Source organism: Sphingobacterium spiritivorum ATCC 33861 (genome assembly GCF_000143765.1).
In the GTDB taxonomy this organism is placed as follows: Bacteria; Bacteroidota; Bacteroidia; order Sphingobacteriales; family Sphingobacteriaceae; genus Sphingobacterium; species Sphingobacterium spiritivorum.
The window spans coordinates 894,903-1,010,245 of sequence record NZ_GL379770.1 but is presented as its reverse complement, the minus strand read 5'-3'; the positions used below and the strand labels follow the sequence as shown (position 1 = coordinate 1,010,245).

82 protein-coding genes (1 of these 82 only partly in view) are annotated in these 115,343 nt (G+C 40.4%); 25 read left to right on the top strand and 57 right to left on the bottom strand.

All coding sequences use genetic code 11. The features are described 5' to 3' along the window. A protein-coding gene (gene gdhA, locus HMPREF0766_RS04380; protein WP_002994062.1) for an NADP-specific glutamate dehydrogenase crosses the window boundary here: on the top strand, positions 1–906 show its 3' portion. 426 nt of this gene lie to the left of the window's left edge; only the last 906 of its 1,332 coding nucleotides appear in the window; its start codon lies off the left edge, out of view; the stop codon is at positions 904–906. A gap of 265 nt (positions 907–1,171) precedes the next feature. Here the strand turns inward: gdhA and HMPREF0766_RS04375 are convergent, their stop codons facing one another. The 6 genes from HMPREF0766_RS04375 to HMPREF0766_RS04350 all read right to left on the bottom strand — a co-directional run bounded on the left by HMPREF0766_RS04375 (position 1,172) and on the right by HMPREF0766_RS04350 (position 10,162). Further along, positions 1,172–3,091, bottom strand: a complete 1,920-nt coding sequence (locus HMPREF0766_RS04375) for an acetoacetate--CoA ligase (protein WP_002994061.1) — start codon at positions 3,089–3,091, stop codon at positions 1,172–1,174. 64 nt (positions 3,092–3,155) lie between these two features. Next, on the bottom strand, positions 3,156–4,202 hold the full coding sequence (locus HMPREF0766_RS04370; RefSeq protein WP_002994060.1) for a ferredoxin--NADP reductase: 1,047 nt from the start codon (positions 4,200–4,202) through the stop codon (positions 3,156–3,158). Positions 4,203–4,378: 176 nt separating this feature from the next. After that, a complete protein-coding gene (infB, locus tag HMPREF0766_RS04365) occupies positions 4,379–7,453 on the bottom strand; it encodes a translation initiation factor IF-2 (RefSeq protein WP_002994059.1) in 3,075 nt (1,024 codons plus the stop codon). 104 nt (positions 7,454–7,557) lie between these two features. Then, on the bottom strand, positions 7,558–8,796 hold the full coding sequence (gene nusA, locus HMPREF0766_RS04360; RefSeq protein WP_002994057.1) for a transcription termination factor NusA: 1,239 nt from the start codon (positions 8,794–8,796) through the stop codon (positions 7,558–7,560). A 2-nt stretch (positions 8,797–8,798) separates the two neighbouring features. Next, complete coding sequence (gene rimP, locus HMPREF0766_RS04355) at positions 8,799–9,269, bottom strand: ribosome assembly cofactor RimP (RefSeq protein ID WP_002994055.1); 471 nt, start codon at positions 9,267–9,269, stop codon at positions 8,799–8,801. A 113-nt stretch (positions 9,270–9,382) separates the two neighbouring features. Further along, positions 9,383–10,162 carry an XRE family transcriptional regulator gene (locus HMPREF0766_RS04350; RefSeq protein WP_002994053.1) on the bottom strand — a complete coding sequence of 260 codons (780 nt, stop codon included), beginning with the start codon at positions 10,160–10,162 and terminating at the stop codon, positions 9,383–9,385. A gap of 113 nt (positions 10,163–10,275) precedes the next feature. Here HMPREF0766_RS04350 and HMPREF0766_RS04345 point away from each other — a divergent pair, with 113 nt between their 5' ends. Continuing rightward, positions 10,276–10,608: a GIY-YIG nuclease family protein gene (locus tag HMPREF0766_RS04345; RefSeq protein ID WP_002994051.1), complete on the top strand. Its 333-nt coding sequence runs from the start codon at positions 10,276–10,278 to the stop codon at positions 10,606–10,608. Between the two features lie 32 nt (positions 10,609–10,640). Here the strand turns inward: HMPREF0766_RS04345 and HMPREF0766_RS04340 are convergent, their stop codons facing one another. Together HMPREF0766_RS04340 and HMPREF0766_RS04335 are read right to left on the bottom strand one after the other, a co-directional pair. After that, the gene (locus HMPREF0766_RS04340; RefSeq protein ID WP_002994049.1) at positions 10,641–13,718 is read right to left on the bottom strand and encodes a PD40 domain-containing protein; all 3,078 of its coding nucleotides are present in this window, start codon (positions 13,716–13,718) and stop codon (positions 10,641–10,643) included. Between the two features lie 112 nt (positions 13,719–13,830). Continuing rightward, positions 13,831–16,188 (bottom strand): transglycosylase domain-containing protein, encoded by a 2,358-nt coding sequence (locus tag HMPREF0766_RS04335; protein WP_002994047.1) that lies wholly within the window; start codon positions 16,186–16,188, stop codon positions 13,831–13,833. Between the two features lie 232 nt (positions 16,189–16,420). Here HMPREF0766_RS04335 and rpoN point away from each other — a divergent pair, with 232 nt between their 5' ends. Then, on the top strand, positions 16,421–17,884 hold the full coding sequence (gene rpoN / locus HMPREF0766_RS04330) for an RNA polymerase factor sigma-54 (protein ID WP_002994045.1): 1,464 nt from the start codon (positions 16,421–16,423) through the stop codon (positions 17,882–17,884). Positions 17,885–17,953: 69 nt separating this feature from the next. Here rpoN and HMPREF0766_RS04325 read toward each other — a convergent pair whose 3' ends face one another. Further along, positions 17,954–19,390 (bottom strand): dicarboxylate/amino acid:cation symporter, encoded by a 1,437-nt coding sequence (locus HMPREF0766_RS04325; protein ID WP_002994043.1) that lies wholly within the window; start codon positions 19,388–19,390, stop codon positions 17,954–17,956. Positions 19,391–19,575: 185 nt separating this feature from the next. Further along, entirely contained in the window at positions 19,576–19,926 is a 351-nt protein-coding gene (locus HMPREF0766_RS04320) for a 4Fe-4S dicluster domain-containing protein (protein ID WP_002994041.1), read from the bottom strand. Between the two features lie 161 nt (positions 19,927–20,087). On the opposite strand from HMPREF0766_RS04320, the gene HMPREF0766_RS04315 reads away from it, so the two are divergent. The 11 genes from HMPREF0766_RS04315 to HMPREF0766_RS04265 all read left to right on the top strand — a co-directional run bounded on the left by HMPREF0766_RS04315 (position 20,088) and on the right by HMPREF0766_RS04265 (position 28,968). Beyond that, a complete protein-coding gene (locus HMPREF0766_RS04315) occupies positions 20,088–21,101 on the top strand; it encodes an aldehyde dehydrogenase family protein (RefSeq protein WP_002994040.1) in 1,014 nt (337 codons plus the stop codon). 62 nt (positions 21,102–21,163) lie between these two features. Then, complete coding sequence (locus tag HMPREF0766_RS04310) at positions 21,164–21,367, top strand: hypothetical protein (protein WP_002994039.1); 204 nt, start codon at positions 21,164–21,166, stop codon at positions 21,365–21,367. A gap of 7 nt (positions 21,368–21,374) precedes the next feature. Continuing rightward, a complete protein-coding gene (locus tag HMPREF0766_RS04305) occupies positions 21,375–22,055 on the top strand; it encodes a cell division ATP-binding protein FtsE (protein WP_002994038.1) in 681 nt (226 codons plus the stop codon). A gap of 162 nt (positions 22,056–22,217) precedes the next feature. After that, on the top strand, positions 22,218–22,763 hold the full coding sequence (locus HMPREF0766_RS04300) for a nucleotide exchange factor GrpE (protein ID WP_002994037.1): 546 nt from the start codon (positions 22,218–22,220) through the stop codon (positions 22,761–22,763). An 11-nt stretch (positions 22,764–22,774) separates the two neighbouring features. Further along, the gene (dnaJ, locus tag HMPREF0766_RS04295; RefSeq protein ID WP_002994036.1) at positions 22,775–23,923 is read left to right on the top strand and encodes a molecular chaperone DnaJ; all 1,149 of its coding nucleotides are present in this window, start codon (positions 22,775–22,777) and stop codon (positions 23,921–23,923) included. Positions 23,924–24,228: 305 nt separating this feature from the next. Continuing rightward, complete coding sequence (locus tag HMPREF0766_RS04290) at positions 24,229–26,628, top strand: S9 family peptidase (RefSeq protein WP_037459572.1); 2,400 nt, start codon at positions 24,229–24,231, stop codon at positions 26,626–26,628. Between the two features lie 129 nt (positions 26,629–26,757). Continuing rightward, the gene (locus HMPREF0766_RS04285; protein ID WP_002994034.1) at positions 26,758–26,982 is read left to right on the top strand and encodes a DUF2798 domain-containing protein; all 225 of its coding nucleotides are present in this window, start codon (positions 26,758–26,760) and stop codon (positions 26,980–26,982) included. Then, complete coding sequence (ribB, locus tag HMPREF0766_RS04280; protein ID WP_002994032.1) at positions 26,982–27,641, top strand: 3,4-dihydroxy-2-butanone-4-phosphate synthase; 660 nt, start codon at positions 26,982–26,984, stop codon at positions 27,639–27,641. The genes HMPREF0766_RS04285 and ribB overlap by 1 nt, the downstream gene beginning before the upstream one ends. Further along, complete coding sequence (locus tag HMPREF0766_RS04275; protein WP_002994029.1) at positions 27,638–28,207, top strand: Crp/Fnr family transcriptional regulator; 570 nt, start codon at positions 27,638–27,640, stop codon at positions 28,205–28,207. Before ribB ends, HMPREF0766_RS04275 begins: the two co-directional genes overlap by 4 nt. 109 nt (positions 28,208–28,316) lie before the next feature. Next, positions 28,317–28,682 carry a type II toxin-antitoxin system RelE/ParE family toxin gene (locus HMPREF0766_RS04270; protein ID WP_002994028.1) on the top strand — a complete coding sequence of 122 codons (366 nt, stop codon included), beginning with the start codon at positions 28,317–28,319 and terminating at the stop codon, positions 28,680–28,682. Then, positions 28,654–28,968, top strand: coding sequence for a helix-turn-helix domain-containing protein (locus tag HMPREF0766_RS04265; RefSeq protein ID WP_002994024.1), 315 nt, complete (start codon positions 28,654–28,656; stop codon positions 28,966–28,968). The genes HMPREF0766_RS04270 and HMPREF0766_RS04265 overlap by 29 nt, the downstream gene beginning before the upstream one ends. Positions 28,969–28,991: 23 nt before the next feature. Here the strand turns inward: HMPREF0766_RS04265 and HMPREF0766_RS04260 are convergent, their stop codons facing one another. Then, positions 28,992–29,933, bottom strand: coding sequence for a hypothetical protein (locus HMPREF0766_RS04260; protein WP_248676704.1), 942 nt, complete (start codon positions 29,931–29,933; stop codon positions 28,992–28,994). 140 nt (positions 29,934–30,073) lie between these two features. Further along, positions 30,074–31,204, bottom strand: coding sequence for an MBL fold metallo-hydrolase (locus tag HMPREF0766_RS04255; RefSeq protein ID WP_002994019.1), 1,131 nt, complete (start codon positions 31,202–31,204; stop codon positions 30,074–30,076). A 383-nt stretch (positions 31,205–31,587) separates the two neighbouring features. Between HMPREF0766_RS04255 and HMPREF0766_RS04250 the strand changes: the two genes are divergently transcribed. Genes HMPREF0766_RS04250 through HMPREF0766_RS04240 form a run of 3 tightly spaced genes read left to right on the top strand, consistent with a single transcriptional unit; the run spans position 31,588 to position 33,765 of the window. Continuing rightward, positions 31,588–32,445 carry a sulfurtransferase gene (locus tag HMPREF0766_RS04250; protein WP_002994016.1) on the top strand — a complete coding sequence of 286 codons (858 nt, stop codon included), beginning with the start codon at positions 31,588–31,590 and terminating at the stop codon, positions 32,443–32,445. Positions 32,446–32,451: 6 nt separating this feature from the next. Next, the gene (locus HMPREF0766_RS04245) at positions 32,452–32,943 is read left to right on the top strand and encodes a GNAT family N-acetyltransferase (protein WP_002994015.1); all 492 of its coding nucleotides are present in this window, start codon (positions 32,452–32,454) and stop codon (positions 32,941–32,943) included. A 15-nt stretch (positions 32,944–32,958) separates the two neighbouring features. Continuing rightward, on the top strand, positions 32,959–33,765 hold the full coding sequence (locus tag HMPREF0766_RS04240) for a class I SAM-dependent methyltransferase (protein WP_002994013.1): 807 nt from the start codon (positions 32,959–32,961) through the stop codon (positions 33,763–33,765). A 62-nt stretch (positions 33,766–33,827) separates the two neighbouring features. Here HMPREF0766_RS04240 and HMPREF0766_RS04235 read toward each other — a convergent pair whose 3' ends face one another. Further along, positions 33,828–35,066, bottom strand: a complete 1,239-nt coding sequence (locus tag HMPREF0766_RS04235) for a PQQ-dependent sugar dehydrogenase (protein ID WP_002994011.1) — start codon at positions 35,064–35,066, stop codon at positions 33,828–33,830. Between the two features lie 390 nt (positions 35,067–35,456). Between HMPREF0766_RS04235 and HMPREF0766_RS04230 the strand changes: the two genes are divergently transcribed. Next, positions 35,457–35,690, top strand: coding sequence for a hypothetical protein (locus HMPREF0766_RS04230; RefSeq protein ID WP_002994009.1), 234 nt, complete (start codon positions 35,457–35,459; stop codon positions 35,688–35,690). Between the two features lie 263 nt (positions 35,691–35,953). Continuing rightward, complete coding sequence (locus HMPREF0766_RS04225) at positions 35,954–38,122, top strand: ATP-binding protein (protein WP_002994007.1); 2,169 nt, start codon at positions 35,954–35,956, stop codon at positions 38,120–38,122. Between the two features lie 41 nt (positions 38,123–38,163). On the opposite strand, the gene HMPREF0766_RS04220 is transcribed toward HMPREF0766_RS04225, so the two are convergent. From HMPREF0766_RS04220 to HMPREF0766_RS04205, 4 genes are all read right to left on the bottom strand, one after another. Further along, positions 38,164–39,054: a metallophosphoesterase gene (locus HMPREF0766_RS04220; RefSeq protein ID WP_236590549.1), complete on the bottom strand. Its 891-nt coding sequence runs from the start codon at positions 39,052–39,054 to the stop codon at positions 38,164–38,166. Positions 39,055–39,212: 158 nt separating this feature from the next. Next, positions 39,213–40,064: a glyoxalase III HchA gene (hchA, locus tag HMPREF0766_RS04215; RefSeq protein ID WP_002994003.1), complete on the bottom strand. Its 852-nt coding sequence runs from the start codon at positions 40,062–40,064 to the stop codon at positions 39,213–39,215. A gap of 113 nt (positions 40,065–40,177) precedes the next feature. Next, complete coding sequence (locus HMPREF0766_RS04210) at positions 40,178–42,817, bottom strand: alpha-L-rhamnosidase (RefSeq protein ID WP_002994001.1); 2,640 nt, start codon at positions 42,815–42,817, stop codon at positions 40,178–40,180. 262 nt (positions 42,818–43,079) lie between these two features. Next, on the bottom strand, positions 43,080–43,532 hold the full coding sequence (locus HMPREF0766_RS04205; RefSeq protein ID WP_002993999.1) for a hypothetical protein: 453 nt from the start codon (positions 43,530–43,532) through the stop codon (positions 43,080–43,082). 140 nt (positions 43,533–43,672) lie between these two features. Between HMPREF0766_RS04205 and HMPREF0766_RS04200 the strand changes: the two genes are divergently transcribed. Next, a complete protein-coding gene (locus HMPREF0766_RS04200; RefSeq protein ID WP_002993998.1) occupies positions 43,673–44,050 on the top strand; it encodes a hypothetical protein in 378 nt (125 codons plus the stop codon). 33 nt (positions 44,051–44,083) lie between these two features. Here the strand turns inward: HMPREF0766_RS04200 and HMPREF0766_RS04195 are convergent, their stop codons facing one another. Genes HMPREF0766_RS04195 through HMPREF0766_RS04180 form a run of 4 tightly spaced genes read right to left on the bottom strand, consistent with a single transcriptional unit; the run spans position 44,084 to position 50,288 of the window. Beyond that, complete coding sequence (locus HMPREF0766_RS04195; RefSeq protein ID WP_002993997.1) at positions 44,084–47,152, bottom strand: efflux RND transporter permease subunit; 3,069 nt, start codon at positions 47,150–47,152, stop codon at positions 44,084–44,086. A 23-nt stretch (positions 47,153–47,175) separates the two neighbouring features. Next, entirely contained in the window at positions 47,176–48,228 is a 1,053-nt protein-coding gene (locus tag HMPREF0766_RS04190; protein WP_002993996.1) for an efflux RND transporter periplasmic adaptor subunit, read from the bottom strand. Positions 48,229–48,257: 29 nt separating this feature from the next. Beyond that, a complete protein-coding gene (locus HMPREF0766_RS04185) occupies positions 48,258–49,628 on the bottom strand; it encodes a TolC family protein (protein WP_002993995.1) in 1,371 nt (456 codons plus the stop codon). Positions 49,629–49,646: 18 nt separating this feature from the next. After that, positions 49,647–50,288 (bottom strand): TetR/AcrR family transcriptional regulator, encoded by a 642-nt coding sequence (locus HMPREF0766_RS04180; RefSeq protein ID WP_002993994.1) that lies wholly within the window; start codon positions 50,286–50,288, stop codon positions 49,647–49,649. 274 nt (positions 50,289–50,562) lie between these two features. On the opposite strand from HMPREF0766_RS04180, the gene HMPREF0766_RS04175 reads away from it, so the two are divergent. Further along, positions 50,563–51,606, top strand: a complete 1,044-nt coding sequence (locus HMPREF0766_RS04175; protein WP_002993993.1) for an endonuclease/exonuclease/phosphatase family protein — start codon at positions 50,563–50,565, stop codon at positions 51,604–51,606. Positions 51,607–51,624: 18 nt separating this feature from the next. Here HMPREF0766_RS04175 and HMPREF0766_RS04170 read toward each other — a convergent pair whose 3' ends face one another. After that, positions 51,625–51,894 (bottom strand): hypothetical protein, encoded by a 270-nt coding sequence (locus HMPREF0766_RS04170; protein ID WP_002993992.1) that lies wholly within the window; start codon positions 51,892–51,894, stop codon positions 51,625–51,627. A gap of 198 nt (positions 51,895–52,092) precedes the next feature. On the opposite strand from HMPREF0766_RS04170, the gene HMPREF0766_RS04165 reads away from it, so the two are divergent. Then, positions 52,093–52,821: an acyl-[acyl-carrier-protein] thioesterase gene (locus HMPREF0766_RS04165; protein ID WP_002993991.1), complete on the top strand. Its 729-nt coding sequence runs from the start codon at positions 52,093–52,095 to the stop codon at positions 52,819–52,821. A 37-nt stretch (positions 52,822–52,858) separates the two neighbouring features. On the opposite strand, the gene HMPREF0766_RS04160 is transcribed toward HMPREF0766_RS04165, so the two are convergent. The 9 genes from HMPREF0766_RS04160 to HMPREF0766_RS04120 all read right to left on the bottom strand — a co-directional run bounded on the left by HMPREF0766_RS04160 (position 52,859) and on the right by HMPREF0766_RS04120 (position 63,377). After that, complete coding sequence (locus HMPREF0766_RS04160; protein WP_002993990.1) at positions 52,859–53,491, bottom strand: gluconate 2-dehydrogenase subunit 3 family protein; 633 nt, start codon at positions 53,489–53,491, stop codon at positions 52,859–52,861. A 27-nt stretch (positions 53,492–53,518) separates the two neighbouring features. Beyond that, positions 53,519–54,949, bottom strand: coding sequence for a Gfo/Idh/MocA family protein (locus HMPREF0766_RS04155; protein ID WP_002993989.1), 1,431 nt, complete (start codon positions 54,947–54,949; stop codon positions 53,519–53,521). 19 nt (positions 54,950–54,968) lie between these two features. Continuing rightward, complete coding sequence (locus HMPREF0766_RS04150) at positions 54,969–56,654, bottom strand: GMC oxidoreductase (RefSeq protein ID WP_002993988.1); 1,686 nt, start codon at positions 56,652–56,654, stop codon at positions 54,969–54,971. A 31-nt stretch (positions 56,655–56,685) separates the two neighbouring features. Further along, positions 56,686–57,930: an MFS transporter gene (locus HMPREF0766_RS04145; RefSeq protein ID WP_002993987.1), complete on the bottom strand. Its 1,245-nt coding sequence runs from the start codon at positions 57,928–57,930 to the stop codon at positions 56,686–56,688. 96 nt (positions 57,931–58,026) lie between these two features. Then, complete coding sequence (locus HMPREF0766_RS04140; RefSeq protein ID WP_002993986.1) at positions 58,027–58,959, bottom strand: hydroxypyruvate isomerase family protein; 933 nt, start codon at positions 58,957–58,959, stop codon at positions 58,027–58,029. Continuing rightward, positions 58,956–59,996: an FAD:protein FMN transferase gene (locus HMPREF0766_RS04135; RefSeq protein ID WP_002993985.1), complete on the bottom strand. Its 1,041-nt coding sequence runs from the start codon at positions 59,994–59,996 to the stop codon at positions 58,956–58,958. The genes HMPREF0766_RS04140 and HMPREF0766_RS04135 overlap by 4 nt, the downstream gene beginning before the upstream one ends. A 10-nt stretch (positions 59,997–60,006) precedes the next feature. Then, positions 60,007–61,323, bottom strand: a complete 1,317-nt coding sequence (locus HMPREF0766_RS04130) for a Gfo/Idh/MocA family protein (protein ID WP_002993983.1) — start codon at positions 61,321–61,323, stop codon at positions 60,007–60,009. 39 nt (positions 61,324–61,362) lie between these two features. After that, the gene (locus HMPREF0766_RS04125; RefSeq protein WP_002993981.1) at positions 61,363–62,325 is read right to left on the bottom strand and encodes a formylglycine-generating enzyme family protein; all 963 of its coding nucleotides are present in this window, start codon (positions 62,323–62,325) and stop codon (positions 61,363–61,365) included. Positions 62,326–62,459: 134 nt separating this feature from the next. Beyond that, positions 62,460–63,377, bottom strand: a complete 918-nt coding sequence (locus HMPREF0766_RS04120; RefSeq protein ID WP_002993980.1) for an AEC family transporter — start codon at positions 63,375–63,377, stop codon at positions 62,460–62,462. Between the two features lie 314 nt (positions 63,378–63,691). Here HMPREF0766_RS04120 and HMPREF0766_RS04115 point away from each other — a divergent pair, with 314 nt between their 5' ends. Beyond that, positions 63,692–64,801 (top strand): acyloxyacyl hydrolase, encoded by a 1,110-nt coding sequence (locus tag HMPREF0766_RS04115; RefSeq protein ID WP_248676702.1) that lies wholly within the window; start codon positions 63,692–63,694, stop codon positions 64,799–64,801. A gap of 424 nt (positions 64,802–65,225) precedes the next feature. Here the strand turns inward: HMPREF0766_RS04115 and HMPREF0766_RS04110 are convergent, their stop codons facing one another. The 4 genes from HMPREF0766_RS04110 to HMPREF0766_RS04095 form a co-directional block, all read right to left on the bottom strand. After that, positions 65,226–67,502, bottom strand: coding sequence for a cation:proton antiporter (locus HMPREF0766_RS04110; protein WP_002993977.1), 2,277 nt, complete (start codon positions 67,500–67,502; stop codon positions 65,226–65,228). 133 nt (positions 67,503–67,635) lie between these two features. Further along, the gene (locus HMPREF0766_RS04105; protein ID WP_002993976.1) at positions 67,636–68,340 is read right to left on the bottom strand and encodes a LytR/AlgR family response regulator transcription factor; all 705 of its coding nucleotides are present in this window, start codon (positions 68,338–68,340) and stop codon (positions 67,636–67,638) included. Further along, positions 68,318–69,076, bottom strand: coding sequence for a sensor histidine kinase (locus HMPREF0766_RS04100; protein WP_002993975.1), 759 nt, complete (start codon positions 69,074–69,076; stop codon positions 68,318–68,320). The genes HMPREF0766_RS04105 and HMPREF0766_RS04100 overlap by 23 nt, the downstream gene beginning before the upstream one ends. 54 nt (positions 69,077–69,130) lie before the next feature. Then, positions 69,131–70,708, bottom strand: a complete 1,578-nt coding sequence (locus tag HMPREF0766_RS04095; protein ID WP_002993973.1) for a Na+/H+ antiporter — start codon at positions 70,706–70,708, stop codon at positions 69,131–69,133. Positions 70,709–70,826: 118 nt separating this feature from the next. Between HMPREF0766_RS04095 and HMPREF0766_RS04090 the strand changes: the two genes are divergently transcribed. Further along, a complete protein-coding gene (locus tag HMPREF0766_RS04090) occupies positions 70,827–71,177 on the top strand; it encodes an iron chaperone (RefSeq protein WP_002993971.1) in 351 nt (116 codons plus the stop codon). Positions 71,178–71,248: 71 nt separating this feature from the next. Here the strand turns inward: HMPREF0766_RS04090 and HMPREF0766_RS04085 are convergent, their stop codons facing one another. The 11 genes from HMPREF0766_RS04085 to HMPREF0766_RS04035 all read right to left on the bottom strand — a co-directional run bounded on the left by HMPREF0766_RS04085 (position 71,249) and on the right by HMPREF0766_RS04035 (position 90,668). Then, entirely contained in the window at positions 71,249–71,698 is a 450-nt protein-coding gene (locus HMPREF0766_RS04085; RefSeq protein WP_002993969.1) for a DUF3060 domain-containing protein, read from the bottom strand. 57 nt (positions 71,699–71,755) lie between these two features. Continuing rightward, positions 71,756–74,392, bottom strand: a complete 2,637-nt coding sequence (locus HMPREF0766_RS04080; RefSeq protein WP_002993968.1) for a DUF3857 domain-containing protein — start codon at positions 74,390–74,392, stop codon at positions 71,756–71,758. A 60-nt stretch (positions 74,393–74,452) separates the two neighbouring features. Further along, positions 74,453–75,691, bottom strand: a complete 1,239-nt coding sequence (locus HMPREF0766_RS04075; protein ID WP_002993966.1) for a hypothetical protein — start codon at positions 75,689–75,691, stop codon at positions 74,453–74,455. A gap of 180 nt (positions 75,692–75,871) precedes the next feature. Further along, on the bottom strand, positions 75,872–76,216 hold the full coding sequence (gene rplT / locus HMPREF0766_RS04070; protein ID WP_002993965.1) for a 50S ribosomal protein L20: 345 nt from the start codon (positions 76,214–76,216) through the stop codon (positions 75,872–75,874). A gap of 99 nt (positions 76,217–76,315) precedes the next feature. Next, positions 76,316–76,516, bottom strand: coding sequence for a 50S ribosomal protein L35 (gene rpmI, locus HMPREF0766_RS04065; RefSeq protein ID WP_002993964.1), 201 nt, complete (start codon positions 76,514–76,516; stop codon positions 76,316–76,318). A gap of 43 nt (positions 76,517–76,559) precedes the next feature. Next, entirely contained in the window at positions 76,560–77,093 is a 534-nt protein-coding gene (gene infC / locus HMPREF0766_RS04060; protein WP_002993963.1) for a translation initiation factor IF-3, read from the bottom strand. 47 nt (positions 77,094–77,140) lie between these two features. Beyond that, positions 77,141–79,066 (bottom strand): threonine--tRNA ligase, encoded by a 1,926-nt coding sequence (gene thrS / locus HMPREF0766_RS04055; RefSeq protein ID WP_002993962.1) that lies wholly within the window; start codon positions 79,064–79,066, stop codon positions 77,141–77,143. 279 nt (positions 79,067–79,345) lie between these two features. Further along, positions 79,346–81,052, bottom strand: a complete 1,707-nt coding sequence (locus HMPREF0766_RS04050) for a RagB/SusD family nutrient uptake outer membrane protein (protein ID WP_002993961.1) — start codon at positions 81,050–81,052, stop codon at positions 79,346–79,348. Between the two features lie 26 nt (positions 81,053–81,078). Further along, a complete protein-coding gene (locus HMPREF0766_RS04045; RefSeq protein ID WP_002993960.1) occupies positions 81,079–84,240 on the bottom strand; it encodes a SusC/RagA family TonB-linked outer membrane protein in 3,162 nt (1,053 codons plus the stop codon). Between the two features lie 648 nt (positions 84,241–84,888). After that, a complete protein-coding gene (locus HMPREF0766_RS04040) occupies positions 84,889–86,646 on the bottom strand; it encodes a glycosyl hydrolase family 28-related protein (protein ID WP_002993957.1) in 1,758 nt (585 codons plus the stop codon). 401 nt (positions 86,647–87,047) lie between these two features. Beyond that, on the bottom strand, positions 87,048–90,668 hold the full coding sequence (locus tag HMPREF0766_RS04035; protein ID WP_002993955.1) for a DUF7507 domain-containing protein: 3,621 nt from the start codon (positions 90,666–90,668) through the stop codon (positions 87,048–87,050). A gap of 208 nt (positions 90,669–90,876) precedes the next feature. Between HMPREF0766_RS04035 and HMPREF0766_RS04025 the strand changes: the two genes are divergently transcribed. Continuing rightward, positions 90,877–91,500, top strand: coding sequence for a 7-carboxy-7-deazaguanine synthase QueE (locus tag HMPREF0766_RS04025; RefSeq protein WP_002993952.1), 624 nt, complete (start codon positions 90,877–90,879; stop codon positions 91,498–91,500). Positions 91,501–91,782: 282 nt separating this feature from the next. On the opposite strand, the gene HMPREF0766_RS04020 is transcribed toward HMPREF0766_RS04025, so the two are convergent. From HMPREF0766_RS04020 to HMPREF0766_RS03965, 11 genes are all read right to left on the bottom strand, one after another. Next, positions 91,783–93,750, bottom strand: coding sequence for an OmpA family protein (locus HMPREF0766_RS04020; protein ID WP_002993950.1), 1,968 nt, complete (start codon positions 93,748–93,750; stop codon positions 91,783–91,785). A gap of 27 nt (positions 93,751–93,777) precedes the next feature. Further along, complete coding sequence (locus tag HMPREF0766_RS04015) at positions 93,778–94,791, bottom strand: PorP/SprF family type IX secretion system membrane protein (protein WP_002993948.1); 1,014 nt, start codon at positions 94,789–94,791, stop codon at positions 93,778–93,780. A 29-nt stretch (positions 94,792–94,820) separates the two neighbouring features. Then, entirely contained in the window at positions 94,821–101,201 is a 6,381-nt protein-coding gene (locus HMPREF0766_RS21805; RefSeq protein WP_052646375.1) for a DUF7507 domain-containing protein, read from the bottom strand. Positions 101,202–101,814: 613 nt separating this feature from the next. Next, complete coding sequence (locus HMPREF0766_RS04000) at positions 101,815–103,362, bottom strand: helix-turn-helix domain-containing protein (RefSeq protein WP_002993946.1); 1,548 nt, start codon at positions 103,360–103,362, stop codon at positions 101,815–101,817. Between the two features lie 42 nt (positions 103,363–103,404). Then, entirely contained in the window at positions 103,405–104,490 is a 1,086-nt protein-coding gene (locus HMPREF0766_RS03995) for an AraC family transcriptional regulator (RefSeq protein ID WP_002993945.1), read from the bottom strand. Beyond that, on the bottom strand, positions 104,487–105,473 hold the full coding sequence (locus HMPREF0766_RS03990) for a helix-turn-helix domain-containing protein (protein WP_002993944.1): 987 nt from the start codon (positions 105,471–105,473) through the stop codon (positions 104,487–104,489). The genes HMPREF0766_RS03995 and HMPREF0766_RS03990 overlap by 4 nt, the downstream gene beginning before the upstream one ends. Before the next feature lie 381 nt (positions 105,474–105,854). After that, a complete protein-coding gene (locus tag HMPREF0766_RS03985) occupies positions 105,855–107,738 on the bottom strand; it encodes a monovalent cation:proton antiporter-2 (CPA2) family protein (protein ID WP_002993943.1) in 1,884 nt (627 codons plus the stop codon). Beyond that, the gene (kefF, locus tag HMPREF0766_RS03980) at positions 107,738–108,331 is read right to left on the bottom strand and encodes a glutathione-regulated potassium-efflux system oxidoreductase KefF (RefSeq protein WP_002993942.1); all 594 of its coding nucleotides are present in this window, start codon (positions 108,329–108,331) and stop codon (positions 107,738–107,740) included. Before kefF ends, HMPREF0766_RS03985 begins: the two co-directional genes overlap by 1 nt. Positions 108,332–108,515: 184 nt before the next feature. After that, entirely contained in the window at positions 108,516–110,468 is a 1,953-nt protein-coding gene (locus HMPREF0766_RS03975; RefSeq protein WP_002993940.1) for an OmpA family protein, read from the bottom strand. Between the two features lie 13 nt (positions 110,469–110,481). Further along, complete coding sequence (locus HMPREF0766_RS03970; protein ID WP_002993936.1) at positions 110,482–111,495, bottom strand: PorP/SprF family type IX secretion system membrane protein; 1,014 nt, start codon at positions 111,493–111,495, stop codon at positions 110,482–110,484. 47 nt (positions 111,496–111,542) lie between these two features. Beyond that, a partial coding sequence (locus tag HMPREF0766_RS03965; RefSeq protein WP_002993932.1) for a T9SS C-terminal target domain-containing protein occupies positions 111,543–115,343 on the bottom strand: 3,801 nt, incomplete at its 5' end.

Sequence of the window (115,343 nt, the reverse complement as noted above, 5' to 3'; positions counted from 1 at the left end):
ATGAAATTCTGTCAGAGCTTTATTTCCGAACTTTATCGTCATATAGGAGCGGAAACAGATGTTCCTGCCGGAGATATAGGTGTGGGAGAACGTGAAATCGGCTATATGTTCGGACAATACAAGCGTCTTCAAAATAATTTTACAGGTGTACTTACAGGTAAAGGTGCCAACTGGGGCGGTTCCTATATCAGACCTGAAGCTACCGGATATGGATTACTATATTTTGTATCCTGTATCTATGATTACCGCAGTGAAGAACTGAAAGATAAAATCGTAGCTATTTCAGGAGCAGGCAACGTAGCCTTCTATGCCGCAGAAAAAGCCATACAGCTTGGTGCTAAAGTAATTACACTATCCAATAGTCAGGGTGTATTATATGATGAACAGGGAATTACTTCAGAGAAACTGGCTTTTATTGCAACTATAGGTCGCGATCTGGATAAATATATTTCAAAATATCCGGATGCAAAATACTATGAAGGAAAAAAACCTTGGGAGTTCAAATGTGATATTGCATTACCATGTGCTACTCAAAATGAACTGGATGGCGAAGATGCGCAGAAACTAATAGATAACGGTTGTACCTGTGTAGCTGAAGGTGCAAATATGCCTTCTACTGCTGAAGCTATTAAACTCTTTCACAAAGCACGCCTTATCTTTGCTCCGGGCAAAGCAGCCAATGCCGGAGGTGTAGCTGTTTCGGGATTAGAAATGTCTCAAAACTCTATCAGAGAGCAATGGACAAAAGAGAAGGTGGACAAGAAGTTACATGGTATTATGGAAAATATTCACAGAACTTGTGTTAAATACGGTCATGAGGACAACTATATTAATTACCTGAAAGGCGCTAATATAGGAGGATTTCTGAAAGTAGCTAAAGCGATGATTGCACAGGGAGTTGTATAAAAGCTCTCTCTTTGAAAAATATATAAACGTAAGCAGTTGGCGGGGACGCCAACTGACGCATTTAAAAGTAAAATATACATAACTATCCTCCTCGCGTTTGCTGCGTGTCCTTACCAGCAATATCTACAGACTTTATCAGTCTTAGCAAGAATACCAGCTGATAACGCATTCAGGATAACAGCGATGCAATTAACGCTCGCGTTTGCTGCGTGTCCTTACCAGCAATATCTACAGCACTTTATCAGTCACGCTATTTATGTATTAATTATACTTTTTTACGGAGATCTATCCAGTAATTGAGAGAATCCGGATTCTTAACCACGTCAATACTGACAGCCCGTTCTACCGGTACACCCATCATTAGTTTCTTAACAGGAATTTCCAGTTTCTTCCCACTCATTGTATATGGGATATCCGGCACTGCCAGAATTTCATCGGGTACATGTCGCGGACTATAGGTATTTCGTAGTTGTTTTTTGATTTCAGTCCGAAGCTCATCCGTAAGTTCAGTTCCGGAGCTCATCTTAATATACAAAGGCATTACAGAATCGCCATTCTCCAGATCAATGCAGATCACTAGACTATCTTCCACTTGTTCAAATGTATTCAGCACATTATAGACCTCAGCTGTACCAATACGGACTCCTCCCCTGTTTAGGGTTGCGTCAGATCTGCCATACATAATGATTCCGTTATTATTTCGGGTTATTTTAATCCAGTCTCCATGGCACCAGACAGCCGGATATTTATCAAAATAACTTTCCAGATATTTAGCATTATTCTGATCCTTCCAAAAATAAAGTGGCATAGAAGGCATAGGTAATTCGATCACCAATTCCCCCACCTCATCGTATACTGCAACACCATCTTCATTATAGGCTTCTATTTTTGAACCTAATGTACGGCACTGTATTTCACCTGCAAACACGGGTAGCAATGTACTACCGGAAAGAAAAGCACTACAGACATCTGTACCACCACTTAATGAAACAATTTGTACGTCCTCCTGCTGTCCTTGCAGCCATTTAAAGGTATCAGGAGGTAAAGGAGAACCCGTAGAGCCGATAGTTTTGAGCTTAATATCCAATTCTGACAATGACATATCCTGACAGGATGTAAAGTAAGCCGCTCCTGCACCAAGATGATCCACACGGTGATCTGCAACAAATTTCCAGATAGATTTTCGCTCAGGAAATACAGGTGAACCATCATAAATACACAAGGTAGCTCCTATCAGAAGAGATGAAACAGCATAATTCCACATCATCCAACCTGTAGTGGTATACCACATAAAGCGGTCTCCTTCCTGTACATTTTGATGTAAAACCAGTGCTTTATAATGTTCAATCAGATTCCCGCCGGAACTATGTGTAATAGCCTTAGGTTTTCCGGTTGTACCCGAAGAATACAGTATCCAGATAGGGTGATCAAACGGAACCGGCTGAAATGTGAGGTGCCGGGTATGATCAGCCTCCAGTATGATTTCGTCCCAATCAGCTCCATTTACCATGACAAGATCGGTAATAGAAGGTATCTGTTCTTTAATGGTTACTGCTGTTTGCTGTTTATCATATTTCTTTCCGTTATAGTCATAACCCGAATCTGCAAAAAGGATCTTGGGCTCAATCAAAGTAAAGCGTTCGACAATACTTGCACTTCCAAAATCAGTTGAACAACAGGACCATATAGCTCCGATAGCATTCACAGCCAAAAATATGGCTATTGTTTCTGTTGTATTATTAAGTATGCCTGCTACCCTATCGCCTTCTTTAATACCCTTTCTGATCAAAAACTGTTGTATAGCACGGACCTGATCTTTCAGCTGAGACCAGGACACTTCTTTAGCAGGGGTCTGTTCAGCCTGATAAAGAATGGCCGGGCGTTTATCTGTCTCCATACGAAAGACATGTTCCGCATAATTGAGTGTAGCACCCTGAAACCATTCTGTACCGATAAATCCTTGTTGGGAGTATTTAATAACAGCATCAAACGGAGAATGAGATTTAAGATCGAAATACTGAAATACTGAATGCCAAAAGTCTTCAGATTCAGAAACTGACCATTTCCATAGCGTCTCATAATCTTTAAAAGAAAGCTGATAATGCTCTTCAACAAAGGTTTTAAAATCGAATAATGCAGAATTTTTCTGATAATCAGCAGAGGGTGTCCAGATCAGCTCACTCATAAATATATTACACTTGGTTATGTTCCAAATGTAATGAAAAGTAATGCCAGTACAAAGTTTTTACCTATACGACATCAACTACAGTTCCATCTTCGGTAGGATGTCCTGTACATAATAAAATACGTCCGTTAGCGACTTCCCTGTCTGTCAGTACTTCATTGTAATCCATACGCACATTTCCGGATGAACATTGTGAAATACAGGTACTGCACATACCTGATTTACAGGAATAAGGCAGTTTGATTTTATTCTCCAATCCTACATCAAGAATTGTTTTGTTATAAGGTATAGACAATTGGTATCGTTGTCCGAGAAAGTTAAGCGTAATGGAATAACTTGTTTTATCTACTTCCTTTTCTGTTTCATCATCGTCATCTTCTTCATTTTCCGGCAACAGAAATGTCTCCCTTTTGATTTGACTGTCTGCATAGCCCATACCCAATAAAGTAAAACGACAAAGATCCATATAAATAACAGGTCCGCAGGTGTAGAAAAGGGTATCCGTTTTAAGTTCTTCTACATATTGTTTAAGAATATCATAGATAAAATCTCTGTTCAGACGGGCTTTCATCAGGTTTTTGCTATTTGAAAAAATCCATATGATATGAAAACGGTCCGGATAGTTTTTCTGCCAACTGTCAAGTTCTTCCAGAAAAGGTGTCTGTTCCGGAGAACTGTTGCTGTATATTAATACGATTTTAGATTTCCGTTCTCTTATTAAAGCTGTCTTCAGAATTGAAAATAACGGAGTAATGCCAATACCTGCAGCAAACAAAAATACAGTCCTTGTCGTATCAGGTACAGGTTCATATATAAATAAACCCTGAGGATCCAGCACTTCAATCTCGTCTCCTACTGTAATCTTATGATGCAGAAAACGGGAAATCTCACCATTATCTACTCTTTTCACAGCAATACTTAAAGGTTCGTCTACATCTGGTGAACTTTTAAAGGAATAAGAGCGACGGACTTCGCGGTCTCCAAAAGTGAAAATCAGGGTTAGAAACTGCCCGGCTTTATATACAGGATATGGGCCAGTTACCGGTTCAAAATCTATAGAAATATTATTGTTAGCCTCTGGAGTTAATGCTGAGATCCGAAGTTTATGCATATTTCAAAGATAAGATGCTTTTGAAATCCAAGCAAGTAATAAATAGGATTATAGGATCAAAAACAGACTACAATTTAGCTGAAAGAGATATTTATAAGTTTCTATTATAAAAGGAATCGCCTTTCATTTTGCAATGAAAGGCGATTCCTTATATATCTGTTATTCTTTTCAGTCTTTTACAACTTACGTTTAACTTCGACTTGTTCGAATGCTTCCACAATGTCTCCGACATGAATATCATTGTATCCCTGAATATTCAGACCGCATTCGTAACCTTGAGATACTTCTTTCACATCGTCTTTGAAACGTTTCAGTGAGGCAAGTTTTCCGGTGAATACAACCACACCGTCACGTACGATACGTATATCACTGTTTCGGTTGATTTTACCATCTAATACCATACATCCGGCAATAGTACCCACTTTCGAAATTTTGAAAGTCTCTCTGATCTCGACATTCGCCACGATCTTCTCTTCCAGTTTCGGAGCTAACATACCTTCCATCGCAGATTTAAGCTCTTCGATAGCATCGTAGATGATAGAGTAAAGGCGGATATCAATCTGCTCCTGCTCCGCAATCTTACGTGCATTTTGAGAAGGTCTTACCTGGAAACCGATAATGATCGCATCTGATGCAGAAGCCAGCAATACGTCTGATTCGGAGATCTGACCTACTGATTTGTGGATTACATTTACCTGGATCTCATCTGTAGATAAGTTCAGTAATGAATCTGATAATGCTTCGATAGAACCATCCACGTCACCTTTCACAATTACATTCAGCTCTTTGAAGTTTCCGATTGCCAAACGACGACCAATCTCCGCTAACGTAATATGTTTCTGTGCACGCATACCTTGTTCACGTTGTAACTGCAGACGTTTGTTTGCAACCTGACGTGCTTCGGATTCGCTTTCCAATACATAGAATTTATCACCTGCTGTAGGTGCTCCGGCCATACCTAATATCTGTACCGGTGTAGAAGGACCGACTTCTTTAACACGCTCTCCGCGTTCATTCGTCAGGGCTTTTACTTTACCACTATGTGATCCGGCCAGAATAGGATCTCCGATACGAAGTGTACCTCCTTCTATTAATACAGTAGTAACAATACCACGTCCTTTATCCAGAGCAGCTTCGATTACAGATCCTACAGCACGTTTTTTAGGATCGGCTTTAAGATCCAGCATTTCTGCTTCCAGCAATACTTTTTCCAGTAATAAATCTACATTGAGACCTGTCTTACCTGAAATTTCCTGACATTGGTATTTTCCTCCCCAATCTTCAACAAGGATATTCATTGCTGACAATTGTTCCCGGATACGATCAGAGTTTGCACCCGGCTTATCTACCTTGGTAAAGGCAAATACAATCGGTACTCCTGCAGCTTGTGCGTGGTTGATGGCCTCCTTAGTCTGAGGCATCACACTGTCGTCTGCCGCAATTACGATGATCGCAATATCTGTGATTTTGGCACCACGGGCACGCATCGCTGTAAAGGCTTCGTGACCCGGTGTATCTAAGAATGTTATTTTTCTTCCGTCTTCCAGTTTTACGGCATATGCACCGATGTGCTGCGTAATACCTCCGGCTTCACCGCCTGTTACATTCGCTTTACGGATGTAATCCAACAGGGATGTTTTACCGTGATCGACGTGACCCATTACCGTTACGATCGGAGCACGCATAATCAGATTATCCGGGCTATCGGCTTCCTCTAATTCTGCTACTTCTTCATCTTCCGGTTTGATAAATTCAATCTGGTATCCAAATTCATCTGCTACAATTGCTAATGTCTCTGCATCCAGACGCTGGTTGATCGACACAAACAATCCCAGGCTCATACACGTAGCGATAATTTGCGTTACGGATACGTTCATCAGATTTGCCAATTCATTTGCAGTAACAAACTCTGTTACTTTCAATACATTGGCCATCATTTCCTGCTCTAACGCAGCTTCTTCAGCATGGTGAGCTACTTCGTCACGTTTCTGACGGCGTAGCTTCGCACGTTGCGCAAATTTACCGGACTTACCTGCACCGCTCAAACGGGCAAGTGTAGCTTTGATTTGATCCTGGATTTCTTTTTCTGATGGTTCTTCCTTGTTTTCTACAGGTTTATTTCTACCCTTGAAATCAGGTCTGTTACCACCCGGACCTCTGTTACCCTGATAATTTCCCGGACCTCTGTTGCCCTGATTGTTACCCGGGCCTCTGTTTCCCTGATTATTACCGGGACGGTTTTGGTTATTACCCGGACCTCTGTTGCCCTGGTTATTTCCACCCTGACCGCCTTGTTGGTTTCCACCCTGCTGGTTTCCGCCTCTATTCTGATCCTGGTTGTTTCCACCGGTATTCGGACCGTTCGTACGCTTGCGCTTACGTTTCTGATCGTTGGCATTGCCTGTTGCATTGGAAGAAGACGCTACCGGTCTGTCACGATGTGACGGTCTTGCCGTAGGCAATTCTATCTTACCGATAACTTTCGGTCCGCTTAAGCTTTCCGCACGCGCACGGATGACATCATCCTGAGGTGTTGCCGGTTTAGCGGGCTCTGCAGGTTTAACCTCTTCTTTTTTGACAGCCTGGACTTCCGGTTTCACTTCTTCCACCTTCGGTTTAGCAGGTTCCGCTGGCTTCTGCGCCTGGGGAACAACAGTTTCTTTTGGAGCTTCTGTTTTTTCAGCAACAACAGGCTGAACAGGCTCTACGGGTTTTTCCACGATCTTTGGAGTTTCCACTTTTACCTCTACCTTCACAGGTTCTTCTATTTTAGGAGCAACTTCGCTCTTTTCTTCTTTTTTAGGCTTTCCTTTACCTATGCTGTCCAGATCAATCTTCCCGACGATCTTCATACCTGTAAGATGAGGATGATCCTCAGCAGGTTTCTTCTCTTCTGGCACTTCAGCCTTTACCGGAGTTGGCTCTGCCGGAGCATTCTTAATCAGGATCTCCTTTACCTCTGCTGTATCTTCATTCTCCGAGACAGATTCTTTAAGCGCAGCATTGCTACTTCCAGCAGGCGACTCATCACGACGAATTTTACCAATTACGATTTGCTTTGCCTCGTCCTTAACAATTTTGTCTCCCTGAAATTCGCTCAAAAGAACATTGTACATCTCGCCCGATAATTTAGTATTAGGTTTAGATTCAACATCAAACCCCTTTTTTACCAAATAATCCACAGCGGTAGCTATACCAATATTTAGTTCTTTTGCTGCTTTTAGTAAGTTTATGCTTTTACCTTCTGTCATTTATTGTGTCCTGTAATTATAAAGTATATACAAAAATATGTTTTTTTTACATGTTACTAACAATTTATTCGAAATTGCTGAGATAATAAATTGTTAGACCGGGTTTATTCAAACTCGGACTGTAAAACGCGAACAATTTCCTGAATGGTATCTTCTTCAAGATCTGTACGTCTTACCAGCTCTTCTTCCGTAAGAGAAAGAACAGATTTAGCGGTATCCAGACCTACACGCTTCAATTCGTCAATAACCCATCCTTCGATTTCGTCGCTGAATTCTTCGATGTCCACATCCTCATCAAATTCGTCATTCTCACGATACACATCGATTTCGTAACCTGTCAGTTTACCTGCCAGTTTAATATTATGTCCTCCACGGCCAATCGCAAGAGATACCTGATCTGATTTCAGATATACAGCTGCCGTCTTGTTGTCTTCATCAATTTTGATAGAGCTGATACGTGCCGGGCTAAGTGCACGGGTGATATATAAGGAATGATTTGTCGTAAAGTTAATTACATCAATATTCTCATTTCTCAACTCACGAACAATACCGTGAATACGGGATCCTTTCATACCTACACACGCTCCTACAGGATCGATACGGTCATCATAAGATTCTACGGCCACCTTAGCACGCTCTCCAGGTTCACGGACAATCTTCTTGATGGTAATCAATCCGTCAAAGATTTCAGGTACTTCCAGTTCAAACAAACGCTGTAAAAATGCAGGTGCTGTACGAGAGATAATGATCTTAGGATTGTTGTTCATCATATCTACCTTATGCACAACTGCACGGATGCTATCCCCTTTTTTGAAATAATCCGCAGGAATCTGTTCTGTCTTAGGCAGAATCAATTCATTCCCGTCATCATCAAGTACCAGAATTTCTTTTTTCCAGATCTGATACACCTCACCGATCACTAACTCTCCTTCACGATCTTTATATTTTTTGAAAACTTCGTCTTTCTCAAGTTCCAGAATTTTAGAAACCAATGTCTGACGTGCAGCCAGGATAGCTCTGCGTCCGAAGCTTTCCAATGTGATCTGCTCAATATAATCATCACCTACTTCAAGATCTGCATCGTGTTTAACTGCCTCTGCCAACTCGATTTCCAGATCATCATCTTCCGAAAATTCATCTTCCACGACCACACGTGTTCTCCAGATCTCTAAGTCACCATTATCAGGGTTGACAATTACGTCCACATTTTCATCTGTACCAAACCGTTTGCGGATCATGCTACGGAATACTTCTTCCAACACAGAGATTACCGTAGGACGGTCAATGTTTTTAAACTCTTTAAACTCCTGAAAAGAGTCAATCAAATTGATATTGCTGCTCATTTTTACTTAAATGAAATTAACACCTTAGTTTCCTTTATTTGTTCAAATGGAATCACCGACTCAACCGGCACGGCTTTCTTCCCTTTTTCTTTTTTACTTTCCTCGATCGTAATGTTACTTTCTGTTACATTCAAAAGCTTTCCTTCTCTCTTTTCTCCCTCGTGGTTCTTGACCCGTACATTACGTCCTATATTCTTCTTATACTGACGAATCATAATCAAAGGACTATCAATACCAGGAGAAGATACTTCCAGACGATAAGCAGTCTCTATTACATTCTCTTCTTCCAGATGAAAACCAACATGACGGCTTATCTTTACACAATCATCAATCGCAATCCCCGAGTCCCCGTCAACAAGAATTTCAAGTACGCCATTGCTTTGCATTTTTATACTGACAATAAACAAATCCTCCCGATCTCCTATTTTCTCCAGAACTAACTCTTCAACCCGCTTTTCTACCTTTGTCTTCATCTATTACTGTTATTTTAAATCAATAAAGAATTAAAAAAGGGGGCATATGATGCCCCCTTCCTTTCAGATAGTACAAAAGTACAAAATATTTTTCAAAATCCAAAACATCTTTTTTATGCCTTATTATTATCAACCACTGCGCTGATGGTTTTTTGCATTTGCGCCATCATAGAGGTCAGTGTTTCCATAGTAGGCTCCGGGCTTGGTTCGGGCAGTTCGGTACTTATAAATGCCTTTGCTTTCCAGACTTCCAGAATATCTTCCGATCCCACCCAATATGCTTCGTATGTCTTGTTATCTGATACCAGCTTCAATCCTTTTTCTTCTTTATATTTAAAGGCAATACGTTTATATACGACACCTTCTTCTCTAGAGACAATTATATACGTCTGTCCGGGTTTGATATCATGCCAGTTTTCCACATATTCACCTATTATAACAGAGCCCGAGGGTAAAGGCAACATAGAATCTCCTTTTATTTCAAAGGCCCGGTATGTACCCTGATTAAACATCGGAAGTGAAAATTTCGGCAATTCGGCCACATATTCCGGATCACCATACCCGTTCAGATAACCTGCACTCGCTTTTACAGGTACCAATTCTATATTTTCACGATCCTGCTGATCTACCGTTACACTCAGTACACGCAGATTAGAAGCATTACTACGAGGTGTAGGTTTCCACTTATCATCTATAACATCGTTCGCCAGTTCATCCATCGTCAGATCAAAATATTCAGCTATTTTTTTTAGTAACTCATACTTAGGTTCTGCTCTATCCTCTTCATACGCTCCCACTGAAGCGCGTTTAATTTCCATTAAATCAGCAAATTGCTGCTGTGTCAATCCTTTTTTCTTTCTGATGTATTTCAGATTCGAGGCGATGTTAGACATAATATTTTTTAAATAAAATTTGTAAATACTAAAATTGTTAGTATAATTGTACTATCAAAATTAGCAAATAGATTTAGAAAAACCAAATTTATTAGCCAAAACAAGGAGAAAACATGAAAAAATACTGCATTTACATCGCCTCAGACAGCAATCGTCATCATCTTGAAGTCAATCTGACACAAGATGTAGAGACGACATATCAGGAAATGAGAACTGTTCACGCTTCTTTATTCAATCAGGTCATCAAATTAAGCAGTATTGTTTATATCGAATATGCTGATACTTTCGAACAGGCAGAGAAACGCAGAAAAGAACTTGCATCCCTCCCACGCATCGTCAAAGAAAGAATGGTCAGAAAACAAAATCCTAACTGGAAAAATCTTTGTTCCCTACATATGCCCTTAACTATCCTACATAACAAAAAAGCCGTTGCTTATCTCTCATAAATAATGCAACGGCTCCCTTTTGATTAAACCATTTACCAGCCCGGAGTGAAATTCACTCCGAACGTCCCGGATTTAGAATTCGTCTTGACAAACGGAAAAGCATAGTAAGGCTCCAGAATCATGGCTCCGAACAAATTGATCCGCAGTGAAACCCCGGCACTCATAACCGGAATCTTATAGTTAGGATCGTAGCCCATCTCCGGAAGATTAGTATCCGGATTAACAATCACATTACCTTTACCATCCTTTAGCGGTACAATAGGCCGGTCATCAGAAGACCACACCACCTTGTTGCCTTTCGACCAGGCAAGTCCTGCATCAAAGAACAGATTTAAGTCGGAAAATAAGAATCCGGATTTCACAGCAGCCAGTTTTTCCGGCCCTGTAAACGGCAATCTTACTTCAAAATTAAACACCGCTGTGCGAGATCCCATCAGATCTGAGATCCTTACTTTTCCATTGCGGTCAAAATCACCGCTTTCATATCCGCGGATCAGATACGGATATCCGATATAGAAAGGATAGAGTGCATTTTCATTACTACCAAAACGCGAATAGGAATACAATCGGGCAGCTATCGTTACGGGCTTATAACGGTTGTATTTTCTCAGGTCTACATTGACTGCAGAAAAAGTATAATCGCCAAAATACTGCTCTACTCCCAGGCGATAACGATATCCCTGTAGCGGAGCAGCAATACCGAATACGGAATTGTCTCCTACCAAAGCAGTATTGACCTGCTGCACTACAAAAGGTTTGAGATTACCAAATCCTAACTGCGAGGCCTCTTCGTTACTGAGCTTACGACGATCGCCATATCCGGAATAGTAACTCTGACGCCATTTGTCTACACGGTAATTATATCTTACCACAGCTGCTCCAAGCTCAACTCTGTGATGCCTGTTAAACGGATAAGCGACAAAAACATCGGCTTGTTGTTGAAAAGTGCGCACTAAATAGGTATTGTACGACAACTCTTCACCATATCCGAAGTCTTCAAATTCATTCGCATTGTATCCCGAAATATATGGAATATGCGACAACGAGGCACCCCAGTTGAACCGGCCTTTCTGGTTAATATAAGCAATCTGCCCGCCGAAGTCCTGAATTTCACCATTCACATTTAGAGCTGCAAAGATCTGATTGTACCCGAGAATATCTGAAAACATCCCCTGGATACCACTGGATATCCCCGCTCCGTAACGGCTTCCAACAGAAACTCCAACTCCGCTATTGGCGAGATAATCGAGTTTAAACTTAGGTTTATAAGCGATCGTGTTAATCTGATCATCTCCGATACGCTCAAAAGCGTTGAAATTACGCAGATTGGTATTGACTACATTCACACCGCGGCTTACAGGAGGAGGCAGCATCGCCGCATCAAAATTGACCGATCCTGCATCTACTACTGTTCCCGTAAAATCTGAACTTTTTGCATAATACACACTGTAAGCATTATTTTTAAAGTACGAGTAGACGATTTCATCTGTAGCAGAGATACTCATTGCCGGAGAATATTCGGTAATACCACTTATACCTGTAAAATAGTCTGTCAATTTTTCCACCTGAGCGGACGCTACGGTATAACGGTACATATTACGGTATCCATCCCCGTTAGATAGAAAATAGATTTGTTCTCCGTTAGAGGAAAAGTGTGGATTGAGATTGTTAGCTCCGGGGAAAATATCCAGATTCTGAATGTTTTTTGTCCGGACATCTACTATAGCCAGATTCATTGGGATATCTACAGATCTGTTATCAGATGCCAGTGCTACCCGATCGGTACTGAATACAATAGATTTTCCATCTCTGGAGAAACTCGGCTGAAAGTCAGAATACACATCATTTGTTAACTGATCCAGTTTTTTCGTCTTCAGGTTATAAATATAAATATCACTATGTCCGTTTTTCAAACCTGAAAAAGCAACATGGTCTCCATCTGCAGCCCAGGTAATATTTGTGAACTCCGTAATATCTCCCATCGCCTCCACTGACAGCGTTTTGCCTGTCGCTATATCCACTGTCATTAATTTATTTTTACCAGCACTAAACACTGAAAAAGCAAACTTGCGACTGTCCGGCGAGAAAGTACCGGCAGACTCCAGAAAACTAAACTCATCTATGTCTTTATTTGTAAGTCTGCTCCCCAGCTTTCGTATGACTTTGCCGGTATGCGCATCTGCAAGGAAAAGATCGATACTGAACATATCCTTTTCAGATAGAAATGCTACATACTTTCCATCAGGAGAAATTGCAGGTGAAACATTCATCCTGCCTGAATTGCCGGTATTCAGTATCGGGGTCCCGACAGGTCTTGATACAGTATCCTTACCGGAATTCTTATACATATTCTCCATGCTGTTCTTCCAAAGATTAGACATGGTTTGTGCGTCATATCCAAACACGCGTTTCATAGCTATTTCATAGCCATATTTAGCCGTTTCGATAAACAAAGGCATAATCACTGTATCTCCGTATGTAGACCCGATATAGGACCAGAATGCCTGACCATACCGGTAAGGAAAGTATTTGTAAGACTGTTCTGTCATCTGCTTCAGCGACGGAATATCTTTATTGAGATAAGCATCCCGCATCCACATAGAGGTGAAGGCGTCCTTTTTCCCTATTGAGAAATATTCTGCCATCCCTTCTACCATCCAGAGAGGCAGATTCATAATATTTTCAAGACGGGTAGAATCACCTCCGTCAATAAGTACCCGATACTGAAATGCGTGTACCAGCTCATGCCCCAATACGTGACGTGTTTGCTGATTAATCTGCATGACGGGCATGACCACTCTTTGCTTGAATGCTTCTGTCACCCCTCCTGTACCGACACTGATCTCTCCCTGAATAGCTGTCGTTTGTTGGAATTCGGGATGATTGCTGTATACAATAACCGGATTCTTGCGTAAGAAAGTATCCTGAAACACCTGTTGATGCAATTCGTACCACACTTCACTTTCTTTAGCCAGCCATCTGACCATGCTATCATTTTTCAGATAATAGTAGAGATCAAAATGCGGAGTTTCATAAACCTTAAAATTCAGCTTTTTGTAGCGCATTTTGTTTTGACCAAAATACTGAGCCTGGCTTATATTGGGCAACATACAACAAAATGCAATTAAAGCGAACAGTAGCCTGGCACTGTTCGACAATTGACTACATAACGTAATTTTCATGGAGTTAAGTTAATAAAAAATCAGATACCCTGACTACATATTAGTCAAGGGTCGAGTCAGCATCCAAAGCAGGTGGCTGAGGTGTGGTTACCGGCTGTTCACCGTTTTGCTCTCCTCCCTCACCTTCTAAGATTTCACCATCCGGGATATCTACTGCCGTACTATCTGCACTTTCTGTCCGTTCAGGTAATCTTGGACTTTCACATTTATATTTTTTGGTTATCTCGACTGTAGGGTCAGGGAATTTACCAAATGTATATCCCAGCTCCGGATGTTTGTATAATTCTTCCAGAAACATACCGAAAATCGGCAATGCAGTCTTCGAACCTTCTCCTGTGTGTGAGTTTTTGAAATGAATGCTTTGCTCATCACAGCCTACCCATACACCTGTCACCAGATCTTTGGTCACACCCATATACCAACCGTCTACATAGTCAGAGGATGTACCTGTCTTGCCACCGATCTGGTTGTCTTTTTTGAAGAGATCCCAATCCCAAAGTGCCTGAGATGTTCCTCCCGGTTCTTCCATTCCGCCACGAAGCATATAGGTCATCAACCAGGCATTTTCCTTGGTAAGGACTTCTTTTTCTTTCTTTTTGAATTCAGCAATTACATTTCCGTCAAAATCCACAATCTTCGATACCAGAATCGGATCCAGTCGTTTGCCTTCATTCATAAATGTCGCATAAGCTCTTACCATTTCATACACGGATACATCATTAGATCCCAGACTGACTGAAGGAACAGATTTCAGAGGACTCTCTATACCACATCTGTGTGCAGCATCTACTACTTTATCCCAGCCTACTTCTTCCGTGATCTGAGCAGTAATGGAATTGACTGAACGTGCCATAGCCCAACGCAGGGACATTTCTCTGTAACTAAAATTCCAGTCTGCATTTTTCGGTTCCCAATACTCTTCTACTCCATCTTTAAGACCGGCGTAAATGCGTACCGGTTTGTCCGTGTATTTATCACAAGGTGATTTTCCTGATTCCAGCGCTGCCAGATAAGCAAAAGGTTTGAATGTAGAACCTGCCTGACGTTTGGATTGATTGACGTGATCAAATTTGTAATATTTGTGGTTGATTCCTCCCACCCATACTTTGATTTCTCCTGTACGTGGCTCCATAGACATCATCCCTGCATTCAGCATTACGACATAATGTCTGATCGAATCCAGAGTAGATAATTCTTTCTTCTGATTACCATTCCACGTAAAGATCTCCATCTCTTTTGGTTTATTGAGATAATAATTTACGCTATCCGTATTATTAGGATATTTTTTAATCAGCGCAGCGTAATAAGGTGTTTTCTTCGCAAGATTCTCTATAAAATTAGGGATTACATTTCCTTCTTTATCTCTCCAGGGATCTTCACTTCCCCAGGCGTTTTTCAACCGCTGCTGTAAAAACTTCATTTGCTTACCGACCATTTCCTCGGCCATCTTTTGCATACGGGAGTCAATAGTCGTGTAGATTTTCAATCCGTCTTTATAGATATCAATATCATTTTCCTTACTCCAGTCTTCCAGCCAACGCTGCACAGCAGCTCTCAGGTAAGAGTCATTTGCATCCTGACGATCAACGTTGTTGGTATTCAGATTGAGGTCCTGCACAGAATAGGTATCTACCTGTTGTTTGGTCAGGTATCCTGCTTTTTGCATCTGTGCAAGCACTACATTTCGTCGCTGAAGTGCATTTTTAGGATTTCTCAACGGATTGTATAAAGTCGTCCCCTTGAGCATCCCGATCAGCATAGCCGATTCATTAACACTCAGCTGACTTGGCATTTTATTAAAATATCGCAGTGAGGCTGATTTGATGCCATAGGCATTATTACTAAAGGATACGGTATTGAGGTACATGGTAATAATCTCATCCTTCCCGTATTTGCTCTCTAATTTATAAGCCGTCATCCACTCTTTAAATTTATTGACAATAAGCCCTACTCCGGGCACTTTGCCTAAAATACCGGCAGAAGTATTGTAACGGGTGCGATAGAGATTTTTGGCTAACTGTTGGGTAATGGTACTGGCTCCGCGTTTATCACCTGTAAGCGTAGACACTATACCGGAAGCAAGCCCCAGAAAATCTATACCATTATGCTTATAAAAACGAATGTCTTCTGTCGCGACCAGCGCATTCAGGACATTGGGTGAAATACTATCATGAGGCACCGGATCACGGTCTTCTTCAAAATATCGTCCGATAAGAACAGAATCGGCAGTATAAAGCTCTGTAGAAATATTAAGGGATGGCATGACAATGTCCTTTTTCGTCGGAGAATAGCCAAAAAGCCAAAGAAAGTTAATCTGTACGGCACAAACAATCAGTACAATAAAATAGACAGCGATAATAAAGTAACGCAAAAATTTATTTTTGATACCTCTAAACATGATGTAAATATGAAGAATAGTTTTGGTAAAAGCATAGTCAGACGTAATTAATTAGTAATAGTGCGTAAAAAATTAACGAATTTTAACATTTGTATCGGGTAGCTTTCGAATCATGAAGACAGGAGTTTTTTTCTCATCAAAAAGTATACCTAAAAGATGAGATTTCGTAGAATAATGATAATATTTAAATATTTATTCTCTACTTTTACAGTCAATTTAGTGACCAGAAAACATGTTGAAGCAAACTTTACAACAGAAACTTTTACAAAAACTTTCGCCACAGCAGATTCAGTTTATCAAGCTGTTGCAGGTACCTACTGTTTCATTAGATGCCCGTATCAAAGAGGAACTTGAAGAAAACCCGGCATTAGAAGACGGGAGTTTGATCAATATGAACGAACCTGTACAGGAATATCCGGATAAAGACCCGGATGAGCAGTACGAAGGTGAAGACAATTCATTCGATGAAGAATTCAGTGTAGATGAATATATTCAGGATGATGACTTTAATGATTATGGCAATTCTTACGGAGGAGATGATGAGGAGGATCGCAAAGAGATGCCTATAGCTATTCAAAGTTCATTCTTTGAGAGTCTTCAGAACCAACTGGACTTACTGGCTTTAGATGACAAGAACTTTTTGATCGGTCAGCAGATTATCGGCAGTCTTGACGATGACGGATATCTCCGCAGACCTATCCTGTCGCTTATTGATGACCTTGCCTTTTCGCAGAATGTAATTGCTGAAGAAGAGGAAGTACTGGAGATGCTCAAAATCGTACAGGATTTTGAACCCGCCGGCATTGGTGCGAGAGATCTTCAGGAATGCCTTCTTATACAACTAAAAAAGAAAAATAACGATAATGAAGCCGTGAAAAAGGCTATTATTGTGGTACAGAATTACCTGGAAGAGTTTACAAAGAAACACTATGATAAGCTTGAAAAAGCATTGGGACTTAATTCAGAAGAACTCAAAAATATCATTCAGGAGATCCTGAAATTAAATCCTAAACCGGGAGATTCAGGAGCAGCAGCAGGAAAGCAACTTCACATTATCCCCGACTTCCATATCAGCAACAATGACGGTGTTTTGCACCTGACCTTAAACGGCCGGAATGCGCCGGAATTAAGGGTTTCCAGATCTTATCAGGAGATGTTTGAACATTACGAAAAAGTGGAGAAGACAGATAAGAAAATGAAGGAAGCAGTACAATTTGTCAAACAAAAACTAGATTCGGCTAAATGGTTTATCGATGCCATTAAACAGCGTCAGCAGACTTTGTTAAAAACAATGAATGCGATTATGGAATATCAGTATGAATATTTCCTGACGGGAGATGACCGCATGCTTAAACCTATGATACTTAAAGACATAGCAGATCGCATAGAAATGGATATTTCAACAGTTTCGCGTGTAGCCAATTCCAAATATGTACAGACTGAATTCGGCACATTTTTACTTAAATCATTTTTCTCTGAAGCCATACAAACCGATTCGGGTGAAGAGGTTTCTAATAAAGAGGTTAAGAAAATTCTGGAAGAATGTATCTCGAATGAAGATAAGCGTAAACCTTTAGCAGATGAGAAACTGACCGATATCTTAAAAGAAAAAGGTTATTCTATTGCCCGCCGTACGGTAGCAAAGTACCGGGAAGCATTAAATATACCAGTCGCAAGATTAAGAAAGGAACTGTAAAAAAGTGGAATGCCCAAAAAAGTCAGACTTTTTTGGGCATTCCACTTTATCTTATATTCAGAATAACACCTAAAGTGCATCCGGATCATCAGTACGATAAGGTGCTTCTTCATCAAACTCCCCTTCCCACTTTGCAACCACCACGGTAGCCAGACAGTTACCGATCACATTGACAGAGGTACGCGCCATATCCATTAACTCATCAATACCTAATATAGCGGCGATGACAAATACCGGAAGACCAAACTGATCTGCAGTAGCAATCAGGATGATCAGTGACGCCCGAGGCACTGCTGCTACTCCTTTGGAAGTAATCATCAGCGTAAACGCAATCATTAACTGTTGCCCAAATGATAAATGCATACCTGCTGCCTGTGCTACAAAAATAGCTGCTAAGGACAGGTAGAGTGAAGTACCATCCAGATTGAAACTATATCCTGTAGGAATTACAAAGGAAACGATACGGCGGGGAACACCAAAGCGCTCCATCGCGCTCATCGCTTTAGGCAATGCCGCATCCGAACTGGTCGTTGCAAACGCAATGGATACCGGTTCCTTGATCGCATTAATAAACTTCATGACAGGTATTTTGAGGTATAATGCCACAGGGAGCAATACCAAAAGCAGGAAGAATATGAGCGCCATATACAATGTTGCAAGCAACATAAACAGATTCTTGAGTATATCGACTCCAAGATGCCCTACAGTATAAGCCATCGCTGCTCCCACCCCGACAGGAGCAAAATACATGATGATATTGGTAAACTTAAACATCGCTTCGGAAAGACTTTCCGTAAAATTGACCAGCGGCTTTCGTTTCTTTTCTTCTACCAAAGCCAGACCTATACCAAACAGTACGGAGAACACGACAATCTGTAAGACCTGATTTTCATACACTGATTTTACAATATTCTCCGGAAACAGGTCTCTGAAAAATGCGGTAAACTTAAATACGCCATGTACATTTTCCGGCAAATGATCCAGTGAGTTCTGGTCCGGATTTTCCTTCTTTACAGGAAGTTCTTCATGTGGCATATGCTGTATATCTATACCTACACCTGCATGTGTAATATTGATGGCTGCCAATCCTATAAAAATAGCACAGGTAGTAGCACAAAAGAAATAAAGCATGGATTTCCAGGCCATACGACCTACCTGCTTCAAATCCGAATGCCCGGCAATCCCATAGACTAATGTCGCAAATAGAATAGGACCAACAATGGTTTTCACCAATTTGATAAATCCCTTGCTCAAAGGCTGTAAAGCAATTGCAAAATTAGGAAAATCTATTCCTACAAAAATTCCAAGAATCATACAGGTAAGAATCCATGAGGTAAGATTCTTACGTTGAAAAGCATTAATAACTAAAACAACCCCAACAACCCACCGAACTACCATCATTACATCAGGAGAAATACTCACCCAATTAAACTCGTAGATAACTGTTAATATAGTGGCTATTGAAAGAACTGCAAAGGTCAAAAGACCCATTTTTGATTTAAACATTCAGTATTTATTAAGGTTATTTAATGAACAAAAATAAAAAATATGGCAGTACCGACAAACTTTATTCGCGGATTATCCCTTTTACCGTACATTATTTTATTGCAAGTTGATAAAAAACAGGGGCAATAAAAAAGACTTATCTCATTAGAAATAAGCCTTTTATATACAAATAGATAAAATCTTTATTATTCGCCGTGGAGCCACGCTTTCTTAGCCAGTAACTCTTCTTCTGTCTCTCTGATATCTTCATCATCCACACAACAATCTACCGGACATACTGCTGCGCACTGTGGTTCATCATGAAAACCTACACATTCCGTACACTTATCAGAGACGATATAATAAACCTCATTAGATATGGCATCCTGTGTTTCGTTAGCATCCAATGTAACACCATCTCCAAAATCGATAACCCCGTCCAAAGAAGTTCCTTCCGAAAATTTCCAGCTTACTCCTGCATCATATATTGCATTATTCGGGCACTCTGGTTCACAAGCACCACAATTAATACATTCGTCTGTAATTTTAATTGCCATTTATAACCTCTCAATTATGATAAATAAACTATTTTTGCATTGCAAAGATAATACATTAGATTTTTAATCGTATAGAATTAAAGTAATATTCAGTAAGTGAATCCTTTGCTGCGACAAAGATATGACAATTTGATGTTTTTAACATATAAGAATTAAAGATTTTGACAAAAGAACAACGCATTCATGCATTTGCTGAGCTGGGAAAGCAGCTCCTGAATCCCTCTTCAGAATTTTCAGAGATAATAACAAGAGCAGAGACCAGAAACGCATGGTATACAGTATCCAATGTTCAGAATGCCGTGACTGCCATTGCGAATAATCTGACTACAGAACAGCTCAGCAACTGGCTGGCTCCCTATCCCGATATTACTACTGATAAAACTGTGGGAATGGTATTGGCCGGAAATATACCTTTAGTAGGCTTCCATGATATTCTGTGTGTCCTTATTGCCGGATTCAGGGCTCAGATAAAGGTCTCATCCGATGATGCAGGACTTACTTCAGCCGTTTTACAGCTGCTGACTACAATCGAGCCGCGTTTCTCCGATGCTATACACATTGCAGAAAGACTTTCAGATTTCGATCTGGTCATCGCCACAGGCAGTGACAACAGCTCCCGCTACTTTGAATATTATTTTGGTAAAAAACCACATATTATCCGTAAAAACAGAAACTCTGTAGCGGTAATTTCAGGATCGGAGACAAAAGAGCAACTGGAAGGTCTGGGACATGATATCTTTGATTATTTTGGGTTAGGATGTCGCTCCGTATCCAAGATACTGATCCCGAAAGGTTATGATGTAGCACATTTATTTGAAGGAATAGCATCATTTGGGGCTATACAGCAGCATCATAAATATGTAAACAACTATGATTACAACAAATCCTTATACCTCATCAACCGGGATAAACATTATGACAACGGATTTGTTTTGCTGAAGGAGGACACACGTACAGCCTCCCCTCTTGCAGTTGTTTTCTATGAAGAATATGACAATATAGCAGATGCAGAGAACTATCTCCATCAGCATGCGGAGCAGATTCAATGTGTCACATCGGCACTTGATCTTCAGGTCAATGTACCGTTGTTTGCTTTAGGAGGCAGTCAGTGCCCTGCGTTGGATGATTATGCAGATGGAGTTAACACGCTGGAGTTTTTATTTGCAAACGCTTAAGGATAGCTTTATTTTAGTATTCATAAGTCAGGTTTATCAAAAAATTCTAACTTTGTATAGATATGTATATCGTTAAAGTAAAAGGAGTCGCTAAAATACCGGACTACGTACAACTCAGAGACGATGAGTTTACGCTGCTGGCTTACTTTAGAGTCGATAGACCCGACAAATCTTTAGAAAAAATTGGTCTTGGGGATAAGGCAGCATATATTATGGAGATTGTGCAGGAGCTTCCCTTTGGTCAGATTAAGAAATTAGAATTATAAGCATAAGATGATAGGAAATACCGTAATTACGCTCAAAAACGTTGATATCTACCAACAAAAACATTTAGTTCTGTCCAATGTCAATCTCAAAATAGATCAGGGGGAATTCCTTTACCTTATCGGTCAGTCCGGTAGTGGTAAAAGTAGTTTGCTGAAGATTATCTACGGAGATCTTTACATTGGCAACGGAGAAGGAATGGTAGCAGGATTCGACCTGAGAAAGCTACATGACAATGATGTACCTTACCTCAGACGTAAATTGGGCATTGTCTTTCAGGATTTTCACCTTCTTAATGATCGTACTATTGAAAAGAATCTGGAATTTGCACTCAAAGCTACCGGATGGACAGATAAAGGATTGATTCAGGGCAGAATGCTGGATGTACTGGAAAAAGTAGGTTTGCGCTCTAAATTAAAGAAAATGCCGCATGAACTATCCGGAGGAGAGCAGCAACGTGTCGTTATTGCAAGAGCACTGCTGAACAATCCGGAGATTATTCTGGCGGATGAGCCTACCGGAAACCTTGACCCTGCCACATCTGAAGAAATTGTGTTGTTGCTGCGTGACATTGCCTCTTCAGGTACTGCTGTGCTGATGGCTACACACGATTACCAGATCATACGCAATATGCCTGCCCGCATCCTCAAAACTTCGGATGGCGCATTGCATGACAATGTGGAAATATAGTCGCACTGACGACATGACATAAAAGACTGTAATCCGACAGTTTGTTAGTTCATTTTAATTTAAACTGACAAGCTGTCGGATTTTTTTCGTTTGGCAACAACTTTGAGCCAGCATCAGCAGGTATTTTAACAACTTAAAGTATTATTATATTCTATAGCGATCATGAGTGAAAAAGAACATATAAATGGTGAGCAGGAAGCTCCGCAAGAAGAAAATCAACCCATTGAAAACACTTCTGGTGAACAAGCAGAAAACACAGCAAATGAGGTAACATTGGAACAACAGTTAGCAAATGCACAGGATAAATACACCCGTCTGTTTGCTGAATTTGACAACTACAAAAAACGTACTTCAAGAGAACGTGTAGAACTGATCCAATCAGCAGGTAAAGATGTTATCGCTAAATTACTATCTGTACTGGACGATTTTGACCGTGCACTGAAATCCATGGAAACAGCTCAGGATGTACAATCTGTGAAAGAAGGTATTGATCTGGTCAATAATAAATTCAGAAAAACACTGGAACAGGAAGGATTAAAAGAGATGGATGTCCTCGGACAACCTTTTGATGCAGACCTTCAGGAAGCTATCACATCAATCCCTGCTCCTTCTGCAGACCTCAAAGATAAAGTCGTGGATGTAATTGAGAAAGGCTACTATCTCAACGACAAAGTAATCCGTTATGCAAAAGTGGTAGTAGGAAAATAATAAGGAAGACGATGTCAAAAAGAGATTATTATGATGTATTAGGCGTGGCACGCGGAGCAGATGCTTCGGAGATCAAGTCTGCATACCGTAAACTGGCCATCAAATATCACCCGGACAAAAATCCGGATAATAAAGAGGCTGAAGAAAAATTTAAAGAAGCCGCTGAGGCTTACGAAATACTGAGTAACCCGGAAAAGCGGCAGCGTTACGACCAATTCGGTCATGCCGGCAATTCGGCTTCCGGATTTGGCGGTGGCGGTATGAATATGGATGACATATTCAGTCAGTTTGGTGATATTTTCGGAGGCGGTAACCCTTTCGAAAGTTTCTTTGGAGGTGGTTCACGCGGAGGCGGTGGCAGACGTGTACAGAAAGGTACTAATCTACGCATCAAAGTAAAACTCACATTGGATGAAATAGCCAAGGGAGTTGAGAAAAAAGTAAAAGTAAACAAACAGGTAAGCTGTACTACATGTAACGGTACAGGAGCTAAAGATAAATCTTCTTATCACACCTGTAATACCTGTGGAGGATCAGGTTCTGTAAGACGCGTTACCAATACGATATTGGGTCAGATGCAGACGACAAGTACCTGTCCGACCTGTAACGGTGAAGGTGTAGAGATCACTGCCAAATGTACAACCTGTAAAGGTGAAGGACTGACAAGAGGAGAGGAAACAATCTCGATCAATATTCCTGCAGGTGTAAGTGAAGGTATGCAACTTTCCATGAGTGGAAAAGGTAATGCAGCTCCCAGAGGCGGTATACCGGGTGATCTGATCATTCTGGTAGAAGAAGTTCCTCATGAGCAACTGAAACGTGATGGAATCAATGTGATCTACGATCTGTATATCAACTTTGCAGATGCAGCGCTGGGTACATCTGTAGAAATTCCAACTATAGATGGAAAAGCAAAGATCAAAATCGACCCGGGAACACAGGGCGGTAAAATCCTGCGCCTGAAAGGCAAAGGTATTCCTGAAGTAAATTCTTACCATAAGGGAGATCAGCTGATCTACGTCAATGTATGGACACCTAAGGCAGTCTCTTCGGAAGAAAAAGCTCTTTTGGAAAAATTAAGAGAATCGCCGAATTTCAAACCACAGCCCGGAAGAAGTGAAAAATCATTCTTTGAGCGTATCAAAGAATACTTTGAGTAAGCAGATTACTATATTTAATTGAAATATAAGAGGATATCCAATCGGGTATTCTCTTTTTTTTGTGTTTTCTGACACCAAACTACCCTCGCTTCATTTTCTGCAGCCCCTTATTCGGCAGTAATTTTATTCTTATTTTATTGCAACAATGTTACTTTTATAAATCAAATCAAATCAGTATTTTCGGAGATTGAAATAACTCTTAAATTTATGAGATGTCCCTGTCACCCGGGCTTTTGAAATACGAACGAATACAATTCATATCCGCCAGTTGACGGATGACCATTAGAAAAACAACTTATATACATATGAAAAAACGTCTTACCTTACTTTTTATAGGCCTGGCGAGTTTTAGTTTTGCTCAGGAGAGTATCACTTATCAGAAACCATCTGCTGAAATATTACAGCTTGCAGAATATGACAGACCGCCATCAGTCTCTATGGATAGCAAAAAAGAGTGGATGGTCCTATCCTACCGCCCTACCTATAAAACCCTTGAAGATCTCAGTCAGGAAGAAATGAAACTGGCCGGTCTGCGGGTCAATCCTATTACCAATATTTCAAGTACAGCTGTATATCACTACAATCTGAAAATCAAAAGAATAAAAGATGCAACGGAAACACAAGTAAAAGGACTTCCTCAACAGGCCAAAATCACTAATTTATCTTTCTCACCGGACAGAAAAACATTAGCCTTTACAAATACCACTGCCAAAGGTGTGGAACTGTGGGTCATCGATCTCGCAACAGCTCAGGCTAAAAAACTGACTTCGGATAATCTTAATGCCAATCTCGGAAGTCCGTACTCCTGGTACAGAGATTCAAAATCGCTGTTAGTAAATGTACTGCCGGCTAACAGACCTGCATTACTGGATGAGAAAAAGGATCTTCCGGCAGGACCAACCGTATCCACAAGTGATGGTAAAGTTTCCCAAAACAGAACCTATCAGGATTTGCTGAAAAACCCTAAAGATGAGACTAACTTTGAAACTCTGGCTTCATCAGAACTTTTTAAAGTAGACCTGAATGGCGCAGCAACCAAATTTAAAAATGCTGCGATCTACACTTCGACCTCTTTTTCTCCGGATGGCAAATACATCATGCTGACGACAATCAAAAGACCTTACTCATATATTGTGCCGTTAAATCGCTTCCCTATGGAGAGTATTGTATATGATATGAATGGTCAGGAAATCAAAAAAGTAAATGACGTACCACTGACAGAGATCATGCCCAAAGGATTTTCTTCTGTCCGTACCGGCAAACGTGCTATGGGCTGGAGAGATGATCTGCCTTCGACATTGTACTTTGCACAGGCACTGGATGAAGGAGATCAGGCTAAAAAAGTAGAATACCGTGATCAGGTATTTACCTGGGATGCACCGTTTAATTCTGAGCCTAAACCATTGGCAAAAACAAAAGACAGATATGCCGGTATCTTATGGGGAGATGCTACACACGCTTTTCTGTATGAAAGCTGGTATGACACCCGTAATCAAAAGACACATCTGCTGAACCCGCAAACCGGAGAAACAAAACTCTTTAATGACCGTAATTTTCAGGACGTATATAATGATCCCGGAAAAGTACAGACAGAACGCAATCAATTTGACAGAAATGTGCTTCAGATCAAAGATGGTAAAACGTACTGGATCGGTGACGGTTATACAAAATATGGACAGTTTCCGTTTATAAACGAACTGGATCTTAAAAACTTCGCAACAAAACGTTTGTACACATCCAAACTGAAAGATCAGAAGGAAGATATCAACGATATTCTGGATTCCAAAACCGGCGAAATACTGGTCATGCTCCAGTCTAAAAATGACTATCCGAATTACTTCATCAAAAACATTAAAAACAATAAAGTATCGGCACTGACACAATTTGCCAATCCTTTCGGAAGTATCAAAGATGTACATAAAGAGGTCATCAATTATAAACGTAAAGACGGAGTCGACCTGTCCGGTACACTTTATCTGCCAGCCGGCTATGACCGAACAAAAAAAGAAAAATTGCCTTTGCTGATCTGGGCCTACCCTGCTGAATATAAAGATAAAAACACAGCAGGTATGAGTACAGCCAACCCAAATGAATTTACATTCCCTTACTATGGATCATTTGTATATTGGGTAACCAAAGGCTACGCTGTCCTGGATGATGCCGCATTCCCGATCATCGGAGAAGGAACGGAAGAGCCTAATGACACTTTTATTCCGCAATTAGTAGCCAATGCAGAAGCCGCTATCGATGCAGTAGACCAACTCGGATATATAGATCGTAGTCGTGTGGGCGTAGGCGGACATTCTTACGGAGCATTTATGACAGCCAACCTGCTGACACATTCCAATCTTTTTGCAGTAGGTATAGCACGCAGTGGTGCATATAACAGAACACTGACGCCATTCGGATTCCAGAATGAACAACGCAATTACTGGGATGTCCCTCAGGTATACAATGAGATGTCACCGTTTATGAATGCAAATAAAATGAAAACTCCTATGTTATTGGTACATGGAGAAGCGGATAACAATCCGGGTACTTTCACACTGCAAACAGAACGATACTTTCAGGCACTGAAAAACCTGGGCGCACCGGTACGTATGCTGCTGCTTCCGAAAGAATCACATGGATATGCTGCCAAGGAAAATATTCTTCACCTCTTGTGGGAACAGGATCAGTTCTTAGAAAAATATCTTAAAAAATAAACGTATCAGCTCCCGGAAGATCTCCGGGAGTTTTTTTTATCTCTACTTTTCATTTATTGACATTTGTCAATGTTTATCCATCCAGGGTGCTGCACTTTTGTTCCATTCAAATATTAAAGAATTAAAAATATGAAACAGAAGTATTTTAAATATGTCAACACTTTATTTGTTGTCATTCCGATGACCCTTATTATGGCTATTGTAGGCCTTATGCGTACTTATGGCTTTGGAGAAGATTGGTTTTTCAAATTTTTGAAATCATGGACAACTATGCTTCCGGTTGCTTATATGGCTGCTTTTATTATTATCCCTAATGCACGAAAAATTGCCGAAAAACTACTTATTAAAGACTAATGGAGCAAAGAACACTTACATATTTCGGGAATACCAGTCAGGAACGGGTAGAGCGGGCTCTTACAGATATTAAAAACGGAAAAGGAGTCCTGCTCATTGATAATGAAGACCGAGAAAATGAAGGAGACCTTATCTACTCAGCTCAGCATATACAACAGGAAGATATGGCTTTGATGATCCGGCATTGCAGCGGGGTCGTTTGTCTGTGTCTTACGGATCACAAAGCCGAGGAACTTGATCTCCCTTATATGGTTGCGGAGAATAGCAGCCTCTTTGAGACTCCGTTTACCATCAGCATAGAGGCCGGGAAAGGAGTTACAACAGGGCTTTCTGCTGCAGATCGTGTTCAAACCATAAAGGCCGCTTCAGCCAGAAATGCAAAACCGGAAGATCTCGCAAGGCCGGGGCATATTTTTCCGTTAAGAGCGAAAAAAGGCGGAGTACTGGAACGTAACGGACATACTGAAGGTAGTATTGATCTTATGTTATTGGCTGGATTAGAACCACAGGCTGTCCTATGTGAACTCATGAATGATGACGGCAGCATGGCCAGACTCCCGCAGATCATCACTTTCGCAATCGCTCACAGATTAACCGTTTTATCAATAGAAGATATTATTTTTTACCGTAGTTTTGTCTGTGATTATACAGATAAATGAGAGAACAACTTAGCAGATACATTCAAAATACCATTACTGTAAATACAGACGAACTTCAGACTATATTGTCTTATTTTAAACCCTTAAAACCCAAAAGGAATGAGCTGTTGCTGCTTCAGGGTGAGACCAGCCAACGGACATTTTTCGTTGGCAAAGGTTGCTTGAGGATCTTCTTTATTAACGAAGACGGACAGGAATCCACCCGCTACTTTGCCTTTGAAGATCAGTTTGCAACAGCACTGACCAGTTTTATTACAGGCGATCCTTCGGATGAATTTATACAAGCGATAGAACATACTGAGCTTCTCTATATTAATCACAATGACTTCTACCATTTGCTGGACATTATCCCGCAATGGGAAAAATTCTACCGCAAGTACCTCGAGTTTGGCTATGTCAACAATACCCGACGATTGCAATCTTTTATATCCATGGATGCTTTAGACCGCTACCGCAATCTACTGATTCAGAGCCCTGTGATTGTACGCCGCTTACCTAATAAGATCGTAGCCTCTTACCTCGGGATCTCGCAGGAAACGCTGAGCAGACTGAAATCCAAAGTTTAATATCTGCTAGATCGAACGCCCAAGGTAATCAAATCATAACCACCCTTTTAATTTTAAAAAATGTAGTTTTTATTTCTTAAATTGTTCCATTATTCGTTAACTTTACAAAATGAAAATAATTAGAGAAATTGTTTTTTATAAAGATTACTTTGACAACTTTTTTGAGACATTAACTGACAAAGTAAAAGATAAAATTGACGAAGTGCTTTTTATGATGACGATTCTCGAACGTGTACCTTCCAAATTTTTCAAAAGTATAGAAGGACAAAAAGGTCTTTTTGAGATTAGAATTGAATACGAAAGTAATATTTACAGAATATTTTGCTGCTTTGATAAAGGCAACTTGGTAATTCTTTTTAATGGGTTTCAAAAGAAAACTCAAAAAATACCGGTAAATCAGTTGAATAAAGCTGTAAAAATAATGGAAGAATATTTGAACGAAGAAAATGAAAACAGACGTGGAAAAAAAACATAAAAATATCAAAACTTTTGCACAGCATCTTGACAAAAGATATGGTGTAACAGGTACAAAAGAGAGAATTGACTTTGAAATTAAAGCCAAATCATTTGCTATTGGAGAAATGATTAAACAAGAGAGGAAATTGGCTAAGATGACTCAGGAACAGCTTGCTGAAAAAATTGGAGCTAAGAAGAGCTTTATTTCACGCATAGAAAATGGTCACAGTGATATACAACTTTCAACACTTTATAAGCTTATCGAATTTGGCCTTGGACGAAAAATAAATTTTACAATCCAATAAAAACTAACAGTTCCGTTAAACAACTATCGCTCAGCCAACAGATCCGGAATAATAATATTTTCCGGTTTATCCGTATCATACAAGATGTTTATCTCTCCGCTACGCGGAATGAGTGGCAAATCAATAAGACTGATAATCTTCTTGTATGCAGCATGCCTCAACTGGCCTTTGGTATCTGTAAAGGAAACTTCAAAGCGTACTTCGGGCTGATCATTTACCGTAAGTCCCGTTTGCCGGACCTGATTAATACGGGCTACAGCCTGTGCTCCTGAATACAACAAATTCCGATCTCCTTTTTTTCCGAATATAAATTTTTTCACGAGTCTTTTATAAAGAAATACCAGCACAAGCATTGAAAATCCTGTCATAACAACAGGATGGGTAAAAGACACAAAATGCCAGCCGTAACCTTTAGATTCCCGATGATAGAAGTAGATGTATAATCCTGCTATATAGGCAATGAAAAGTATCAATATCGCCACCCTGATCAGTATTCCACTTGTATTATATTGGGTGCGTTGCTCTTCCATAATAAAATAAGGCTCTTTATCCGGATTATCATTCAAAAGAACGCTGACTTCTTTTCCTTGTTCAAAGCGGTATTCATAAGGCCTGGTATCCCAAAAGAACTGTTCATCCGATATAGATACTCCATTCCGGTTTTCAAACTGTAGCTTTATACGCATGAGATTTGATTCCCTTTTGTCATCGTATTTGACAACAGCACTCTCAGTAACTACAGCTCTTCTCCTGATCCCGGACTGAAAGATTCTGGAAATCTCCTGCTTCGTTCTGACATTTTTGATTAAAAACTGATTGATATAAAATGAAAGAAGATAGATCCATATAACCACTGAAAGTGACAGAAAAACAGAACTCCACAATACCGAATTACTGGGCAACCGGGAGTCATCGTAGATAGCAAGATGCAGGCCTATAGGAAAAGGTATGCAAAAAAATAACATGTACAGTAGCCAAAAAAGAATCATTCCCTGCTTCATAAGTATATTGTTTTACTTATAAAATAAGGATTTGATCTTTTTTGTTCTCCGCAAAATAATAATTTTTAAGATTCAGATTGTATTCTACGTTGTAAGGCCGCTTATTATTCTACTCCCTCCCACCATTTTTTAAACACCTGCTCCGGATCTGTCAGCCTGACGACTTCGCCAATCATCGGCGTTACTAAAGGTATCCCCTTTTCAGCTGCAAGTTTGGAAGTACAGGATAAAGGTTCGTCCCAGGGATGCTGCGCCAGCATAAATTTAGATGAATGAACCGGAAACAGGCGCTTTGTATTCAGATCTCCCGAGGCCTTTATTACTTCTTCCGGCAACATATGAATAGCCTGCCATGCTTTATTGTATTGACCGTTGTCCAGCAATGCCAAATCTATCTGACCAAATTTATCACCGATTTCTTTAAAATGGGTATCATAACCACTGTCTCCTCCAAGATAAAGAGTAAGGCTTGGTGTCTTTAATATAAAGGAGAGCCAAAGCGTATTATTACGTTTGAATCCCCGGCCTGAAAAGTGTCGTGTCGGAGCTGTATCCAGACTGAAGCCATAGTCTAAAGGAATATGCTCATACCAATCCTTTTCTATAATATGATCCACGTCATACCCCCATTTTTCAAAATGTCCCCCTACACCCAATCCACAGATCACGGTATCAATCTTACCCTTCAAGGCAAGTATAGTTTCGTAATCAAGATGATCGTAATGGTCATGTGTAATGAGTAAATAATCGATTGCAGGCATATCTTCCGGCTTATAGATGTCTGCTCCTTTAAAGGCTGTATTTGTACCCGGAATAGGAGAAGCATTACCACTGAATACAGGATCTATCAGAAAACGTTTTCCATCCAGCTGGATGAAATAGGAAGAATGACCAAACCAGACTAATACATTGCTGTCAGGATCCAGGGCATGTAAGTCTGTCTTTACAGAAGGCAGGCTGTCAACAGGACGTCTTCTGGGAAAGTTTTTAAAAAGCTGATCACTCATTACACCAAACATACTGTAACCTTCAGTCAGTGTAGGAGTATAATGTATATTTTGAAAAGCACCTTCTTTATAGTGTGTAGATTTTGTTACTGCCTCAAGACGTACACCGGAAGGTACCTGTCCGAATTCGGCCTTTTGCATATATAGATAAACTGCAGCCGATACCAGCGCCACGATTATAATAAAAATAGTCATTGTCTTTTTAATAATTTTAATTGTTCTTTTCATGAAAGGGATTAAAAACCAGCCAGTCTTGTACTCAAACTGATACGGTGTTAGTGTTTATTTGTTTTAATTATCCACATGCTAATATAGAAATATAAAGCCTTTATCTTTATTGTAATCTGTCATCTGAAAGGAAGACGATCTTCCGGCTGAATTACTTTATCCGGAAACATCTTTTTTATAAAGAGTTTTCTACATTCGATTCAGACATTTTTATGCTCTGCTTTATTTGGATTATAGCTTAAAAAGTCCTTTGAATATTAGTTGGAAGGATGAAGCTAAAGCCATAAAGCTAATGAAAAACACTTTTAGAAATCTGAACATATCCCTTTAAAACTCGCTTATATAAAAGAATAATCTTAATTTAGCGTATCAAAAAAAGCATCATGAAAGTTCCCTTTCCCCTAATCCGTGTTGAAGAATTAGGCCAACTGTATCAGGACCAAAAAGATTTTATACTGATAGATGCTTCTGCAGGTGCACAGGCTTTTGATCAATACCGTGCCGGGCATCTACATGGAGCTTTGTTTATGGATCTGGAGACACAACTGGCAACAGTACCTCAAAATGCCGCTGACGGAGGTCGTCACCCGCTTCCGGAACCTAAGATTTTTGCAAATATACTTTCAGAATCAGGGATACTCCCTTCGCATCGTATTGTCGTATATGATGATAAAAACGGCGCCAATGCAGCTGCCAGACTATGGTGGATGCTCAAAGCAATCGGACACGAACAGGTACAGCTCTTAGATGGAGGACTGCAGGCCGCAAAAAACTATGGAATACCTATTAGCAGCAGCTTACCAACCCCGCTACCGGCATCTGTATATCCTTCGAGAGACTGGTTATTACCTGTCGCTTCCTTTGCTGAAGTGCAACAGGCTTCCACCGATGACAGCTATACCATAGTAGATGTACGGGATCAGATACGCTTTGATGGTATTACGGAACCTATAGATCTGATTGCCGGACATATCCCCAATGCGGTCAACATCCCGTTTCAATCCAATCTGGATAATACCGGATTATTTCGCACACCTGAACAACTGACAGCTCAATATCAGACTTTACTGGAATCCAAAGGCGCAGCACAACTTATTGTTCACTGTGGCTCAGGAGTCACGGCCTGTCATAGTCTTCTGGCATTTGCCGCAGCAGGACTGGAAATCCCTAAACTATATGTCGGCTCGTGGAGTGAATGGTCCAGAAATAATCTACCCATGATTACAAAAGCCAATAATTAATCCGTTATGCAATTCAGACATGCCATCTTATCCGATCTGATCAGAATCGTTGAAATTTATAATTCTACTGTCGCATCACGTGTCGTCACTGCTGATACCGAACCGGTAAGTACCAATAGCAGAATCCCGTGGTTTGAAAAACATGACACAGAAAAAAGACCGCTGTGGGTTCTTGAAAATGAAGAAGGACAGATCATCGGATGGATCAGTTTTCAGTCCTTCTACGGGCGCCCGGCTTATCAGGCGACTGTAGAGATCAGTATTTATCTCGATGAGGCTTACCGTGGGCAGGGGCTTGGGAAACTGGCTATTGACTACGCTATACAACAGGCTCCGGCTTATGGCATCAAGACGCTTCTCGGATTTATATTTGCGCATAATACAGCGAGTCTTCACCTTTTCGAACACTTCGGTTTTGAAGAATGGGCCATGCTTCCTGATATTGCCGAACTTGATGGAATAGAACGAAGCCTTAAAATCTTAGGAAAAAAAATCTAAATGATTCTCTGAAACATGAATAAAGAAAACAATTATATAGAAATAAACAAAACGTCGTGGAATACTAAAACGACAGTACATATCAACTCAGATTTTTATGACGTTGAAAATTTTAAGAAGGGCAAATCTTCTTTAAATGATATTGAACTACAGCTGTTAGGCGATATAAAAGGCAAGAAAATATTGCATCTGCAGTGTCATTTCGGTCAGGATACACTTTCACTTGCGCGTATGGGGGCAGATGTTACAGGTATAGACCTGTCTGATAAAGCCATACAGGTGGCTCAGGAATTAGCGGCCGAATTAGAGCTGACAGCACGCTTTATATGCAGTGATGTATATGAACTTCCTCAGGTATTAGAGGAAGAATTTGATATCGTATACACCAGTTATGGCACCATAGGCTGGCTTCCTGATCTGGATAAATGGGCTTCTGTCGTTTCGAAATTCCTGAAACCTGACGGGAAATTTGTATTTGTGGAGTTCCATCCGTTTATGTGGGTCTGGGATGACGATTTTAAGTATATCCAATATTCTTATTTTAAAGATGGAGCTATTATAGAAAATGTGACCGGCTCATATGCGGACAGGGAAGCTGATATTACGCACGAAACCGTATCCTGGAATCATGCTTTGGAAGAAGTATTCAACAGCTTGATAGGACAGCAACTAACTGTCACATCGTTTAATGAATACAAATACTCGCCCTATAGCTGCTTTAATAATCTGGTAGAAATAGCTCCTCAGCAATTTCAGGTCAAAGGAATGGAAAATAAAATTCCAATGGTCTACTCTTTAACGGCATCAAAGCCTAAAGTATAAGCCTATACATAATAAAGCCACGGCAAATTGCCGTGACTTTATTATTTCGGATAAGTATCCGCTTATTTTTTAGCGACTTTTACCAGCCATCCTGCATCCGTCACAGCAAAAAGCTCTCCGTTTTTACCTTCGATTACAGCTCGGAAACGTTGGCCCTGATCAGCCAGCAAACGTTCTTCACCGACTACTTTATTATCTTTAATCACTAATCTCGCAATATGTGTACCGCTTAATGCAGCAATAAACAGGTTGTTCTTCCATTCCGGAATCGTATTGCTGCTATAGAAGGTGATACCACTTGGTGAAATCACAGGATCATAATAATATACCGGTTGTTCAAGACCGTCTTTTTGTTGAATAGCTTCTCCTATTTTAGCTCCGCTGTACTCTAGACCATAAGTAATAGTCGGCCAGCCATAGTTTTTGCCCGGCTTCACAATATTCACCTCATCTCCTCCTTTAGGTCCGAATTCCGTTTCCCAAAGATCTCCGGTCTCAGGGTGCAGCGCCAGTCCCTGTACATTACGATGTCCGTACGAGTAGATTTCTGGACGGGCATTCGCATTGCCTTCAAATGGATTGCCCGGAGCAGGCTTACCCTCCGGAGTGATCCGGATAATCTTACCCAGTGCCGATTTCAGATCTTGTGCCTGAGGACGGGTTTCCAAATCGGAACGCTCTCCGGTACTGAAAATTATATTTCCTGTTTTATCAAATAAAATACGGGACCCGTAGTGCAAAGTACCGTTATATGCAGGTGTTGCCTGATATATAATCTGTGCATTTTGAATACTTTTTTCATCATCAGCCAGCTTACCTTTACCTACTGCAGTCAGGTTCTTACCATCTACTTTATGTGAAAAAGTCCAGTACACCATACGATTGGAAGCAAACGAAGGGTCTAAAGCAATCCCCAAAAGACCACCCTGTCCTTTTGCATCTACAGGAGGAAGTCCGGTAATCGGCTCGCTTAATTTTCCATCGGCAGTTGCGATGCGCAGTGTTCCCTCCTTTTCTGTGATCAGCAAACGCCCGTCCGGCAAGGAAACCAGACCCCATGGAGATTTCAGATCACGGCTTAATATCTTGACTTCATATGCCGTAGCTGTCTTTACTCCTTTGATACGGGTTTGCCCCGCAAAAGCTGGTTTATAGTCGGTATTTGCAGGATTCTTTTCTACAGACGGATAAGAAGTGGTATCCGTACCGGATACTTCCTCCCCGTTTTTCGCATTCGAATTACAGGATGAGAATAAAGCTATCCCCGATAGTAAATATGCTAATGGAAGTTTAGTTTTCATAGTTTATGCGTTGTTTATGTAGTAAATATAAAAATTTTAACGGAAAAAACAGGTTCACTGCACGATGCTATAGAAGTCTCACTGAGAAACAGTATATTATAATAAGTAAACGCAGTTTTACTAATTTTGTTTATACCGATGGATATTTTACTGTCAGAAGTGCTTTAGTGTTACACCTGATGTGGTCTCTTAAAGTTGAAAAATCTTACAAGAAAAATAGTTTGCTGCATGCGGGCCAGGATAACCGTTACAAAATCTAAATGCAAATATATAATCTCCGAAACTCAGCCAGTTTCTGTTCTTTTTCTGAATTCTGGATCAGGAAATAGTTCTTTGACCTGGCTAATTTTGATATGACAATAACGTCATCACATACTAATTCATTTAATAATGAGCAAATCAATATTTTATCATGCAGGCTGTCCGGTTTGTGTAAGCGCAGAACAAGACATTATTACTCTTATCGGAGAAGCTAATGTGGAGGTTGTAAATATCGGAGAAGACAGAATACGAATCCAGGAAGCTGAAAAAGCAGGTATCCAATCCGTACCGGCATTGGTGACACCTAACGGAAATGTTTTACATATCAACTTTGGTGCATCTCTTGAAGACGTGAAGGGTTAAACCTTATTAAAGCTGCAGCAGCAAACAGGGCCGTTTAAAAGACGGCCATTTTTATTTCCTCAACTTTTACCGCCTTATATTTATGTTCTTTTATTATTTGCAACTGAATTATCAGCTCATTTTAAAAGAACACTATTTATTTGTACTTTTATTATTAGATTCTACAATGAAATAATATAATTATAGAAAAAGTCTGTAAATATTCTAATTCCATTATAATATTATATCAAATAGTATATTATCACACGATTAAATAAAGTTATATGGAATTTAGAGATTGTCACGAGGAAAAAATACATTTGTGTGGTTTAATTCAGGATATAGGATATCTGTTTGTTTTTGATAAATCCCGGATTTGTACTGCAGCTAGTGACAACGTCATTCAGATCGAGAATATTCCTGTAGAAAAATATATGGGAATGACCGTTGACCAGGTATTATCGCTACTGACGAAAAGTGACAGCTTTATTTTCGATTCCATAAATCAACATTTAAATAGTTCAATTTTTTATCGATTTGCAGAAAGAATTCAGATTAATAATATAGATTATGATTTGAGTATTTATAAATATGGAGATAATATTTATGTAGAAATTGAGCGTTGTAATGTAGATCAAATAAAACCTACAAAACTATATTATTATGCCAAATACCTTGAAGATAACAAATCCAGGGTGTGGGCATCTCTGACAAACCTGATAAGACAGATCATAAACTACGACAGGGTAATGGTTTATCAGTTTTTGGAAGACAATAGCGGAAAGGTGATTGCTGAATCAAAATCTGACAACATGCATTCATTGATGGGTTATCGATATCCTGAGTTTGATATCCCTCAACAAGCCCGTGAGTTGTACACTATTTTCCTTGCCAGACATACGACCGATACGGAAGGGGCTACACATAAAGTCATAAGTAATTCCAATGAGGAAATTGATTTAACAAAATGCAGTTTACGTGCAATGTCGCCTATACATCTACAATATTTACGAAATTCCAAAACTCAGGCCAGTGCGAGTTTCTCCATTATTCAGGATGGTAAATTATGGGGTCTGGTAACTTGTCAGAATAGTAAGCCCCAACATGTGGATTTAGCGCAAAGACATTTATGTACTTTTCTAACTCAATTCGCAACCAATCATCATATCTCTGAATTATTAAAACAAGATTTAGAAGCTCAAAATGTGATGTATATCCTTGAAAAAGAGCTTAAGAGTGATTTACTTATAGATAGAGATATTCATTATGTCCTTGAAACATTTGGAGAACGTATAATGAAAATGGTAGATGCAGACGGAATAATTATCAAGCATAGTAAAGGCGAAAAATTTTTTGGACTGGTTCCTGGTAGGGATCAATTGAAAGAAATAGAAAATCATTTAAAAAATGATAATACAAGTTTATTTTCGACCAATGAGTTTATTTCTAAAACTGAGGAGGATGTTTTATTCCCCGGAATTATAAGAGCAGAAATATTATCTGAATCTCAATGGAAAATATATCTTTTCCGTAAAGAGCAATTGATTGAAGAATTATGGGCCGGGAAACCTGAAAAACAATTAAATTATGATCCGGACAGAAAAATCAATTATCCTTCTCCCAGAACATCTTTTGATACCTGGCGACAAATAACGCGTGGAAAGGCATCTCCCTGGCTTAAAGTTCAGGTATTATTTCTTGAACGTGTTGTATATATTATTCAACAAGCTATAGCTAAAAGAAACGCAGAAATTGATCAACTGAATAAAGATCTGATCCGTTCAAATAATGCCTTAGATACATTTAGCTATACACTTACACATGATCTTAAAAATCCGCTTTCGTCTATTCAGCTGGGTGCTCAGATGATATTAATGAAAAAGAATTTATCAGAAGAGCTGTTACATAGATTAGGGACAAATATTTTAGAAGCTTCAAATTTAATCACTGAGATGATCAATAAGGTTCATGAACTTTCAAAATCAAATTCAGTGGCGCTGGAACTTGAAATAATAGATCCCAGAAATAAAATAATTACGATTGCTGAGAGTAGTAAAGATCAGTATGGTGTCGCTAATTTAGATTTTGTCATGGGTGAAATCTTACCAATCAGAGGAGAAAGAACACTACTTTACCAATTGTTTCTAAATATTTTAGGCAATGCTATTAAATACAGTAGTAAACAGGATAATCCTAAAGTTGAAGTATACAGTATCAAATCAGGCGGTAAAGTAATATATTTTATTACCGATAACGGTATAGGCATGGATTTAAAAGATGGTAATAATATATTTGAGATATTTCAAAGATTACCAAACTCGTCGGGTTACGATGGATCAGGAATAGGATTATCCATCGTAAAAAGAATTATTGACAGATTAGGAGCTGAAATTAAAGTAGAGAGTCAATTGGATAAAGGAACACAGTTTCAGATATTATTCAACATGCCATAAATAATATTCAAAACAGACACTACCCTGTCCTCCTAATCAAACTATTTAAAATTTAATCTTCTGGAAGTAAGCCTGCCACTTCCCTCTATTTCGATACGGTCAGAAAACAACCTCATAATTCCATAAGCATTTTGAGATTCCGTTTCTATCATACCTTCTAACGTAATCATAGGAACACCCTTGTACCGTGCAAAATTTCCTTCATGATGATGCCCTGATATAACAGCGCGTACACGCGGATGCTTCTCAATAACAGCCAGTATTTCCCTGTTATTCAAGGTTTCAAAGCCATTCTCCGGAAAAAGCGGGTGATGGGTAAAAATAACAATATCTCTGGAAGCGGCTTCTGCTTCAGCAAGCTGCTCCTGCAGCCATGACAACTGTATGGTACTGATACCCCCATTCCAGGGTGCTGCATTTTTTCTTCTCTGATCCTTCAGATTTTTATTCAGCTTTTTCCAGTCTTCAAAAGCGGCAGATCCTTCGTTAGTCGCATATTCTGAAAGTTCATTTGTATTGAGAATGATAAAAGTCCAGTTTTCAAGGTCCCATTTATAATAAGAGGAGGGCATGCTGAAGTGCAAAAACAAGCTATCTTTATCCGGAGCATCTACATAATCATGATTTCCAAGCAAACCATAAACGGGGCTTTTCAGTCTTTGCAACCTGGACATGACAGCAGGGAGATCTTTAATTCCCTGATCAACAAAGTCACCCATTACCACAGAAAAATCCAGTGACTCTCTATTAAGAACAGAAACCGCTGTATCTAACTTAAGAAGCGCATTTCTGTAATATCGGGTTCCGCTAACCTCTTTATCGGCATATTGCGGGTCTGCAATCAGACCTATTTGAACAGGATCTTTAACTTGCTGCGCATCCAAATTGAAATGCAAAACAGAAAATAAAACAAATAGCAGTAACAATCTCATATTCAGCATTTCTTATTTTTTTTATTTTATCATACAGTATTTCCTCACATACCCACTTTCAATCTTATTTATATAACACAGTAAAAGCAACAATTCAGATGTGTACATAAGATTGTTGCTCTAAGACATTCTCACCAATAGTCTTCCTCAAACAGACATTACTTCTCAAGAAGAGCTTTTGCGCTTACTTTACCAAAAGCGTTGGCGGCCAAAGGGCTATCTCCGGTTATCAACTTACGGTCTACATGACAAGCTCCGCTAATATCCATATTCAGAATTTCAATTCCTAATGCTTCCAGTTTTGCTCCATAAAACCAGGGCATCTCACCGGGAACATATCCAATTTCAGGAGTTTTGGTATCGATCTCATCCGGAAATGAATTAATCTGATAACCCTTGTATGGAAAATCCTCCGGAGATTCCTTAACGGAAGCAGCAAGTAATGCTGCCGGGCCATGACAGATCGCCAGCATAAATATATCCTTATCTATAGACCAGTTAATTATCTTTTTCAAGTCTTCATTTTCAGGTAAGCCCAGCATAGCACCATGTCCACCCGGTATAAATACAGCTACATATTCAGTTGAGGTCTGCATGCCATCCGCTACAAACTGCTGGAGACTCTTTGGTTTGTCAAATTGATCCTCATATTTGGCCATAATTTCTTTGACAGCTTTATCTTCAGAAGGTATAGCCCACATTTCCAGAGCTACAGGCTTACCCGTAGCGGTGTAAATATCTGCCTCAAAGCCTGCCGCTTCCAGATGAAGCAAAGGTACAAGTGTCTCTACAGGATGGTTGCCGGTAGAAAACTTTTTGCCGTTTTTCATTTCCATATACCGTTCTTCGGTACATACAACCAATATCTTTTTATTTTTATTGCTGTTTGCATTTTCGTAAACCGTATGATCATAATCGGTTTTAGGTGTAACAAACATAGCTCTGGAAAAGGCAGATGGCTCATAGCCTGTTCCATCGAAAACAGGATCTTTACTTAGTTCTTTTGTCATAATATATCGCTTTATTCTATACTAATAACAGCTATCTGGCTCAATTGTGTTTCAGTTTCACAAATTCCTCCGTTTACCGGCATCTTAGGTTCAGCAGCAAAAGATCATATTCTCTATTTCAGGTCCAGGCGAAGGCTGTGTTTCCCCGCTTCCAGCTTCATGACATCTGTATTCCTGATATTTTCAGAAGGATAAAAAGTTGCAGATGAATTAGGTGGTATTTCGATATCGTATATAACGGCACCATCACGGACATTCCATGATGACAGAATATCTCCGTAAGGAGAGGTATACGTTATAGAAGATTGATTCAGTCCCTTTGGAAATATAGGTTTTAACAGAATATGTTTAAATCCGGGTTGCCTGGAATCCGGCAATATCCCTCCTATGGATTTAAAGAACCAGCCTCCGATCTCTCCAAACATCATATGATTATCTGAAATATCTCTTTTGGCATTCAGATCCCAGTTTTCGAGTAAGGTTGTTGCGCCATTGACGATCCACCAGCCCCAGGATGGATATGTATCCTGCACGGCCACCTTATAAGCTGTTTCGGCATATCCGTTGTCCTTCAAAGCATTCAGTAGAGCCTTTGCTCCTAATACCCCTACATCCAGATGAAAATTCGTCTCTTCTACTTTTTTGTTTAAGTTGGCTGCGACCCTGTCCCTGATATTTTCCGGAACGACTCCCCAGTGTAACGGCACACTCAGTTCGGTCTGCGTTCCACTGGCATAGATAGCTCTGGAAGAGTCTAAAAACTTATTATTAATGGCTGCTTTGATCTTTTTATGCAAGGCCTCATACTTCTTTTGATCTTCTTTTTTACCCAATAACTTAGCAGCAGAAGCCAGTATGGTCGCATCCACAAAAAAGTAAACCGAGGAAGTAAGCTCCAGATTAGATTGAGATTTGACAGGTACCCAGTCCCCTCTTCCAAAAGTCGTCAGGCCGCTCGGGCTGATGCTGTCTACATAATCCACATAACGTTTTATATTCGGGTAGCAATCTTCGAGCAATCGCGGATCCCCGTAAAACAGGTAAGCCTCCCACGGTATAATGGCAATCGTACTTGTCCAGTCCAATCCGTTAGCAGTACCGTACCCCCATCCTCCGGTAGGAATAATATCGGGCAATACCCCGTTAGGCTGCTGTTCATCTCTATGATCGGCCATCCACTTCTCATACACTGTTAGGGCGTCAAAATTGTAAAAGGCAGTTTCTATAGCCAGATGCCCGTCTCCCGTCCATCCGTTCTTCTCTCTTTGAGGACAATCGGTAGGATATCCCATAAGATTAGACAGGTAAGCATTATTAGTGGCCTTCCAGAGACTGTTTACCAAAGCTGAAGATGTTTCCAGCTTACCGGCAGCAGCTACATCGCTGTGCATAAAATAAGCTGTTAATGTGAATTCGTCCATCGGCAGAGCTTCACTGCTGTTTATTTCAACATAGCGAAATCCTTTATAAGTAAATCTGGACATAAATTCATCTTCCTTTTTACCACTAAGAGTTACGATATCCGTTTGAAAAGGTTCAGTCTGCTTATCTCCCAGATAATACACATCAATATTAGACTGATCCAGCCTGCCGTCAGGATATAAGCGCTCTCCATGCCTGATATGCAGAACAGTACCTTCAGGGCCTCTGATTTTCAATTGTGTGATTCCGGCCATATTCTGCCCCATATCGAATACATACGTTTTTTCATCTATTTTACGGACAGATTGAGGTTTGTAAGTGTTGACTAACCGGATCGGTGCAATCTGTTGGGAAACAATAATTGAGGATGGCGGATTTCTGTAGCGGATATCCTGCCATTCAGCATCATCAAATCCCGGTTTATCCCATTCCGGGTTTTCGCGACGAGCATCATAATGCTCACCCGTATAGATATTATTATAGGTAATCGGACCTGATGAGGTTTTCCAGTTATTATCAGAAGTAATCGTTTCTTCACTTCCATCCGTATAGACTATGCGAAGGTCCATACAAAATGCCGGCCGGTCCCGCCATGGAGCCTTATGAAAATCCCATACCGCTAAAGGCTGATGGTTATACCATCCATTGCCCAATACTATCCCTAATGCATTTTTTCTGGAGCGAAGCTGAGCCGTCACATCCTCTACCACATACAGGGTACGTCTGTCGAAACGGGTATACATCGGATTCAATCGCTGATCTCCGATCCTGCGGCCATTTACAGAAAGCTCATAAAGTCCCGCCACAGCCACATAAGCCCGGGCAGATTTAATTGGTTTTTTGATATCAAACGTTCTCCTGAAATAAGGTGCTGCCTTATAATGGATATCGTGATTGTCGCTTATCCACTTTCCTTTCCATCGCTCCGTACCCATCATGCCTGTCTCAAAAGTTGCAATGGATGATGTACAGGCTGTTCCATCCTTATCCCAGACCCTGACTTTCCAAAAGTATTTTGTCTGCGCTTTCAGATCGGGTCCTGTGTACTCAATCAGCATATCTGATACGGATTGCCTGCCGCTGTTCCAGCGATCTCCTTTATCCTCTGCTAATGCCAGAGAATCACGGCTTACAAAGATCTGATAAGCGGATTGCCGTGCTCCTTTTCGTTTATCGTTTAACTTCCAGCTCAAGCGTGGCTTGGGCGTATCTATCCCTAAGGGATTTACCAGATGTTCACATTTCAGCCCTATGGGCATACATTCGGTTTGTTCCAGGCTATAAACAATACTGTTCATACACACAATAGCAATAAATAAAAGTTTACGCATTTTCTTATCCTATTTTTCATAGCCTTTCTTCTTCCGGACAGACGAAAGCAAACAAGTTTGATAACAATATAAAAAGCTATTAAATTGTTTTAGTTGGTTCTGTAACGAATATATCAATTATTTTCAGGATATAAAAAGGTTTACAAGAGGTTATACCCGGAGAGATTCAGTATATGTACTTAACTTCGTATAATCAAAAAACAAGATAACAGCGGACAACAAAAAAGCGAAGTATTAACCTCGCTTTTTTATTGTATAAATTCTATTTCTCAAATTCAAAATTTTCTCTTTGATCTGTAACCACATCATAGACTACATTTCCTTCTTCAATAATATAACAGATGTCCATCTTATTTGCGTTATACCGTATATAAGCAATAAGATCCCGGTTGCGGCCATCCAGACCTTCCTTCCCCTCACCGTAATGCTGATTGATAATGTCTGTTTTCTTGTATATGTAAAGGGAATGCAGTGCATATTCTTTCCTGCTCAGGCCTGCCCTTTTTTCTTCGGCTTTACGTTTCAGCAGTTTATACTCCTCCGGACGATATGAAAAGTCTCCGTCAGCATACAAATAATCGATCCGGTTTGTATTACCTTCTTTTTCAAATTCATATCCGGCAGATACTAAGTCTTTAAGTTCAAAGTCACCCTTTTTTTGAGCTGCACAACCCGTTATTACAACGAATAGCAGTAAGAACTTTTTTATTCTCATATCGATTTATAAAATATATTTTAAATATACATCTTTCGCCTTTACTTCTGGCATCCCTTTAACCTTTCATTAACCCTTCATTAACCAACTTTTTTGGATAGTATGTTCATATTTGCTGTACAATAAGTAAAACAGAAACAATGAAAAATCTCACTCTTACAGCAATTGCAATCTTGTTCTCCGTACATGTCTTTGCACAAACATCAGCGACTTCAGAAGCTACATCTTCAAGTAAAACAAGTATTTCGACATCTGTCACAAACAAGCAGTTTTCGCTTACTGCCAGCTTTGACACGGATAAAGAAAAACAACTGAAAACCTTAATAGCCAATACACTCGGCAAGCCAACTGAAAATAATAAAACATCAGCTACATGGACTTCCTCTGATGGCTACACGGTCATCCTGAGACCTCATCATCTCCTGATCGATGTGGATAAGACAAAGGTTTCAGAAGACCTATACAAATCATTTGAACAACTGAAAACACAGATTCAATCTACTATCAATGCTCACTAATCCTGAGCATTGATAGTAGCAGTCCGTACAGTTTTATAGTGTTTCTTCTTTAGCTATTACCTCTACTTTAGGAGGCATCAGCTTGTATACTACAGGTGTGACAATGCGGGATAGCAGAGTTGAACTAATCAATCCACCAATAATAACAATAGCTAACGGAGAAATCAAAGGATTACTGGACAAAGCAATAGGCAGCAGTCCGCCGATGGCGGTCAATGTTGTCAGAATAATAGGTAAAAATCTGATCTCACCGGCTTCTTCAATGGCATCATTCAGCGATTTTCCTTCTGACCGCAGCTGATTGATAAAATCAACCAGTAAAATAGTGTTTTTCACTTCTATACCGGCTAATGCCACTATTCCGATTGTCGCCACAAATGAAAGTGAATTGCCTGTAAACAACAGTGCCAGCACAGCTCCTACTATACCCAAAGGAATCACAGAAAGCACGATCAGCGTGCTCTTGAATGTTTTGAATTCGAGCACCAGTACGGCAATAAACATAAATAAGGTAACCAGTATAATACTGCCAAAACCACCAAAGGACTGATTTCGGCTTTCGATCTCCCCTCCCATTTCATAACTGTATCCTGCAGGCAACCTGAAAGTATCCATCTGCTGTTTGACATCCTGAATAACCTTATCATTCAAAAATCCCTTTTGTACAAAGGCATTTACAGATATCGTTCTCGTCTTGTTGTAGTGATTGATACTCAGAGGTGAAGTTTCCAACTGCAGCGAAGCGACCTGCATCAGCGGAATGGAAATTCCCTGATTGTTATTGACATACAAATTATCGAATACACTCAGATCAGGATAAGAAGGATGACTGGTTGTCAGCAAAATACTGTAGTCGTCACCTTTAGAATTGGGATTTACATATTTACCTACATCGATACCTGCGACAGCCATACGTACGGTTCTGTCAATGTTGATCGTGGCAATACCCAATGCCTGAGCCTTCTCCTTATTAATATTGACTTTAATATCTGATTTCAGATTTTTCAACGGATTATTGACATAGATTGTTCCTTCAGTCTGCAGCAGCATATTTTCAATCTGACCTCCCAGATTACGAAGAGTGTCCAGATTATCACCCAACAACCGCACTTCTACGGGCGAGATAATGGGTTGTCCCTGTTCAAAATTCTTGACCTCTACCTTTGCTCCCGGATAAGGGGTCCATTTCTTCCGCAGCATTTCGATAATCTCCAGCTTACGGTCTGATTTGACATCAGGCTGCAGGAGTACAAATAGTTCCGAAAAATCTGTGCGTTCATTCTGAGGCAACACATTATAATAGATCCTCGGATTACCCTTTCCCACATTGGAAGCGAAATAACGTACTTCGGGTATCTCCCGGAGTTCCTTTTCGATCTGTCTGGTAATAGAATCTGTATAGTGCAGATTTGATTGCAAAGGCGTAGAAATATTGATCAGAAACTGTGGCTTTTCGGATGCCGGGAATAAACTGAATCCTACTACCGGAATCAATGCAATTGACCCTCCGAAAATAATCAATGCAATCACTATGGTCAGCACAGGTCTGGCAAGTGCTTTATCCAGCAATCGGGCATAAGAGCCATGGATAATCTTCTGCAGTGTACGTAGAAAAATATTTCCATTGGCATCTGCATGTGGTTTTAACAGTTTACTTGACAGAAACGGAACTACCGTCAATGCAACCAGCATAGATGCAATAACCGAACAGATGACAGCTACCGGAAGGCTTCGTATAAATTCTCCTGAAGCTTCAGGAAGAAACATGAGAGGCATAAAAGCAATCACCAATGTCGCTGTACAACCGATAACAGCCATACCGATTTGTTTAGTCGCTTTCAACGTTGCATCCAGACGGCTATGTCCGTCACGCATCCAGCGTTCTATATTTTCTACGACTACGATACTATCATCCACCAGTAGTCCCAGTGCTACCACCAGTCCGACAATACTCAACTGATTAAGACTAAATCCCAAAGCACTGATCATCACTATCCCGATAGCCAGAGATAGCGGAATCGATACCATCACCACCACAGATGCTCGTGTCCCCAATGGCAGAAGTGTGACAATAACCAACAGGATCGCTATTACAAAATCTATCCCTAATCCACCCAGACGACTGTTTACATTATCTGCCTGATCAAATATAACCTGTTGATCAATGTTGCCGGGCAAGGTCTTTTTGAACGTATCGATGACAGGCAGATAAGCTTTTTGCGCCGCCGTAATATTACCTCCTGATTTCTGCGCGGCCACGACAAACAGACAACGATACCCGTTCAGACGTGTAATATCCTTATCCTGTGAATAATCGAAATATACATTTGCGACATCTTTTAAGGCTACATTTTTACCATTTCCACTGGAGACAACCGTATTTTTGATTTCATCGATATTCTGATAATTTCCACTCGTTTTTATATTGAATGATTTATTACCGGCGTGGACACTTCCGCCCGGTATATTTGCCGCTTCACTTTGTATCGCATTGGCAATCAGCGTGACAGGAATATGCATCTGAGCAAGTTTTTCCAGATTAAGATCTACTCTGACCAACTGATCAGGCAAGCCCATAATCTCCACGTTCTTAAGCGAAGGTATTTTCTCAAGAGCTGTCTGCAAATCTTCTGCCGCAGCCTTCATCTTATCTCTGGATGCATTCTCGGACACCAGTGCAATCTGTAGTACATTCACATCCGAAGGTGACACCTGTTGCACCTCCATGCTGTATATCTCAGCAGGAAGATTCCCGCGCTCACTGTTGACCTCACGAACCAATTCCTGATACTTGTCATCTACATTGACATTATACTTGTATTCGACAAACAGTACAGCCAGACCATCGCGAATAGTTGTCTTGATCGTTTTGATATTTTCCAGACCATATATTCGTTTTTCGAGAGGCTTTACCACCAGTTCTTCCATATCCTTGGGGCTGGCTCCGGGATATACGACTACTACCGGATAATTTGGCGCATTCATATCCGGATCTTCGGATCTCGGCATAGTGAATATGGTAGAGATGCCCAGTGCCATGACCATCAGGACCATGATCAGGGTAAACTGATAATTTTTGACCGCGTATTCTGATATTTTCATTGGATTTTATTTGTTTATCCTTCTTACTTCACAATTTTTATTTTTGAGCCATCAGTGAGATAAGCACTTCCGGAAATAATCAATGCACGGGCCTCTTCCAGACCTCCGCTGATATTGATTTTATCTTTCAACAAGGTGCCCAGTTTCACTTTTACTTTTTTGGCTGTCTTCTCATCATCCGTCACAAACACATAACCTTCATTCTCACCGGCATCCAGAAGAGCATCGTAAGGAATCGAATAACTGCTGGTTGTCTTAGTTGGAATAATAGTCGCCTTTCCGAACAGTCCGGCAGCCAATCCTTTTGTATTAGCCTCATCCAGGGTCAGTTCTACACCGAAGGTTCCGCTTTGCGGATCTATTCCTTCTGCTTTGCGACTCACTTTCGCCTGTAAGACCGTTTGCGGAAGTGCATCTGTAGTAATATCTGCTCTGTCACCGATCTTTAGCGCTGCCCATTGCTCATCGCTCAAACCAATTTTCAGTACCCATTTACTCTGGTTTGCACCATTGATCTGCAGGACAGGAGTTCCCGGGCCTACCACCTGACCATCGTTAGCCAGTTTTTTTAATACATATCCGTTGCTGGTCGCTCTGATTTCTGAATAATTCTGATTGAATTTGATGGCGTCCAGTTGCTGCTTTGCAACCTGAAGAGCCGTTTTTGCATTCTGCATCTGTTCCAGTGTAGCGACACTGTCCCGGTACAGCTGACTTGCCCGGTCATAATCCCGTTGAGCCTTTTGATAAGATAGTGTCACCTGTTGCACCTGCGCAGAGATTTCTGTCTGATTGACAGAAGCCAGTAGCTGCCCTTTACGCACAGGATCCCCTTCCTTCACATATATTTTATTGATGATCCCTCCGTTTTTAAACGAAAGAAAAGTCTCATCATTCGTTGTAAACTGCCCGGAAGACTGAATAGCATGATTTGCGTCCTCCATCTGCAGCATCATTATTTTGACCGGAATAGTATCCTGATTAGCAATAGTAGAAGTTTGTGACTTGTTATTACCACAGGCACTGAGGCTCAGGGCCACAAGCAATAATACCGGATAAGATATGTTCATTTTCATCTGTATGAAATTTATGAATGGTGATGAAATTAATGTATTAAATAAGAGGCCGTTTCGCGTTCCAGATCTGCCATTGCAGCTAACACTTTGTACCTGTTTATATTGACTAATAATTGAGCAGAGGTATATTGGTTACGGGCATCAATAGTTTCGATGAACGTGTTTGTACCTGCTTTATACCCTTTCTCTATCAACCGCTGATAGCTGGATGCGGCTTCAAATTGTTTTAAAGATGACTGATAATTCTGATAAACTGCCTTCAGATTATTCTGAGCCGTCCGGGTCGCTAAGTTCAGCTGCTGACTTACCAGGTCGACCTGTAATTCTGCATTGCGGAGATCCAGATTACTTTGTCTGACTTTTATATCATTTCTACCTGCAGTGAATATCGGAATATCCAGCTGCAGTCCTAACATGTAGTAACGTGTATTGTTGTTAAATTTAAATCCTTCAGACTGAGAACCTAAGTCCACAAAAGCAGCCAGCTTAGGCACCGCATACTGCTTATTCATCTTCAGAGCCGTCCTGTTGATCTCTACAATCTGATCCATAGCCTTTAATTCTTCTCTTTTTTCAGATTGTGACAGATCGGCCAGCAATGTACTCACCTTATCCAGTCCTGCTTTATTATCCGTGTCCGCATCAATATTCGTTTCCGCATTCCGGTTTAAGAGAAAATTAAAATACATCCGTGCATTCAGCACCTGTTGTTCTGCAGCGACCAGTTGAGCATTAGCCTGTTCGACTTCACTTCTGGAGCGCAGCACATAAGCAGGCAACCCCTTCCCGCCTTCCAGTAACTTTTCGTTGACCCGCAGCCCTTCATTCGCAAGCTGTAAGCCTGATCTGTAAATATCCACAGCCTGCAATGCACTTTGATAGTTATAATAAGCCGTTTTAATATTTTTGACCAGATCCCGTTTATAAATCACCACTTCAAATTGCTGAAGTACGACCTGCTGTTCTGAAATACGTTTGTTATAGGTCAGATCTGTATTGATAATCGGCATGGTCGTACGGATCTTAGCATCGTAGAAATTCTTTGGCAGAAAGTTGATGCTTTGGTTCTCCATTACCGGAAACTGACTGGATTGCGTAAGCTGATTAAGTGTCGTATAAATAGGATTCAACAGATCGCCCAACGGCAAAGGAATATTACGTCCGCCATCTGCAGTCTGATAAGCTCCCTGAAAAGCCACGGTAGGAAGAAAAAGACTTTTTGCCGTTTTCAAAGCATACTGTGCTTTCTCTAATGTTACATCCTTTTGCTGTAAGACAATATTATTCCGAAATGCTTCCAAAACATAGGCATCCAGTACTTCCTGCGCCTGTGAGGAAACTGTTACAAAGCCTGTCAGCAGAATAGAAAGGGCTAATCGGCCGGTATTAAAAAATTTCATAATTAACAGTGTTAATAGTTAACGTTTCAGACTTTCCAGCACCCTGATAAACCCTTCATACGTCTGGTCCATTACATTCTCTCCTTCTGCTACAGCCAGCTTGACCGATGCAACATGATCCAGATGCCCCTGCAATTTGAGACTGCACAAGCCATGCATGAGTGACCATACATTCAATGCAAATGTATTGGCATCAAATTGTGTAAAATACCCTGCAGACTGACAATCTTCTACTGTGCGTATGAGAGCATTAAATGATTGCTCGCCCTCTTCCCAGCCTTCGTCCACACAATTATTCTTGACAAATTCCAGTGGCTCTTTCTGAATAAACATCAGTTCATAGAAGTCAGGATTGTTAAGTGCAAAACTCATATAAACTCTTCCCATGGCCTTCAATCGTTCAAAGGGTTCATGTACGTATTGTAAAACCATAAATTGTGTCCCTAATAATTTAAAACCTTCCTGATGTAAGGCATACATAATATCTGTCTTATCCTTGTAATATAAATAGATCGTCGTCGGACTAAATTCTATTTTCTCTGCTATTTTACGTATAGAAGTAGCTTCATAACCATGTTTCAAAAACAACTCCTTCGCTGCATCCAGGATGCGCTGACGAAGGTCTTCTTTATGCTTCTCTTTTCGTTCCTTTATTCCCATACTTATATATTAACAGTTCAAATATAATTAACACTGTTAATAAAAAAGAAAAATATTAAAAATTATTTTTAATACCTGCATAGCAAACAGACATAACAAATCTTAATAATCCTAATAATTAGGTTATTAATCAATAATCCTGAAAAACAAAATAACCAATTAACACTGTTCATTATTTGAAAATTCATTTTTATTTCATAAAATATTAGCATTAATGAGGAGCTTTAGCATAATGTTTGATTAATAGTTCATCACAACACTTACATCTTATTGCATGACTATTTTTCTATATATCTTATCCGTATTGTGGATACTCATGACCTTTATACCCCTTATCCGTCATGACTACTGGACATTCCGGGTTTTCGAGTACCCCCGCCTCCAAAAACTTGTAATGTCCGCAGCCACATTTTTGTCTGTGATCATATTATGCCCTTCAACAACGTTTAGAAATATTTTACTGGCAGGATTAGGATTGACGATACTCTACCTGCTAAAACAGATTCTGCCTTTTACTCCGTTTTCAGCCAAACAGGTATTGAAGGTAAAAGACAACAGACCGGAGCAGGATCTTAAGATTATGATTTCAAATGTATATGAAGACAACAATAACTATGAAGGTTGTATACGTGTGATCAATGATACAGATGCGGATATGGTATTACTGCTGGAAACCAGCCATGCCTGGGAAAAAGCGTTGCGCAGTATAGATAAGAAGTATCCGTACAGCGTCAAAGAGCCGATAGATAACACCTACGGAATGCTCTTATTCTCAAAATTCGAATTAAGGGATGCTGAAGTAAAATATCTGGTAGAAGATGATATACCGTCTATACACACAAAGATCGTTTTGCAAAACGGACAGGAAGTACAAATCTATGCGTTACACCCTACTCCGCCTGTACCGAATGAAAATCCGAGATCGACAGAGCGGGATAAAGAATTACTGTTAGTTGCAGATATGGCGCGCAAATCCAGGTTGCCAGTCATCGTATGCGGAGACCTGAATGATGTAGCCTGGAGTTACACAACAGAACTATTTTTAAAGATGAGCCAGTTGTTAGACCCCCGAAGAGGACGTTTCTTCATGAATACGTTCCACGCCCATTATCCGATTCTACGTTTCCCTCTGGATCACATCTTCTGCAGTACGGATTTCAAATTAGTATGCATGAAGAGATTACACAACTATGATTCAGATCACTTTCCAATATTCACACATCTGCAGTTTGAAAATTCTGCAAAATATCAGCAGGAAGCAATGGAGGTAGATCAGGAAGATATAGAAATGGCTCAGGAGAAAAAAGAAAAGTGCTGATAATACAGCACTTTTCTTTTAATATTCTATTCCCAAAACAGATTTTAACGGGATCAGTACGCCGCTTTTGATCTGTAAATATTTATCCGTAACAGACCATATAGTAGTCTCTATACGTTTTGGTCCATCTTCCGTTTGGAAGACAATTGTAGTTTTTGATTTAAATGCATTTCCCAGCCGTAGTGCTCCTTCTAATTTATCCTTTAACAGTTCAGAATGATCTACAGGTGCAGGTATTATTTTATAATTTGGCAATTCTTCTTTTGCTATTAATTCTCCGATCATCATAATCAACAATTTTAAAATGTACACAGGAACCTTATGATACAAACGTCATTTCAGGCTTTTTTGTATCTTGTTATCTAAATTTAGATATACTTTCACTTATAAACAACATCCATTCGTATTTTTTCTTTTACATGACACTATTTTGAAGCAGATTGGGTTTCTTTGACATTTACATTATTTTTACGCTCAAACAGAACTATGGAGAAACCGTCTATATACGAGAAAGAGTGGGAAGTGAATTTTACCCATTGCTATGCCTCAGGCTTGATTAAATATGCAGAGATGAGTAATATGCTTCAGATCACGGCCGGTGAACATGCTATTGCAGCCGGATTCGGCTTTTTCGAAATGGCCCGTAATAACCAGGCCTGGGTATTGAGCAGAATACGGATGGAAATTTCCAGACTACCTAGGTGGCTGGATAAGATTCAGATTAAAACCTGGGTGCAGGAATTTGAGGGAGCGAGATCCATACGTAATTTTGAAATTTATGTTAAAGGAGAACTCTATCTGGCTGCGACCACATATTGGGCAGTGATCAACACCCTGAAACGAGGCTCTGAAGATCTGGCGATTTCTACAGAAGGTTTTACCACATATCCGGAGAGAACAGCGACATCCAAACCTTTTTCCAGATTAAACCTTGCGACTGAGACCGAATTTATTAAAAATTATCAGGTTGTCCTGTCTGATCTCGACATTGTCAAACATGTTAACAATGTAAAATATATGGACTGGTGTCTGGACACATTGAAACCGGAGCTGGTACTGGAAAATAACATTCATTCTCTGGAGATGAACTATTTACGTGAACTCACCTATCACGATGTTGTAACCATTTCCAGTGCACATACGGATAAGGAAATCTTTTTTAAGATTGAAAAGAATCCAAAGACCAATTTTCTGATGGCTATAGGATTAAGATAAAAAAAGCGGACAGTTGTCCGCTTTTTCTAATCTTCTGCTATAATGCCCAGGCGTGTTCTCCTTTTTTATAAGGATAATTACCATCAAATTTTCCCGGAATTTTCACATAACGCAATGCTTTAGTAGCACCTAATTCTGAAGTAAAGAAACCTGTAAGGGTCAATTGCTTGAACATCGTAAACCAGTGTGGAGGATCGCTTTTCGGTACACGATACATTTCATTTTGTTTCAATGCATCCTTTTCACGCTGTGCTTTTGTAGCTTCGGCCTGCTTAGCGTTGTATTCACTGGCTTCTTTATCAAGGATATTGACAAATTTAGTCTGATCTTCCTTACTTAGTTCCTGAAACTTCTTACCGAATTCTTTCTTAGCACGGTCATCCACAGTATTGATTCCGTCTAAGAATACCTTTTGCTCAGTATCTGCATAACAGTCTCTGATCATGACAGGGATAAATTCTCCAACGCCTGCTTCCTTCGCTCCAGGTGTACTTGTTTTGGGTAAGATCGCTTCTGCAAGATCGCCAAGAAAATTGACCGAATCCTTTTCAAAAAGTTTTGCTGTATCTTTTGAAGCTGAACGCGAACAGCCTTCCAGGAAAAGATTAGCGCCAATGACAGTTCCTCCCATCAACAGGGCGACACGCTGTAATGCTTCTCTTCTATTCATATCTTTATCGTTTTAAAACGTTAATTCTTAAATTGTATACTTGATATCCCAACCTGTACGGTAATTTCTTTTCACAAACTGGTTGACTTCATCAAAGTTGGTTACTTTCATTTGTTGATTATCCCACAGTAATTTCAGATTTCTGCCCGGGTATTTATTATTAATACGCATATCCGCACCACGAATCGCCAGATTGGCCATTAATAATGCTTCAGTAAGCGGACCGGCAATCTCAAACGGCGAGCTCACCTCTTTTTTACCATAACCTGCTATACATGCTTCTACCCACTGACCATAGTGACCTTCTGCACCACCTGCAACACGCGCATATTTTTGTGCTACATTTTCTTTACGGGAGGTTGGAAGTAAACGTGCATTTTGTCCGTAAGTATCTGCAAGGATTTTTCCTTTAGTACCTACTAATAAAATACCATTACCACCATCACCAAAGATTTCATTTGCGCCTAATTCATCTGGTCTCGGAGGTTGTATACCACCATCCATCCAATGTAAGGTCACCGGACCGGCCGTACGATTACCTTTAGGGAAGGTCAGTGTTGCATGACTGGAAGGAGGACAACTTTCCGGGAAATATCCGCGTTTGAATTCATCCACATAGACAGTACCCACACTCGCCTGTACATCCTGTACATAAGTCAATCCTAATGTACTGAAAGGTACTTCCAGCAAGTGACATCCCATATCTCCTAATGCACCTGTCCCGTAGTCCCACCAGCCTCTCCAGTTGAAGGGAACTAGTTTTTCAATATAATCACGTTGAGGGGCAGTACCTAACCACAGATCCCAGTCCAGCTCCTTAGGGATCTGGCCTTTTTGTGTCGGCCATGGAATACCTGAAGGCCAAACCGGTCTGTCCGTCCAGCAATATACAGTATGTACGTCACCGATAATACCGGCTTCATACCATTCACGTACCTGACGCGGACCATCATTAGAGGCCCCCTGATTACCCATCTGTGTGACTACTTTATATTTCTTAGCCGCATCTGTCAGCACCCTTGCTTCCCATACATCATGTGTAAGAGGTTTCTGTACGTATACGTGTTTACCGAGTTGCATCGCTGCAAGGGACTGAATAGCGTGATTATGATCCGGAGTGGAAATAGAAACGGCATCTATATGCTTATGTTCCTTATCTAACATTTCACGGAAATCCTTATAATATTTTGCTTTCGGAAATTTCTTAACTGTACCGGCAGCTCTTGTATCATCTACATCACACAAAAAAGCAATGTCGGCTTTACCGCTGGCAAAGAATGAATTAATATCACTGGCTCCTTTTCCGCCAACCCCGATTCCGGCGACCTGTAATTTATCACTAGGTGCAATAAATCCGGTACCACCGAGTACATGGCGCGGCACGATCATAAACGCGGCAGCTGCTGTCGCAGCCGACCTTATAAAATCTCTTCTTGAAGTACTACTGTTTTTATCCATAATTTATGAAGACGTTTGATTATAGGTTTCCTTTTTTCAGCTCACTGACCGCAAAATCAACAGCACGCGCTGTCAATGCCATATAAGTCAGTGAAGGGTTGATACATGCAGCTGAAGCCATTGCAGCTCCGTCTGTAACGAATACGTTCTTAGCATCCCATACCTGGTTGTGACCGTTCAATACAGAATTTTTAGGATCTGTACCCATACGGGCAGTACCCATCTCATGAATTCCCTGTCCTAAACCGTAAACGTTGTCATAAGTATATACATCTTTCACGCCGATAGATTCCAACATCTCTTTCATCTCCTCCTGCATATCCTTACGCATTTTGATCTCATTATCTTTTATTTCAGCATCGATTGCCAGTACCGGTAAGCCCCATTTATCTTTAACATTTTTATCGAGCGTAACTTTATTTTCATGATAAGGAAGCATTTCGCCGAAAGCTGTAAATCCTACACTCCAGCCTCCCGGTTCCAGGATAGCATCCTTCCAGGCCTCTCCTACACTCATTTCAGCAACAGCGCCCGACCAACGTCCGCGGCTGGCACCACCCTGATATCCGAATCCACGCAGATAATCACGCTTTTTGGTATCTCCGTCTACGTTTACAAAACGAGGAACGTAAATACCGTTAGGTCTTCTCCCGAATGTGTAGCTTTCTTCATAACCTTCTACTGAACCTCCTGCTCCGCAACGGAAGTGGTGATCCATCAGATTGTGCCCCAATTGTCCGCTGCTACTTCCCAATCCACCTTCCCATACATCAGTAGCCGAATTCATCAATACCCATGTAGAGTTAAGTGCTGAAGCACATACGAAAATTACTTTTGCAAAGAATTCATAAGTCTTGTTTGTCTCTGCATCGATGATCTCTACTCCTTTTGCTTTTTTGGTATCCTTGTCATAGATGATATTCTTCACGATAGAGAAAGGTCTCAAGGTCAGGTTACCAGTTTTCACAGCAGCTGGTAAGGTTGCAGACTGTGTACTGAAATATGCACCGAAATTACATCCCAACCAACATTGATTCTGATATTGACAGTTGACACGTCCATGATGAGGAACAGTGATATTTGCTGTTCTTCCCATGATAAAGTGTCTTTTACCACCATACTGAGTCTTCAATCGTGCTGCAAGATCTTTTTCTACAATATTCATCTCCATTGCCGGCATAAAATCTCCATCCGGTAATACGGCAAGGCCGTCTCTGTTACCGGAGATTCCTGCAAATTTTTCTGCATAGCTGTACCACGGAGCGATTTCATTATAACGAATTGGCCAGTCTGTACCATGACCATCTTTAAGATTGGCTTCAAAATCCAGATCAGAGAAACGGTAACTTTGTCTTCCCCACATCAGCGATCGGCCTCCGACATGATACCCGCGGTACCAGTCGAATCTTTTCACCTCTGTATATGGACTTTCCTTCTCATTGACCCAGTAATCCAGGTTTTTTTCATTGAGGGGATAGTCACGACTAAGAACAGGATAATCTTTGACCATTTGTGTTGTACGACCTCCGCGATGTTCAAAATCCCAAGGATTTTTATTGGGCGATGGATAATCTTTCACATGTTCGATATTACGACCACGTTCTAAAACAATTGTTTTAAGTCCTTTTTCCGTCAGTTCCTTTGCAGCCCAACCACCGCTGATTCCTGATCCGATGACAATTGCGTCATATACATTATCTGCCATATCTCTTCTCTTTATTAGTTTATAATTTGTTTTAAATAGTTTCAGTTTCTTTGGTACTCTCTATCTTCTCATCTTTAAAGAAAATCAGGAAAAATAAGAAAACAACAACTGCAATTCCGGCAGGAATCACCCATACTTTATTCCAGAATAATGCGACATCCGTTGACTTAAGATCAATGTACATATCACTTACATATCCTGCCACCCAGAATCCGATAAGCTGACCTACACCATAGGTAGCTAGCGTAATTAATCCCTGAGCAGAACTTTTATACTTTGCACCCGCTTTATTATCGGTATAGATCTGTCCTGAAACAAAGAAAAAGTCATAACAAATACCGTGTAAGGCAATTCCGGTAATTAACATAAAAGTAAGATCTCCCGCATTTCCGTACGCAAACATCAGATAACGTACCGCCCAGGCAAGCATACCCACCAGAATAGTTTTCTTAAAACCAAAACGGGTAAAGAAAACGGGAAGTAAAAGCAGAAATAATACTTCGGAGATCTGACCTATGGTCATTTTACCTGTAGGATTTTCCAGATTAATCTCGCTTAAAAATACGTTTGCGTTCTGATAATAGAATGCCAGAGGAATACAGATCAGTATAGAAGATATAAAGAACAATAAAAAGTTTTTGTCTTTCAGCAGTTTGACAGCATCTAACCCGAGAATCTGTCCTACAGTCGCTTTTTCAGTCTGTTCGATTTTTACAGGAGGTGTTTTAGGAAGTGTAAAACTAAATAATCCCAGTACCAATGATGCAATACCTGCCATTAAGAATGTGTTTTTCAACAGACCGTCTCCGGCATCCCATTTAAAGATATAACTGATTGCTAATCCCGCAACTATCCAACCCAAGGTTCCGAATATGCGGATAATTGAAAATTCCTTTTCCGGATTTTTCATCTGACGGAAAGAAACCGAATTGACTAAAGATAATGTTGGCATGTACAACAACATATATCCCAGTACATATGGATAAAACTCACTTACTGAAGTAGACTGGTACATCTGATACATCAGAAAAGCCCCCACAATATGAAGTACGCCCAGGATACGCTCTGCGTTAAAAAAGCGATCTGCAATCATACCGATAATAAATGGCGCAACTATAGCTCCCCAGGATTGAGTCGAAAATACATTTGCACTTTCCAGACCTGTTGCATTCAGGCTCTTACTCAGGAAAGTCCCCAATGTAACAAACCATGCTCCCCAAATAAAAAATTCGAGAAACATCATGAAAGATAATTTTATTTTTATTCCTGTAGACATAGAGGTAGATGGTTTATGATATTACAATTATTGTGGTTTAAATATTTAGCAAGTTATAAAAAAAATCAAATTGTAAAAAATACACTATTAAAAAAGTTACACACTGAAACTATCGACCTCTCTATAGGCTGCCACAAGTGCCTCTTCCCCAGCTTTTCCACCTTTTGACTTTCCGTGCTCCATTCCCATCACACCTCTGTAACCTTTTTTATATAAATGTGCAAATACATTCTTATAGTTAATTTCACCTGTAGTAGGCTCTTTTCTTCCCGGATTATCACCTATCTGTACATAAGCAATTTCATCCCAGCATCGGTCTATATTGACCAGCAGATCACCTTCTGTACGCTGCATATGATAGATATCATAAAGTATTTTGCAGGATGGGCTGTTTACTGCTTTACATACCGCATAGGTCTCGTGCGTTTGCTGAAGAAAAAGATCTGGCGTATCACTCAGAGTTTCCAGTACCATTATCAGATTATGCGGTTCGAAGATTTCCGCTCCTTTTCGCATAGCCTGTACAATATTTGCAAACTGATTTCCCCATGGCAGCTTACGCTCATAGAATCCGGGAACAACAGTAAGCCATTTGGCATTACAACGTTTTGCTGCCTCTACTGAGCGCTGGCATGTTTTCACAAAGTGATCCAGGAATTCAGGTTTACCGGTAGCAAGAGAAGTCATCCAGTTCTGACCGCCATCTACCACAAATACGCCCATAGTCATCCCCAATTTTGCCAACAGATTACCAATTTTTTCCTGTTCTTCTACAGATCTCCCCAGATAACCATTGTCTTCAATAGCCCGAAATCCGAGATCATAAAAGTATTGGATTTCATCCAAAAAATTTTTGCCTGCCGAGTCCTGAAACATCCCCTGATGCGGGGCATAATTCAGCTTAAACGTTTTACCTTTCTGTTCAGTAAAAAGATTTTGTGCTTTTTGTTCGGAAGCCTGCAGTGCATTACCTGTCAGCGCTGCACCTGATACTAAAGCAGCATTTCTAAGAAAATCACTTCGTTTCATAGCGATAAATTCGGAATTGGGTTTATGTCAAAAAGATTCTCAAAGCCTTTCGTGTGCTTTTCCAGAATATCTCCTTGCTGGTTATTGTATATAATATAAATATCTATATTTTTTATCTTATTTGCAAAAACAATTGCCTCGTCAGGAGACATTGCCATAAAAATATTATCTAACGCATCTCCTTCCATGGCCGTAGGGGCATGTACAGTGACACTCACAATATTTGTTTCAAAAGAATAGCCGGTTTTAGGATTAATGTGGTGGGTAATTTTACGGTTCTTATCCATGAGAAATTTCTCAAAATTTCCGGCTGTCGTAATTGCTCCGCCTGGTGGTACGATCACATCCTGTTTTAATTCTGTATTACCATTTGTCTTTACAGGACGTTCTATTCCCACTTTTAACCGTTCTCCGTCAGATTTTTTACCATTGATACGCAACTCTCCTCCCAGTTCGACAATAAAATTCTGAATACCCTGCTGTAGCAGATAATCTGCCAGTACATCCACGGAGTAGCCCTGTGCAATACCGTTCAGATCGATCGATACTTTCGGATTTTTCTTTAGCAGTAGTTTTCCTCTTACTTTGAGCTGATTCATGCCCACATTTTTCAATGTCTCTCTGATTTGTTCCTCATCCGGGAGGGCAGATATACGTGCGGGACCAAATCCCCACAATTGCACCAGAGGGGCGACTGTGATATCAAACTGTCCTTTTGAAAGTTTATAATAAGCAAATGATTTGTTGACCACCTTTTGCATATGGTGATCCATTTCAATTGAAGTTGTCTCCGGAAGATTGAATTTAGAAATAAGAGAGTTTTTATTATAGACGGACATTGAATTATCAATATCATTCAGCATGCTGTCTATTGCTGATTTCGGTATTGTTTTTTCAGCATAATAAACAATATGGTAAGTCGTGCCCTGTGCTCTTCCATCAATCACATGACGGTCTGATATTTTATTTGGCTGCCCGGCGTAAGCGCCCAGACAGCCAATAAAAAAGATAACTAAAACCGTCCATGATCTTTTCATGAAAAGAACTTTAGATATAAAGGTTTGTATTCTGTCCGGGAACAGCCACAGGATACAAACCATCTGCATTAGGCAATATCTTAGGACTTGCATCCCAGGCATACGTTGCAGGCTGAAGATCTACATTCGATTCCAGCGCCTTATCCCATTTAATTGTTTTTCCGGTATAACACGCTATACGACCAATAATACCTGTCAGTGTGCTGTAAGCTCCGTACTCGGCATTATCAAATTTATATTCTCCTTTAGCAATGGCTTCAAATAATTCTTTATGCTCTTGCTGATACGGATTCGGATTTCCTTTAGGATCATGTCTGTATATTTCCTTTCCGTTTGCATCCCAGAGTACCCCTTGTCCTCCTGCTGAAAGATAAGTACGCCCTTTACTTGCCTGAAATGTTTCATCAACCCGATTAGAGATTCCTTCAAAATGACGACACTGACTGTACACCACGGAATTATCATCATAAGTCAATTCCACAGCAAAGTTGTCATAGATTTCACCGTAATCTTTTCCTTTACGGAAAGCCTGACTTCCTGTACCTTGTATGGAGACCGGATATTTTCCTTTGATCCAGTTTGCAATATCAATATTATGTACGTGCTGTTCTACGATATGATCACCACACAACCAGTTGAAGTAATACCAGTTTCTCATCTGATATTCCATTTCTGTCATACCTGGTTTGCGGGGTCTTACCCATACACCGCCACTATTCCAATAGACCTGACCGGATACCACATCTCCGATAGCGCCATCCTGAACACGCTTGATAACTTCTCTGTAATTTGTCTGATAGCGACGTTGTAAACCTACTACTACATTTAACTTTTTACGTTTTGCTTCTGCAGCAGCTGCCAATACACGACGAATTCCCGGAAGATCTGTGGCTACCGGTTTTTCCATAAACACATGTTTTCCCTGCTTTACAGCTTCTTCAAAATGAATAGGCCGGAATCCCGGAGGAGTTGTCAGAATAACAACATCAGCATCTTTGATTGCGGACTTGTAGCCATCAAAGCCTACGTACTTACGACTATCCGGAATATCTATTTTATCTTGAAATTTTTCTTTTAATGTATTGTATGTGCTATCCAGATTATCCTTAAAAGCATCTGCCATAGCTACCAATCTGATATTCTGTCCCGAAGCAAACGCATCAAATGCCGCTCCGGTTCCTCTCCCACCGCAACCGATTAGAGCAACCTTAATGATGTCACTACCTGCAGCAAAAACAGCTGAAACAGGCATTGAACTTAAGGCTGCCGTACCCGCTACAGCTGCTCCTGCTTTTAAAAAATCTCTACGCAGAAAATTACTTTCCATTTTTATTAAGTTTATTAGGTTTAAAAAGTTATATAAGGTTTAAAAATCTTTGATCGGCGCTTTATCATAATATGCCATGATCTCTTCATGTGTCGGAGCTACCTGAGGCCGTACCAGACGCAAACCTATAAAAGGTGCTTCCGGAAACCACCAGTTTGATTTTGGAATTTGCGGATCGAGTTGTTTCCAGATTGGATCCGATGCCATTCTGTTTGCTGATCTCAGATCTTTTGCTTCGCTGTCAAACGCTCCCCCGCGCACACTGTGCGGATATAGCTTAGTAGGAATATTCACAGGATTATCTGCCGTCTTCCCTGCAAATTGTTTGTAAAAAGATTCATCATACTGATCGTAGGTCCATTCAGCTACATTTCCCAAAATATCATAAAGGCCCCATTTATTCGGTTTTTTCAAGCCTACTTTTTGTGTCTGCGCATCGCTGTTTGCTTTATACCAGGCATATTCATCCAGTTTAGAGGCATCATTTCCAAAGAAATAATCGTCCTGACTACCGGCTCTGCTGGCGTATTCCCATTCTGCTTCGGTCGGTAATCTAAAAAACACTCCGGTTCTGACGTACAGCCACTTACAAAACTGAATTGCATTATAATGCGTCATGGCCAAAGCAGGATGCCCCTCTTTTCCCATTCCAAATGTCATATCGAGATAAGGCTTGGTCGGTCTGGTCACTGCATCTACAGCAGTACTAACCTGCCCGTCCACAGACTGCGTTACTTCGTAATCTTTATATACAAATGGTTCGTAAAGATCCCAGGTCACTTCATAAGTACTCATCCAGAAAGGGTTGATCCTGACTTCATGTACAGGCTTCTCATCTTCTTTACCTGTATTACTTCCCTGCTTAAATGTCCCGCCCGGAATGGCTTCCATGGTGAAACTCAGCTTGGTACCTTTAATATCCTGAGTGTATTTTTGAAAATTTGATTGTGCCTGTCCGTAATGAACGCTGGCGAATAGGCAGAATGATAGTATTAATCGCATATAATCAGTTAGATTCCTCGGTTTAAATCTTCCTGAAAATAACTACATCTTTTTCAGGAAGACTAAAGTTACACTAATTGTACAAAATACACATATCATCGAAATAACAAATCTGTTACAGATAAGCAAATCGTTTAGAAATGAAGAAAATAATGGATGACGGCAGACCAGATTCCGGCCGTAAGTAAAGCGATGATAATACTAAAACCAATGATAATATTTGCGATTTTACTATTCAACCGAAACTGCTCTATCACAATACTGGTTGAAACCAAAGTAGGCATAGCCATTTCAAATATGGTAACAGCTCCTATCTCCTTCTTTGCTCCTGTAAGCAATACAAAGATCAGCACTAAGGCCGGGGCAATAAGCAATTTGTAAAACAGAGAAAAAGAAATCTGCGAAATCTGTTTCTTCCATCCTTTGAACTGCAGTTGCAGACCTACAGAGAATAAGGCCAGCGGAGATACGGTAGCCCCTAATTTATCAAACACAGGCTCTATAGCCGTCAGATCAATAAAACGGGGCAATATCAACGCAGCGATACAGCCCAGAAACGGAGGAAAAGTGAATAAACGCCTGATGATATATCCCAAATTAAGTTTAGCTGCAGAATCAACACTTCCTTTAGTTGCCAGATAAACTCCGAGAGTAGACAGTAAAAAGAAAGTAGCCTGATCACAGATAATAGCGATACTCATGTATTCTTCTCCGTAAAAAGCAGCGACTAAGGGAAATCCTACAAAAGAAGTATTGCTAAATCCCGAAACCATAGTCAATGTACTCTCCGTACGGGCGCTGTAATGCTTTCGCCAGCAATAAATCCGAAAAAAGATCATACTGCCGAGCAGCACAACAAGGGGGCTCATTACAGGAACAATAAGATCTCTGTTCCAGTCTATATGAGGCAGATATTTGAAGGAGACAGCAGGAAGAGCAAAATACAGAATCCAGGTATTAATTCCTTTATGTGCATCAGGATGAATACTTTTCGTCTGTTTCAGTATATATCCTGCAGCAATGCATATAATAATTAAAATAAAGTTGGCCACCCGTTTAGAATTTAATACGCTAACAAAGGTAAATTTTTCAGACAAACATTATAATAGTCTTTTGAATAGTGCGGCCTTCAATACCGGAAAGAGTATTTCATTTTTTGTTCATTTCAGGTTTGAATTACATAAAGACGCAACTTATCTAAGTTTATGGCAAAACATTGACTAAAAAACACTTTCCATCAAAAGTTTCTTTCATAGAAAATATATATTTTTGCACTTTCCTTAACTATACGGACAGGTTTAATCATTCTATATTGAAAAATTTTAATTTATTTACTTTAGTTCTTTTATTAGTTTTTATGCATGGCATGTGCGAAGCACAGTCGAGCCTGCTATGGACCACGCAGGACAGTATCGCACCAGCTCGTCGTAAAAATCCGCTGATAATTGAAATTGAGGCTGAAAACGGAGGTATCATTGCTTCCAAGGATATTAAACAAGTCACTTTTGAAGACGCATATTATAATGGTGTCAACCTACGTGTAGGATGGCAAACCCAGCGTTCCAAAGATATTTATCATCAACTTTATAACTATCCGATATACGGAGTAGGGCTGTATTCCAGTACCTTCAACACCAATATCATCGGCAGTCCCTATGCACTTTATGGATTTGTGATCGTACCTATACATCCCAAAAACGATAAAAGATGGACTTATGAATACCGCATTGCATTGGGCTTGTCCGGCAACTTTAAGCCGTATAATGAAGAAACTAATCCGCTGAACTTAGTTATCGGAACAAAAAATAATGTTTTTATAGATTTTGGTTTTCGTGCCAAATATAAATTTCATAAAAATTTCGACGTAGGAGTCGGAGCGGCGTTTCATCACTTCTCAAACGGCGCTATGCGTCTGCCAAATAAAGGTGTGAACCTATTGCCTCTTACCGCTTCACTCACCTATACACCTAACTCCGAGTCGGCAGATTACAGCCGTGCAGAAGTTCCTCCGTTTGAACAGACCTGGCTTTATCACATCAACCTAGCCGGAGGATTCAAACAAATTGACAGACAGATTGACAAGAGATATCACAAAGCCACATTAAGTGCTTATATGAGTCGCCATGTATCTTATAAATGGAGATTTGGAGGCGGCTTTGATTTCTTTTACTCGGCATCAGGAAATGCAGAAGAAATCGCGGGCAGTGAAAAAGGTAAATTTAGTGCCTTATTCTCCGGAGGTCCGGCATTCTATATGGCACATGTCCTGAATGAACGTTTGGTACTCAATGGAAACATCGGATATTATTTACATAAAAATAACTTTAACGGAGAAATCGAGAACTTCTACGTGAGAGCAGGAGCCCGATATTATGTGTACAAAAACATAAATGCCGGTGTATCAATTAAAGCACATATGGGTAAAGCAGACTATATCGAGTGGACTGCCGGATATACATTTGGTAAAAAACACTAATACCACTTTATCTATAATAGTCCTTGTCTGACGTAAACATTAGCTTCTGCATACATATTATTACCAGTGAGGACAGCAGGAAACGCTCTCTATCTGCTGGCGCAAGCGTCCGCTTGTGCCTCTATATGTTACCGCTAAAGAAATCAGAAAACATTATCGGTGCGTCTGTTAACATCTACTTCAGCTATATACAGAAAATGCTTTTGTATTTTATGGAAAACCTCTCTCCCAGTAAACCGCAAGCCCTCCTTAAAAAAGAGAGTGAAACCGATGAAGTATGCCTTCGCTATTAAAAAACAAAGAGCTGCATCATATACCTCATGATACAACCCTTCTTGTTTGTTTTATACAGGTAGAATAATAATTTATATTATGTCCTTCCAGACTGCATTATATCGTATACAATAGTGTTACCCGATGATTATTACGCCTTATGTTTAATAATAAGTGTAGAGGGCGCATCTGTAAGCCATACACTTTTTGATTCAACCAGCTTTTTCCAACTCTTCAGGCTGACAAGCATCAATTGCTGCTCTGCCACAAAATTCTTGTCAATAGTCCGTTCGTGCATCAGACTAATATGGTTGGATGCAATATGTTCAATAGCTCTGACTGCTTCTTTTACATACGAATTATCCCGCAAGATTCCTTGTACATCCAGGATAACGACCTGTGAATTGTTATTGGTAATGAATTTCTTGGCATAGTCTACGAGAAAAGAATCTTCATCAGAGAATACCGGTACCAATATCTTATTAAACACAGTCTGCCCCTTATCGATCAACACGCCAACGGAGACCTCACTTCCACTCAGGATAGAGGATGTTCTATCGTCAAATGCTGCATAGGAGAAGATTTGCTCTTTCCCTGACATCTGGTTAAAAATACGTTCGGGATTAATAAAACGGGTGGTAAAACCTAATATTTTACCGAGCAGACTGCCTTCAAAAATAGACTGCCCTACTCCTATCAATAACAAGTCATAGTTACCTTCATTCACGATATCCACGATATCTGCATTGATATCATTAGAAACTTTAAAATGTGTGGTCAGCGGTTGCTTCAGATCATCTGAAAGCGTGATTAAAGGAGCAAAACTTTCTTTTTCCTCTGTTTCCCAGTCATACTGAGGCAACATATTGTCTGCGGACAGGTGCAGTGCAGTCACTGTATTGAGTTTCGTATTTTTACGGGTCATACTATTGGCCAGTCTTAACAATGAAATTCCTGTATCCGGATTGCCAAAAGATAAGAGGATGTTATATTTTGTTTTGTCTGAAATATAATCCGGAGCGATTTGCGTGTGTTTACGAAAGGCCCAGTTGATAAAATCAAGTGCAGGTCCGGTCATAAATGTGGTTAGTAAAGCCATTACGACCAACATAGCAAATATTTCCGGAGATAGGACTCCTAGATCATATCCGATATTCAGCACGACCAGTTCCATCAATCCTCTTGTATTCATCAGTGCTCCGATAGTAAGACTGTCTTTCCAGTTCTGTCCTACAAATCTCGCCGCCAGTGCACTTCCTATAAACTTACCAGCCACAGCGACCAGAATAATCCAGCCCGTCGTTTTCCAAAGCTCGATATCATTTAAAAGACCGATCTGTGTACGAAGCCCTGTATAGACAAAGAAGAGTGGCAATAATAATACGAGAGCGACATCTTCTACTTTCTCAATGAAGATATGTCTGAATTTTTTGTTTTCCGGCATAATCGCTCCTGCCATAAAAGCGCCGAATAAAGCATGTATTCCTATTATTTCGCTAAGATATGCAGATATGATCAGTACGATAAAGAAGATAGCAACTATAGGCGCACCCAGGCTTTCGCGCTGTGCGTGCAGATCACCGATCCTTTTCAGAAAGGGTCTTACCAGTTTGATCATAATCCATACGTACACTACGGCTAATCCGATGACATACAGCGAACTGACAAACGAACCGGCCTTTACTATTGCGATCACAATAGCCAGGATACACCATGCTGTAATATCATCTGCAGCAGCACAGGTCAATACTACGGTTCCTAAACGTGTCTTTTGTATCCCTCTTTCCTGTACAATACGCGCCAGAACAGGAAATGCGGTAATACTCATTGCTATTCCCATAAATAAGCTGAAGGACAGGTATTCTACATGTTCCGGAGCAAAATCCAGGTATATAAAATAGGCCAGAACCATCCCCAGAGAAAATGGAATCACAATACTGGCATGACTGATCACGACTGCATCGTGTGCCTTATTACGTAAAATATTCAAATCCAGCTCCATCCCGATCACAAACATGAACATGACCAGTCCGACCTGGCTTAGCATCTGCAAATTGCCTAATGATTCTACCGGAAACAACAAGGCAGAAAATTCCGGAAAATATGATCCGAAAAATGAAGGCCCTAATGCTATACCTGCTATGATCTCACCGATAACATACGGTTGACCGATTTTTTTGAAAATCCATCCAAAAAAACGAGCTGCCACAATAATAGTTATAATCTGGGCCAGCAGAATGGCAAGGGGATGTTGAAGATTGTGTGTGAGTGTATCCAGAAACTCCGGCCAATGTCCTTTACCTGTACCTACCGTCTCAAAATGTCTGCCCTCCTGTTTATCTAATCCCAGTTGATAAGTCACGTACATCAGCAATCCACAGATGCCAATCACTCCCGTATAAAAAAATGTATTCTTAAATCTTTTCATCTATCTGATTTTCCCTTAGTATTCTAAACTATAAAGTAGCCCTCTCCCTTTTTATTGCAAGATGTCAATTTTTACAGACATGATTTTAAGGCTTGAAACAAGATGTAATGAAATTAAAAAAAAATGAAATGAATCAATTTCTTATTTTGGATAGAAAAGCCTGCCGGTAGGTATTGGACAACTGAAAGGTAAGCGATACACCCGAATTCAGAGGTATTGAGCTAATGGTATTATGTGTATAGGCCCTTACAATATCTAAAGCAATTATTTCCTTTTTATTGATTCTGCAGAAATTCCTTTCGGGCAGCAGCTCTTCTAATTTCGCAAAATTGACGTTCTTAATACAGATGGATTCGCCATTGCGCAGGAATACATCCTTATCGCGTCCATCAATTTTGGAATTGAGAATATGTGTTATTTCCTGAAGATGAAGCAAATATTTTCCCTGATCTGTATTAAAATTGATGGGAGCCAACTCTTTTTCCCGGGGTTTGCGGGCAACAGCTTTATCGATAGCTACCTGCAGCCTTTCTTTACTTAAAGGCTTGCGGACATAATCCACAACATTCAGATCAAAAGCATCCGCAGCATACTCAGAATATGCAGTTACAAAAATAATCATTTTGTCCGGCAGTTGTTTTGCGATCTGCAAACCATTGATGACAGGCATTTCGATATCCATGATACAAAGATCAAATTGCATTTCACCCGCTTCCTGCAGTAATTTTGCGGGGTCATTGTAAGTCCTGACAATCTCCAGCTCTTCCATCTGTTCCGTGATTAGTTTTAGAAACTTTAACCCCGGCAATTCATCATCAAGTAGTATACATTTTAGCACGCTCAATTTGTTTAAGGTCTAATTTAAGGTAAGCTGTATAAATATTTCCCTCCAGAAACCGCTCCAGTTTAAAACAGTCTTTATACAATATCCGTAATCGTTGTTCAAATGCTTCCATCCCTAGCCCGCCAGCCTGTTTGCTCAGAGGTTTCAGTTCGCTGGATGTATTGGATACGGTAATCCCAAATATTCCTTCCTCCGACAATTCAAAATAGAAGGAAATAAAGGCATCCGGACTTTGCAGATCAGAATGTTTAAAAGCATTCTCGATAAGATCAAGGCAGATCATCGGAACAATCAGTTTTTGTTCATAGTAGGGATTGTGTCCGGCTATTTTGGTTTTAACTTTAATTTCAAAAAGCGGACTTACCTTGATCTTATTGATATCGATCAGACTTTTTGCAAAATCTATTTCGCGCCGTACAGTTACAAATTCATCCCGGGCTTCATACAGCACATAATCCAGTACCGTAGCCAGCTTATCTAATGTATAATAAGTCTGATAGGCATGAGACTGTACAGAGTTAAGTATATTTTTGAATAAGTGTGGCTGAAGTTTTGCTTCCAGATTTTTCAATTGAAATCCATCCACTTTCTTCTCCAGGTCTTTGTAACGTTGTTCGATTGTATTGAAATGCTCCTGCTGACGTTTATTACGAATAATAAGTATCACAATGGCAACAATCAGAACCAGAATAACAAAAAGATACAATAACGGAGAATAAAAGATATCCATTTTCTAAAATTATTAAATAATTCCGGCGTTATAGTCCTTGTTTTATAAAAATAATTATTCTGTAGCCAGGAATTTCATCTTTTCTTCCTCCAGATCCAGGCGATGCAAATGCTTTCGGATTACTTCTTCATCAATAGTGTAATCCTTATTCCAGTCCCTCAGCCATTCTCTTTGCTTATTCAACATACTGACATATACGACTCTACACTCCGTTGCCATAATTTCATTTTCGAGAAGCTGATGGCTGTCTTCCCATTTGCGGGCAAGTTGTTGCAGCACCTGTTGCTGCCGGAGTTCCTCCGGATAATTTTCTTTCAGATGTACAAGACTCTGTTCAGCCAACTGTTTATACAATTGCAGATAAGCCTCACCTTCCGGAAGATAATTATCCTGATCTACAAGATTCATTTTACGGATAAGATAGGGCAATGTAAGTCCTTGCAGCACCAAAGTCAGCAGAATAACCACAAAAGTGATAAACAAGATCAGATTGCGTTGCGGTAATAATACATCATTATAATAAACGGGTATAGATAGCGCTGCAGCAAGAGATACTACACCACGCATTCCTGCCCAACCCAATATAAACGGACCTTTTACCCCCGGACTTCTTCTATCAGCAACGGTAATAAAGTTTCTGGCAATCAGCGTAAATACAACTGCTCCGTAAGCGGAGAGTATACGTACGACTATCAGTACAGCTGTGATCAACACTCCGTAACCTATAGCAGTACCGATACTGACATCATTCAGATTTGATGTTATTTCCGGCAGATCCAGACCGATCAGCATAAAAACCAGGCCATTCAGTATAAAACATAAGGATTCCCATACATTCTCTGCACGCAGACGGCTGCTATTGCTCAAGAAAAGATGTTTTCTGTTTGCGAGAAATAATCCTCCGCTGACCACAGAAAGGACTCCTGAGCTTTCGATCGATTCCGCTGCTATATACATGATATAGGGAGCGACAAGAGACAGTACAATATCGGTATTCACGTCTGTAGGAAACAGCCGATGTGCCTTGAAAAAGACAAAGCCGATCAGGACTCCTATCCCTATTCCTCCGAGCACCATCCACACAAAACTCAAAGCGGCCTCATGCATCACAAATTGTCCTGTACCTACCGCTATCAATGCAAATCTCATAATAATCAAACTGGAGGCATCATTCAGCAAACTCTCGCCTTCCAGAATAGATGCCAGGCGCTTGGGTACTTTCACAAAACGAAGGATCGCCCCTGCACTGACAGCATCCGGAGGAGACACAATAGCTCCCAATAAGAACCCCAGAGCTATAGTAAATCCCGGAATCATATAATTAGCCACCAGTGCGACAACCGTTGCTGTTAAAAAAACTATTAAAAAGGCAAAACTCCCTATGATCCGCCTCCATCGCCATAATTCTTTCCAGGAGGTGTTCCATGCTGCCTCATACAATAAAGGTGGAAGAAAAATAATAAAGATAAGCTCCGGATCAATGCTGATCACGGGAACTCCCGGCACAAAGCTGATCGCTAATCCGGCCAACACCAGAAAAATCGGATAAGCTACTTTTACTTTGTTTGCCAGCATGATCAGAAAGATAATGATCACAATCAGGCTGAGATAAAATGGAAAATGATGAAGCATATCTTTAGAAACTAATCTGTGTCAGTGAAATCCTGTACCAAAATAACATTTTGAAAAATTGAATACAGATTTTTTTTCATTATTTTAGAATTATATCAACAAAGAAAAAACCACAATTATGATAAGCGTTGAAGAATACATAGCCTCCTTTCCGAAAGAGATTAGTGAACGACTGACAATTATCCCAAAACTCATAAAAGACTGCATTGAGGAGTTGGCTGAAGGAATGGCTTACAAGATGCCTTCCTATAAGTATAAAGGGAGGCCATTAGTCTATTTTGCAGGTTATCCGCAGCATATAGGTTTTTATGCTACTCCAAGTGGTAACATAGCTTTTGAAAAGGAATTGGCGTCATATAAACAAGGCAAAGGCTCTGTTCAGTTTCCGCATGACCGACCACTACCGCTGGATCTGATAAAACGAATCGTCCTTTTCCGGATGGAAGAGAATGTAGGAAAGGCAAAATAAAAAAAAGGAAGACAGACCGTTTACATTCACGGAGCAATCTTCCTTTTCGGATCTCTAATACTGAAAGAGTATTATTTCATTTTCATTACCATATTATCTATGCCTTCTGTAGTTACATCAGCATCTCCTGATTTACTGGATGATTTTTTATAGTGAACATGATTTTTCATACCCTCTATAGATATGGTTTCCACCTGATCTGCATTGACCATATTTTCAGCACCTTCTATAGAGATCTTGCCTACTTTTTCAGCTTTTACGGTATTTGATTTACCTTCCACTTCTAATTTGGCACATTTGCCCACAATGGTAACTTTGTTATCCATTCCTTCGACACTTACCGTTTCAGTTCCTGTACATTTAATCGTACGGGTATTTCCTTTACCGGAGACTTTGATTTCTTTTCCCTGTTTCTGAACCATGCTATGTCTCAATCCGTCTGTATTGTCATTTGCTTTGACATATACACCTGCGCCCAATAACATGGTCATTGAACAAAGTACTGCTGTGATTTTCTTCATTTGTAAATTGGTTTTGATAACAATTTGTTGTCCGCAAAAAGCAGACCACGATTCTACTTATAGTTCTTTATTATTCTCATCATTGTCTGCATCAGGGTTATCTTGTTGAGCTACCTCTTCTACTGCTGTGGGAGTGACCTCTTCATTTCTGTATTTAACAACAAAAGTTTCTTTCACTCTATCTGATTTCACCAGATAACTGCACCATATCGCTCCAAAGATCATCGTTCGGATCAACTCCGTATATGACTCAGGAGATTCCTCCGGAATCCTGAGTCCGCTCAGTTCTATCAGCAGCAGATCCAGAACCGGTCCGAAAAACATAACTCCTATAGTTAACAGAGCTACTTTTGGAAAAATATCTCTTTTCCTGAAAAACAGGTAAATAGTAAATACCAATAAAGACATAGTCAGCAGATTGATGATCAGTTCAAATGCTACCAACAGCCTGAATACGATGCCTTGTGATACCCCGTAAATATCATAAGCACTCCATAACTGACTATAGAAGAATCCTATTGTAAAAAAGTCAACGGTTATTCTTAACAGGGAAGCAACTAAACCGAGTCCCAGAAGAACCAGCCAGCCTCCTATTGAAGGCACGTAGTCCGCATCATAAATTAACCGGCTCTTATCCTCTTTCTTATTCCATTTGTAAAAAATAAATCCGCAAAATGCTAATGTAATGCAGGTTATCAATATGGCAAACCAGGATACAGTTGATATCCCTCCGTTTGTATATCCGATAGAGCCATTATCATTGATGTAATACGAATAGGAAAACAAATCTTCGGTATTGTTAAAGTCTTCCATAAATTCCGGGACTTTATCAATAGCTACAGAAGGCTCATGTATGGCCAGCTGAAAGTTCATCTTTAATGTATCTCCGTCCACTTTTACGGATTTGCCAAAGGTATAGCTATTCCTGTCTATAAATATCGGTGCATCCTGTATATCTTTCGCTTTGTCGCTGATATACTGTACTTCATATTCGGCTGTAAAGGGAAAGTTAAGCGAAACAGGTGCTTTCCGATTACTGTTTACAGCCGGGATCTGACTGAACATATCGCTTGCAAAAAAAGTAAGATACTTTTTCTTCGTTGCATCCTCTGTTTTTGCAAATTTGCTGATTTCATAGGTTTCAATTATTTCTATCTCATTTTTATCCCGGTCATCTTTTACTTTTACAGTGTCTGTACGTTTGATCTCCGGATAAAGTTTGGTATAGTAATCCAGATAATTTTTTTCCAATGCTGTTCTGGAAGTAGAATTCAGCATACCTCTGTTGTTGTCTGCCTGATATCCTGTATAAATTGTTTTGACGATCAACTGTGCCCGGTTGCTATCCAAAGACTTATATTGTTCCAGCACCTTTGTTTTACCATTAACATCCCGGGGCGTATTCTCGATTTTTGTTTTAGCTTTGATCACTAATGCATTGCCGTAAAAAGGAAAATACAGGTCACGGATATTGCCCCCCTGATTAGAGAATGTAGGGTCAATGAACTGTGATCTTTCATTAATGGTCGCCTTTACGACCATGTGATTAAATACCCATGGTGAAGGCAGGAAATCTTCAAGTTTGTATCTGTTGTAACTATTGACTAATACGAGTTCGCAATCTATTCCCTTTGTTTTTAAGAATGTGGCCAAAAGCATAGATTTATCCTTACAATCTCCATATCGCTGTTCGACAACTTTATTGGGGTTATTAGACCGGTGTGAATATTCTCCGACTTCTACTCCCATGTATCTGATGTCATTCTGTACAAACCGGGTGACCAGTGCAAGGTACTTGTATGCGTCGCCTTTACTTCGCGTCCAGAATTCATCTATTTTATTTTTCAAAGTCCCTCCCGGATTTGTGGTCACGACAGGGTTTAATTTACCAGCCCAGTCGGCCACTTCCTGCCAGCTCTGATAATCGCTGATCTGAATGTATTTATGATCAAAATACCAATAAGGTTCATAATTCTCGCTGTGGATAACAGGCAGATTTGTTTCTTCCCAGGAATAACTTATTAAGCCCTGATCCAGATGCTCAATGCGGGGATCGGATTGACCGTTGAATGTTTTAAACTTAACGGGTCTGTCCTTTGCAGCTATATAATTGACATGATTGCGTGCTATAGGCTCCGTTCCCTGAAAATAATAATCATCTGCAAACTTATTGCCAATCGCAGGATTAAATCCTTTCAGAGAGTAAGAAATTACAAGTTTATCCCCTACACGCAAATCGTCCAGAATGAGGTATGCTGCATAGGTGCCATTATATAAAAACCTGCTGAGATCAGTTTCGTTGGCGACTACTTTAAATTTGCTGATATCCAGCTTATTGAGCATCTGACCCTGTCTTACGATCTGGATTTCATGAAAGAAAAGTTTTTGATAATCAGGAGAAAAGGAGACATAGATCTGTCCGGCCTGATCGACACCATCTGTACTGACAATTTCTTTCACTTGTCTTGAGTATACTATCTTTTGCTCCATATGAACCTGATAATCTAGGCTCTCGTATACAAACCCGGCTTCTATATCCCGTTGATTTATCTTCTGAGGAGATTTTGCAGATTTCTGGATCCATACCGGTTTATTTTCCTGATAGATGCGGGGTACCTGAGCAGAAATGCTGATCTGTAAAACACAGAAGAATACGAAAGACAATAAAATATGCCTAAGTGGGATTGGGAACATGGCTAAAAATTGATTTACTCAAAAGTAATAAATTTTTGCGGAGATCAGATCAAGTGGGTATTAATTTATCATTTTATCCTTACGGATCTTCAATTCGGTATATTTAAAGTGCCCCTGCGTATTGGCCACCATAGCTCCAAGATATATCGTATTTTTATCTGATGAAACAGGAAAAACACAGGATCTGTAAGCATTACGTTCCTCTATCGCTTTTTTACACACCCTGAAATTGACACCATCTCTGGAATAGGCCAGATAGAGGGCATCCCCCATTGATTTTTTGACAGTACCCACATTGACAATCAGAAAATAATAGTCATCATACATACAAGCCTGTACATGCCATGGCGAATACTGGTCACTTAATTTGAGCCAGGGTTCATTCGCAAACTGTACCCATTGTCCCTGTTTATAGCTAGTAAAATCTACTCCATCTGCAGAAGTTCTTTTCAGAATATAGGAGGCCTTATTCCCGGGAAATTTATCCGGCAGATTATTATTCAGGACTTCATAGCTTACAAATTCACGACCGTTGTGCAACACTGTTGGAGACAGCAGGAAGTTGTTCTGCGGGGTAGCCGGTTCGTCGCTGGTATAACACACTTCGAGTGGCGACCAATTGACTCCGTCACCTGATGTCTGTCTGAGGACGGCACGCTGAGGATCGCCTTTGCTTAGTTTTGCTGCATTATTAGTGCTTTTACTACCACGTGACTGGAGTGCTCTGGCTGAAACCCAGCTCGATCTGTAATAGAGATAAAATTTATTATTATAAAATTCCCAGTCCACGTCGGACCAATAGCCCCTTGCATCTTCATCATCCGGTTTTCCGCTAAAGCTTTCCTGCGGAGCAGGACATTTAATCAAAGGATTTTTGACGCCAGCAGGTGCGTCCCAGTTAATGCCGTCATTGGATGTTACCACCGTCGGATTTTCGAATGCAGAATATTTGGAGAATCCGGATACCGCACCGAAATACGGTGTGAATACCATCCAGTATCTGTATCCTCTGAATCCTTGCGGGAAATACTGAACATCAGGATGGCAGTATGCCCTTTTATCCTGCGACAAGGAAAATACACGCTCAGGATCCAGCTGGCCTTCGTAATTACCATCTACATCGGCATTTATAATAACTTCCCGAAAAGGCTGCATACTTAATATCTGCTCATTAGGATTTTCACTTTCCTCTAGAGGGAGTTTGAGCGGCTCCTCATCGCGCTTACAACTGGTTACACTACCTAAAATAAAGACAACAAAGGAAAATATAATTCCCTTAAAATAACCATTAAGCCTCATATCCGAAAAAACTCATTATTGTTGATTCTTTGGTCGGGTGCACCTGGCCGGCAAAATTGCGGATTTATTTCAGCGTTCATAATAATTGGTAACGGACGCAAGATAAATAAAATTTATATACAAGAAAAGGGACCTGAAGGTCCCTTTTAATATCTAACAAATTGATAACGGTTTAAAACTCTATTTAACTGCGTCTACAACTGCTTTGAAAGCGTCTGGATTATTTAAAGCTAAGTCAGCTAAAACCTTACGGTTCAAACCAATGTTTTTAGCATTCAATTTTCCGATCAATTGAGAATACGAAATTCCGTGTTGACGAGATCCAGCGTTAATACGTTGAATCCATAAAGCTCTAAACTCGCGTTTTTTGGTTTTACGGTCGCGGTAAGCGTACTGTAAACCTTTTTCTACTGTATTTTTAGCAATAGTATATACTTTGCTACGTGATCCATAATAGCCTTTGGCTAATTTAAGGATTTTTTTACGTCTTCTTCTCGAAGCTACTGCGTTAACCGAACGTGGCATATTTTTAAAATTAGTTTGGTAAAAGGCGACATGTTTTTCAATGTACTTACAACCCTGTACCCGGTTAAAAAATTATTGTTTATTAAAATCGAATAAAACTTATTTTCCGATAGCAAGCATACGTTTTACGTTGCCCATATCGCCATCAGATACATAACTTGTTTGTGTCAGGTTACGTTTACGTTTTGTGCTCTTTTTTGTCAAGATGTGGCTTTTGAAAGCGTTTTTTCTTGCAATTTTACCTGTTCCAGTCAACTTGAAACGTTTCTTAGCGCTGGAATTGGTTTTTACTTTTGGCATAATACTTATAAATTTTATATCAATCTGTTAGATTCTTGTTATACTATTTTTTTGGTGCTGCTGCCGCTTTTGGCGCTATGGTCAGGAACATTCTCTTACCTTCCAGTTTGGGTAGTAACTCTACTTTACCATAGTCTTCCAGGGCCTGCGCAAAACGTAACAACAGGATTTCTCCCATTTCTTTGTGTACGATTGCACGTCCTTTGAAGTGTACATAAGCTCTTACTTTCTCGCCACTCTCTAAAAAGCGCATGGCGTGCTTTAATTTAAAATCAAAATCATGCTCACTCGTGTTAGGTCCGAATCGGATCTCCTTGATTACAGTCTGCTTTGCATTAGCTTTGATTTCTTTCTGCTTTTTCTTCTGCTCGTAAATGAATTTACTGTAGTCTATTATCTTACAAACCGGAGGAACAGCATTTGGCGAAATCTCCACTAAATCAAGTTCCAATTCATCAGCTAATTCTAGAGCCTTGCGTGTAGGAAAAACTCCCTGCTCCACATTGTCACCTACCAAGCGTACCTCAGGCACACGGATAAGTTCGTTAATGCGGTGATCTGGTTCTTTCTTTCTCATTGGTGGACGAGGTCCACTGGGTCTTTTTAATGCCAAATGTTTGAAAATTAAACGGTTATTTCTTTAATTAATACTTCTCTAAATTCTTCGGGTGTCATTGAACCAACGTCTCCTGACCCGTGCTTACGAACAGAAACTGTGCCACTTTCTGCTTCTTTTTCCCCTACAATCAACATATAAGGTAATTTTTTCACTTCAGCGTCACGAATCTTACGACCGACTTTCTCATCACGAAGGTCAATCAGACCGCGAATATCGGAATTATTTAACGATTCTAAAAGTTTTTGTGCATATTCTTCATATTTTTCTGACACTGGCAAGACGATAAACTGCTCAGGAGCAAGCCATAACGGGAAACGACCCGCACAGTGCTCAATCAATACAGCGATAAATCGCTCCAGAGACCCGAATGGTGCACGGTGAATCATGACAGGTCTGTGTTTTGCATTGTCACTACCTGTATATTCCAACTCAAAGCGCTCAGGCAAATTGTAATCGACCTGTATAGTACCCAACTGCCATTTACGTCCCAGCGCATCTTTGACCATAAAGTCCAGTTTTGGTCCATAGAATGCTGCTTCTCCGTATTCTACTACGGTAGGCAATCCTTTTTCGTCAGCAGCTTCGATAATCGCACGTTCAGCCAGCGCCCAGTTTTCGTCAGAACCGATATACTTAGTTCTGTTTTCAGGATCACGCAAGGATACCTGTGCGATATAGTCTTCAAAGCCCAATGCCCCGAATACGTAAAGTACCAGATCAATTACTTTTTTGAATTCTTCTTTCACCTGATCCGGACGGCAGAATAAATGCGCATCATCCTGAGTAAATCCGCGTACACGTGTCAATCCGTGTAATTCTCCGGACTGCTCGTATCTGTACACGGTTCCAAACTCAGCAAAACGAACCGGAAGGTCTTTGTAAGACCGTGGTTTTGTCTTATATATCTCACAGTGGTGCGGACAGTTCATCGGTTTAAGGAAGAATTCCTCCCCTTCTACCGGAGTCTTGATGGGCTGAAATGAATCTTCACCATATTTCTCGTAATGACCTGAAGTCACGTACAATTGTTTGTGTCCGATATGTGGTGTCACGACAGGTTCGTATCCTGCTTTCAACTGCGCACGTTGCATAAAGTCGATCAGCTTCTGACGAAGTGCGGCTCCTTTAGGCAACCATAGCGGTAATCCCATTCCCACTTTCTCGGAGAAAGCAAAAAGTTCAAGTTCTTTACCCAATTTACGGTGATCACGTTTCTTCGCTTCTTCGATGAACTTCAGGTAATCTGTCAGTTCAGAAGCTTTTGGAAAGGTAACACCATATATACGAGTCAATTGTTTGCGCGACTCGTCTCCGCGCCAGTATGCACCTGCTACGTTTGTCAGTTTGATCGCTTTGATAAATCCGGTATTCGGAATATGCGGACCACGGCACAGATCGGTGAAATCCCCCTGAGAGTAGAATGTAATCTTTCCGTCTTCCAGATCTTTGATCAGGTCAAGTTTGTATTCATCACCTTTTTCAGTGAAATAATCCAGTGCTTCTGCTTTAGAAACTGCTCTGCGTTCGAATACTTCCTTGCGTTTTGCCAGTTCGAGCATTTTATCTTCGATCTGCTTAAACTCGTCTGATGAAAATTCACGGTCTCCGAAATCCACATCGTAGTAAAATCCTGTTTCAATAGCAGGACCGATACCAAATTTTACTCCCGGATACAAGGCTTCTAATGCTTCTGCCATTAAGTGTGCAGAAGAATGCCAGAAGGTAGATTTACCTTTGTCATCATTCCAGGTAAGTAATTTAAGGGAGGAATCCTGTTCGATCGGACGTGAAGCGTCCCAGATTTCGCCATTTACTTCGGCTGCTAATACATTTCTGGCTAATCCTTCAGAAATGGACAATGCTACTTGAGCGGCTGATGTTCCTTTTTCATATTCTCTAACGGAACCATCAGGTAATGTAATTTTAATCATTTACAAGTATGATTATATGTTTAATAAAATATAGAAGCCGGCAGGACAACATATACGACTATGTAGTTTTACCCTACCACTCCTTTGTTAATTAGATTACAAAGATACTGAAATTTAGACAACAAAAAAAGCTGTATTAACAGCCTTTTGAATGTATACTTTATTTCTATAAAAGTTCATTTCATTATTATAGAAGTCTCTCAGAGACCGGTTTTAGTTCAGCTAATTTCGGAACATTGTCCATAGTTTTTGAATCGCTATGGACAATGTATGGGGTGATTAATTATATCCCGGATTTTGCTCTAACTTCGCTTCTGTGTTTTGCGTAATTTCATTAGAAGGAATCGGCCAGAGATTGTGATACTGTTCTATTGTAAGACCGGATTTTGGATTGTAACGTTTGTCTCTGTCGTACAATTTTCCAAGACGTGCAAGTGTAACTGCTCTAAACTCTTCCATATAGAGTTCTCTTAATCGTTCATCTAAAATATAGTCGATATTGACCTGTCCCGGACTAACATCCGGAGCTTTGGCTCTTCTTCTGATCACATTAATATCATCAGCCGCCAGATTAGTAATTCCTTTTCCTAAATAGGCTTCTGCTCTTAAAAGATACGTTTCGGAAAGACGAGCCATATATTTTTGTATCGATACCCGTTGAGATCCGTTGAGATAAAAGCCATCAAAAGCATCGGCCACATTTGTAATCATAGCCGGACCAGCTGCTGCCACAAAATCTTCTGAAGACGGAGAAGCTTTTCGGATCACAGGGTAAAATCCACGAATTGAATCCCGGAAGTCCTGAGGTGCGATCTTAGCCTTATAGCCATCCTTTACATACCATTTACCATAATCCGGAGAATTAGTCGGCACACCTGTAATCCTGATATCCCTTACTATGTTATACACAGAGTTACGAATATCATTCGGCGTCCATATTTCATATAAGAAGTGTGATGTGGGTCTTATCCAGCCAATACCGTTTGAAGAGATATTGCTGGCAAATCTGCCATTGGATTTTATAGGCATACGGGTTCCTGAGTTCGCCTCAGTGATTCGTACGCCGGGATAAGACGGAACAATCGCCCAGGCTGTTACATCACCTACTGAAGCGGCATTATTTAAGGAGGTCTGAATGACCAGTAATCCTTCCCGATTGCCTTTGCTGTAGTTTTGATTGTCATATTCGAATAAATCCCTGTACACATCTCCGGGTTTGTCTGCTCTTCTGCCAAACCTGTTTTGCATTAACGACACCCCTGAATACTTGATTACTTCTGAGGCACTTGCTATCGCTCCGTCATAATCTTTCAATGATATAAGTACCTCTGTAAGGACATGCTGGGCAATCTGCTTGTTAACGGTGCCGTCCGGTACCTGATTGATATTGCCCAACAACCCTACAGCCGTCACCAGATCCGTTTTACATTGTGTATACACCTGTTCTCTGGTAGCCCTTACATAATCATAACGGGGTTTACTCAACTCATTTAGTTCTAAAGGTACTCCACCATACAAATTTGCAAGCATATTATACGAATAGGCTCTGAAAAACAAGGCCTGTCCTAAAAAATTGTTACGGGCGCTCTCGGGTACCTGAGTGGCATTCTGTATTCTGCTGATGATCAGATTGGAATTGGTAATAATCTTATAGAGGCTTGTCCAAATATTCTGAGGTATAAAATAGCTGGGTACCATAGTAGCTTTGTAGGCATTTAATTTTGCAGCAGGTTCATAGTCTGTTGCATTATATGCCAAATCTGTTGCATAGTACAAACCAAAATAGGTATCCAGATTTATATTGCCCATATAGATATTTCGGATATCACTATACAGGTTATTTACTGCCAGTTGGAATTGAGCCTGATTTTGAAGAGAATTATCAGGTGTATATATGGACAATGGCTTTTCGTCCAGAAAATCACTTTTACAGGAAACTATTCCGATTCCCATAAAAAGAAGGATGATCAATCTAATTTTTTTCATTACTAAACAATTATAATTGTAAAACTTTAAAACGTAATGTTGACGCCTAATGAATAATTTTTCATAACAGGATATCCATTCGCATCTAACCCCAAACCTCCGGGCATACGATATCCAAGAGATGATCGTTGTGAACCCACAGGATTCGCTTCAGGATCCCATCCATCCCAGTTGGTGATGGTAAACAGATTCTGCGCATTAGCATATACACTCAATGCTTTCACCACCTTTATACGTTCAATAAGCTTTTCGGAGAGTTTGTAAGTTAATGTCAGATCCTGCAGCCGGATAAAACTCCGGGATATATACGGACCAAAGTTTTCGCCTAAAACTGGCACATAGGCTGCTATGCTTCTGTAACGGGCATCAGGATTATTGGGTGTCCAATAATCAAAAGCAAAGGCATTATTATTCCGGATATTATCCGGATTTTGCAGCATGATACCGGGTGCTCCCAGGTAACCGTTTTTACCTCCCTGTATACTATTTATGAAAAACTTTAACTGTAAATTTTTATATTGAAAACTATTGGATACGCCCAGACTGAAGGAAGGATCCAGCTTACCCAATATCTGTTTGTCAGCAGTGGTAATAGTGCCGTCTCCGTTGGTATCTTCTATCTTATACTGGCCGGCTTTAAATCCCTGTGCTGCCAGCGGTGCAGGAATTTCTTCACCTATCTGATACATACCTGTAATTTTATAATTATACACTACACCATAGGGTTGGCCTATAAAGAAGCTCAGAATAGGATCTGCTCCGTTTATCAGATCTCTTTTTGTACCATCAATATCCAGTATCTTATTTCTGTTTCTGAAAAAGTTAACTCCTACTTCCCATCTGAAGTCTTTTTTAGCAATTGGTACGCCGTTAATATTTAATTCCTGTCCTCTATTCTGGATTTTTCCTATATTAATCAGGTAACTTGAAAATCCGGTAATGGTAGGAGTTCCTTTGGAGTTAAGGAGATTTTTAGAATTGGAGAAATACAAATCTAAAGATCCTGAAAGTCGGTTTTCAAATAATGCGAAATCTACCCCGGTATTAAATGAAGTGGTTGTTTCCCATTTCAAATCCGGGTTGGGTAACTGCCCCAGGTATGAACCAGCCTGAGCTCCTGCTCCGCTACCATATAAATAACCGCTACTCAATCCTACATTCATTTGTGAGAGGGTCTGGTATCTGCCTACTGTCCGGTTTCCTGTAGCTCCATACGAAACACGTAGTTTCAGATCATTGATCTGTGAAACTGACTTGATAAAATTTTCATCAATCATACGCCAGGCAAATGCTACTGACGGGAATACAGCTGTTTTATTTGCTGCTGAAAAACCCGAGAATCCATCTCTCCGGATTGTACCTGTAAGTATATATTTTTTGCTATAGGAATAGGACAACCTGGCCATCTGATAAAGCGCCTGTTCTTTCCATGGTAAATAGCTAAGATCGTTAGAAACAGACAATCTTGACGGATCTCCTACATCCAGCCTGTCGTAACCTAAAGCACCGTTTAATATTCCTCCGGCTGTTGTTTGCGTTCCGTCGTGTTTATTGATTTCAGCTCCATAGAGCAAGGTTGCATCTATACTGTGATTACCAAAATCTCTTTTGTAAGTCAGGATATTATCCAATGTCAGAAAATAATCTGTCATGTATCTTTTGTATGCAGTAGCCTCCACATTAGGCGCATTATAATTAAATCTGTTGGCATATATATAATTATTACCCAAATTAATCCTGTAATTCAGCCCTTTGATATAAGGAATATCTGCGCTGACATAAAAATTACCAATCAGATTTAAATTTTTATCCGAATCCCGGGATCTTCTTAAGACTTCCAACTGTGTTGGATTTGTGCTTTGCGGATAAAATTCCAGTTGCTGTCCGGTAACAGGATCAAAAGGAATGCTATAAGGCCGTAAGTAGATCAGATCTGTAAATGCTGGTGACACTCCGCTGTAATTATTTATGGTCAATCCGGTTTGTGCACCGACAGTCAGCCAGTCCAGTGCTTTAGCTTCCAGATTAAGTCTTATACTATTTCTGTTGTAATTATCATTTTTAACCAGATTTTTCTGATCAAAATATCCGTACCCCAGATAAAAGCGTATTTTTTGAGATCTTCCACTTATTCCAATGTTGTGATTCTGGATTCTGGGAGAAGGATTTGTCAACAATTTCCACCAATCCGCTTCATAGCCATTCTTATAATTATCGGCTTCGATGACTGAAAGTTTAGTTGTTGGATCCCATTTGGGATTCATCTGTGTCATATCATTGGGATCACGGCTTTCCGAAAGGTACCAGTCACCGAGTTTTTGTATAAATCCGGCACCGGAAACAGGACGCATATCTTTCTTTGTCATTTCCTGAAATGACACGGATCCGGTATAGTCTATAGTAACTTTGTCCTGCGCACCTGAACCGCTTTTAGTGGTAATCAATATCACCCCATTGGAAGCCTGCGAACCGTATACTGCAGCCGCACTCGCATCTTTCAGAAGATCTATACTGGCGATATCTGAGGAATTGATAGAGGTGATGGATCCTCTGTAGATTAATCCATCCAGTACTATTAACGGTGATGTCGTACCTGAAATAGAATTGCGACCGCGGATCATAATAGACGGATCACTTCCGGCAGTAGTAACCTGCCCTACGGTCAGCCCCGGAACAGTTCCTCTCAGTGAGGACATGACGTTTCCATTAGGAGATTGTTTTTGTAAGGAAAGATTCGCTGAAGATACTGCTCCTGTAACATCCTGTCGTTTTCTGACACCGTATCCGATGATGACGACATCATCAAGTTGCGTTTCTGTTGAACTCAGCGTCACGTTAAGGTTAGTCTTGCCATTTAATTTGATCTCCTGTGTGGTAAAACTGATTATGGAAAAAACAAGAACGGCATCTTTATCAGATACTGTGATTGAATAATTTCCATTTTCATCAGAAGAAGTTCCGTTATTTGTGTTTTTGATTTTTACACTGACACCGGAAAGCGCATTTCCGCTTTCATCTTTGACAATTCCTCTTACGGTGGTCTGTGCAAATGAATGCAGACTTACTCCTGATATTATGATTATAAGAAGCAGTACTTTTTTCATATTAAAGAAATTTTGAATACCCGGAAGTTTAGCCTTAACCAGAAGGAAGACGTAGCTTTCCGGAGAATTTGGTTTAGTTTTCATAATTTATAAGTGGGTGGAATAAAACATTTACTGGCATCAAATCGCTCATACTACCTGCTGCCAATAGATTACACAATAGATATAGTTCACTTACCTGGTAAGAGAATCTATTTTGGCAATTTTAATACATTTAAAACTGGTTATTTATGTTAAAATACATTACATCCGAATCTTAAGACCATTTTTCTACTTTTAATTGCAACAGGTTGCAATTAAAAGTTAAACTGACTTTATTTAAACAAATAATTCATCAAAAAAAATCCAGATACCGCTTACGTATTAAGCGTATTTAGTTAAGATTAAAGCTGTTGTATTTCTTAGTTAGTGATAAAACTACAATTGATTACTCTTTTTATTGAAATTACAGATTCAGATTTTCAGAGACAAAGGAATTACAAAATATTTCAACGAAAACGTTATAGTTTAGTTACAAAGTATATTATAGAAAAAATATTATTCTTATAGCATATTTCCAAACTCTTTACAGCCCCAGGTGTGTCTCAATACACGGGGATGATTCAACCCTAAAAAATCGGAAACTCCAAGACTGGAGTTCCCGATTGATTTAAATATTACATGAAAGAAATGTTTAAGCACCAATCAAGATGGTAATGCATTATATATGTTGATCCATCAAGATTTATGATTTTAATTAACGACTATATTTTTCACCAGTTTCATCTGCGATACATACAAATCTTTTGGATATAGAGATGCAGGATTGATCGTTTCGTACCAGTTATTGTCCGCATTAGGAGTCGCTGAGCCTGAGCTAGTCTTTATTCCAACTGCCACGTTGTTTTTAGATTTGGCTCCACTGGTATTATATCCCATATAATTGTAGGAAAGATTATTGGTCGCTGTAATATTCCAGTAAGTCTCATTAATATTAATGCCAGCTGGAGTGTCATTTCCACCTGAAGTGTAGAGACGGGTGCCTGTTCCTACATTGAGATTCGTAAACAGATTATTGCGTACCTGATGGTTATGATGATCTATACATATATCTGTTCCTTTACCATTTCTGAATACATTGAATACACTATATGAAGATTCAACAGACAAATCATGATGGAACTTGCCTTTAACTTCAAAATTCTGAAACAAATTATATCCACCATAAATATTTACGCCATGATGTCCGACCCCCTTTGTCCCTGCCGCACGAACGGGACCGGATTCAAGTGTCCAGCCTTCCGCAGTGATATGATGTGAAGTTCTTCCAATCCATATTCCGATATCGCAACCTTTCATTTTTACATTTTTGATCCATCCGTCATGTGCACTGTTGGTGTAGCCAATAGCGTTGTAAGCCCGTTCATGAAAATTATGTCCGGCCCAGGCATTGTCCGGAAATTCAATTTTTAAGGACTGAATACCAGATCCGCTGATATTTCCGGAGAATGTGATCATACCACCTTCCCATGACCAGGGTGATTGATTCGTTGCGCCACCTACATTATACCTGGGATAAAGCTCTTCCAGTCCTTTGGTAAAGTAAAGTATTGTCGCATCTCCGGCTCCCTTAATATTAATACCGCTACGCTTAATCATGAGTGTATCTTTCAATACATATTTTCCGGCAGGAATATAAATGGTACCATTCTCAGCACACTGATTAATAGCGGTCTTGAACACAGCGGTATTATCTGTAACCCCATCTCCCACAGCTCCTAAAGTCGTGACATTTATACTTTGCGGATAATCAGGAATAACCTGATTACCACTCCTATATCCGGCGTTTGTAAAATCCGGAATACGGGATTTATCCCACAACTCACCATTTTCTCCCCATATGGCAGAATATGCTACAGTAGTAGGCACCTCACTGACAGATACATTGTCTATATAATAAGTGTTTGCATCAGCTCCCAGATTAAATAAGATCATCGTAGAATCTGCAGTTGCTGTAAAGCCCCACTCATATAATGCCCAGGCAGTCCCAATCTTCTTATGTGGCAGAAATTGTGTCGTACCTCCCCTTATCTGGAATCGGAATCCGTTGGTACTTGTTCCTGTCGATTTTGCCCACACACGAATACGGTAATCCTTGCCCGATACGGTTGGAAGATAAGCTGAGCCAAATTGTATTTTCCATGAATTATCTATTCCGTTACTGACGGTATTTACCACTTTCAGCGCACGGTTACCCTCGTACACTTCTGCGGGCACTGTCGTAGCTGAAAGCGTGGAAGCTCCGTTAAACATAGACCAGTTTGTAAAGGTATTGCCTGTTCCGTCTTCAAAAGAGCCATTAGGTAATGGTAAATAACCGGGTGTAATTGCCATTTCTTTAGCTGATAATTTCATACCAGCAGCAGCGTCATCGTTTACCAGTAAATCATTTTTACATGATATTGTTAAAAGCACAGCCGATAACAAATAAATTAATTTTAAATGTTTCATAATTTTTGTTTTAGGGTACAGGCAACAATCTCTTCAATGGTTTTGAGAAGGTTTACTGCATTAATAGTTGTGTGTGTTTATAAAATTTTAGTTAGTGTATAATAACTCTTATAAGTTTACAGTCCGATTAACCCCACAATAAACAGGATTAGTAAATAGAAGCAATGCTTTATCACATTAAACCTACAATCAAGACTATGCAACAAATGATAATACTGGAAAAAAGATTAATAGCGTGCTTATAATTGAATTAAGACTAAAATAGAAGAAAATTATTTTCAATTCTAATCTTTTTTACGAAAACGTTATAGATATCAGGTTAAGTCCGCTGGATTAAAATCATAAAAGAACCATGTTTACGGTATTCTGAAGATTGAGTCATATATATAATATAAAACTATCTATTTCAACGGTTTACGGGTAATCAACACATAACCTGTCTTTCTTGTTTGTTTGACTCCGTTTTTGTAGGTCTGCACGACATAGAAATAGGTCATATCTTCAGCTCCGTCACCCGTCCAGTCGTTACGATAATCACTGCTTGAATACACTTCTTTACCAGATCTGGACCAAACAGACAGCGAGATACGATCGTAATAGCCGGTGCCTAATACAGAAAAGACGTCATTTACTCCGTCACCGTTTGGTGTGAAGACATTCGGTACTGAAAAACCTGATATTTCCATATTCACGATTGCTTCATTTGTCCAGTTACCATTGAGATCTTTGACCTGGTAAGTAAAGGAATCTTTGCCTGTATATCCTTCTTTTGCGCGGTATATGATCTGTCCGAGACTGATCGTCAACACTCCCTGCTGTGCATCTTTCACGATCCGGATGCTATGGATATCCAGTTCACTGTCATCTTTTTTGTCATTTGACAGAACTGCTATCATCAGGTCTTTATTGTATTCTCCGGTTACATAGTCATCGACGGCCACCGGTTTGGTCGGATTTACAAATATCTTCACTGCCGTAGGAGACATTTTTAATTCATTATCATCCGTCGCTGTATATAGAAATTCATCCGTCCCTACATAATTTTCAAAAGGGCGGTATACAAATTGTCCGTCTCCGGTCAGTGTAACTTCACCATGTGCAGCCTCTTTCACCAGTTCTAAAGTATGTTGCAATAGTGGCTGGCTTCCTTCTGTATCATTCTGCAGAACATCAATACGTACAGATTGGTTTTGCTTTATCACTACGATATCTTCTACCCCCACCGGTCTTTTACTTACCTTTGTTACTGTTGGCAGATCATTGTCATAGGAGGTGCCTGAGATATCCTTGATTTCCTGACCTGTATGAATAAGTTTTGCGCTTACAGTTGCCGAATTTATTATACTGCCCTTTTCCGTATCTTCTTCTGTGACCGTATAGAATGTACTCCATGTATACTGCTCCCCTCTTTTCAGCTGTTCTACAGGAAGAATTTGTGGCACTTTCCACAACATATCGTCCTGAAGTGATATCCGTGTCAAAGCTGTATCTGTCTGATTCCATACTGTAAAAGTATACTCCATGAGATCGCCTGCACCAAAGAGCCCATCTTTTCTGGTTCCTTTGTTAGTTACTTCTTTTTTAAGGTATATGGCTTGCTTATGTATAATGGCCGTAATGGTCGGCTCGTCATTATCGTGGGATGTGCCCGAAATATCTTTTACCGGAATACCTGCATCAGCAATAGCTTCTACCCATGCGGAATTGACAACTGAACCCGTATTATAATCGCTTGCATTTATTTTGTAATCAACAGAAATCTTTCCTGACTGTCCTGGCTGCAGATTATCCGCAGTCAGTCTTAAACCTGAGGAACTAAGCATAGGATCGTAGATGCGAATATCCTTCAATACTTCATCGCCATTATTAATAACTTCAAAATGGTAGCGCAGTATCTCACCGGATTGCATATAGCCATCTGCATTTTCATCGATAAATTGTGCTTTTTTTACTAATGCAATTTTTCCTTTTGATACCGGCGTAGTTTTCCAGAGTACTTCTCTGTGGAGACGGATATTATTACATCCCTGCCCTAAACATTCTGTTTCTGCATCTAAAGGTTCTTTTACAGCCAGATCTTTAGAAGTCGCATCGGGATCTATCATATCTGCACTTCGTACAATGGATGCTATGGCGTGAATCGCCATAGTACGCTCCGGTTCCTGTAAAGCTGTCGCCTTCAGCGTTACGATACGTTCTTCCTGGCTGGCCAGATTCAACAGGCTGCTGTGTTGGTTTGCTTCCTCGTGCACAATGTTTGCTACGACCTCTCCCATCTCTATATGATTGATCTCAAATCCCAGAGGAAGACCAAAATTGAAGCGGACATGGGGCGCATCTGAAGGGCCATTATTTTTCAGATTCAGTACATAGGTTACTTCCTGACCTTTATTTATTTGCCTATCGGGACTTTCCAGAGATGTGATTTCGAGATCTGCGGTTTTGACAGTGAGTGCTATAGTGATTTGCTGATTGGGAGTCAATGCATAGGCCCATGTATCTATGGCTTTTTCATTTCCAAAACTGTAATTGCCGTAATTGGTATTTGTATTTCGCTGCGAGGTCTGGTTAGTGTAAGTCCCCCAACGATGTCCGTTGATATGACTGCTTAAGCCACTTAGATTTACTCTGGGATTGCTGTTCTCCGAATGGAGCCCTTCCTGAATATCACTGTCATCCCAATAGACAATATCAGACTCTACTTCATTCATTTCTTTATCTAATCGTTCCAGCAAAATACCATTCGGATTGATTTCCATATCCATATAGGGAAAATGAACTTCTGCCTGTATTAGTTCCATACGAATAGTTAAAGGGTATTTTTCCCCATTCGGGGCAAACTGTCCATCCTTCCCGATGCCATTCCAATAGATTTTGTTCAGACCTGCAGATGCGTTGTATACAAACTCTGTCAATAGCTGTGTCTGGTCGCCTGTCCTTTCCAATACTACTTTATATTTGGCTGCCTCACTGCTCTTAAACAGGATATATGCACCTTTGGCTCCGAGTTGTCCTTTTGTACCTTCATATCCTATAAGGGAAATATCAGAAACGACTGGCTGAGGTCTGTCTTTGATCAGCCATGTTTTCAGCTCGGGTACTGCGCCTGCAGCTTCTGCAGGCATATGCAGATCAGGTCTGGTATATAATATCTTATGGGTAATATGTCCGTTCGCATCCGCTTGTCTCGGATCCTGTACATCTCCTGAACCTACCTGTGGAATATAATTCAGACTTTTGTACAAAGATTTACCTTCATCATCCAGGAAACCCATATTATTGACAAATGAAGTAAATGCTATACCGTTGCTACCGTTGCCGTCAACTTTGTACACATATGCATCGTGAGTAAGAACGAAGTATTTACCATAGAAGGCTCCTTGTTTATTTGCCATCTGTCCGCTGTTGAGATGAAGATTCAGCACATTTGTATAAACTCTTCCTGAAATCCAGTTTTCATCTTTTTCATCTCTTACTGAAATATCCCAGGCCGCAATACTGGTATCCCAGGTCTGTGACCAATCTCCATTGGCTGCAACTACCGGGATATTCGGATCGCCGAAATTTTCAGTAAACTCTCCCACCGGCGATATAAATTCTACTTTCCAAACCCCTTCTTCGGTTACTTTAACCTCATAAGGAGCATATCCTACACGTGGACCGGAGATTTCAGCCTGACGTGTTCCTGTTCCGTTATTTACAATCTTACCGATATTATTTTTTGTTGAAAGATATTTTTTTCCGCCGGGGCTTGTCAGCCGAATCCGGCCTTCCCCTATATTCTGTGCACTGGAAGCTGCCGCAATGGTTTCACCTGATTGTACATATACATAATGTGCTCCAAGTGTAAAAAAAGGAAAACTTGTAGTCCCCACCTCTTTCTCACTCCGGGAAATCAGGTACGCACGGTTCCCTTTCACCCCCGTCGGGTAAAGATCCTTTGATCCGTCAGCCCACATCAATAGCGGACACAGGATCATAAACAGGAATAAAAACAATGGAAAATATCCTTTGCTTTTCATTGTAGGTAGAGTTTTAGTAATGGGTACTAACTATGTTAAATATAACAATCATCAAATTAATATGTTCAAGAAAGAAGAAATATTTTTTTATAAAAAAGTTAATTACCTGTCTATCATATGTCATAATTTCACGAAGCATACTGCTCCAAAAAACACAGGCTGGGATCTTAAGAAAAAAAGCCTACCTTTGCAGTCTTAATTTCAAAAGATGTCACTACAAGTTCCAGAAAACGGCCAGCAACTCCCTTTGATGGAAGAATTCTATACGATACAGGGAGAAGGCTATCATACCGGCAAAGCAGCATACTTCATACGCTTAGGCGGATGTGATGTGGGATGTCACTGGTGTGATGTTAAAGAAAGCTGGGATGCCGAACTGCATCCGCTTACTGCAGCTGATACTATTGTAGAACATGCAAACGTACATCCTTCCAAAACGGTCGTAGTGACAGGCGGAGAGCCTTTGATTTATAATCTGGATTATCTGACCAGTCAATTGCAGAATGCGGGCATACAGACTTTTTTAGAGACTTCAGGAGCCTATCCGTTGAGCGGACACTGGGACTGGATATGTCTTTCTCCGAAAAAATTCAAAGCTCCAAGACCTGATGTACTGGCTAATGCAGGTGAATTAAAGGTAATTGTCTTTAATAAAAGTGACTTTCAATGGGCTGAAGAACACGCCAGACTGGTCAGTGATACCTGTAAATTATATCTTCAACCGGAGTGGTCTAAAGCTGCTGAGATGACGCCATTGATCATCGATTATGTAATGGCAAATCCTAAATGGGAAATTTCCCTTCAAACACACAAATATCTTAATATCCCATAACCGGGAAAGAATATCCAGACATACAAATGTTCTGATCTTTATCCAGAGGGTCGGAACATTTTTTATTTAGCCCTGTTGTATACAAAAATCGCCCGTCTCCTGTAACAGGACAGACGGGCGATGAAAACAGTTTGTTTTTATTGTATTTAACGGGTTTCTTAAATTCCGGTCAATTTTAATGTATCTCAGGACATAGAATCTCTCCCTGATCCTCTCCTTAAATATGGAGAGGGTCAGGGGAATAATATTTATGGAAAGGGAATCATCAGAGGAATAATAATCTTAATATTCCAATACTTTGATTTCTGTTCTTCTGTTTGCCTGATGCTCTTCATCCGAGCATTTGACACCGTCAGCACATTTGTTGACTAATCTGGTTTCGCCATATCCTTTTGCCACAATACGATCCCGGGCAATACCTCTGCTGACAATATAGTCTACGGCAGCCTGTGCACGGTTTTGAGACAATTTCATATTGTATTTATGGGTGGCGCGACTATCTGTATGACTGGATAGTTCGATCTTGAGTGTGGGATTATCCCGAAGGGTATTCACCAGTTGATTCAGAATCGGTTTGGCATCAGCCCGGATATTATATTTGTCCAGATCATAATAAATGTTTTCCAGGATAAATGTTGTTCCTTTTTCTATGATAGGTTGCAGCCTTAGTGTTACCTGAATGGTGGTATCTTTCTGTGGGGACAGCGCTGCAATATTCACGGAGTCTCCATGAAATTTCAATTTTTCTCCCATTAACTGGTAGGCTGTACCGGGTTCTAACTGAAATTCAAATACACCTGTCGCAGCACTCAGTTTGCGGGACACCACTTTCCCGCCATCACTTAATAGAGAAAGCTGAACATCTTCCAGGGGTTCTGCTGTTGTACGATGCTGGGCAATACCTTTTAGTAAAATGGTAATTTTGGGTTTGATCGCTGAAAAAGAATAAATATCATCCAGACCTACACCTCCTAATCTATCGGATGACAAATATCCGTATCGTGCTTCAGGGCTGTCACCTAAGAGGACATAACTAAAATCATCTGAAGCTGAGTTGACAGGAAAACGAAGGTTCTGACGGTTTGTAAATGAAGACCGGCTACCTACTGCACTGAATATATCGAGACCACCCATCCCTGGAAATCCATTGCTTGAATAGTATAACCGGTCTTCAAATACGGACGGAAACATTTCATCTCCTGCTGAATTGATTTCAGCTCCGGCATTTATCGGTTGTCCCCATGTACCATCAGGCTGTCGTATGGAATACCAGATATCTACACCTCCATATCCACCTGGCATATTGGATGCAAAATATAATGTCTGCTCGTCCTTACTCAATGCGGCATGCCCTACTGCATACTTTTTGGTATCATTATAAGGGAAATCAGTTTCATTCCAGTTATCTCCGTTCTTTGTGTAGATCTTAATTTCAAGATTGTGTTTTTTGAAACTGTAGGGACCTGACTTTTGTTGTTCCGTATCTTTTCCAGGATAAGTACGTGTTACATACAGCACGTTTTCATCCTTATTTACGGCAACAGGACCTACATGATATGGTGCACTGTTAAAGACATCGGGCAACATATTCGGATAGATCAATGCTATTCCATCCTTATCTCTTGTTGCGGAGTATACTCTGAGGAATGCTCTCCCTGTCCGTCCGGAAATCTGGTCGGATCCCATAGGCTCTCCTACATAGAGTACCTGCTGCCCGATCGGTGTAGTGCCGAAGTCAGAGAAACGCGTATTGATCTGCTGTTCATTTTTGATTTTGTGTACAGTAGGTTTCTGCATCCAGACAATTGCCGAATCGCATCCCTGAATGGCTAATTCCACTTCACTTTCTTTGCCTGTTTTTGTACCATAGGCTTTATATTGATTCTTTGCTGCCGCATAGTCTCCTAGTTTTTTGAGCACATCAGCATAATTGAGTTGAGACTGATCTGATATTTTGCCTTCTTCAGCAACCCGTGCATACCAGTTACGGGCAAGGTTATATTCATTCATATTGAAGTAACAGGTTGCCAGACGCTCCATATCCTCTGCCTTAGGACGTTTAGTATCTACCAGTTTCTCATATATACGTGATGCTGAATAGTATTCATATTGATAATACAGTTTTTCCGCTGTTGTTCTCTTACTCACTTGTTCCTGTGCCTTTGTTTCAGAAATTCCGGCAGCACAGATAAGCAGAGCGATTAACAGTTTGTTCAGGTAAGTTGATTTTATCATGATATTCCGTTTCATTCTTTATGATTCATTAATACTGATTAATTAGAAGAATCTCGGGCTTAAATACTGACTTGCTGCTTTGCGCCCGAATGTCAGTCCAAGCGTAATCTCATGTGATCCGTTCTGCAGACCGCTCATTCGATTGATCATCATGTCATAGGAATAGCCTATACGCAGTTTTTCGGTTGCATAGAACTGTGCGATTCCTGTTATGGCATTTGTAGCACTCAGTTTATCTATTGACTTATCCTGATATGTCCGGTTAAAGATCTTCGCTCTGGTACGATACCCTGCTCCTATCCAGAATTTACTATTGAATACAAACATGGCATTTACGTCTAATGAAGTCGGTCCTTTAAAATCTTCCTTCACCAGAATACTTGGTCTCAGGTGAACGCCTCTGTCTAATTCAAACAGTGCTCCTGCAATGAAGTATCCGCTTACAGTACGGTACAGGTTCTCGGATGTGGTACTGTTAAAACGATAGTCTGATCCGGAGTTAGTGCCGTTGAAAAGGTCCTGTACGGAGACACCTGCATACCATCTCGGATTATAGTAATATACACCTAAACGAATGTCCGGAGCCCAGTCGGATATTTTTCCACGGGGGATTACCTGATCATTATAATCATTCGGATCCAGCTTATTTCCATCCAGACTATACTGTGTCACACCCCCTGCTATACCCAGGCTCAGCCGTTGTGTATCTTCATCATCCAATTGCAATCTGAAAGCATAATTTGCATAGATAGCCGTGGCGGATTGTGCTCCCAATTTATCTGCAGTTACATTCAACCCCACACCATGACGTTTGGATTGTGCATCCAAAACTCCATCTATGGAAACAGTTCCTGTTTTCGGAGCTCCTTCCCAACCTGTCCACTGACTGCGCAGTCCTACCTGAGCAAACCACTCTTCCTTATACCCTGCATAGGCAGGATTGACACTCATCGAGTTAAATATATATTGCGTGAACTGTATGCTCTGCTGGGCTCTGACTTGTGTCAGTCCCAACAGGCTTATTATAGTTATCACTGCATATTTTCCGTATTTCATTTTGTATTGCTGTATAATGAATGATTCGATTAATTACGTTTGATCAGTACCCAACCTTTATGGAGTTGTTTTGTACTTCCTTTGTGTGTCTCAATGATGTAATAGTAAGTTCCTTCATTAAGGCCTTCTCCTACCCAATTGTTGTCGTATCGGCTATTTCTGTAGACTTCATTACCCCATCTGTTGATAATAGTCATCTCGACACGATCAAATCGTTCTATTCCTTCAATCTCAAATTTATCATTCTGACCATCTCCGTTTGGCGTAAACACATTCGGAATATGCAATGGTAACGGTGATACGGTTACACTGTATTGTCCGCTTGCATCCACGACATTTCCTTTTCCGTCTTTCGCTTTCACAAAGGCTGTATTTTCAATCTCAGCCAAATCAAAATCGGATTGTATAACGACATATTCCGTAGTAAATACTTCTTTCTGCCCCGGTGCCAGCTGAGTAATTGTTTTAGACAATTTGGTCAACGGATCGGTCACTTCAATATCATACAGAATTTTATTTCCTGTATTTTCTACAGTGATGGTATATACGATCTTATCCCCTCTCTCTTTGACTTCTTTACGATCCCCTGTTTTGACAACAGTAAGACCTGCCAGATTATCTACCGGTGTTTCTATTTTCACCTCAGGCTGATAAGGTTTTCCATCCGGATCCTGTGCATTTACTTTAGCCGTATTGACAAGAACACCGTTTTCGATTTCGTCCTGTGTCACCTTGTGTGTCAGACTGAAACTTCTGGTTGCTCCTATAGCAAGAACAGCTATTTTCTCATTCCAGGCAGGGAACATCACATCTGTCAATACCAGATTATTAAATTCTACACCACCCGTATTTTTAACTGTAATCGTATAGGTAATCTCCTCACCAGCTGCTTTAACTCTTGATCTGTCTGCAACTTTCAGAATCTCAAGCTTAGGCTCTACTACTGTAATTCTGACCACTGTATTACTACAGTTTGTCGGATTCAATACTTCACAGATTGTATACGGATATTCGTAGTTACCTGTCGGTGTTTCCGGTGATACTGTGATCGTTCCGTCAGGATTCATTGTGATTCCTTTGTTTGGTGATGTACCCGGAGTCAGTTTAACTTCAGCTGGTACTACCGGCTTACCGTTTAACTGATCGTTATCCAATACACTTGGAATTGTCTTTCCATTTTTACCATTTACAGGAACAGGTGTATCGCTGTTAGCTTTGATTGGTGCTGCTTCTACAACTACTGTTACTTTCGCATCACTGCAGTTTGCAGGATTTAATATCTCACAGATCGTGTACGGATATTTGTAGTTACCTGCCGGTGTTTCAGGTGATACGGTGATCGTTCCGTCAGGATTCATTGTGATTCCTTTGATCGGCGATGTTCCCGGAGTTAGTTTTACTTCTGCCGGTACAACTGGTTTGCCGTTCAGCTGATCGTTATCCAATACGCTGGTTGTACTGCCACCATCTTTTCCATTGATAGCCGGTGGCGTATCGTTATTGGCTTTGATTGGTGCTGCTTCTACAACTACTGTTACTTTTGCATCACTGCAGTTTGCAGGATTTAATATCTCACAGATCGTGTACGGATATTCGTAGTTACCTGAAGGTGTTTCCGGTGATACGGTGATCGTTCCGTCAGGATTCATTGTGATTCCTTTGTTCGGTGAAGTACCCGGAGTCAGTTTTACTTCAGCCGGTACAACTGGTTTGCCGTTCAGCTGATCGTTATCCAATACGCTGGTTGTACTGCCACCATCTTTTCCATTGATAGCCGGTGGCGTATCGTTATTGGCTTTGATTGGTGCTGCTTGTACTACTACAGTTGCTTTTGCATCACTGCAGTTTGCAGGATTTAATATCTCACAGATCGTGTACGGATATTCGTAGTTACCTGAAGGTGTTTCCGGTGATACCGTGATTGTTCCGTCAGGATTCATTGTGATTCCTTTGTTCGGTGAGTTACCCGGAGTCAGTTTTACTTCTGCCGGTACAACTGGTTTGCCGTTCAGCTGATCGTTATCCAATACGCTGGTTGTACTGCCACCATCTTTTCCGTTGATAGCCGGTGGCGTATCGTTATTCGCTTTGATCTCTTTCCATGGAAGAGGTGTGATTGTACATGTTTTACAATTCGGGTCAACAGGATCTTTCGGTTGTGTCGGATTTCCGCTTTTCGATTCTCCTGTCACCGGGTTATTCTTAGGATCATTTCCAACAGCTACCGCTATATTTGATACATAACCTTGTAACATATCCGCTGCTGTTATAGTATGATAAGCTTTAAATGTTTCAGATTGTCCTACCTTTAATTCAGTAATGGTACCAATGTTTTTAATGTCTGCATTAGCATCCGTAACATTTACATTCTTTAATGTGACATTACCTGTATTCGTGACCACTATATCATATTCTATTTTCTCACCTGCATATCTGAATTGTTGAGAAAGGTTAGCGGTTTTCATTACAGTAATTTCACCTTTTCTGTCAAGAGGTGTAATGGTACAGGTTAAACAACCCGGATCAACTCCCGGATCTGTACTTATCGGATTCGGATCTTTTGAAGTAACAGATACATTATCTCCGTCCGGATCTTTTCCTTCTGCTGTCGCCAGATTATAAACACCTCCTTTGTCGATATCTTCTTGTTTTATAATATATTCTGCATAGAATGTTGTTGCATCCGAACTTCCCGGAGCCAGATCAACAGGTCCTCCTGTTACAGTTACTTTAGGATCACTGATTGTGATTCCTTTCACAGTAACATTTCCATTGTTAATAACTTCAAACCGGTACTTAATTACATCTCCTACATTGGTAGATCCATTATTATCTTTATCTATATAAGTACCTGTTTTGTGTAATACCAATGAAGGTTGTTTTGGTAAAACTGTTACAGTTGGTATGTTATTATCGACTGCCGTACCCGAAATATCTGTCACATCTCTACCTCTAGGATCTGTTCCTTTAGCTAAGGCTGTATTGGTTATACTGCCGGCATCTATATCAGCCTGTGTAAGTGTGTATGTAGCTGTTACTGTTCCCGTTTCACCAGGATTTAACAGTGACGGTACAACAGGTAAGTTGACAATATTTAATTTAGAATCATTGATTACAAGATTGTTTACAACTGTTCCTCCGTTATTGAAAACTTTAAAGGTGTATGTAACTGTCTCTCCCTTCTGAACAATCTGATCTCCGTTTTCATCATTTAAAACAGATTCCTTAACTAATGCAATAGAAGGAACTTTTACTTCTACTTCAGGAGTTACCGGAACGGTAGGATCGATTGGATCTGTTACGATCGCTGTATTCTTAATAGCTGTTGTTCCCGTTGGAAGATTAGCTTTGACAACAGCCTTGAAGCTTAGGGTTAATGTGCCATTGGCAGGAACGGTCAGGTTTGTCCAGTTGATTGTGTTACCACTTAGTGATCCGCCGTTTGAAATAGCAGTAGGTGCATTCAGCTCGGCTGCAAGCGCATCGCTGACGGTCACACCAGTCTTCGCTGTACCGTAGCTGTTGGTCAGTACGATGCGGTATTCCAGTTCATCACCGGATTTTACTTTTGTCGGATTACCGACAATGCTTTTCACGGAAGTGATCTTCCCTTCTGTCGGTACTTCTACTTCCGGAGTGACCGGAACCGTAGGATCGATCGGATCTGTTACGATCGCTGTATTCTTAATAGAAACTGTACCTGCTGCAAGGTTGGCTTTGACAACAGCTTTGAAGCTTAGGGTCAAGGTGCCGTTTGCAGGAACAGTCAGGTTTGTCCAGTTGATCGTGTTACCACTTAGTGATCCGCCGTTTGAAATAGCTGTCGGTGCATTCAGCTCGGCTGCAAGCGCATCGCTTACGGTCACGCCGCTCTTCGCTGTACCATAGCTGTTGGTCAGTACGATACGGTATTCCAGTTCATCACCGGATTTTACGCTGGTTGGATTACCGACAATGCTTTTTACAGAAGTGATCTTTCCTTCTGTCGGTACTTCTACTTCCGGAGTTACCGGAACGGTAGGATCGATCGGATCTGTTACGATCGCTGTATTCTTGATGGAAACTGTACCTGCTGCAAGGTTGGCATCAACAATGGCATTAAAGCTTAATGTCAATTCTGAATTACCGGCTACGGTAAGATTAGACCAGGTAATTGTTCTGTTCGTTGGATTATAAGTCCCGCCATTGGTAATCGCTGAAATCTGCGATAATCCCGCAGGTATAACGTCCGAGACCTGCACCGGAGTTTTTGCAACCGTATTACTGTTTTTGATTTTGATCTGGTAGGTAATAGCTTGTCCCGGTTTTATGGTTGCCGGATTACCCACTATAGATTTTGTCGCAGTCAACAAATCAATCAACGTTACTGTTGTATTATTTTTTATATTATTACATCCTGCTCCGGCTACTCCATTACCACATTCAAAATACGGATCTGTAGGAGGAGTATTGATATCCGGGTTTGTTGCATCCGGATCTGTTACGTCATTAGGGCGCATGATAGTTGCGTCTACCGTTATCGGACCGAAAGGTGCAGTACTGGTAGGTTTTACCTTGATTTCGTAGGTGATGGAACAGCCATTCGGCATATCAAGTGCCGAATTAAATTTATTTGATGTTATGGATGGATTTGCTTGTGCTCCTCCTGTGCATACGGTTTTTGGAGTAGCACTTGTAATCTCGTAGCCTGTAGGTGCATTGAATGAAAAAGGAGCACCCTGGACATCACTTGGTCCGTCATTTTTTACAATTACAGTGTATACAATTTCATCACCAACTTTGACTACTCCGTTGGAAGTGCTTACACTTTCAATCTTGAGATCGGCTACCTTAACCGCTATTTGTGTTTGTAATGTTTCTACCGGGCCTAAAATAAATGTCCATGTATCCATCGCCTTAACATCTCCAAATGTTCCGCTGGTAGCAGTTGTATTAGCTCCCCACTTATGTCCATTCGCGTTGGTGCCAGAACTCGGAGTGCCATTCGGTAGCACAAAATGACTTGCATTTTTTGGTGATGAGTTTGTGCCTGAACTGGTATTTGGTATATCTGTATCATCCCAATATACAATATTTGACTCCACGGATGACAGATTATCATTAAGCAATTCCAGAATAATACCATTCGGATTGATCTCCATATCTAAGTATGGGAAATGTACCTCTGCCCCCTGAAGCTGAACACTGATTTTAGCAGGTACATTACCTTGTGGTAATGGATTTCCTGCACCATCTTTTCCATCCCACAGAATATTATTGACACCTGCCAATGCTATGCCCGTTAACGTTCGTGCAGGAAAATTCACTCCTCCGTTAGATTCAATTACAATTTTATATTGTCCGGTATTTCCTGTTTCAAATGAAATTTTACCCCCCTTATTACTAACCTGTCCATTTGTTCCGTCTACACCAATCACTTTCAATTGTTCGACTTTAGGGACAATTCTGTTATTTTTTAACCAGGTACTATTTCCGGGTACAGCTCCATTAGCTGAAGTCGGCAAATCGTTTGCCGGAAGCGTGTAGAATATCTTGTGTGTAACTTCGGATCCGGCATCTGCCGTACGAGGATCATGTACTCTGCCCGACAGGTTAGATAAATCCATACTCTTGTAAAGCGGGGTATTATCTGTGGTCGACTTGAAGAATCCTTTATTATTAACAAAGAACGTAAAAGAGATACCATTATTTCCGTTATTATCCACATTGTAGACATATCCGTCTTTTGTTAATATCTTGAATTTACCATAGAAACCACCAATATTAGAAAAACCGGAAGTTATTGTATAAATATCCATATTAAGGACATTCATATATACCCGACCTTTAATCCAGCCTGTTTTGGCGACATTGGCTACAGAGACATCCCAGGCGGGAATATATACAGAATTTGCTGCCTGCGTCCAGTTGCCATTTCCGGAAATATTGTCCCGGCCACCACTACCGCTACCATTTCCATGAGGAAGGAATTCGACCTTATAAATACCCTCTTGTACAACGGTATGATAAATTGCAGTATAAGCATTAGCAGGAGATGTCTGTCCGGGCAATCTCGGACCTTCAAGTTCGGCAGTCCGATTGGCTATATTTCCTGCGTTATTACCTATAGTCAGTGACAATTCGATTCCGCTGGGATTATACAATTTGATCTGCGTATTAGTACCACTTTGAGCACTTGACGCTAATGCTATCGTTTCACCTACTTTTGCGTAGACATAATGTGTACCATTTGTGGGAAATGGATAAGCACTCGCATTTACAGTCATACTGGAACGCAAAGAAGCTCTTCCCCCACTTACTCCGCTCGGATATAAATCTCTGGAACCATCCGCATATGTATTCAATCCCAGGCAAAGGGATATAAATAACAGTACGATGTAAACAATACAATTTTTGTTAAAATTTTGCATATTCGGTTAACAATTATTTGACTTTTCATTATCTTTCCAAAACGGCATACTCATCAGGGAGACGATATGGAACAGGAATCTTCCTTATACAAACTGAGCAGTTATAAGTCCCCTTGTAATACGCTTTACTTTGGCGGCACAAATATTGATATCCTGACCAAGACCACTGATCTCATTATCTGAAGCTGTTGTACAAGACAATAAATTGAGACAAACGGACTTCGGATAAAACACTATAAACGACTGCAAATAAGATTGTTAACAGTTTTTCGTAAAAACTCAAAATCAAGGGACATTTGTCTGTCTGTTTTTAAGAAACGAATAACAGTGAATATAAAATTTTAAAAAAAAGGATGTTTTTAAACGGGTTTTTGGAAGGAAAACAAGATTTGCAGTATCGAATTGGACAATAGCGAATTCTTTGTTATTTACACATAGGTTATCCGGTCCAACGTAACTGTTAATGCATAACGTAAAAAAAGATTTAAGGCATCAGGTATTGATAGCAGGAGTACGGGAAGTTCCAGGCTTTTTTTAATGAATATATCTCATAAAAAAATACCGGTAAAACATTTATCTGTTAAAGATGGGTAGTGTCCTATTTTCATTTCTGTCATTTCGATTCTTCCCGTAAGCGAGAGATCAGAACAGAGGGGGAAATTCCCGTTACCACTTTAAATACTGCGGAGAATTTACTGTGTGAAGAGAAGCCTGCCAGATCAGCGATATGCGAAAGTTTGCAATGTCTTAATTTGGGTTCTTCCTGTAGTCTTTGAATGATATGACGGACTCTGTATTCGTTGATATAATGAGAAAAGTCTTTTCCTCTATAAGTATTGATGATGTATGAAAGATAATTGGTATTGGTATTGAGTCGGGCTGCTACCGCTGAAAGAGATATTTCTTTATTAACAAAATAAGACTGCTCCTCCAGTTGTATCAGATCACTTAGTATACGTTCTTCCGTTTCTTTAGTAATTCTGAGATCCCTGCTTTCTGCTTTTGCAGGTTGTAATGCTTCAGTCCTTTTACCTCTTAGTCCAAACTGCGCTACATCACGGAGAATATGGTTATACCGCATATTTTGCATCTTTCTGTTCCAGATATAAAATATTACACTTACGGTGGTCACAATAAACAGAAAAACAGATAGCAGGATCAGGTATTTTTTATTCCGCGATTCGGTATGTTGGGTATTGTAAAATTCTTTGATAAGCTGATTAGATATCTTTAGTGTGAGATCGTTTTTTTTCCTTATTTCCTCCATATAGCGCTCACTATATTCCACTGCTTTGGATTGGTCATTTGTAGCCTTATAATAAGCCGCAAAACTCTCATATACAAGACTTTTTAACTCCGCTCTCTCCGATGAAGCTATGTATACTTCAGCCTGTTTAAAATAGGAATAGGCTTTAGCATATTGTTTTAGCCTCATTTCCACCTCTCCCATTGCCCTGAAAATATAGGGGCGAAGATTACTTTCCTGCTCACCCAACTTCTGTAAGGAGGAATTGAGATATTCTCGGGCTTTTTGCAGATCATTGGTTTCCAGATAACAGATTCCTAATAACTGATCATTTGTAGCATGCACTATTATTGCTCTCGGACTGGAAGGAATTTGTTTCAGATGCTGCATTCCGTTTTCCAGTTCCTTTATTGCTTCTTTATATTTTTTATTCTCCAGATAATAGAATGCTCTCTCCTGATAAATATTGGCTGAGGTAAGATCGTATCCTTCTTTTCCTTTGAGTCTTTTATTTGCCTTTTCCGCTTCTGCAAGATGTTTACGTCCTTCTTCCACTAAGCCTACATTACGAAAAGTGGTAGCTATAAATCCCGACGTTCGTACCGTCCATTCCAGATAATCAAAATCTTTTGCTATTTGTTGCGCACGAATGGCATTAACTAAAGCTGCTGTAAAATCTCCCGTACTATGTTTGATATTCGCCAGCAGCATCAGTGACTTGATCTGTTCTTCACCTTTATGAGCTATAGACAGCAGTGAATCAGCAAGAAAATTTGCTTTCCTTACATCTGAAGCGATCATTGCGCCATAAACTTTATTGTACACACTATCAAATGCAGCATTTTCCTGAGCCCGAAGGGGTATTGCTATATACAATACGATGAGGAGCAGTAAGGCAAATCTTATTTTTTTCACGATAAATAGTTATATAGTATTGGCGCTACCAGGAAGCGTTCCTTACACAAGTTGATTTTTGATTTGCCTTTCTCTAAACATTAAAGGTGTACAGGAATGTTCTTCCCTGAAACATCGGTAAAAGGATGCTTTGGATCTGAATCCGCAATCTGCAGCAAGTTGTTCCATAGAAAGATTAAAATCCTGATCTGCAAGCATTTTACATGCATAATTAACTCTCAGCTGATTGATATATGTAATAAAACTCTTTCTGTAATGTTGTTCAAATATCAACAGCAACTGTTCTTTGGGAATTTTTAGATTTTTGGACATTTTCAACATATTAAATCTCATATCCAGATACCTTTCCGGTACCAGATACTCATCTATACGCTGAACCCACAGTTTTCTATCTCCTTCATCAGGATATCTGTTGTGCATCTTGCCTTGCCCTGGTTGACGGATGTGATCTGCTGTTTCGGATTGTCTTTTTCGTTGCATCAACAGGTAAAAATAATGCAAATACGCTGCTGATACACCAATAAACATAGCAAAGAACAACAACAGACCGGATAATGAGGATACTGCATCCTGTTTATAAACAATATAGTTGTATGCCACCGACATCATAAAGAAAGCCAGTATAAACAGCAATATCACACTGATATAATCCAGATATCCGTTGCTGTCTATAGGTGTTTCGGTTTTTCTTCCCAGGCTAAAAATAATGAAAAGTGCGTATCCAAACCAAATACAAGCAGTACAGGTATACAAAACACTATAATAGATGTATCCGTAATCGTTACGAATGGATACAGAAGATATAAAAAGAAAATAAAACGGAAGCATCAGCATCAGAGGTATAAGGTGCCAGATATCCTGGACAGACCATCTTGTTCTTTCTGTCGCTTTAAACCTAATATAACCGCAGGGACCAAATATCCACCATAAGGGAGAGGCCTTATCTAAGTACGAAAGTGAAGGATAAATATAACTGCATACCACTGTAAACAAAGTATAAAAGACAAATATCACCAAAATACTTTGCGTAACCTGGTCAATAAATGCTGTACTCTTTGTAAACAGTATAAAGCCCAGTGTCACACCAGTCATTAACAGAATAGCTGTAAAAAGTATGGTAGCGGTCATTGCTTATTTAGGGACAAGTGTTCTCTGAATTCTGATGGGGTAATCCCCATATAATGCTTAAAGTATTTATTAAAAGTGGTTTTAGAATTAAACCCGCACTGAAAAGCCAATGATTCTATTTTGAGTATATAACCTCCTTCTCTGAACAGTTTGACAGCGTGTGCGATACGGTATTCGGCTATCCATTCATAAAAATTTTTCCCCAGGTAATTGTTCAACAATACAGATAGCTGTTGCCTGCTTATTCCGATTTCATCCGCAAGCCGGTCAGCAGAAAGTCCGGTATCCAGATATAACTGCTGTTCTTCTACGGACCGGACTAAGTCTTGTCTGTACAATTCCCAATGCGCTTCATCCATCCGGATCTCTTCCAAAAATGGAAGTTGTGCTATGGACAGTTTCCGGCCTGCAGCATTTGTCTGTTCAAAAGAAGAACTCAGGCGACGGATCAGAAAATCAAAACTCAATAAAGCAGAAAGAACAGACAGCAGGCAGATAATAATCATAGGATCAATATCATAATCAAACTGAAGCCTGTGATGCAGAACAAGTGTAAGGAAACCGAATTCAATGGCACAGAAAATAAAAAAAGATTTAATAAATAAGGAAACCTTTATATTTTCAGGATGGGATGTCCACTTTTTCATATTCAGCAATATCATTACGGTATAACCCATACTGGAAGTGCATACCATAAGGGTATTAATCAGAGAATAAGAATAAAACAGAATAGGCGAAGTATCAGCCGAATAGATCCATACAGTACATAGTATAAAAGGGATAAGATGGATCAGCATTTGTCTTATCCGCATATATTTCTTATAAAATGTCTGTTGTATCAGATACAGAATAGGTCCATACAACAGTGAAAATGGAATACCTATATTTAAAAATAATGCTGCAAGATGTAATAGCGTTAATAAGCCGATCAGTAAAGTCAGAGCATTAAATATACGATCGGGTAAAATTCTATCAATTTGCATTACTTTATTTAAACATTGAAATAAGATGTAAACTGCTTGATAATATCTCAAGAAAGCTATTAAAAAGGAATCAAAAAGAATACTGAAAAGGCTTAGGTATTCAAATTGAAAAACAAATATATCGACACCGATCTTCTTTAGACAAAATAAATTTCAAATAACTACCTACAATTAAAACATTAAACCGTAATGTTATTTTATTTATAAGGTACATATATTAACGCATAAAAAAATAACATTGATCACTTTTTTTAATTCACGATAAGACAAAAAACAGTAAGAAAACTATCTATACCTCAACAAATTATATCTCAAAAAGAGTTCAACCTATGTATTTACAGGGTTGATTTCTGATGTTTCGGGATCCAATGATTTAATTTTTTACTTTTCGTCTTCTCCTTTTTTACGTTCTGAATCGCTCCAGGCATTTTTTACAGAGGAGTTATCATCTGAAGACATATCATCTAATAATTCATTTTCCAGTTCGCGGATTGTCTCCTGAACCATTTGTATGTATTCGGATCCCTTGTCTCTGATACGGGCAAGTTTATATAAAGATTTTTCCTCCAGTTTTGAGAATTTCTGAGAAGCGCGGTATACGGTATAGCGTCTGTATCCGAGTTCGGTCATGACATCCACTCCCATACGCAATGCAATATCTGTCCCCACCCTGTATACACGATCCACATCATTTTCTATCAGATCATATGCCAGATTACGAGTATTGGCTATGGCTACTATTTTGAGATGACTAAAATGTTTTTTGACCATGTAGACTAATTTCATATGATCTTCGTCATTGTCAAATGCGCTGACAATAATACTGGCTTTGGATGCTCCGGCAGACTTCAGAAGGTCATATCGGGTTGGGTCTCCAAAATATACTTTAAACCCATATTTACGCAGCATTTCCACACGATCGCCATTATAATCCAGAATCGTTGTTTCTACCTTATTGAGATGTAAAAAACGGGCCACAATCGTACCGACCTGCCCAAATCCGGCGATGATCACTTTTTTATTTTCGTTTACTTCATCAAATTCTTTTTCTTCAGATTCCGGAGGATTTGCCAGACTATTCAACCGGGGAAGGATCAGTTTGTCTGCTACGAGTAGCAGAATAGGTGACAATGCCATACTGACGGCCACTACTGCGACCATAATATTGATAGTGTCTGTACTCAGTAGCCGTAGCTGACCGATGATGCTAAATAATACAAAGGCAAACTCTCCCATTTGTGCGAGAGAGACGGCAAGAATGATCCGTTGATCTATTTTCAATTTAAATACGACTGCCAGCACATACAACACTATAATCTTGACAAGCATAAAAAGTCCTACCCATATGGATATGGTACTGGCTTCCTGCCATACGAAGAAAATATTGATGGATGCACCTACAGCTATAAAAAACACACCAAGCAAAAGGCCTTTGAAAGGCTCGAGGTCGCTTTCAAGTTCGTGCTTAAATTCGCTGTTTGCGAGGACAACGCCAGCTAAAAAGGCGCCTAAGGCAGGACTCAGTCCTACCTTTTGCATTATAAAAGCTATAAGCACGATAAGAAGTAAAGCCCCGACAAGAAACAGCTCGCGCATACCTGTGCGTGTGATGACGCGAAGGATCGGGCCTACTATATATTTACCGATAAGCACCACAATAGCAACAGCAGCCAGAAGAGATACGGCTTTGGCGGGACCACTGATATCTGTCAGCCAGGTATCTCCTTCTGTAGTTACAGCAGACGCATTATCTGCGAGCAAAGGCAACAGGGCTAATATAGGGATGACAGCAATATCCTGAAACAATAATACAGCAAAAGAACTTTTACCGGCCACTGTATCCAGCCAGCCCTTTTCACCGAGTGACTGCATCACTATTGCGGTAGAAGATAAAGCCAGCGTAAGTCCGAGAACAAGCCCTTCTTTCCATGAGAATCCCATTAACGAACAAATGGTGGCAATCAACAGCGCTGAAAGAATAACCTGCAGTCCTCCCATGCCTAATATGGGGCCTCTCAATTTCCATAAGGTGCCCGGATCTAACTCCAAACCAATAAGAAAAAGCATCATGACGACCCCAAATTCGGCGACATGCATAACGTCTTGTGTACCGCTACCTACCCATTGCAAGACAGAAGGACCAATAATAACCCCGGCAATAAGGTAACCAAGCACAGACCCAAGACCGAGTTTTTTGGCAATAGGCACGAAAATCACAGCCGAACCCAGATAGGCAATGATCTGAAATAAAAATGATGAATCCATTATGCTTGATCTTTAAGTTGATTTAAATACGAAAATTGCTGTAAGGCAGCGGCCTCAAATTTTCCTGACTGCAGTAGTTGTAAGTGAGATATAAATTGTTCAATATCCTGCTCAATCTCTTTAGGTTGTTTACTAAATGTCCCGTCTATCACGTATGGGGGCAAATAATGCATATGACAAAGAGCAGCAGTCTGTTTATACGGCAACAAAAAATCTTTAAGCGGATAACCATGGTGTCCTCCCTCCTGATAGGCCTCCAAAGTGGCTCCGGTAGTGACGGCATTGAAGATCCATTTGTCTTTGAGTGCAGTTCCCCTGGCTCCGTAAGCCCAGTCATGCAGTAAGACCAGATCGATCCATTGTTTGATAATAGGCGGAGCCGAATACCAATAAATAGGATGCATCCATATCACGATATCGTGTCTTTCCAAAGCAGCCTGTTCTACCCGTACCGGAATATCAAAATCAGGATATAATTCATACAGATCTCTTACCGAAATATCCGGCAATGAACGCATGCGTCTGATTAATTTTTTATTCACGACAGATTGTTCTAATGTAGGATGTGCAAACAGCACGAGTATCTTCAGCATGTTGATTCAATTAAAAGCCGGTGTAAAATTGATCAAATTTAAATTAGCAACTCTTGATCTATGTTAAATTTATTACATTTTTTTTGTTTTTTCATTATGATCCGGATCGGAGTACCCGATCTGCCATACCCATAAAAAAAGGGCAGCTCTCCGAGGAGAACTGCCCTTTTTTTGTTTGTTTTTCTTAGTATTTAAGTACTTTCACTTCTGTACGTCTATTCGCCTGATGTTGCTCTTCTGTACATTTCACACCATTAGCACATTCATTTACCAACCTGGTCTCGCCATAACCTTTGGAGACAAGACGTTCCTTAGCAATTCCCTTACTAATGATATAATCTACCGCAGATTTTGCTCTTCGGTCTGATAGTTTCATATTGTAATTGTCCGAACCGCGACTATCCGTATGACTGGACAACTCGATCTGAAGAGTAGGATTTTCAGTCATTGTATTAACCAGTTGATCCAGGACTTTAGCTGCATCCGGTCTGATATCTGATTTGTTGAAATCATAATAGATATTATCCAGTACAAAGACAATCCCCTCTTTATTTACAGGTTGTAGTTTAAAGCTCGCAAAGAGGGTGGTATCTTTTGTCGCTCTGATAGCTGGCACGAATAGTGAATCGGACATAAACCCGTCTTTCGACACCACTATTTTCTGAGCCAGCTTACTCTGAAGTTCGGTATCGAAAGTCGGACTGTTAGCAAAGAAAGTGGACAACAGTTTACCTTTATCATCAAATATACGGACCTGTGTCTGCCCCAGCGAATCAGTACTTTCTTTATCAAAGACTTTTCCCTGAAGACGTATTGTTATTTTTGGTTTGGTGTACACAAATGAATAGATATCATCTCCGCCCGCTCCACCTGTCCGGTTGGAGGAAAAATAACCGTACTGACGCTCTTCATCATCTGCTGATACGACATATGCAAAATCATCTGTTGAAGAATTAACGGGAGATTTCAGGTTTTCTCTTCCTCTGAAACTGTTTTTGCTACCTACCGCTTTGAATACATCCAATCCTCCCATACCGGCATAACCATTACTGGAGAAGTATAGTGTATCTCCGAATGTAGATGGAAACATCTCATCTCCGGGAGAATTGATTTCGTTTCCGGCATTGGCGGGTGTACCCCATGTGCCATCTGCATTTACCTGACTGTACCAGATATCTACGCCACCTTTTCCTCCGGGCATATCTGATGCAAAGTATAATACTTTTCCATCTGTACTCAGACTGGCGTGTCCCACAGAGTATTTCTCCACATTATTGTATGGAAAAGCCTCCGGTATCCAGGATTCTCCGTTCTTTTTATACAGAATGAGTTCAAGATTGTGTTTTTTGAAACGCATACCATCTCTCTTTACCTTCTCGGCACTACTTCCTGCATATGTTCGGGTCACAAACAATACATCCTGATCCTGATTGGTTGTCACCGGTCCGACATAATACTTAGCATCGTTGTAAACACCGTCCGACAATACAGGATACTTTAATGTGATTCCGTCTTCATCTCTTCCTGCAGAAAAGATTCTCAGATAAGCATTACCTGTCATATCGCTTTTATCCACTGAGGCTACAGATGGTTCTCCGGAATACAGTACCCCATTACTCAATGGTAAAACCCCGAACTCGGAGAAACTTGTATTTACTTCCTTTTCATTTTTAAGAACATGGGTAGTCGGCCTGCCAGTCCAAAGTAAAGCTGAATCACAACCGTCGATTTCTATCTGAATATTTTTTCCTTCCGGAAACCGCTGTTTATAATCTACAAATTGCTTCTTTGATTCTGCATACTGTCCATTGATCTTCAGGATCTGGGCATACTTCCAGAATGCATCTGCATTTTTGCTATCCTGATCTGTGACACGTTTGAGCCACTGCTCTGCCAATGTATATTCGTTGATCTGATAGTAGGAGTCTGCAACAGCGTAAATTTCCCTGGCAGACAATCCCTTTTTCTCTTCAATGCGGTTATAGATCTGAGCGGCCTTTGCATAATCTCCCGCAAGATAGAACTGATAGGCTCTGTCCCTCAGAGACGGTTGCTCCTGCGCCTGCACCTGCTCACTGTTTATCATTAGAGCGCCTAATGCTGCTGTAACTATTAATTTTCCAAACGCTTTCATCATAATATCATTTAGCTTAGAAGAACCTAGGATTCAAATATTGTGTTGCACCGCGACGTCCGAATGTAATACCGAGCGTGATCTCATGTGATCCGTTTTGAACACCACTCAATTTGTTGATCATCGCATCATAAGAATATCCGATACGAAGTCTGTCTGTGGCATAAAACTGTGCTATACCTGTAATAGCATTCATAGAACTCAGCTTATCAACAGATCTGTCCTGATACTGTCTGTTAAACAAACGTGCACGTGTGCGGTATCCTGCTCCTATCCAAAATTTACCATTGAATACAAACATGGCATTCACATCAAGAGAAGTCGGTCCTTTAAAGTCTTCTTTGATTAACATACTTGGCCTTAAATGCACTCCTCTGCTCAATTCCAATAATGCTCCCGCAATAAAATATCCGCTGATAGTACGGTACAGACTTTCAGAAGTATTCTGATTAAATCTATAATCTGTCCCCGAATTCGTCCCGTTAAAGAGATCCTGTACAGACAGACCTGCGTACCACTTCGGATTATAGTAGTAAACACCTAAACGGATATCCGGTACCCAGTCTGATATTTTACCGTCTGGTATAATGGGATCATTAGGATCGTTTGCATCCAGTTTATTTCCGTCAAGGCTGTATTGTGTTACTCCTCCCGCAACTCCCAGACTCAGGCGTTGTGTATCTTCATCATCCAGTTGCAGGCGAAACGCATAATTGGCATACGCGGATGTAGCGGCTTGTGCTCCCAGTTTATCAGCAGTAACATTGAGCCCTACTCCATGGCGTTTTGAATAAGGATCCAATACACCATCTATAGACACTGTACCCGTCTTGGGTGCTCCGCTCCAGCCGGTCCACTGACTACGAAGACCGACCTGCGCAAACCATTCTTCCTTATACCCCGCATAGGCAGGATTGACACTCATCGAATTGAACATGTACTGCGTAAACTGGATACTCTGCTGGGCACTGACCTTGGTCAGTCCCAGCAATCCTGCTACTATTATCACTGCATATTTTCCGTATTTCATGTTGTTATTATTTTTAGTAAATAATACAATTTAGTCTATTACTGATTCTAGTTTCTCTTAATTAATACGTCACCTTTGACTACTTCTTTAACACCATTCTTAGTGGTCTCAATAATGTAGAAATATGTTCCTGCATTCAGATTAAGACCTTCCCAAGTGTTGTCATAGTTTGCATTACGATAGACCTCATTACCCCATCTGTTGATGATGGTCAGGCTTACACGATCGTAGGTTTCAATACCTTTCAGAACAAACTTATCATTGATATTATCTCCATTCGGCGTAATGACATTTGGTACGATCAATGGATTTGACAATACATTGATTTTGACCACTGCCGCATTACTCCATCTTCCTTTCACGTCTTTCACACGGTAACTAAACTGATCCACGCCTACGAATACTTTGTTTGGCAGATAAGTGACTGTTCCGTCTATATTCACTGATGTAGTTCCTTCTGCTGCTGTTGTTACGATTTCGACAGTTGCCGGATCAATTGCCCACTTGGTCACCTGATCGTTAGCCAGTACTTCTATTTTCACTTCATTGGCAGCTTTTGTTTCAGCTTCATCGTCTACCGCCAGGATGGTCTGGAAGTCTACAGGGATCGGATCCGTATCGTCCTTATCATCTTCCGGATCGGTATCCGGATTTTTACCCGGAGCCCATACGGTAATACCATTTGTGATTGTTGCGGCTGCGTCATCAGAAACTGTTGCTGCAACTTTAACCAGGATCTTCCCTCCTACCGGTATTGCTGCTGTCGTTGTTACGGCTGCACTGTTGGCTGTTCCGCTGACAGTTGCTGTTCCGCTGATAATGCTGTAACCTGTCACTGTCACTCCTGCTCCCGGACGCTCTCTCAGACTGATCACTTTTCCTGTCTCCATTACTGAAGGACCATCGTTAGTGATCGTCAGTGTAAAGCTCGTCGCTTCTCCTGCTTTCACTCTTGCTTCATCGGCTACCTTCGTGATTGAGAGTTTAGTTTCACGATCTACAGGAATCGGATCTGTATCATCCTTATCATCTTCCGGATCCGTTCCAGGATCTTTATCAGGACCCCAGACGGTGATTCCGTTGGTGATAGTGGCCGGAGCATCTGCAGCTACACTTGCGGCTACCTTAACTACTATTGTAGCACCCACCGCAATATTAGCAGTTGTTGTCAGTTTTGCTGTATTAGCAGTACCCGCTACTGTTGCGGCACCACTGGCTACACTGTAACCGGTGATGGTTACTCCTGCTCCCGGACGCTCAGTCAGACTGATCACTTTTCCTGTGCTGATAATTGCCGGACCATTGTTTGTAATGGTAAGTGTAAAGCTTGTATTTGTACCTGCTTTCACTCTTGCCTGATCCGCAACTTTAGTAATACTCAATTTGTATTCACGATCTACAGGAATCGGATCCGTATCATCTTTATCATCCTCAGGGTCTGTACCTGGATTTTTATCTGGTCCCCAGACGGTGATACCATTTGTAACAGTAGCCGGTGCATCTGCTGCAATATTTGCGGTTACTTTTACGACAATTGTTCCTCCTACTGCTATCGCTCCGGTCGCGGTTACTTTAGCGGTATTACCTGTTCCGGTGACCGTTGCATTACCACTGGCCACTGTATAACCTGTAATGGTTACTCCTGCGCCCGGACGTTCTGTCAGACTGATCACTTTGCCAGCGGCTAAAGTCTCAGGACCATCGTTTGTCAGGGTGATTGTAAAGCTGGTGCTTGTACCGGCTTTCACTCTTGCCTGATCTGCAACTTTAGTTACACTGATATGATTAGCAATAACGAATGTTGCTTTTGCAGGGCTGTTCGCTATAGAGCGGTTAGCCACCTGTGCATCTACAGTTACGGTTCCTGCTTTTGTAGATGTTACTCTAGCTACGGATTTACCGTTTGCATCTGTATTAATGGTCTGTGTTCCTGTAGTTCCATCCGGATTAGTGATACCGAATGCTACTGCAGTGTTTGTTATCGGATTGCTGAATGCATCGACTATTGTCGCGGTGAATTCGTTATAATCCGTTCCATTTGCGATAGCATTGTCTTTCGTCACAGCCAGATTAGATTTGCTGTAATCTACCGGCCCAGCCACAAATAGAGCTGTTGCCGGACTATTTGCGACAGAGCGGTTAGCCACCTGTGCATCCACAGTTACAGTTCCAGTTTTAGTAGATGTCACTCTGGCTACGGATTTGCCGTTTGCATCGGTTGTAATCGTCTGTGTTGCTGTAGTTCCATCAGGGTTAATGATGCTGAATACTACAGTTGTATTTGCTATAGGATTGACGAATGCATCCACGATTGTTGCAGTGAATTCGTTGTAATCCGTACCATTTGCAATAGCCCCATCTTTGGTTACCGCCAGATTAGATTTGTCATAGTCTACCGGACCGGCTACAAATATCGCTCTGGCAGGGCTGTTCGCTATAGAACGGTTAGCTACCTGAGCATCCACCGTTACAGTTCCTGTTTTAGTAGATGTCACCTGAACGACTGACTTACCATTTGCATCTGTAGTAATGGTTTGTGTTGCTGTAGTTCCATCCGGGTTAGTAATACTGAATACTACAGTTGTATTTGCGATAGGATTGACGAATGCATCCACGATTGTTGCGGTGAATTCGTTGTAATCCGTACCATTTGCGATGGCACCATCTTTGGTTACAGCCAAATTAGATTTGTCATAGTCTACCGGACCAGCTACGAACGTAACCGTCTGCGGACTGCCACTGATTGCCGTACCGGCTACACCTGCACTGACAGTCACTGTTCCTATTTTCGTACTGGTCAGTTCCAGTGCAGATTTACCGTTAGCACCTGTCACTATATTGGCTGTCTTCGCTAAACCGTCTACCAGATCGTTGTATCCGAAGTCTACTGTAGCTCCTGCAATCGGATTATCAAACGCGTCTACAATAGTAGCTTCCAGAATATTCTTGTCTACTCCGTTGGCTGTAGCACCGTCTTTAATAATAGCGAGTTTCGATTTACCATAGTCTACCGGACCGGCTACGAATGTCGCTCTGGCAGGGCTGTTTGCGATAGAACGGTTAACCACCTGAGCATCCACCGTTACGGTTCCTGCTTTGGTAGATGTCAACTGAACGACTGACTTGCCATTTGCATCTGTAGTAATCGTTTGTGTTGCTGTAGTACCATCAGGGTTAGTGATGCTGAATACTACGCTTGTATTTGCGATAGGATTGACGAATGCATCTACAATTGTTGCAGTGAATTCATTGTAATCCGTACCATTTGCGATGGCACCGTCTTTGGTCACCGCCAGATTAGATTTGTCATAGTCTACAGGTCCGGCTACGAAGGTAACCGTCTGCGGACTTCCGCTGATCGCCGTGCCGGCTACACCTGCACTGACAGTAACAGCACCGATCTTCGTACTGGTCAGTTCCAGAACGGATTTACCGTTAGCACCTGTCACTATATTGGCAGTCTTCGCCAAACCATCTACCAGATCATTGTATCCGAAGTCTACTGTAGCTCCTGCAATCGGATTATCAAATGCATCGACAATAGTAGCTTCCAGGATATTCTTATCTACGCCATTCGCTGTAGCGCCGTCTTTAGTAATAACCAGTTTAGATTTACCATAATCTACAGGTCCGGCTACGAAGGTAACCGTCTGCGGACTTCCGCTGATTGCTGTACCGGCTACTACTGCACTGACTGTCACAGCTCCGATCTTCGTACTGGTCAGTTCCAGAACGGATTTACCGTTAGCACCTGTCACTATATTGGCAGTCTTCGCCAGACCATCTGTCAGATCGGTATAGCCGAAGTCTACTGTAGCTCCTGCAATCGGGTTATCAAATGCATCGAC

Excerpts from the sequence above, each read along its gene's own strand:
- HMPREF0766_RS04375 (WP_002994061.1), bottom strand. The coding sequence starts at position 3,091 with ATGAGTGAGCTGATCTGGACACCCTCTGCTGATTATCAGAAAAATTCT.
- HMPREF0766_RS04370 (WP_002994060.1), bottom strand. The coding sequence starts at position 4,202 with ATGCATAAACTTCGGATCTCAGCATTAACTCCAGAGGCTAACAATAAT.
- infB (WP_002994059.1), bottom strand. The coding sequence starts at position 7,453 with ATGACAGAAGGTAAAAGCATAAACTTACTAAAAGCAGCAAAAGAACTA.
- nusA (WP_002994057.1), bottom strand. The coding sequence starts at position 8,796 with ATGAGCAGCAATATCAATTTGATTGACTCTTTTCAGGAGTTTAAAGAG.
- rimP (WP_002994055.1), bottom strand. The coding sequence starts at position 9,269 with ATGAAGACAAAGGTAGAAAAGCGGGTTGAAGAGTTAGTTCTGGAGAAA.
- HMPREF0766_RS04350 (WP_002994053.1), bottom strand. The coding sequence starts at position 10,162 with ATGTCTAACATCGCCTCGAATCTGAAATACATCAGAAAGAAAAAAGGA.
- HMPREF0766_RS04345 (WP_002994051.1), top strand. The coding sequence starts at position 10,276 with ATGAAAAAATACTGCATTTACATCGCCTCAGACAGCAATCGTCATCAT.
- HMPREF0766_RS04340 (WP_002994049.1), bottom strand. The coding sequence starts at position 13,718 with ATGTTGCCCAATATAAGCCAGGCTCAGTATTTTGGTCAAAACAAAATG.
- HMPREF0766_RS04335 (WP_002994047.1), bottom strand. The coding sequence starts at position 16,188 with ATGTTTAGAGGTATCAAAAATAAATTTTTGCGTTACTTTATTATCGCT.
- rpoN (WP_002994045.1), top strand. The coding sequence starts at position 16,421 with ATGTTGAAGCAAACTTTACAACAGAAACTTTTACAAAAACTTTCGCCA.
- HMPREF0766_RS04325 (WP_002994043.1), bottom strand. The coding sequence starts at position 19,390 with ATGTTTAAATCAAAAATGGGTCTTTTGACCTTTGCAGTTCTTTCAATA.
- HMPREF0766_RS04320 (WP_002994041.1), bottom strand. The coding sequence starts at position 19,926 with ATGGCAATTAAAATTACAGACGAATGTATTAATTGTGGTGCTTGTGAA.
- HMPREF0766_RS04310 (WP_002994039.1), top strand. The coding sequence starts at position 21,164 with ATGTATATCGTTAAAGTAAAAGGAGTCGCTAAAATACCGGACTACGTA.
- HMPREF0766_RS04305 (WP_002994038.1), top strand. The coding sequence starts at position 21,375 with ATGATAGGAAATACCGTAATTACGCTCAAAAACGTTGATATCTACCAA.
- HMPREF0766_RS04300 (WP_002994037.1), top strand. The coding sequence starts at position 22,218 with ATGAGTGAAAAAGAACATATAAATGGTGAGCAGGAAGCTCCGCAAGAA.
- dnaJ (WP_002994036.1), top strand. The coding sequence starts at position 22,775 with ATGTCAAAAAGAGATTATTATGATGTATTAGGCGTGGCACGCGGAGCA.
- HMPREF0766_RS04290 (WP_037459572.1), top strand. The coding sequence starts at position 24,229 with ATGAAAAAACGTCTTACCTTACTTTTTATAGGCCTGGCGAGTTTTAGT.
- HMPREF0766_RS04285 (WP_002994034.1), top strand. The coding sequence starts at position 26,758 with ATGAAACAGAAGTATTTTAAATATGTCAACACTTTATTTGTTGTCATT.
- ribB (WP_002994032.1), top strand. The coding sequence starts at position 26,982 with ATGGAGCAAAGAACACTTACATATTTCGGGAATACCAGTCAGGAACGG.
- HMPREF0766_RS04275 (WP_002994029.1), top strand. The coding sequence starts at position 27,638 with ATGAGAGAACAACTTAGCAGATACATTCAAAATACCATTACTGTAAAT.
- HMPREF0766_RS04270 (WP_002994028.1), top strand. The coding sequence starts at position 28,317 with ATGAAAATAATTAGAGAAATTGTTTTTTATAAAGATTACTTTGACAAC.
- HMPREF0766_RS04265 (WP_002994024.1), top strand. The coding sequence starts at position 28,654 with ATGAAAACAGACGTGGAAAAAAAACATAAAAATATCAAAACTTTTGCA.
- HMPREF0766_RS04260 (WP_248676704.1), bottom strand. The coding sequence starts at position 29,933 with ATGTTATTTTTTTGCATACCTTTTCCTATAGGCCTGCATCTTGCTATC.
- HMPREF0766_RS04255 (WP_002994019.1), bottom strand. The coding sequence starts at position 31,204 with ATGAAAAGAACAATTAAAATTATTAAAAAGACAATGACTATTTTTATT.
- HMPREF0766_RS04250 (WP_002994016.1), top strand. The coding sequence starts at position 31,588 with ATGAAAGTTCCCTTTCCCCTAATCCGTGTTGAAGAATTAGGCCAACTG.
- HMPREF0766_RS04245 (WP_002994015.1), top strand. The coding sequence starts at position 32,452 with ATGCAATTCAGACATGCCATCTTATCCGATCTGATCAGAATCGTTGAA.
- HMPREF0766_RS04240 (WP_002994013.1), top strand. The coding sequence starts at position 32,959 with ATGAATAAAGAAAACAATTATATAGAAATAAACAAAACGTCGTGGAAT.
- HMPREF0766_RS04235 (WP_002994011.1), bottom strand. The coding sequence starts at position 35,066 with ATGAAAACTAAACTTCCATTAGCATATTTACTATCGGGGATAGCTTTA.
- HMPREF0766_RS04230 (WP_002994009.1), top strand. The coding sequence starts at position 35,457 with ATGAGCAAATCAATATTTTATCATGCAGGCTGTCCGGTTTGTGTAAGC.
- HMPREF0766_RS04225 (WP_002994007.1), top strand. The coding sequence starts at position 35,954 with ATGGAATTTAGAGATTGTCACGAGGAAAAAATACATTTGTGTGGTTTA.
- HMPREF0766_RS04220 (WP_236590549.1), bottom strand. The coding sequence starts at position 39,054 with ATGAGATTGTTACTGCTATTTGTTTTATTTTCTGTTTTGCATTTCAAT.
- hchA (WP_002994003.1), bottom strand. The coding sequence starts at position 40,064 with ATGACAAAAGAACTAAGTAAAGATCCTGTTTTCGATGGAACAGGCTAT.
- HMPREF0766_RS04210 (WP_002994001.1), bottom strand. The coding sequence starts at position 42,817 with ATGCGTAAACTTTTATTTATTGCTATTGTGTGTATGAACAGTATTGTT.
- HMPREF0766_RS04205 (WP_002993999.1), bottom strand. The coding sequence starts at position 43,532 with ATGAGAATAAAAAAGTTCTTACTGCTATTCGTTGTAATAACGGGTTGT.
- HMPREF0766_RS04200 (WP_002993998.1), top strand. The coding sequence starts at position 43,673 with ATGAAAAATCTCACTCTTACAGCAATTGCAATCTTGTTCTCCGTACAT.
- HMPREF0766_RS04195 (WP_002993997.1), bottom strand. The coding sequence starts at position 47,152 with ATGAAAATATCAGAATACGCGGTCAAAAATTATCAGTTTACCCTGATC.
- HMPREF0766_RS04190 (WP_002993996.1), bottom strand. The coding sequence starts at position 48,228 with ATGAAAATGAACATATCTTATCCGGTATTATTGCTTGTGGCCCTGAGC.
- HMPREF0766_RS04185 (WP_002993995.1), bottom strand. The coding sequence starts at position 49,628 with ATGAAATTTTTTAATACCGGCCGATTAGCCCTTTCTATTCTGCTGACA.
- HMPREF0766_RS04180 (WP_002993994.1), bottom strand. The coding sequence starts at position 50,288 with ATGGGAATAAAGGAACGAAAAGAGAAGCATAAAGAAGACCTTCGTCAG.
- HMPREF0766_RS04175 (WP_002993993.1), top strand. The coding sequence starts at position 50,563 with ATGACTATTTTTCTATATATCTTATCCGTATTGTGGATACTCATGACC.
- HMPREF0766_RS04170 (WP_002993992.1), bottom strand. The coding sequence starts at position 51,894 with ATGATGATCGGAGAATTAATAGCAAAAGAAGAATTGCCAAATTATAAA.
- HMPREF0766_RS04165 (WP_002993991.1), top strand. The coding sequence starts at position 52,093 with ATGGAGAAACCGTCTATATACGAGAAAGAGTGGGAAGTGAATTTTACC.
- HMPREF0766_RS04160 (WP_002993990.1), bottom strand. The coding sequence starts at position 53,491 with ATGAATAGAAGAGAAGCATTACAGCGTGTCGCCCTGTTGATGGGAGGA.
- HMPREF0766_RS04155 (WP_002993989.1), bottom strand. The coding sequence starts at position 54,949 with ATGGATAAAAACAGTAGTACTTCAAGAAGAGATTTTATAAGGTCGGCT.
- HMPREF0766_RS04150 (WP_002993988.1), bottom strand. The coding sequence starts at position 56,654 with ATGGCAGATAATGTATATGACGCAATTGTCATCGGATCAGGAATCAGC.
- HMPREF0766_RS04145 (WP_002993987.1), bottom strand. The coding sequence starts at position 57,930 with ATGTCTACAGGAATAAAAATAAAATTATCTTTCATGATGTTTCTCGAA.
- HMPREF0766_RS04140 (WP_002993986.1), bottom strand. The coding sequence starts at position 58,959 with ATGAAACGAAGTGATTTTCTTAGAAATGCTGCTTTAGTATCAGGTGCA.
- HMPREF0766_RS04135 (WP_002993985.1), bottom strand. The coding sequence starts at position 59,996 with ATGAAAAGATCATGGACGGTTTTAGTTATCTTTTTTATTGGCTGTCTG.
- HMPREF0766_RS04130 (WP_002993983.1), bottom strand. The coding sequence starts at position 61,323 with ATGGAAAGTAATTTTCTGCGTAGAGATTTTTTAAAAGCAGGAGCAGCT.
- HMPREF0766_RS04125 (WP_002993981.1), bottom strand. The coding sequence starts at position 62,325 with ATGCGATTAATACTATCATTCTGCCTATTCGCCAGCGTTCATTACGGA.
- HMPREF0766_RS04115 (WP_248676702.1), top strand. The coding sequence starts at position 63,692 with ATGTGCGAAGCACAGTCGAGCCTGCTATGGACCACGCAGGACAGTATC.
- HMPREF0766_RS04110 (WP_002993977.1), bottom strand. The coding sequence starts at position 67,502 with ATGAAAAGATTTAAGAATACATTTTTTTATACGGGAGTGATTGGCATC.
- HMPREF0766_RS04100 (WP_002993975.1), bottom strand. The coding sequence starts at position 69,076 with ATGGATATCTTTTATTCTCCGTTATTGTATCTTTTTGTTATTCTGGTT.
- HMPREF0766_RS04095 (WP_002993973.1), bottom strand. The coding sequence starts at position 70,708 with ATGCTTCATCATTTTCCATTTTATCTCAGCCTGATTGTGATCATTATC.
- HMPREF0766_RS04090 (WP_002993971.1), top strand. The coding sequence starts at position 70,827 with ATGATAAGCGTTGAAGAATACATAGCCTCCTTTCCGAAAGAGATTAGT.
- HMPREF0766_RS04085 (WP_002993969.1), bottom strand. The coding sequence starts at position 71,698 with ATGAAGAAAATCACAGCAGTACTTTGTTCAATGACCATGTTATTGGGC.
- HMPREF0766_RS04080 (WP_002993968.1), bottom strand. The coding sequence starts at position 74,392 with ATGTTCCCAATCCCACTTAGGCATATTTTATTGTCTTTCGTATTCTTC.
- HMPREF0766_RS04075 (WP_002993966.1), bottom strand. The coding sequence starts at position 75,691 with ATGAGGCTTAATGGTTATTTTAAGGGAATTATATTTTCCTTTGTTGTC.
- rplT (WP_002993965.1), bottom strand. The coding sequence starts at position 76,216 with ATGCCACGTTCGGTTAACGCAGTAGCTTCGAGAAGAAGACGTAAAAAA.
- rpmI (WP_002993964.1), bottom strand. The coding sequence starts at position 76,516 with ATGCCAAAAGTAAAAACCAATTCCAGCGCTAAGAAACGTTTCAAGTTG.
- infC (WP_002993963.1), bottom strand. The coding sequence starts at position 77,093 with ATGAGAAAGAAAGAACCAGATCACCGCATTAACGAACTTATCCGTGTG.
- thrS (WP_002993962.1), bottom strand. The coding sequence starts at position 79,066 with ATGATTAAAATTACATTACCTGATGGTTCCGTTAGAGAATATGAAAAA.
- HMPREF0766_RS04050 (WP_002993961.1), bottom strand. The coding sequence starts at position 81,052 with ATGAAAAAAATTAGATTGATCATCCTTCTTTTTATGGGAATCGGAATA.
- HMPREF0766_RS04045 (WP_002993960.1), bottom strand. The coding sequence starts at position 84,240 with ATGAAAACTAAACCAAATTCTCCGGAAAGCTACGTCTTCCTTCTGGTT.
- HMPREF0766_RS04040 (WP_002993957.1), bottom strand. The coding sequence starts at position 86,646 with ATGAAACATTTAAAATTAATTTATTTGTTATCGGCTGTGCTTTTAACA.
- HMPREF0766_RS04035 (WP_002993955.1), bottom strand. The coding sequence starts at position 90,668 with ATGAAAAGCAAAGGATATTTTCCATTGTTTTTATTCCTGTTTATGATC.
- HMPREF0766_RS04025 (WP_002993952.1), top strand. The coding sequence starts at position 90,877 with ATGTCACTACAAGTTCCAGAAAACGGCCAGCAACTCCCTTTGATGGAA.
- HMPREF0766_RS04020 (WP_002993950.1), bottom strand. The coding sequence starts at position 93,750 with ATGAAACGGAATATCATGATAAAATCAACTTACCTGAACAAACTGTTA.
- HMPREF0766_RS04015 (WP_002993948.1), bottom strand. The coding sequence starts at position 94,791 with ATGAAATACGGAAAATATGCAGTGATAACTATAATAAGCCTGTTGGGA.
- HMPREF0766_RS21805 (WP_052646375.1), bottom strand. The coding sequence starts at position 101,201 with ATGCAAAATTTTAACAAAAATTGTATTGTTTACATCGTACTGTTATTT.
- HMPREF0766_RS03995 (WP_002993945.1), bottom strand. The coding sequence starts at position 104,490 with ATGACCGCTACCATACTTTTTACAGCTATTCTGTTAATGACTGGTGTG.
- HMPREF0766_RS03990 (WP_002993944.1), bottom strand. The coding sequence starts at position 105,473 with ATGCAAATTGATAGAATTTTACCCGATCGTATATTTAATGCTCTGACT.
- HMPREF0766_RS03985 (WP_002993943.1), bottom strand. The coding sequence starts at position 107,738 with ATGGATTCATCATTTTTATTTCAGATCATTGCCTATCTGGGTTCGGCT.
- kefF (WP_002993942.1), bottom strand. The coding sequence starts at position 108,331 with ATGCTGAAGATACTCGTGCTGTTTGCACATCCTACATTAGAACAATCT.
- HMPREF0766_RS03975 (WP_002993940.1), bottom strand. The coding sequence starts at position 110,468 with ATGATGAAAGCGTTTGGAAAATTAATAGTTACAGCAGCATTAGGCGCT.
- HMPREF0766_RS03970 (WP_002993936.1), bottom strand. The coding sequence starts at position 111,495 with ATGAAATACGGAAAATATGCAGTGATAATAGTAGCAGGATTGCTGGGA.